Annotated in this window: 106 protein-coding genes and 2 tRNA genes (2 of these 108 cut by a window edge); 66 read left to right on the top strand and 42 right to left on the bottom strand. The window is 33.5% G+C overall.

Features of this window, described 5'->3' with window-relative positions; all coding sequences use genetic code 11:
• On the bottom strand, positions 1-332 hold the 5' end (the start) of the coding sequence (locus V6246_RS16005) for a GH3 auxin-responsive promoter family protein (protein WP_341561482.1). Its footprint begins 1,192 nt before the window's first position; 332 of the gene's 1,524 nt are visible here — the first part of the coding sequence; the start codon lies at positions 330-332; the stop codon falls past the left edge of the window.
• A 43-nt stretch (positions 333-375) separates the two neighbouring features.
• Here V6246_RS16005 and V6246_RS16010 point away from each other — a divergent pair, with 43 nt between their 5' ends.
• Positions 376-1,167, top strand: a complete 792-nt coding sequence (locus V6246_RS16010) for a DUF2797 domain-containing protein (RefSeq protein WP_341561483.1) — start codon at positions 376-378, stop codon at positions 1,165-1,167.
• 63 nt (positions 1,168-1,230) lie between these two features.
• On the opposite strand, the gene rpsU is transcribed toward V6246_RS16010, so the two are convergent.
• The 13 genes from rpsU to V6246_RS16075 form a co-directional block, all read right to left on the bottom strand.
• The gene (rpsU, locus tag V6246_RS16015; protein WP_042499099.1) at positions 1,231-1,425 is read right to left on the bottom strand and encodes a 30S ribosomal protein S21; all 195 of its coding nucleotides are present in this window, start codon (positions 1,423-1,425) and stop codon (positions 1,231-1,233) included.
• A 37-nt stretch (positions 1,426-1,462) separates the two neighbouring features.
• Positions 1,463-2,326 carry a sigma-70 family RNA polymerase sigma factor gene (locus V6246_RS16020; RefSeq protein ID WP_042499100.1) on the bottom strand — a complete coding sequence of 288 codons (864 nt, stop codon included), beginning with the start codon at positions 2,324-2,326 and terminating at the stop codon, positions 1,463-1,465.
• A gap of 230 nt (positions 2,327-2,556) precedes the next feature.
• On the bottom strand, positions 2,557-3,039 hold the full coding sequence (locus V6246_RS16025; protein WP_341561486.1) for a lipid-binding protein: 483 nt from the start codon (positions 3,037-3,039) through the stop codon (positions 2,557-2,559).
• Positions 3,040-3,059: 20 nt separating this feature from the next.
• Positions 3,060-3,710, bottom strand: a complete 651-nt coding sequence (locus tag V6246_RS16030; protein ID WP_341561488.1) for an immunoglobulin-like domain-containing protein — start codon at positions 3,708-3,710, stop codon at positions 3,060-3,062.
• A gap of 33 nt (positions 3,711-3,743) precedes the next feature.
• Positions 3,744-5,207 (bottom strand): SusD/RagB family nutrient-binding outer membrane lipoprotein, encoded by a 1,464-nt coding sequence (locus V6246_RS16035; protein ID WP_341561490.1) that lies wholly within the window; start codon positions 5,205-5,207, stop codon positions 3,744-3,746.
• 18 nt (positions 5,208-5,225) lie between these two features.
• A complete protein-coding gene (locus tag V6246_RS16040; protein WP_341561492.1) occupies positions 5,226-8,372 on the bottom strand; it encodes a SusC/RagA family TonB-linked outer membrane protein in 3,147 nt (1,048 codons plus the stop codon).
• Positions 8,373-9,409: 1,037 nt separating this feature from the next.
• On the bottom strand, positions 9,410-10,303 hold the full coding sequence (locus V6246_RS16045) for a hypothetical protein (RefSeq protein ID WP_341561493.1): 894 nt from the start codon (positions 10,301-10,303) through the stop codon (positions 9,410-9,412).
• A gap of 12 nt (positions 10,304-10,315) precedes the next feature.
• Positions 10,316-11,809, bottom strand: a complete 1,494-nt coding sequence (locus tag V6246_RS16050; protein WP_341561495.1) for a SusD/RagB family nutrient-binding outer membrane lipoprotein — start codon at positions 11,807-11,809, stop codon at positions 10,316-10,318.
• Positions 11,810-11,819: 10 nt separating this feature from the next.
• Positions 11,820-14,927: a SusC/RagA family TonB-linked outer membrane protein gene (locus V6246_RS16055; protein ID WP_341561497.1), complete on the bottom strand. Its 3,108-nt coding sequence runs from the start codon at positions 14,925-14,927 to the stop codon at positions 11,820-11,822.
• A gap of 470 nt (positions 14,928-15,397) precedes the next feature.
• A complete protein-coding gene (locus V6246_RS16060; protein WP_341561498.1) occupies positions 15,398-16,579 on the bottom strand; it encodes a hypothetical protein in 1,182 nt (393 codons plus the stop codon).
• Between the two features lie 26 nt (positions 16,580-16,605).
• Positions 16,606-18,033, bottom strand: coding sequence for a SusD/RagB family nutrient-binding outer membrane lipoprotein (locus tag V6246_RS16065; protein ID WP_341561500.1), 1,428 nt, complete (start codon positions 18,031-18,033; stop codon positions 16,606-16,608).
• Positions 18,034-18,044: 11 nt separating this feature from the next.
• The gene (locus tag V6246_RS16070) at positions 18,045-21,299 is read right to left on the bottom strand and encodes a SusC/RagA family TonB-linked outer membrane protein (protein ID WP_341561501.1); all 3,255 of its coding nucleotides are present in this window, start codon (positions 21,297-21,299) and stop codon (positions 18,045-18,047) included.
• 117 nt (positions 21,300-21,416) lie between these two features.
• The gene (locus V6246_RS16075; RefSeq protein ID WP_341561503.1) at positions 21,417-23,111 is read right to left on the bottom strand and encodes a POTRA domain-containing protein; all 1,695 of its coding nucleotides are present in this window, start codon (positions 23,109-23,111) and stop codon (positions 21,417-21,419) included.
• A gap of 280 nt (positions 23,112-23,391) precedes the next feature.
• On the opposite strand from V6246_RS16075, the gene rpsL reads away from it, so the two are divergent.
• The 37 genes from rpsL (at position 23,392) to ctlX (ending at position 47,023) form a co-directional block, all read left to right on the top strand.
• Positions 23,392-23,766, top strand: coding sequence for a 30S ribosomal protein S12 (gene rpsL, locus V6246_RS16080; protein ID WP_042499114.1), 375 nt, complete (start codon positions 23,392-23,394; stop codon positions 23,764-23,766).
• Positions 23,767-23,787: 21 nt separating this feature from the next.
• Entirely contained in the window at positions 23,788-24,264 is a 477-nt protein-coding gene (gene rpsG / locus V6246_RS16085; RefSeq protein WP_042499115.1) for a 30S ribosomal protein S7, read from the top strand.
• Between the two features lie 3 nt (positions 24,265-24,267).
• Entirely contained in the window at positions 24,268-26,394 is a 2,127-nt protein-coding gene (gene fusA, locus V6246_RS16090; RefSeq protein WP_341561507.1) for an elongation factor G, read from the top strand.
• A gap of 12 nt (positions 26,395-26,406) precedes the next feature.
• A complete protein-coding gene (gene rpsJ, locus V6246_RS16095) occupies positions 26,407-26,712 on the top strand; it encodes a 30S ribosomal protein S10 (protein ID WP_007650482.1) in 306 nt (101 codons plus the stop codon).
• A 389-nt stretch (positions 26,713-27,101) separates the two neighbouring features.
• A complete protein-coding gene (gene rplC / locus V6246_RS16100) occupies positions 27,102-27,719 on the top strand; it encodes a 50S ribosomal protein L3 (protein ID WP_042499120.1) in 618 nt (205 codons plus the stop codon).
• Positions 27,719-28,348, top strand: coding sequence for a 50S ribosomal protein L4 (gene rplD / locus V6246_RS16105; RefSeq protein ID WP_042499122.1), 630 nt, complete (start codon positions 27,719-27,721; stop codon positions 28,346-28,348). Before rplC ends, rplD begins: the two co-directional genes overlap by 1 nt.
• A gap of 5 nt (positions 28,349-28,353) precedes the next feature.
• A complete protein-coding gene (gene rplW, locus V6246_RS16110) occupies positions 28,354-28,644 on the top strand; it encodes a 50S ribosomal protein L23 (protein ID WP_042499124.1) in 291 nt (96 codons plus the stop codon).
• 10 nt (positions 28,645-28,654) lie between these two features.
• Complete coding sequence (gene rplB / locus V6246_RS16115; protein ID WP_042505216.1) at positions 28,655-29,482, top strand: 50S ribosomal protein L2; 828 nt, start codon at positions 28,655-28,657, stop codon at positions 29,480-29,482.
• A gap of 3 nt (positions 29,483-29,485) precedes the next feature.
• Positions 29,486-29,764, top strand: coding sequence for a 30S ribosomal protein S19 (rpsS, locus tag V6246_RS16120; RefSeq protein WP_042499126.1), 279 nt, complete (start codon positions 29,486-29,488; stop codon positions 29,762-29,764).
• 6 nt (positions 29,765-29,770) lie between these two features.
• Positions 29,771-30,178, top strand: coding sequence for a 50S ribosomal protein L22 (rplV, locus tag V6246_RS16125; protein WP_159019319.1), 408 nt, complete (start codon positions 29,771-29,773; stop codon positions 30,176-30,178).
• Positions 30,179-30,187: 9 nt separating this feature from the next.
• A complete protein-coding gene (rpsC, locus tag V6246_RS16130) occupies positions 30,188-30,916 on the top strand; it encodes a 30S ribosomal protein S3 (protein ID WP_042499130.1) in 729 nt (242 codons plus the stop codon).
• A gap of 20 nt (positions 30,917-30,936) precedes the next feature.
• Positions 30,937-31,356: a 50S ribosomal protein L16 gene (gene rplP, locus V6246_RS16135; protein ID WP_042499131.1), complete on the top strand. Its 420-nt coding sequence runs from the start codon at positions 30,937-30,939 to the stop codon at positions 31,354-31,356.
• Between the two features lie 13 nt (positions 31,357-31,369).
• The gene (rpmC, locus tag V6246_RS16140; protein ID WP_159019320.1) at positions 31,370-31,561 is read left to right on the top strand and encodes a 50S ribosomal protein L29; all 192 of its coding nucleotides are present in this window, start codon (positions 31,370-31,372) and stop codon (positions 31,559-31,561) included.
• A 12-nt stretch (positions 31,562-31,573) separates the two neighbouring features.
• Complete coding sequence (gene rpsQ / locus V6246_RS16145) at positions 31,574-31,831, top strand: 30S ribosomal protein S17 (protein ID WP_034043311.1); 258 nt, start codon at positions 31,574-31,576, stop codon at positions 31,829-31,831.
• Positions 31,832-31,833: 2 nt separating this feature from the next.
• A complete protein-coding gene (gene rplN, locus V6246_RS16150) occupies positions 31,834-32,202 on the top strand; it encodes a 50S ribosomal protein L14 (RefSeq protein ID WP_042499135.1) in 369 nt (122 codons plus the stop codon).
• A gap of 16 nt (positions 32,203-32,218) precedes the next feature.
• Complete coding sequence (gene rplX, locus V6246_RS16155; protein WP_341561544.1) at positions 32,219-32,530, top strand: 50S ribosomal protein L24; 312 nt, start codon at positions 32,219-32,221, stop codon at positions 32,528-32,530.
• A 2-nt stretch (positions 32,531-32,532) separates the two neighbouring features.
• On the top strand, positions 32,533-33,084 hold the full coding sequence (gene rplE, locus V6246_RS16160) for a 50S ribosomal protein L5 (RefSeq protein ID WP_159019322.1): 552 nt from the start codon (positions 32,533-32,535) through the stop codon (positions 33,082-33,084).
• Positions 33,085-33,087: 3 nt separating this feature from the next.
• Positions 33,088-33,357 (top strand): 30S ribosomal protein S14, encoded by a 270-nt coding sequence (gene rpsN / locus V6246_RS16165; protein ID WP_159019323.1) that lies wholly within the window; start codon positions 33,088-33,090, stop codon positions 33,355-33,357.
• A 70-nt stretch (positions 33,358-33,427) separates the two neighbouring features.
• Positions 33,428-33,826, top strand: coding sequence for a 30S ribosomal protein S8 (gene rpsH, locus V6246_RS16170; protein ID WP_042499143.1), 399 nt, complete (start codon positions 33,428-33,430; stop codon positions 33,824-33,826).
• A gap of 18 nt (positions 33,827-33,844) precedes the next feature.
• Positions 33,845-34,387 carry a 50S ribosomal protein L6 gene (gene rplF / locus V6246_RS16175; RefSeq protein ID WP_341561545.1) on the top strand — a complete coding sequence of 181 codons (543 nt, stop codon included), beginning with the start codon at positions 33,845-33,847 and terminating at the stop codon, positions 34,385-34,387.
• A gap of 10 nt (positions 34,388-34,397) precedes the next feature.
• Positions 34,398-34,754, top strand: a complete 357-nt coding sequence (gene rplR / locus V6246_RS16180; RefSeq protein WP_159019325.1) for a 50S ribosomal protein L18 — start codon at positions 34,398-34,400, stop codon at positions 34,752-34,754.
• Positions 34,755-34,760: 6 nt separating this feature from the next.
• The gene (rpsE, locus tag V6246_RS16185) at positions 34,761-35,285 is read left to right on the top strand and encodes a 30S ribosomal protein S5 (RefSeq protein WP_042499149.1); all 525 of its coding nucleotides are present in this window, start codon (positions 34,761-34,763) and stop codon (positions 35,283-35,285) included.
• A gap of 11 nt (positions 35,286-35,296) precedes the next feature.
• Positions 35,297-35,479 (top strand): 50S ribosomal protein L30, encoded by a 183-nt coding sequence (rpmD, locus tag V6246_RS16190; protein ID WP_042499151.1) that lies wholly within the window; start codon positions 35,297-35,299, stop codon positions 35,477-35,479.
• A gap of 11 nt (positions 35,480-35,490) precedes the next feature.
• Positions 35,491-35,943 carry a 50S ribosomal protein L15 gene (gene rplO / locus V6246_RS16195; RefSeq protein WP_042499153.1) on the top strand — a complete coding sequence of 151 codons (453 nt, stop codon included), beginning with the start codon at positions 35,491-35,493 and terminating at the stop codon, positions 35,941-35,943.
• 14 nt (positions 35,944-35,957) lie between these two features.
• On the top strand, positions 35,958-37,304 hold the full coding sequence (secY, locus tag V6246_RS16200; RefSeq protein WP_074938996.1) for a preprotein translocase subunit SecY: 1,347 nt from the start codon (positions 35,958-35,960) through the stop codon (positions 37,302-37,304).
• A gap of 8 nt (positions 37,305-37,312) precedes the next feature.
• Entirely contained in the window at positions 37,313-37,528 is a 216-nt protein-coding gene (gene infA / locus V6246_RS16205; RefSeq protein WP_007094967.1) for a translation initiation factor IF-1, read from the top strand.
• A gap of 10 nt (positions 37,529-37,538) precedes the next feature.
• Positions 37,539-37,655, top strand: a complete 117-nt coding sequence (gene ykgO / locus V6246_RS16210; protein ID WP_013305171.1) for a type B 50S ribosomal protein L36 — start codon at positions 37,539-37,541, stop codon at positions 37,653-37,655.
• A gap of 2 nt (positions 37,656-37,657) precedes the next feature.
• Positions 37,658-38,032, top strand: a complete 375-nt coding sequence (gene rpsM / locus V6246_RS16215) for a 30S ribosomal protein S13 (RefSeq protein WP_042499155.1) — start codon at positions 37,658-37,660, stop codon at positions 38,030-38,032.
• Between the two features lie 99 nt (positions 38,033-38,131).
• Positions 38,132-38,515 carry a 30S ribosomal protein S11 gene (gene rpsK, locus V6246_RS16220; protein WP_042499157.1) on the top strand — a complete coding sequence of 128 codons (384 nt, stop codon included), beginning with the start codon at positions 38,132-38,134 and terminating at the stop codon, positions 38,513-38,515.
• A 193-nt stretch (positions 38,516-38,708) separates the two neighbouring features.
• Positions 38,709-39,314: a 30S ribosomal protein S4 gene (gene rpsD, locus V6246_RS16225; RefSeq protein WP_159019326.1), complete on the top strand. Its 606-nt coding sequence runs from the start codon at positions 38,709-38,711 to the stop codon at positions 39,312-39,314.
• Between the two features lie 94 nt (positions 39,315-39,408).
• Positions 39,409-40,401: a DNA-directed RNA polymerase subunit alpha gene (locus V6246_RS16230; protein WP_042505212.1), complete on the top strand. Its 993-nt coding sequence runs from the start codon at positions 39,409-39,411 to the stop codon at positions 40,399-40,401.
• Positions 40,402-40,459: 58 nt separating this feature from the next.
• Positions 40,460-40,930: a 50S ribosomal protein L17 gene (gene rplQ / locus V6246_RS16235; RefSeq protein WP_341561546.1), complete on the top strand. Its 471-nt coding sequence runs from the start codon at positions 40,460-40,462 to the stop codon at positions 40,928-40,930.
• A gap of 110 nt (positions 40,931-41,040) precedes the next feature.
• Positions 41,041-42,147, top strand: coding sequence for a glutamine-hydrolyzing carbamoyl-phosphate synthase small subunit (gene carA / locus V6246_RS16240; protein WP_341561547.1), 1,107 nt, complete (start codon positions 41,041-41,043; stop codon positions 42,145-42,147).
• 155 nt (positions 42,148-42,302) lie between these two features.
• Positions 42,303-43,595, top strand: coding sequence for a phosphopyruvate hydratase (gene eno, locus V6246_RS16245; RefSeq protein WP_159019329.1), 1,293 nt, complete (start codon positions 42,303-42,305; stop codon positions 43,593-43,595).
• A gap of 172 nt (positions 43,596-43,767) precedes the next feature.
• Positions 43,768-45,054: a citrate synthase gene (locus V6246_RS16250; RefSeq protein WP_341561548.1), complete on the top strand. Its 1,287-nt coding sequence runs from the start codon at positions 43,768-43,770 to the stop codon at positions 45,052-45,054.
• Positions 45,055-45,122: 68 nt separating this feature from the next.
• Positions 45,123-46,037, top strand: coding sequence for a dimethylarginine dimethylaminohydrolase family protein (locus V6246_RS16255; RefSeq protein ID WP_341561549.1), 915 nt, complete (start codon positions 45,123-45,125; stop codon positions 46,035-46,037).
• 50 nt (positions 46,038-46,087) lie between these two features.
• The gene (gene ctlX / locus V6246_RS16260; RefSeq protein ID WP_341561550.1) at positions 46,088-47,023 is read left to right on the top strand and encodes a citrulline utilization hydrolase CtlX; all 936 of its coding nucleotides are present in this window, start codon (positions 46,088-46,090) and stop codon (positions 47,021-47,023) included.
• A gap of 2 nt (positions 47,024-47,025) precedes the next feature.
• On the opposite strand, the gene V6246_RS16265 is transcribed toward ctlX, so the two are convergent.
• Positions 47,026-49,098: a tetratricopeptide repeat-containing sensor histidine kinase gene (locus V6246_RS16265; protein WP_341561551.1), complete on the bottom strand. Its 2,073-nt coding sequence runs from the start codon at positions 49,096-49,098 to the stop codon at positions 47,026-47,028.
• Positions 49,099-49,558: 460 nt separating this feature from the next.
• On the opposite strand from V6246_RS16265, the gene argS reads away from it, so the two are divergent.
• Positions 49,559-51,334 carry an arginine--tRNA ligase gene (gene argS, locus V6246_RS16270; RefSeq protein WP_341561552.1) on the top strand — a complete coding sequence of 592 codons (1,776 nt, stop codon included), beginning with the start codon at positions 49,559-49,561 and terminating at the stop codon, positions 51,332-51,334.
• An 87-nt stretch (positions 51,335-51,421) separates the two neighbouring features.
• Here argS and V6246_RS16275 read toward each other — a convergent pair whose 3' ends face one another.
• The 3 genes from V6246_RS16275 to V6246_RS16285 all read right to left on the bottom strand — a co-directional run bounded on the left by V6246_RS16275 (position 51,422) and on the right by V6246_RS16285 (position 55,621).
• Entirely contained in the window at positions 51,422-52,471 is a 1,050-nt protein-coding gene (locus V6246_RS16275; RefSeq protein ID WP_159019334.1) for a nucleoid-associated protein, read from the bottom strand.
• A 48-nt stretch (positions 52,472-52,519) separates the two neighbouring features.
• A complete protein-coding gene (locus V6246_RS16280) occupies positions 52,520-54,949 on the bottom strand; it encodes a ribonuclease HII (protein WP_341561553.1) in 2,430 nt (809 codons plus the stop codon).
• Positions 54,950-55,033: 84 nt separating this feature from the next.
• Positions 55,034-55,621, bottom strand: a complete 588-nt coding sequence (locus tag V6246_RS16285) for a ribonuclease HII (protein ID WP_341561554.1) — start codon at positions 55,619-55,621, stop codon at positions 55,034-55,036.
• Positions 55,622-55,861: 240 nt separating this feature from the next.
• Here V6246_RS16285 and V6246_RS16290 point away from each other — a divergent pair, with 240 nt between their 5' ends.
• The 5 genes from V6246_RS16290 to V6246_RS16310 all read left to right on the top strand — a co-directional run bounded on the left by V6246_RS16290 (position 55,862) and on the right by V6246_RS16310 (position 65,206).
• Entirely contained in the window at positions 55,862-59,230 is a 3,369-nt protein-coding gene (locus V6246_RS16290) for a SusC/RagA family TonB-linked outer membrane protein (RefSeq protein WP_341561555.1), read from the top strand.
• A 12-nt stretch (positions 59,231-59,242) separates the two neighbouring features.
• Positions 59,243-60,745: a RagB/SusD family nutrient uptake outer membrane protein gene (locus tag V6246_RS16295; protein ID WP_341561556.1), complete on the top strand. Its 1,503-nt coding sequence runs from the start codon at positions 59,243-59,245 to the stop codon at positions 60,743-60,745.
• 29 nt (positions 60,746-60,774) lie between these two features.
• On the top strand, positions 60,775-61,629 hold the full coding sequence (locus V6246_RS16300) for a zinc-binding metallopeptidase (protein WP_341561557.1): 855 nt from the start codon (positions 60,775-60,777) through the stop codon (positions 61,627-61,629).
• A 6-nt stretch (positions 61,630-61,635) separates the two neighbouring features.
• Complete coding sequence (locus tag V6246_RS16305; RefSeq protein ID WP_341561558.1) at positions 61,636-63,027, top strand: DUF4302 domain-containing protein; 1,392 nt, start codon at positions 61,636-61,638, stop codon at positions 63,025-63,027.
• A gap of 202 nt (positions 63,028-63,229) precedes the next feature.
• Complete coding sequence (locus V6246_RS16310; RefSeq protein ID WP_341561559.1) at positions 63,230-65,206, top strand: putative porin; 1,977 nt, start codon at positions 63,230-63,232, stop codon at positions 65,204-65,206.
• 40 nt (positions 65,207-65,246) lie between these two features.
• Here V6246_RS16310 and V6246_RS16315 read toward each other — a convergent pair whose 3' ends face one another.
• The 5 genes from V6246_RS16315 to V6246_RS16335 are packed head-to-tail and all read right to left on the bottom strand — an operon-like array spanning position 65,247 to position 70,868.
• Positions 65,247-66,737: a cellulose synthase family protein gene (locus tag V6246_RS16315; protein ID WP_341561560.1), complete on the bottom strand. Its 1,491-nt coding sequence runs from the start codon at positions 66,735-66,737 to the stop codon at positions 65,247-65,249.
• Positions 66,734-67,426 carry a glycosyltransferase family 2 protein gene (locus V6246_RS16320; RefSeq protein ID WP_341561561.1) on the bottom strand — a complete coding sequence of 231 codons (693 nt, stop codon included), beginning with the start codon at positions 67,424-67,426 and terminating at the stop codon, positions 66,734-66,736. Before V6246_RS16320 ends, V6246_RS16315 begins: the two co-directional genes overlap by 4 nt.
• Positions 67,423-67,899 carry a toxin-antitoxin system YwqK family antitoxin gene (locus V6246_RS16325; protein WP_341561562.1) on the bottom strand — a complete coding sequence of 159 codons (477 nt, stop codon included), beginning with the start codon at positions 67,897-67,899 and terminating at the stop codon, positions 67,423-67,425. Before V6246_RS16325 ends, V6246_RS16320 begins: the two co-directional genes overlap by 4 nt.
• Complete coding sequence (locus tag V6246_RS16330; RefSeq protein WP_341561563.1) at positions 67,899-69,521, bottom strand: 4Fe-4S binding protein; 1,623 nt, start codon at positions 69,519-69,521, stop codon at positions 67,899-67,901. Before V6246_RS16330 ends, V6246_RS16325 begins: the two co-directional genes overlap by 1 nt.
• Before the next feature lie 3 nt (positions 69,522-69,524).
• Complete coding sequence (locus V6246_RS16335; protein ID WP_341561564.1) at positions 69,525-70,868, bottom strand: NAD(P)/FAD-dependent oxidoreductase; 1,344 nt, start codon at positions 70,866-70,868, stop codon at positions 69,525-69,527.
• A gap of 202 nt (positions 70,869-71,070) precedes the next feature.
• Between V6246_RS16335 and V6246_RS16340 the strand changes: the two genes are divergently transcribed.
• The 9 genes from V6246_RS16340 (at position 71,071) to V6246_RS16380 (ending at position 77,614) form a co-directional block, all read left to right on the top strand.
• Complete coding sequence (locus tag V6246_RS16340; protein ID WP_341561565.1) at positions 71,071-71,787, top strand: DUF547 domain-containing protein; 717 nt, start codon at positions 71,071-71,073, stop codon at positions 71,785-71,787.
• Positions 71,788-71,807: 20 nt separating this feature from the next.
• Entirely contained in the window at positions 71,808-72,692 is an 885-nt protein-coding gene (locus tag V6246_RS16345) for a hypothetical protein (RefSeq protein WP_341561566.1), read from the top strand.
• A 37-nt stretch (positions 72,693-72,729) separates the two neighbouring features.
• Complete coding sequence (locus V6246_RS16350) at positions 72,730-73,737, top strand: glycoside hydrolase family 113 (RefSeq protein ID WP_341561567.1); 1,008 nt, start codon at positions 72,730-72,732, stop codon at positions 73,735-73,737.
• Positions 73,721-74,470 (top strand): hypothetical protein, encoded by a 750-nt coding sequence (locus V6246_RS16355; protein WP_341561568.1) that lies wholly within the window; start codon positions 73,721-73,723, stop codon positions 74,468-74,470. Before V6246_RS16350 ends, V6246_RS16355 begins: the two co-directional genes overlap by 17 nt.
• Complete coding sequence (locus V6246_RS16360; protein WP_341561569.1) at positions 74,470-75,729, top strand: POTRA domain-containing protein; 1,260 nt, start codon at positions 74,470-74,472, stop codon at positions 75,727-75,729. Before V6246_RS16355 ends, V6246_RS16360 begins: the two co-directional genes overlap by 1 nt.
• A 157-nt stretch (positions 75,730-75,886) precedes the next feature.
• Positions 75,887-76,291 carry a hypothetical protein gene (locus tag V6246_RS16365; protein ID WP_042505181.1) on the top strand — a complete coding sequence of 135 codons (405 nt, stop codon included), beginning with the start codon at positions 75,887-75,889 and terminating at the stop codon, positions 76,289-76,291.
• 283 nt (positions 76,292-76,574) lie between these two features.
• The gene (locus tag V6246_RS16370; protein ID WP_341561570.1) at positions 76,575-76,763 is read left to right on the top strand and encodes a hypothetical protein; all 189 of its coding nucleotides are present in this window, start codon (positions 76,575-76,577) and stop codon (positions 76,761-76,763) included.
• Between the two features lie 70 nt (positions 76,764-76,833).
• Entirely contained in the window at positions 76,834-77,283 is a 450-nt protein-coding gene (locus V6246_RS16375; protein WP_341561571.1) for a hypothetical protein, read from the top strand.
• 178 nt (positions 77,284-77,461) lie between these two features.
• Positions 77,462-77,614, top strand: a complete 153-nt coding sequence (locus tag V6246_RS16380) for a hypothetical protein (RefSeq protein ID WP_341561572.1) — start codon at positions 77,462-77,464, stop codon at positions 77,612-77,614.
• A gap of 88 nt (positions 77,615-77,702) precedes the next feature.
• On the opposite strand, the gene V6246_RS16385 is transcribed toward V6246_RS16380, so the two are convergent.
• Entirely contained in the window at positions 77,703-81,155 is a 3,453-nt protein-coding gene (locus tag V6246_RS16385; RefSeq protein WP_341561573.1) for a pyruvate carboxylase, read from the bottom strand.
• Positions 81,156-81,350: 195 nt separating this feature from the next.
• Between V6246_RS16385 and V6246_RS16390 the strand changes: the two genes are divergently transcribed.
• Complete coding sequence (locus V6246_RS16390) at positions 81,351-82,082, top strand: metallophosphoesterase family protein (protein ID WP_341561574.1); 732 nt, start codon at positions 81,351-81,353, stop codon at positions 82,080-82,082.
• A gap of 231 nt (positions 82,083-82,313) precedes the next feature.
• Here the strand turns inward: V6246_RS16390 and V6246_RS16395 are convergent, their stop codons facing one another.
• From V6246_RS16395 to V6246_RS16470, 16 genes are all read right to left on the bottom strand, one after another.
• Positions 82,314-83,837, bottom strand: coding sequence for a carboxypeptidase-like regulatory domain-containing protein (locus tag V6246_RS16395; protein ID WP_341561575.1), 1,524 nt, complete (start codon positions 83,835-83,837; stop codon positions 82,314-82,316).
• Between the two features lie 191 nt (positions 83,838-84,028).
• Positions 84,029-84,736, bottom strand: a complete 708-nt coding sequence (locus V6246_RS16400; RefSeq protein WP_341561576.1) for a TIGR04283 family arsenosugar biosynthesis glycosyltransferase — start codon at positions 84,734-84,736, stop codon at positions 84,029-84,031.
• Positions 84,729-85,625, bottom strand: a complete 897-nt coding sequence (locus V6246_RS16405) for a DUF547 domain-containing protein (protein WP_341561577.1) — start codon at positions 85,623-85,625, stop codon at positions 84,729-84,731. Before V6246_RS16405 ends, V6246_RS16400 begins: the two co-directional genes overlap by 8 nt.
• Complete coding sequence (locus V6246_RS16410; RefSeq protein ID WP_341561578.1) at positions 85,622-86,503, bottom strand: sterol desaturase family protein; 882 nt, start codon at positions 86,501-86,503, stop codon at positions 85,622-85,624. Before V6246_RS16410 ends, V6246_RS16405 begins: the two co-directional genes overlap by 4 nt.
• 71 nt (positions 86,504-86,574) lie before the next feature.
• Entirely contained in the window at positions 86,575-86,778 is a 204-nt protein-coding gene (locus tag V6246_RS16415; RefSeq protein ID WP_042499226.1) for a hypothetical protein, read from the bottom strand.
• A 1-nt stretch (position 86,779) separates the two neighbouring features.
• Entirely contained in the window at positions 86,780-87,592 is an 813-nt protein-coding gene (locus V6246_RS16420; RefSeq protein ID WP_042499228.1) for a purine-nucleoside phosphorylase, read from the bottom strand.
• Positions 87,585-88,214: a TIGR04282 family arsenosugar biosynthesis glycosyltransferase gene (locus tag V6246_RS16425; RefSeq protein ID WP_341561579.1), complete on the bottom strand. Its 630-nt coding sequence runs from the start codon at positions 88,212-88,214 to the stop codon at positions 87,585-87,587. The genes V6246_RS16420 and V6246_RS16425 overlap by 8 nt, the downstream gene beginning before the upstream one ends.
• On the bottom strand, positions 88,207-88,701 hold the full coding sequence (locus V6246_RS16430; RefSeq protein WP_341561580.1) for a rhodanese-like domain-containing protein: 495 nt from the start codon (positions 88,699-88,701) through the stop codon (positions 88,207-88,209). The genes V6246_RS16425 and V6246_RS16430 overlap by 8 nt, the downstream gene beginning before the upstream one ends.
• A gap of 51 nt (positions 88,702-88,752) precedes the next feature.
• Positions 88,753-89,583, bottom strand: coding sequence for a metallophosphoesterase family protein (locus tag V6246_RS16435; RefSeq protein WP_341561581.1), 831 nt, complete (start codon positions 89,581-89,583; stop codon positions 88,753-88,755).
• Positions 89,568-90,911: a sodium:solute symporter family transporter gene (locus V6246_RS16440; protein WP_445819004.1), complete on the bottom strand. Its 1,344-nt coding sequence runs from the start codon at positions 90,909-90,911 to the stop codon at positions 89,568-89,570. Before V6246_RS16440 ends, V6246_RS16435 begins: the two co-directional genes overlap by 16 nt.
• On the bottom strand, positions 90,904-92,346 hold the full coding sequence (locus V6246_RS16445) for a SusD/RagB family nutrient-binding outer membrane lipoprotein (protein ID WP_341561582.1): 1,443 nt from the start codon (positions 92,344-92,346) through the stop codon (positions 90,904-90,906). Before V6246_RS16445 ends, V6246_RS16440 begins: the two co-directional genes overlap by 8 nt.
• 40 nt (positions 92,347-92,386) lie before the next feature.
• Entirely contained in the window at positions 92,387-95,578 is a 3,192-nt protein-coding gene (locus tag V6246_RS16450) for a SusC/RagA family TonB-linked outer membrane protein (protein ID WP_341561583.1), read from the bottom strand.
• 55 nt (positions 95,579-95,633) lie between these two features.
• A complete protein-coding gene (locus V6246_RS16455; RefSeq protein WP_341561584.1) occupies positions 95,634-96,323 on the bottom strand; it encodes a TIGR04282 family arsenosugar biosynthesis glycosyltransferase in 690 nt (229 codons plus the stop codon).
• 3 nt (positions 96,324-96,326) lie between these two features.
• Complete coding sequence (gene arsS, locus V6246_RS16460) at positions 96,327-97,382, bottom strand: arsenosugar biosynthesis radical SAM (seleno)protein ArsS (protein WP_341561585.1); 1,056 nt, start codon at positions 97,380-97,382, stop codon at positions 96,327-96,329.
• Positions 97,383-97,553: 171 nt separating this feature from the next.
• Positions 97,554-97,889, bottom strand: coding sequence for an arsenosugar biosynthesis-associated peroxidase-like protein (locus V6246_RS16465; RefSeq protein ID WP_341561586.1), 336 nt, complete (start codon positions 97,887-97,889; stop codon positions 97,554-97,556).
• Positions 97,890-98,021: 132 nt separating this feature from the next.
• Positions 98,022-99,164: an acyl-CoA dehydrogenase gene (locus V6246_RS16470; protein ID WP_341561587.1), complete on the bottom strand. Its 1,143-nt coding sequence runs from the start codon at positions 99,162-99,164 to the stop codon at positions 98,022-98,024.
• A 96-nt stretch (positions 99,165-99,260) separates the two neighbouring features.
• Between V6246_RS16470 and V6246_RS16475 the strand changes: the two genes are divergently transcribed.
• The 10 genes from V6246_RS16475 to V6246_RS16520 all read left to right on the top strand — a co-directional run bounded on the left by V6246_RS16475 (position 99,261) and on the right by V6246_RS16520 (position 107,758).
• Positions 99,261-100,316, top strand: coding sequence for an anhydro-N-acetylmuramic acid kinase (locus V6246_RS16475; protein ID WP_341561588.1), 1,056 nt, complete (start codon positions 99,261-99,263; stop codon positions 100,314-100,316).
• A 176-nt stretch (positions 100,317-100,492) separates the two neighbouring features.
• On the top strand, positions 100,493-101,719 hold the full coding sequence (locus tag V6246_RS16480; protein WP_341561589.1) for a Glu/Leu/Phe/Val dehydrogenase dimerization domain-containing protein: 1,227 nt from the start codon (positions 100,493-100,495) through the stop codon (positions 101,717-101,719).
• A gap of 25 nt (positions 101,720-101,744) precedes the next feature.
• Complete coding sequence (nhaD, locus tag V6246_RS16485) at positions 101,745-103,181, top strand: sodium:proton antiporter NhaD (protein ID WP_133969239.1); 1,437 nt, start codon at positions 101,745-101,747, stop codon at positions 103,179-103,181.
• Between the two features lie 176 nt (positions 103,182-103,357).
• Positions 103,358-104,059: a MotA/TolQ/ExbB proton channel family protein gene (locus tag V6246_RS16490; protein ID WP_341561590.1), complete on the top strand. Its 702-nt coding sequence runs from the start codon at positions 103,358-103,360 to the stop codon at positions 104,057-104,059.
• 1 nt (position 104,060) lies between these two features.
• On the top strand, positions 104,061-104,453 hold the full coding sequence (locus V6246_RS16495) for an ExbD/TolR family protein (RefSeq protein ID WP_159019375.1): 393 nt from the start codon (positions 104,061-104,063) through the stop codon (positions 104,451-104,453).
• Between the two features lie 27 nt (positions 104,454-104,480).
• Positions 104,481-105,371, top strand: coding sequence for an energy transducer TonB (locus V6246_RS16500; protein ID WP_341561591.1), 891 nt, complete (start codon positions 104,481-104,483; stop codon positions 105,369-105,371).
• 3 nt (positions 105,372-105,374) lie between these two features.
• On the top strand, positions 105,375-106,592 hold the full coding sequence (locus V6246_RS16505) for a bifunctional folylpolyglutamate synthase/dihydrofolate synthase (RefSeq protein WP_341561592.1): 1,218 nt from the start codon (positions 105,375-105,377) through the stop codon (positions 106,590-106,592).
• A 64-nt stretch (positions 106,593-106,656) separates the two neighbouring features.
• A tRNA-Val gene (locus V6246_RS16510) sits at positions 106,657-106,731 on the top strand.
• Between the two features lie 70 nt (positions 106,732-106,801).
• Positions 106,802-106,876 (top strand) — tRNA-Val (locus tag V6246_RS16515).
• Between the two features lie 111 nt (positions 106,877-106,987).
• Positions 106,988-107,758: a LuxR C-terminal-related transcriptional regulator gene (locus tag V6246_RS16520; RefSeq protein WP_341561593.1), complete on the top strand. Its 771-nt coding sequence runs from the start codon at positions 106,988-106,990 to the stop codon at positions 107,756-107,758.
• 141 nt (positions 107,759-107,899) lie between these two features.
• Here V6246_RS16520 and V6246_RS16525 read toward each other — a convergent pair whose 3' ends face one another.
• Together V6246_RS16525 and gldJ are read right to left on the bottom strand one after the other, a co-directional pair.
• On the bottom strand, positions 107,900-109,168 hold the full coding sequence (locus V6246_RS16525; protein ID WP_341561594.1) for a UDP-N-acetylmuramoyl-tripeptide--D-alanyl-D-alanine ligase: 1,269 nt from the start codon (positions 109,166-109,168) through the stop codon (positions 107,900-107,902).
• Positions 109,169-109,251: 83 nt separating this feature from the next.
• On the bottom strand, positions 109,252-110,916 hold the full coding sequence (gene gldJ, locus V6246_RS16530; RefSeq protein ID WP_341561595.1) for a gliding motility lipoprotein GldJ: 1,665 nt from the start codon (positions 110,914-110,916) through the stop codon (positions 109,252-109,254).
• 272 nt (positions 110,917-111,188) lie between these two features.
• Between gldJ and porU the strand changes: the two genes are divergently transcribed.
• Both porU and porV read left to right on the top strand, forming a co-directional pair.
• Positions 111,189-115,067: a type IX secretion system sortase PorU gene (porU, locus tag V6246_RS16535; RefSeq protein WP_341561596.1), complete on the top strand. Its 3,879-nt coding sequence runs from the start codon at positions 111,189-111,191 to the stop codon at positions 115,065-115,067.
• 31 nt (positions 115,068-115,098) lie between these two features.
• Positions 115,099-115,343: the 5' portion of a type IX secretion system outer membrane channel protein PorV gene (porV, locus tag V6246_RS16540; RefSeq protein WP_341561597.1), read on the top strand. 1,000 nt of this gene lie beyond the right edge of the window; only the first 245 of its 1,245 coding nucleotides appear in the window; the start codon lies at positions 115,099-115,101; its stop codon lies beyond the right edge, outside the window.

The following is a 115,343-nucleotide window of genomic DNA, read 5'->3' on the forward strand; positions in this document are numbered from 1 at the left end:
AATTTACTTTTAGCTCTGGTTGTGCCGCTAGATTTAGCAAACCATTTTATAGGTGTTGGCCAAAATAAATTATTCTCGCCATTACGCGATCGATCTATAATGTCCTGCCATCCGTCGTAATTTTTGATTGGTACACGTTCGGAAAATGTTTTGTAATTTTTTATAGACCTAAAATCGTATTGTTTACCTAATTCAGTGTCTTTAGCCGTGTACAGTAGGCTTTGTAGTAATTCATTTTGAACTTCATTTGGATATTTTAGGAACAATTCTATTTGATGAAATCGTTTTTTTAAAAACCAAGAAGCAATTGAATTTACTATAGGGATTGGCATAATTATTTTTATCTTTAATTTTTTAAAAATAAGACTTTTTTTTATGACTTACCAAGGTGTTTTGACAAAAATGGAAACCGAATTTTCTAACCCGATTCAGTATTATTTGGTTTTTGATTCTGATTTTATAAATATGAATCAATTACTAGGAAAAACGATATCTATTGAATTTGTAAAATACCAATGTTTAAATTGTGGATTAGACAAACCAATATTCCGCCAAGGCTATGATAAGCAATGTTTTTATAATACCGCACAAACGGGAGATTGGATTATGCGACCGGAATTAAGCACAGCGCATTTGGGGCAAGAAGATCGCGATTTGGAATATGAAAAACGTGTGCAATTGCAGCCACATATTGTTTATTTAGCGAACTCTAGTAATGTAAAAGTTGGGGTAACGCGAAAAACGCAAGTGCCTACACGTTGGATCGACCAGGGGGCACACGAAGCATTGGAAATTGTAGAAGTACCTAATAGGTATTTAGCGGGCGTTACAGAGGTTGCTTTAAAGTCTTACGTAGCAGATAAGACAAACTGGCGTAAAATGCTTAAAAACGATAATGAAGACGAGAATTTAGTAGAATGGCGTGATCGTTTAAAGCAATATATCCCAGATGAAGCTGCTCAGTATTTTATTGAAAACAATACTGAAACACATTTAGACTTCCCGGTTGATAAATATCCGCTTAAACCTAAAAGTTTAAATATTAAAAAAGAACTAAAATATACAGGGAAGTTAGTCGGTATAAAAGGGCAGTACCTCATTTTTGATGATGAAACCGTATTTAATATACGATCTAACGAAGGTATAGTAGTAAAAATATCCGTATAATTAAAAAATCCCATTACGACATAATCGAATGGGATTTTTTATAAGCTTCAAACTAAGTAAAGACTAAATTTCTTCTTGGTCTCTTAAGTTTTGAATGTAAGCTGCTTTCTTAACTTGACGACGTCTTTTTACAGATGGTTTAGTAAAAAACTGTCCTTCACGTAAATTTTGCATCACTTTGATGTTACGGTGTTTTCTTTTGTAGCGTTTTAAGGCACGCTCTATATTTTCACCATCTTTTACAATAATCTTTAACATAGATACTCTTTTAATTAATTGATTTTAAGTTTTAGGCTTATCCTAAATACGTTTTTAATACTTTACTTTTTGAGGTTTGTCGTAATCTACGAATACCTTTTTCTTTTATTTGTCTTACACGTTCCCGTGTTAAACCAAAAGAGTCACCAATTTCCTGAAGGCTCATAGGTTGTTTTTTACTAATACCATAATAATGACGAATAACCTCTGCTTCTTTTTCCGAAAGGGAATTTAAAGCACGGTTAACTTCTATATTCAAAGCGTCTTGCATTAAACCAGAATCTGGTCTAGGCGATTCGCTAGAATTCATTACATCATACAAGTTTGATGTTTCACCTTCTTGAAAAGGAGCATCCATAGAAACATGGCGCCCAGATATTTTCATAGACTGTTTAACATCGGTTAATGAAAGATCTAATTTGCTTGCAATTTCTTGCGCACTTGGTGGTCTTTCATTCTCTTGTTCTAAAAATGAATAGGCTTTATTAATTTTATTAATCGAGCCAATTTTGTTCAAAGGTAATCTAACTATTCGAGATTGTTCAGCTAAAGCTTGAAGAATTGCTTGACGAATCCACCAAACGGCATAAGAAATAAATTTAAACCCTCTGGTTTCGTCAAAACGTTTCGCCGCTTTCACTAGGCCAGCATTGCCTTCGTTGATTAAATCGGGTAGAGTTAGACCTTGGTTTTGATATTGTTTTGAGACTGAAACTACGAACCTTAAATTAGCGGTTGTGAGTGTATCTAGAGCTTTTTGGTCGCCATTTTTGATTAATTGGGCTAGTTCGACCTCTTCTTCAGCAGTGATTAGTGGTATTTTACTAATGTCTTGAAGATATTTGTCTAGGGATTTTGACTCGCGGTTGGTAACTTGTTTCGTAATTTTTAATTGCCTCATGTAGTGTTTTTAAAGTTATACTAAAGGATAATATAACTAATTTGGCGAGAAAACCTAATTGTTAGAGGTTTATCTTTTAAATTTTTAGATACTGATAATAATAGATAAGATTATAATAAATAGAAGTGAGTATGAAATAATAATTATTTTAAGCGGATACTATAATGAAAATAAAAAAGCCATTTCATGTTGAAATGGCTTTTTTATTTTTAAAAAGGATAAATTGTCTATTATTGATCTTCCAAGAATCCAGACCTTTTATAGCCTTTATACTCCCATACTTCCGTTGGTATATCGGAAAAAACAGCAGTAAATGATATTGCGTCAGTCGTAGCTCCTAAAGGAGTTGTGCCACCATTTTTTGTAAACTGACCATCAATTGTTACTGTTACTCCGAAATATAACTCAGGTAAATCTGTTCCAGAAAATGTTAAATTTTCTAAATCAAGGGACACTTTAGTTAATAAACCCCAACCATGTTCTTTGTCATCAAGTAACATTTCTGTTGCTATATTTTCGGAGGTATTAGAAGTAGTAATGATGTCTACTCCGTCTAAAACTCCATCTCTGTAAATTTCGACAATCCAATCCCCAGAAACAGCTTTAACAGGTGATTCTTCTATAGTGAAATCTTCATAACCTTTTTCTGTATCACAAGAAATAAAGGCTGTAACACATAGTATTACAATAATATGTTTAAGTATTTTTTTCATAAGTCTAAATTTTTAATTAATTATTGTTTAACGAAATTACGAGAAAATATTCCGCAACATCCAATAAATGTTTCGAGGGCAATATCTCCGGTAGCTGATATTGTTCCACTACTTCCAGATTCATCAGTTGGATCAGCAACAATATCACCAAAACCGCTTGATTGTCTCGGTATTATTAATTCTGTTTCAGATATTTGGATCATAAATACTTTAATGCTATTATTTGGTAATATGTCATCTGCCTCATACCTGCCATCAGCAATTTTGACTACAGTCATAACGCGAGATGGATCATTACCGGCAAAATATGTACCGCTTAAATCGTTAGCAGCAATGATAGCTGGATCATCTACTACGGTAACATATTTAAAAGCGGTTCCATCAAAGCCGTCAGAGTTAGTTGCTGCATAGCTTAATTTATATACTCCCGGTGTACTTGTATCTACCGTTCCAGATGTTGTAAAATCTAACTCTGTTTCACCTGCTAATGCCTTTACTCCTGAATCTGTAAAAGAAGAACCTGTTTGAATAGTTGAATAAACTTCATCAATTTCAAAACTTGGGAAAATGGTGATTTCAGACTCTATTAACCTAGCTTCAGAGCAAGAAGCTAAAACAATTGACAAGCAGAGTATTGATACAATTCTTGTAATTTTATTTTTATTTTTCATTATTTAATTTTTTATATTAAAAAAAACTTTCATTTATTTTTGATCCCACCATACTTTTTCGGTAAGTGAAGCCTTTTGAGTAATGTTAGGATTTTTAGTGATTTCTGTATCTGGATAAAAAAGTGTATTAGGAGTTTGTATACCTGTTAATACCGATCCTACAGAAGCTACGAAATTACCTAGAGTGTAATCTTCATCACCTAAGGCCACGGTTTCAGGATATTGAGTTCTGTTTGATTCAAAGAAACCTTCTATATTATTTACGTTAGCTAAGGATACCCATTTTTGTATCATTACTTGTCTTAGTGCTGTTTCAATATCTCCAGAAGGAACATATTCGTAAACTCCTCCAGTATCTATTAATGGATTGGCTAAACTTGGGTCTAAACCATAAGTTAAAAATGAATTTACAATACCGGTATCATATTTTTCTTTAGCTCCAGTACCTCCTGAATATCTAATTAAAGCTTCTGCTTGAAGGAAATTGCTTTCTGCTACTGTTATGAAATAAACAGGAGTAGTTGCGGTAATATTAGGTCTAGAAAAAGCTTTAGCTACTTCAGCCGTGTAATTATCACGATCTCCTTGATCAATACCTCTAAATACAGCTGGGTCATCGTCGTTTTTTCTATATATAGCTGCATCACGGGGATCTCCATTATTTTGCAGGAAACTAAGTAACGATTTACTGGCTATATTGTTTACGTCTCCTAGATTATCGATTTGCACATCATAGAAAGGGTTTGCTTTGTTTTGAGAATCCTCATAAATAGCAAATTTGGCGTCAGAAGTGATAAAATTATTTTCTGCTAAAAGTTGAGTTACTGCAGAAGCATCAGCTTGAGATGTATAAGCCATTCTAATATACAACTTTAATTTTAATGTATTAGCAAATTTAACCCATTCGTCCATATCTGAATTATAAACGGCGTCTTGAGCTCCAACTGTAGATTGCACAGGGGTATTAGAATATTTGCTTAAAGAAGTGTTAATTTCAGAGACTAAACCAGTATAAATATCTCCTCCAAAATCAGGATTTGGAGTAATATTTGCTGAACCTAGTAGTGCTTCAGAATATGGGATATCACCATATAAATCGGTTAAGACTTGTAGTGTATAAACTCTTAAAAGAGAAGCTATTAAGAAAGATCCTGTGTCTCCTTCAGCTTCAGATTCAGACATTACAAAGTTTAAATCGTTCAATGCTCCTGCCCAAAGTTCATTCCATAATCTATCAGAAAAATCAACGTTCATGTTGTAAGTGTCTATAGAAAGATATTGAGCTGCACTTGGTGGTTGTGTGTGATATTGAGCTAAAAAACCTCCAAGGTTTGCTAATTGTCCACCCATACCTGTGGCTAAAGAACCTTGGGCTGCTGTTAAAACAAAACTTTTATCCACATCCACCGGAGTGTTTGGATTATCGTTTATATTCAAGTTATCCTCACACGAAGTGATAAGTATAAAGAAAAAAAGAAGTCTTAGTATATTTTTCATTTTTATTTTTTTTATTTATTAAAATTTCGCCTTAAGTACAAAACCAATACTTCTAGTACTTGGACTCGCGCTAAATTCACCAAATTGACCACTTAAGTCTGTTCCAAATGTTGATACTTCAGGGTCTATGTATTGATTTGATTCTGGAGTGAATAGTAAAAGGTTTCTTCCTACAACCGTAAATGATAAAGATTCAAAAGGTGTATGTTGTATTATTTTTTTTGAGAAATTGTATCCTAGAGTAACTTCTCTCAATTTAACGAAAGATTTATCAATTACATTATCTCTTTCCGTAGCAGTAGCGCTATAATAGCTGTTCCAATTTTGGCTATCTATCGCTGTAGTATTTTCTACAAAACTGCCATCATCAGCTACTTGCACAGAATTAGGTATTACATATGCGTTTCTGTCGTTTATTGTTGTTGTCACAGAATTCCCTGTAAAGCGTGTAATATCAGCCGTACGACTATACATTAACCCTCCTTGTTGTATATCAAGGGAGATGCCTAAAGAAATACCTTTGTATGAAAAGTTGTTGTTTATACCTAATGAATAATCATATTGGGTATCTCCATAAACTTCTTTTTCTGGAGAAGCTATAGGTATACCATTGGCATCGACAACAATGTTTCCATTTGAATCTGTTTGAGGAACACTACCCTCAATTAATCCTATAGGTTCACCTTCTCTAGCAACAAAACCAATAGTACCTAGACCGCCAAGGGCTATTTGCTCTATTCTATCATCTAGTTTTTCTAAAATTGCATCATTGGTAGAGAAATTAAAAGCCATGTCCCAATTAAATCCATCTTTTTTCCTGAAAAGACCTAATGTAAGTAAGGCTTCATAACCTTTGTTTGAAATCGTACCAATGTTTGCCGTTTGTGAGGTAAATCCTGACGTAGAAGCTAAAGGTAAGCTTAGTATTTGATCTTCTACAGTCGCATTATAGTATGCGAAATCTAAATTAATGCGGTTTTTAAAGAAAGACAACTCTGTACCGATTTCAAATTCTTTTCTTCTTTCCGGAGATAAATTTGGATTTCCTGCTCTATTTCCTACTTCAAAAGCATTTAATCCACCTACAGGAAAATTAAGAGATCTAAATCCCTGATTGTCGGTTGATCCTGATACGTTCACAGGAGATATTTGGTATGGGTCTGTGTCAACTCCCGTTTCTCCATAACCTAATCTTAATTTACCATAGCTTAGAACATTTTTTATACTTGGGAAAGTTTCAGTAATTATCCAAGATGCATTTGCGCCACCATAAAGTACAGATCTGTTTTCTTGAGGTAAAGTAGAGTACCAGTCATTCCTTAAGTTAGCTGTAAGAAATAACATGTCTTTGTATGATAATGAAGTTGAGTTTAATACTCCATATAATCTTCTTTTAGATCTTGATGATGAGGCTGCTACAGGATCTGCTGAATTAGAAAGCGAAAAGAAATCAGGAATATCTTGTGATGTTACACTTGCGTTAGATGTAGATGAAGTTCTGTCGTTATAGTTAAACCCGAATGAAGAAGTGATAGCGAAATTCTCATTTACTTCAAAGTCAAGATTCAATAATATATCATGGTTTACTTGTTTTGAAAATGTTTGAAATTCTCCATAAAATCCTGGTTGCTCAGTTGTAGAACCATCATTAGGACTTCCTGGTGATGCATCTATAATAGCATTCCATACTCTAATGTTGTTTGATGAAGAATCAAGACCTAATCTATAAGTTATGCTTGCCCAGTCTGTAATAGCAGCTGTTACATCAAATGCACCATATACTCTTTCTTGATTAAATTTTGCTCCATCTTCATTAAGAGTAAAGTATGGATTAGTTATTCCAAAAGAGGTGTAATAATTGTCAACATTGTTAAAAGGATCATTTTTATAATCCTTAAATTCATTTATATTAAAATCGGTTGGGATTTGCAATAAGTTATTAAGTACGGATGCACCTTGCCCTCCTTGAATTCCAGAACCACGTGTTCCTACATAGTTTAATGTTCCTCCATAAGTTAAGAAATCCATTTTTGACTTAAATGAAGCAGTAATTGTGTTTCTTTCATTAGAGTCATTAGAAGTTGGGAAAATACCATCTGAAGTAGTATTGTTGAAAGAAATTCTACCTGTAGTATCTCCTGTACCACCAGAAATAGCTACGTTCGTTACATATGACGTTCCAATATCAAAAAAGTTTCTCCATTGATCTTCTTGAAAAGAGTAAGGTTTGATTTTTTGAGAATCATTAACTACGTTACCCCAAACAATAACTTCGTCATTAAATCTTGGTCCCCAAGATCCATTTTCTCCTAAAAAATGTTGGCCATTCCATCCTTGTCCAAACTCAGTTTGATAGTTAGGAGCTCTTAATAGATCTGTAAAAGTCGCTTGAGTAGAGAACTCAATGGTTAATTTATCTTTAGATCCGGTTTTAGTTGTAATTATAACAACTCCATTTGCAGCTCTAGATCCATAAAGAGCAGTACTTGAAGCTCCTTTAAGAATAGATATAGATTCAATGTTTTCTGGATTTATGTCGTTGGCTCCATTACCAAAATCGTATGACCCATTTAAGCTCGAGCTATTTGTAGATCCATTATTGATAGGAACACCATCAACGATATAAAGAGGTTGATTGCTTCCGCTAAGAGAACTAAATCCTCTGATAATAACACCTGATGAAGCACCAGGATCAGTACTAGCGTTTGATATAACTACACCAGCAACCTTTCCTTTAAGTGCATCGGAAATGTTTGTTTGAGAACCCTCTGTTAAATCTTTACTGTTAATAGTAGAAACGGCAGACCCAATAGATTTTGCGTTTCTTTTAATACCTAAAGCTGTAACTACAACCTCATCTAAGGCCGCTGCATCTTCTGCCATTGTAACGTTAATTGTATTGGACGATCCAATAGCAATTTCTTTCGATGCATACCCAATAAAGCTAAAAACCAAAGTAGTACCTTGATTTGCTTTAATTGCATATTTACCATCGAAATCTGTTGAAGTACCTGTTGAAGTACCTTTAACTAAGACAGTAGCTCCTGGTAACGGTAAACCAGAATCATCTGATACTGTTCCTGAAATTGTCTTTTCTTGTGCAAACGTAAGTTGCACAACAAACGCTAATAGCAGCGTTAGTATTCCACTAAACTTTTTTTTCATTTTAAAATTATTTGAATTAGTCAGGGCCAAAAATCACAATAAAAAGTTAATAAAACAATAAATAATGGTTAAAATTCTTGTTTTGTGTTACGATTTTGTAGAAATACTAGTGAAAGAGTTGAAATATGTAATTTGATTGAGGTTAAGTTAATATTTAAGTGGTTTATTTGATAATTCGTTAATACCTTTTAGCTAATTACTAATTGTTTGAATAATGTTTTCTACTATTAATGTTGAATATTTTTCTTTCAAATTTAAATTTAAATAGGAAATATTTCGGTGTTTTACTGCTTGTTATTAAATAAATAGTAAATGGTTGTAAAAGATAAGTAAGTATTATTATTTGTTATTTTTTAATAACGAATAATAATCTTTAATGTTAATTAATGGTTTAAATCAATCTCCTTTTTAAGATGGATTAAGTTTACTTAATTGAAAGCTTGAAATGAAGTTAAATCTGAACCTCCAAGATCACCTTCTCTTGAAGTGTATTCTGTATTGTTGAGAGTTAGAGTAAATGCTTCTGGACTAGCTAAGTCATCTCCGTATGCACCATATATTATTTAGCTGTAACATCTCCCGTCGTATAAAGTTATAGGGATGCTAGTTGATGCAGTTCAATCTAGAAAAGCTATACTCGGACCAGAAACAGCTATGACCTTCAAAGTCAAGAATTTCATAAGATATTTCACTTGCATAGCTATCAAAATTAAAATTAAGAGTACCACTTACTTCTACGGTGCAAATTTACTTGGTTTGGATATTAAGTTGAAACTGATGTGTTAACTGGATTTACACCATTCGTAGGCATTAAATTAAAAACTACATCATTAAAGCAATTTAAGGTAATAATCTGCTATGGCTATAGTAAATGTTCCTTTATTACTGTTTGTAGATATAGTGAATGATGTAAGGATATTGTAACATATTAATTGTTAAGGTTTTTTTTTTTTTTTTTAATACGATATAAAATAAAGCGGTCGGTAAACATGATGTTTACCGACCGCTTATTTACTAAATATAACTTTATTGAAAAATTAGTTTTGTCTCACTAGTTTTTCTAAGAATTCTCTAGTTGCACCTGTTCCTCTGTCATACCCTGTAGTTAATTCTACAATGTGTTTTCCATCAGACATAAGTGTTTGTTTATTTGTAGTATCATCACAAATAATCATTTCAAATACACTTTTTGCACAAGTCATAATTGGAGATCCATTTAATAATGTAGGTTCTCCTGCTAGATCTTTATCTAAAACAGTAATAACGTTAGTGTCAGGATCTACTGTGAAGAAAAAATCATTATCATCTGGCCAAAATCCAATTCCAACATGCTTATATAAATCTGGAGAAACTGCTTGGATAGAAACGGTACCTCCGAAGTCACCTTGGCGACTTCCTGAGTTCCAATACTGTCCAACTTCAACATCATAAGTTCCTGCTAATGTAGTTTCAGGAAGTGCTTTTAACGTTAAAGCAATTGAGTTAACATCTGATACAGCTTCTGATGATTCAACGATTTCAAGAATGATATCTTTAAAATCAAAAGGAACAAGGTTGCCAGTTAATACAATAATTGCTGCATTGGCAGTTTTTTCACCTGCAGGAATTGTAAATGTAGTTTCACCTAATTCAAACTCAACACCTTCTTTTGCTGGAGAATCTGCGCTAGCTGCAATAGTAACCGTTACATCTCTATCTAAAGGAACATTTTTTCCTCCAAAAAAGGTAATTGGAATTTGGTAATCTAAAGTTGTTACAGCAGGGTCTAAAATAATATTTAGTTCATCTGTTGTATTTTCAAATTGAGCCAATATTGGACCTTGCCCAAAATCAGTTTCTGTGTCGTCTAATAACGCATCACACGAGCTTAGGGTAATAGAACTACCTAAAGCTAGAACAAAAAATGTCCTGATAAATTTAATTTTTTTCATTTTTATATTTTTTTATTTCCAAAATGGAGCGTTAGTAAATACATCGTCTGCAGTTTGTGTAGGTACGTTGTTCACGTTTCTAGCATATTCTGAAGATGGGTATAATAACCTTACTGGTCTAACACCATCAGACTCAGCAGGAATAGGTAAGTTCGCAGGGAAACCTGTTCTTGTTAAATCAATCCAAGATTCTATAGAAGACGTTCCGTTTAACGCTACCCATTTTTGAGTAATAATAGCTTGAATTTTGTCAGTTGAATCATCCCAACTTACGTTAATAATATCTTGATCGTAATAAGTTTCAGCTTCAGTTTCAGCGTCTTCTACTCCTAATTGTATAAATGAGGCTGTAATAGCATCTTCATATAAAGCTTGAGCGGCAGCATCTCCACCTGGTAAATATCCTCTTACGGTAGCTTCTGCTTGAACAAATAAAGCTTCTGCTTCAGACATTACAATTTGATCTTGATCTGCACTTACTAAAAGGCCAGGTCCAACTTTTGATAAATCATTAGATGTAAATCCTATACCAGGTAAAACAGTAGACTGTTCTGCTCCTTTATAACCACCATTAGCAGCTTCGTCATAAAGTCGTTCAAGTCTTGGGTCATTTGCGTTTGTTAAAAAAGCAAGAGCAAATTCCGAAGCAACAGTAAAATCTTTTCTGTTTTGTTCAGAACCATTTGGTTGTACAAAATAATCAAAGAATGGACTTTGTTGATTTTCATTTGCTGTGTAGCCAGGGTTAACACCTGCAGTAGCATGGATAAAACCACCACCATTAGCAGTAATATCTGCAATTTGAGAAGCGATGTAAGCATCTTGACCAGTGTTGCTCATTCTTACAAGCATTCTTAATCTAATGCTGTTGGCAAATTCTATCCAGTATTCCATGTGGCCTTCAAATATAATATCTTGAGTTCCTGGATCTTCTGCTGCGTCAGAGCTATTGATTAAAGCTACTGCTACTCCTAAATCTTCAATTACAGTTTTGTAAATAGTTTCAGCATCATCATAAACAGGAGTTGTATTGTCTCCTCTAAAATTAGCTTCAGTGTAAGGAATATCTCCGTATAGGTCAACTAATAATTGGTACTGAAATCCTTTTACAATTTTAGAAATTGCTTTGTAGTTAGAATAATCAACAGCTCCAGTAGGATCTTCGTAATTTTCAATGTAAGTAAGGTTTTTGAAAATTGTAGCGTATGAAGTTTCAAAAATGTTTGAAAAATCTTCAGCACTAAAGTTGTATCTACTGTATATAGCATTGGCAGACCAGTTAGATGGTGTTGCCCAGTTAACTACTAATTCGTTACCTAAGTAAGTCATAGTACGACCGTTTAATTCTCCAAAGTCTTCAAGAGCAACTGGTAGTGTTAAGCTCGGGGTTGATATTGCCGGGTCATTAGGGTTTTCGTTGACATCTAAAAAGTCATCGCAACTTACACTAACTATCGCTAGAGCAAAAAGGGATAAAATTGCTTTTTTCATTTTTATATTTTTCATTTTTATTTTTTTAGAATGTTAAGTTTACACTCATACCAAACTGTCTTGTAGGAGCTGTTTGGTTTTGGTCACCTACACCAACTGCATTACCAGTGGTAAAGTTAAATTCAGGATCTGTAGTAACATTTGAGGCTGGTCTCCAAGTCACTAAATTTCTTCCAAAAAGTCCGATAGATAAATCATCAACACCAATAGCTTTTAATGCATCTCCATCGAAAGTATAAGATAATAACACTTCTCTAAGTTTTAATGTCGTTGCATCAGAAACATAGTTTTCTTTGATTTCACTGTATGAATCCCAGAAAGCGTTACCTCCTCCACTTGTTAATCTATTGTCGTTAGCTACAAAACCACCATTACCATCAGAGTAAGAAGAGTTAGGGAAAACGAAAGGTTGTCTGCCTGCAGTAGCACTGTGTTGAGATAAACCTGTAAATTCAATAGCATCTACAATAGCGTTGTAAAATACGTGACCAGTTCTATAATCTGTAACCGCATATAGGTTCCAGTTTTTATAGCTAATGTTAGTGTTAAGACCTAAGATGTAATCTGGAGTTGTTTTACCTTGAATTTGGTTAGTAGGATCTTGAAGTGGATCTCCATCATCACCAACAATAATTCTTCCTTGATCATCTTTTAGGTAAGAAGTTGTGCTTAATTGTGGGTAAGGTTCTCCTACTCTAGCAACAACTTGAGCAGCATCAAAACCACCAAGACTTAATTCGTCAACACCATCAGCTAAAGAAATAACTTCAGATTTAATTGCTGTCCAAGTTAAACCAACATCCCATTTAAAGTTATCAGACTTTAAAACGACTCCGTTCAAGTCTACTTCTATACCTAAGTTTTCAATTTCTCCTACATTAACTACCGCTCTAGATGCACCAGATGCAAAAGATATATCAGCATTTACGATTTGATCAGTAGAGTTTGTTTTATATCCTGTTATGTTAGCAGTAAGTCTGTTTTTGAAAAAACCAGTTTCTAAACCTACTTCTAAAGAAGTTGTAAATTCAGGGTTTAAAGCAGGACTTGGTACTGTACTAGATTGAGATAAACCAACTGTTGTTCCATAAGGGAAGCCTGTTGGAGCAAAGAAGGTACCTTGAGTTGCATATAGTCCTGGATCGTTACCAGTTTTTGTTAAGTTAACACTTGCTTTTAAGTAGCTTAAGCCGCTGTCAGATGTAATATCGAAAGCATCTGTTGCAGCAAATGATAAACCAACACCATAGTAAAAGAAAGAGTTACCATCTTTAGGTAATGTTGAAGACCAGTCATTTCTACCTGTAGCAGATAAGAATAAGTAATCTTTATAGCCTAAGGTTAAATCACCATAAACACTCACTCTTCTATAGTTACGTGTTCTTTGGTTTCCTTCACCTGTATCAGGGAAATCGCCGGCTAAAATGTTACCTGTTATTGTTGAGATGTTGTAAAAATCAGGGATAATTAAGTCGTTTCCTGCAACTGCTATAGCGTTATCATCTTCGATTCTTGTATTTTGTCCAGTAGTAAATTGAACATTGAAATCTTCAGAAATATCTTTGTTGAATTTTAATAAGAAATCGGTATTTAATCTAGAAGACGAAAACATTGCGTCTGCAGTACGAGCACCATATTCGTCTATTCTAGAATATACGTTTGCTAATTCGAATGCGTATGTGAATGCGCCATATTCTTGTTTAGTAGTAGTAGCAGATCCAGTATAACCAACATTTAAAGATGCTGTTAACCAATCTGTAATTTCGTAATCAGCGAATGCTAAAACGTTAAATTCATTAGTATCGCTTTTTTCTCTTTGAGTATCTACAATGAAGTAAGGGTTTTCATAAAATGCGAAATAAGAAGTTTCATTTCTAGTAAATTCTCCTGTTCTCCAGTTTTTTAACTCCTGAATAGGTATGTGTAATGGTGTGTTAATAATGTTCCAGTATAATGGTCTATCTTGACGTCCACCTGCACCAACAACATTTGAATGAGATCTAAAGAAAGATAAGTTACCACCAACACTTAATTTGTTGTATTTTTTACTTCCTTTTAATCTAAAGTTTGTTCTATTGTAGGCGTCGTTAGGGACAATGCCTTCAGTGTTTGTTTGATCTAAAGACATTAAAAATGTTCCGTTATCGTCACCACCACTTACAGTTACACCATGTCTTACTGTGCTACCTTGTTTAAAGAAATCTTTATGATTATCTTCAATTGCTGTGTAAGGTACTTGCCAAACATCACCATTATCTAAAGTTTCACTAGCGTCTACTAAACGACCATCAAAACGAGGCCCCCAAGCAACATTTTCTAAAGGAAATAATGTTCCATCAGGAAATCCACCAACACCAAATTCATTTTGGAATTCAGGTAAGTAAGCAGCATTCTCTACTTGGTAAGATCCGTTGTAAGTAACTTTTAATTTCCCTTTACCACTTTTAGTAGTTACTAAAACAACACCATTTGTTGCTTCAGAACCATAAAGTGCAGCTGCATTTGCTCCTTTAAGAACACTTACATTTTCGATATCGTTAGGGTTAATACGGTCTAAAACACCTCTGTCTGATGGGAAACCATCAATAACAACAAGTGCTTCGTTGTTCCCTAATAAAGATCTATTACCCCTTAATACAATTCTAGTACTTGGGTTAACACCATTATTAGTTGTGTTAATTTGTAAACCTGCAACTTTACCAACCATTGCAGTTGTTACATTAACAGCTTTAGTTTTAGTAATGTCTTCATTTTTTAAAGTTGATACAGAGTAGGAAAGCTCTTTTGCATTTCTTTTAATCCCTAATGCTGTAATAACAACTTCATCTAAAGCAGCGGCATCTTCTGCCATTGAAACGTTAATTGTATTGGACGATCCAACAGCAATTTCTTTCGATGCATATCCAACAAAGCTAAAAATCAAAGTAGAACCTTGATCTGCTTTGATTGCATATTTTCCATCGAAATCTGTTGAAGTACCTGTTGAAGTACCTTTAACTAAGACTGTAGCTCCGGGCAACGGTAAACCAGAATCATCTGATACTGTTCCTGAAATTGTCTTTTCTTGTGCAAACGTTAGTTGCACAACAAACGCTAGTAATAGCGTTAGCATTCCACTAAACTTTGTTTTCATTTTATAATTATTTGAATTAGTCAATGTCAAAAATCATAATAAAAAGTTAATAAAACAATAAATAATGGTTAAAATTTGCTTTTTAGATGTCAATTTTACTGAAAATTGTGGTGTTTGTTAGGAAATTGTAGTTAGATTTAATGAAATGATAAAAATATACATGCTAAATTTAGTATTCTGTAATTTGTTTAATGTGAAGATTAAAAGATATTAATAGGAGTTTCTTCAAAACGCAGTCTTTGCGTAAGATTTTAACTATATAACAGCTGATGTTATGGTGGTTAGCTATCAGTTTTTATTGAAAAGTTTTAATTAGCGAAATTTTATTCATGTTTGATTTGATAAGAATTGCCTATTTATAAAATAGTTGGGTAACTTTTGAAAAGGTATTAATTTTGAAAAGTCGATCACAAAAAAAAGAGACTATCTTGTCAGATAATCTCTTTTTAATATTTTGCAATTTAATTGTACTATTTTATTTCGGCTTCACCAAATTCAATATTAATTTCAGTTAGGCTTGTTCCTCCGTTCGTTGAAACAACATCTCCTATTTTTATCATACCGTACTCCGTAACATCACGTGTAATTTTGTAGATATATAAATCGCCATTTGTAGCATCGGTAACTTCTGTTTCTTTTGTTCCGGTGTCATAGAGTCTTTGGGCTATTAGTAAATCTTTTTCTGCAAAAAGTTTGTCTATAGTATTAAAGTATTCACTTTCACCAGATAAATCTCCAACTTTTACAAAATCTATATCAGTTGTTCCCTCTGTTTCAAAACCAGTAGGGCTCTTAAATTTAATTTCAGCTTCATCGGTATTAGAGTCTGTGTAAAAAGTAGCAGTTCCTAAATTAAGTTTGTTTTTTGTAAGATCTGAACTTAGAGTCACCTTATTGCTGCTTTCAAAAGTTTGGCTAACTATTGGTATGTAAGTTTCAAATGAGTCTGTTAATGTGCCGCTAGTAGCAATAAATCTATAGTAAAGCGTGTCTTTTACAGTTAGATTGTATCCGTATGATGCATCTGTGAAATTAGAAAAAATAATTTCATCACCATTAACATTTAAAGCTGATCCAAGTGGAGTAGTAGGAGCATATATTCCTTCTTTTCCTTTTTTCCACTCTAAAGATATATTATCTATAATTGCAGATTTTGTAGATGCTTTAAATATTAAAGTATCTTCCACTGTGGTGTTATAAATAATTGCGTCTAACCCTTTTTCTAGAGAAAGTGCTTTAGTTATTTTTACAGTAAAGTCTTTTGAATAAGGATTTCCATTAGAAAGTGTAGAAATTGTATTGGCTTCAACACTGCTAATTTTTTCTTTCGATTCATCTTGACTTGTTTCAGGATCATCTACTTTAAAACGGTTTAGTGTCCCAAATAATGAAGAGTTAAAGGTAGCTGTGTCTCCGGAAAGAGAAGCATTAACTGTAGTTGTTCCTATTGCTACTTCCATATCGGTTACAGTTACATCATCTGCAGTAATAATCGAAAATTCCATAGTATGATTTTCGTCTAAATTACTTATGCTAGACGTGTTTAATACTATGTTAGCGCCTAAATCTGCGTAGTCAATTTCTCCTTCGTCTTCGTTACAAGAAATTAGTACACATATAGGTAAAATAAAAAATATTTTAAGTTTTTTCATAATTTATATTTTTATGACTGTTTTAATTAAAGTTTATCAAAAAATAGTTTTGTTTCTAATTCATCTCCACCAATACTTGTACTAGCGGTGTTTAAATTAGCTCCGTTTAAAGAAAGTTCAACCGTTGGATATGTAAATCTGTAAGGGGGTTGATCGTTATTTGTTTCTGCATCAGCAGGTGCTATTAATACAGGGAAATCTAGACGTCTCCATTCAGTCCAAGATTCAAAACCTCTATTGTATAGGGCTAACCATTTTTGAGTTCCAATTTTCTGTTTATAATTACCTGTAGCACTAATGTATGCTACACTTCCTTGACCTAAGTAAGTATCAACTTCTGCATCAGTTCCTCCCCAATATTTAATAGAGGCAGCGATTGCGTTATTGTAATTTGTTTCTGCAGTTCCTGTAATAAAGCCTCTTTCAATAGCTTCTGCTAATAAAAATTCAACTTCAAAATAAGTCATTAATGGAGCTTCCAATGTTGGATCTTTTCCGATTTTGTCAGACACGTGGGAGTATTGACTGAATGAGTTTAATTCTCCAGAAATACCACCTTTATAAACACCGTTATATAATGTGAAATAATCATCTCTGCGAGGATCGTTTAATGTAGTCATCATATCTACAATAGTATTTGTAGGAACATAATCATCACGACCAGATAATACTAATGCTGCATAAACAGGGTTTGTGTATGGTGCGGCAGTTTCAAAAGCTATTTTCATGTCATCATCAGCAGAAGTGAAAACACCTGCAGTAACTGCAGAGCTAACAACTGTTTCTGCTTTTGCAGGATCTGAATCGGCTATTAACATACCCATTTGAAGTTTCAATGAGTTCGCGAATTTTAACCATTTTTCAATATCTCCGTTGTATACAATATCTTCTGATGCTGAAAAACCAACTTCATCAGTTATGAATTTAGAGATTACATTTGTATCTAATCTTTCTAATAAATCATTGAAAACAGTTTCTTGATTATCAAAAACAGGATTTAAAATATCGATGTCTAATGCTTCTGTATATGGAATGTCTCCGAATGAAGTGACTAAAACGTAATAAGTATAAATCTCATAAAGTTCTATAGTTGCTATTTTATTTGTTTGCACATCTGGAAGACCTGAAACTAAACTTTTAGATTCTTTAAAGTTTTTTAAAACATCACGATATAAAGTTTCCCAATGAAACTCATCAATATTCCTTGTTTTTAAATCATAATTTGCTTCATCAGTATATGTAGTTTCTGTCCAGTTTTGAACAATGAGACGGAAAATATTCTCATTTACACTCGTTTCAGTCATTTGATTAAATAACTTATACTGTGCGCTTGTAAAAAGAGATGCATCTGTTGTTACTGCAAAATCTTTTTTGTTTACGTTAAGCTCTTCTAAATCTTTAGTACAAGAAAGTGCAACTAAAGCTAAAAGTGCTATTATTATATTTTTTTTCATTTTTCTATGTATTAAAATTGAAGTTTAACATTAAGTGCATAATTCTTCGTAGTAGGTAATGATCCAGATGAAAGACCTTGGATGTTACCAGCACCAAAACCTGTTTCAGGATCTGCATCAGGTATATTTTTATGGATAATCCATAAGTTAGAACCTACAAGAGTTACAGATAGATTATCTAATGATAACTTAGATGTAATATCTTTCGGGAAATTATAAGATAAACTAGCTTCACGTAATTTAACAAAAGAAGCATCGTAAACAAACTCACTTAAAGGAAGTGTTTGGTAACCTGTACTACCAAAACCACTAGCATCTAATCTTGTAGTATTTGGTGTTCCATCTGCTAATACACCTTCGTAGATAAATCCACCACCATTAGCTAATGTGTTTCTTACAGGGTTGCCTAAATCATTAATAAAGTCTGAACTAGCTAAAACTCCTGTAGCTTGCCCGTAACGTTGATCTAAAGAGAACATATCTCCACCATGTCTAACATCTATAAAGAAACTAAATGTTAAGTTTTTATAAGAAAGTGTGTTTCTTATACCTCCTAACCAATCAGGATTACCATTACCAATAATTTGATCTGAAGCGGTAGCTAATGGTACACCATCTGCATCTATTACTTTTTGACCATTTTCATTGTACGTATAATCGCTTCCTTTTAAAGCTCCGTAAGATTCACCTATTCTTGCTACAACCTGAGCGTTAAAAGAACCTAATAATAATTCGTCTAATCCTTCAGCTAAAGACACAACAGTGTTTTCGTTCTTAGACCAGTTTACATTAACTTTCCATTTAAAATTGTCAGTTATATCAAATTCAGTAAAAGCAGATAGTTCAATACCTTTGTTTTCTAATTCTCCAGCGTTTATAATCTTACTTAAGTAACCCGTAGTTTCACTTACTGAAACTGGTACAATTTGATCCGTTGTATTTGTTTTATAATAAGCAATATCAAAACCAAGATTTGCTTTTTCTAAAAACTTCATTTCTAAGCCTATTTCATAAGATCTTGAAATTTCTGGTTTTAAATCTGGGTTTTTCTTTGAATTACTTACGGCAGCAGCAGCATTTCCTTGGAAAGATGTTAAACTTGTGTAAGTGTCATTAATTTGATCAAAACCTGTAGCGTTTCCAATTTGTGCCCAGTTAGCTCTTAATTTACCGAACTTGATTGCTGGTACATCTATGTTTTGAGAAAATATATAAGATCCAGAAACTGCAGGGTAGTAGTATGAGTTGTTAGCAGCAGGTAGTGTAGATGTTTTATCTCTACGCAAAGTACCTTCTATAAATAAGAAGTTTTTGTAACCAAGGGTTGCTCCAGCATAAAAACTTTGAACTTCTATTGTTTCATCTCTTTCTTTAGGGTTAGGTAATGCATCAGTTGAATTTTGAAGTGAATATACACCAGGTACTTTAAGTCCACCGTTTGTAGCGGCAGTAACCATGTTTAACGTGTTATTTCTAATGTTTCCACCTAAAAATGCGCTAAAATCTAAATCATCAGTAATGTCTTTAGAGTAGTTTAATATCACATCTAAATTAGTTTCTCTAGAATTAATGTTTCTTCTTAAGTATCCTGAAGTTTGATCATTTCTGTTATAACTACCATCGCTTCCTTCATTGATACCAAAAGCAGTAGGCACAGATCCAACAGCTCTTCGTTCTTCTTGTATTTCACTATATTGATCTACAGATGCTTTTCCTGTTATGCTAAGGTCTTCTATAATATCATATTTTAATTGAGCATATCCGGTAAATCTATTTCTACCATCACTTTGGTAGTTTTCATAACGTGTCCAATATGGATTATCCCAATATATAGGTGTTAAGTCTGTAGGAGATTTTGGGTTCCATGTAATATTTTCACCTGTTTGAAAATAAGCATCTCTTTGTCTTTGGTAATCAACATTATTTTGTCCCCATTGGCGCATAAAACCAACGATATTATCATTGTATCCTGTTGAGTTTCTACCTACAGTTTCAGTATTGATGTATGTAGCATATCCCGTTGCTTCAAGTTTGTCAGTTAATTGAGCAGTTGTAGCTAAAGAGAATGTGTTTTTGTTTTGCGAGCTATTAGGAAGTAATCCACTAGCGTCATAATTAGAGTATGATAGTCTAAATGATCCGGCATCAAACCTTTTAGATACAGAAACTGAATTTGTAAAAGACGTAGGAGTTTGAAAGAAGGTTAATGGTCCGTTCTTAGCAGCTTCCCAAGGTCTTGGAACTCCATAGGTCTCTGTTAATTGAGGGTATAATGCATCCCATTGCGTTAAATATAAACTAGAGTCAAATTTAGGTCCAAAAGAAGCATCATCGTTTACGTTAGCGTAGTTATCAATAATTCCATCTCCATTAAAGTCTGATGATTCGAAATTATAATCGTTTCCGCCATAGCCAGCTCCATAACCAGTCTGGAATTCAGGAAAAGTACTTCTATCTATACTTCCGGTACTAACATTAGAAGATATGGTTACAGAGTAATCTTTAGTATTAGACCCTTTACCTTTTTTAGTATTAATAACTATAACACCATTTGATGCTCTAGATCCGTACAGTGCTGTTGCAGCAGAACCTTTTAAAACATTCATAGATTCGATGTCGTCAGGGTTTAAATCAGAAACGGGGTTACCATAATCGTAACCAGTAGCTCCTTGAGATTGAGTTCCTGTGTTTGTATTTCTATTAGAAATAGGTACACCATCAATAACAAATAAAGCCTGGTTTGATCCTGTTAGCGAAGTTTGACCTCTAATAACAACGTTGGTTGAACCACCAAGGTTATTAGTTCTTTGTATAGAAAGACCAGCAACCTTACCAGAAAGTTGATTAAGAACATTGGCTTCTTTTACAGTAGAGATTTCTTCGTTTCCAATTTCCTGAGTTGCATACCCTAAAGATTTTTTACTTCTTTTAATACCTAATGCGGTTACAACAACTTCATCTAAAGTTGCCGCATCTTCGTCCATTATTACGTTAATAATTTTAGATGCTCCAACAGTTATTTCTGTTTTAGTATATCCAACAAAACTAAAAACAAGGGTTGCTCCTTGGTTAGCCGTTATTGAATAATTACCATCGAAATCACTTGAAGTTCCTGAAGAAGTTCCTTTTACTAAGACAGTAGCTCCGGGTAAGGGTAAACCTGCGTTGTCTGAGATTACTCCCGAAATTGTCTTTTCTTGTGCAAATGTTAGATGCACAACAAACGCTAGTAATAGCGTTAGCATTCCACTAAGCTTTGTTTTCATTTTATGATTATTTGAATTAATTAACGTCAAAAATGACTACAATATGTAGGAAAAACAATAAAAAATAGTTAAAATCTAGTATTTAGGTAACAGTTTTGTGTATAAATCAAAATAAGACTAAAAAATTGTAGTTAAACTTAAGTGAATCTTAGAATTTGATAGTTTAAATTTCTGATTCTGCAATTTGCCATTTGCGTAGTTGAATTTAAAAATACCAGCTTTAGTCAAAATTCCGAATCCGAACCCGTATCCAAACAGTTTTTCTTTAGTTTTTAAAATTTTATTTTCAAAATAAGCGGCATCCGTTATAGAGTGAATATAAATGGAATTGCTAATTTGATATCTGTATTCTGTGTTGAATAGACCGTATAGAGATGCATAAAGGCTGTTTTCTTCAAAACCTCTTATAGAGTTTATGCCGCCAAACCTAGAGAGTTCATTTTCTAGATAATCGTCTGAAGATAGAAAAGAACCGTTTATACGAGTGTAAATACTATTATTCGGATTTAAATTGAATATTTTTGAGGCATCAAAATATAGTTGAGTTTGTTTTCTTGATGAATTAGTTTGCTCTCGGTTCCCAAAATTTGTTTCGAAATATAAATTGCTATTTATAGGGAAGAGTAAATTATACGATTGTGGTTTTAAATACTCGTAAGCTATAGTATAATAAGATGTTTTGTAATCTGTGATGCTCGATGTGTTCTCTGTAGACAGTAAATTGTTAGATTCTAAATTTGTTATGCCCGTATATATTTTATGCTTAGAGTTTATTTGATAATGTAGTTTTATAGATTGATCTATGGTTGTAAAAGAAGAATCGCGCTTAAAAATCTGTAATTCAAAATCTAAACCAATAGGTGTTTTAAATATATAAGGTAGTGTAGCGGTGATGTTAAATGTTTTTTGGTCATTTTCATCACTTTTATAAAGTAACCGAAACGATTCACCAAAGTTTAAGTTATTCGTTAGGTTTAAATTTAAGTAACCATCAAACTCAATGTTGTTAGTTTCTTCATTAGTGCCGAAACCTAGAAAGCCATCAAAATTATTGCTTTGCGATTTTTCTAGATATAGATAAAGTGATGTTGAATCTTTCGAGAACAAAACTTCTGGGGATTTTATTTGGCTAGCAAAACGTAAATCATTGAGTTGTTCTGTTTTGTTTTTTATTGTTGTAAGATCAAAAGCTTGGTTTTTCTTTATTTTTAAATAGTGCTTTAAATAGGAACGAGGGAACTTTTCGTAACCTTTAATAATTATTTCGTTAACTAATCGTTTTTCTTTTGGAGAGTCAATGTTTAAATTGGCTTTCAAATAAGTTTCATTTTCGATTGAAATGTTGTCGAGATGTAATTTTGAGAAGGGAAAGCCATCTTCTGTTATTTTCGCATTGATAAATTTTAGCGCATTTTCTGTTTGTTCAAAAGGTAATTCAAAGTAGTTGTCAAAAACTTTAGTTGAAATTTGATTTAAGATGTTTTTGTCAATTAATTGATTGTTGTAATAGACGTGAACTGTTTTGTATTTTGTTCTTAAATTTATCGTAGTAGAAAACAGAGAGTCGTTTGTTTTTGAAACTTCAGAAGTTTCATGTTCAATGTATCCTTTCTTAAAAAGACTGTTTTGAATAAATTCAACTTCCGATTTAATCGAAAAAAAATCTTTATGTGTTTTTAAATAGTTTAGTGAATCTATAATTTTTGTTTCGGTCTCATTACTTCCGTTTATTTCTAAAACTAAAGTTTGACAAAATACTTCCGTAGAAAAAAATAAATATATTAATATAAAGATAAAAAGTGTTTTTTGCAAAATGTAGTTTCTATTTAAAATCTTATTTTTAGTGGGATTTCGTGTTAGTTTAACTTTTTAATTCTGAGCGTTTTTAGAATTTTTCATTCGATTTTCTATTTTGTATGTAGCGTTCTATTCTTTATGTAAATCTAACGGAAAAAGTGTAAAATTAATATCCAGAAGCATTCTTTTTTCTAAAACTCTTAAAAATTAACGAATTACGATTTGAATAATTAATTTTAATTACTACATTTGCACCCCTCTAAGAAGAGGATTAACAAAAATTATATAGAAATATATGCCAACAATTTCACAATTAGTACGAAAAGGAAGAGCCAAAATAACCAAGAAGAGTAAATCGGCTGCTTTAAATTCGTGTCCACAAAGACGTGGTGTGTGTACTCGTGTTTACACAACGACACCTAAAAAACCTAACTCAGCAATGCGTAAGGTAGCAAGGGTTCGTTTAACAAACGGTAACGAGGTTAATGCATACATCGGTGGTGAAGGACACAATTTACAAGAGCACTCGATAGTATTGGTTAGAGGTGGAAGGGTAAAAGATTTGCCAGGAGTTAGATATCACATCGTTCGTGGTGCCTTAGACACAGCAGGTGTTGCAGGTAGAACACAACGTAGATCTAAGTATGGTGCAAAACGCCCTAAGAAGTAATTAAAACTTTAAGAAGAAGACATGAGAAAAAGAGCAGCGAAAAAAAGACCGCTTTTACCAGACCCTAAATTTAACGACCAGTTAGTAACTCGTTTCGTTAATATGATGATGTGGGATGGAAAAAAGTCGGTAGCTTTTAAAGTATTTTACGATGCAATTGCAATTGTAGAAGAAAAGAAAACAGACGAAGAAAAAACAGCTTTAGAAATCTGGAAAGATGCCTTATCTAACGTTATGCCTCACGTAGAAGTACGTAGTCGTCGTGTTGGGGGAGCAACATTCCAAATTCCAATGCAAATTCGTCCAGACCGTAAAGTATCTACGGCAATGAAATGGTTAATTAGCTATTCAAGAAAAAGAAACGAAAAATCTATGGCTTTACGTTTGGCTTCAGAGGTTTTAGCAGCAGCTAAAGAAGAAGGGTCAGCAGTTAAGAAAAGAGTAGATACTCACAAAATGGCAGAGGCAAACAAAGCATTCTCTCACTTTAGATTCTAAGACATGGCAAGAGATTTAAGATTAACAAGAAATATAGGTATTGCTGCACACATTGATGCAGGAAAAACTACAACTACAGAACGTATACTTTATTATACAGGAGTTTCTCATAAAATTGGTGAAGTACATGATGGTGCTGCAACAATGGACTGGATGGAGCAAGAGCAAGAACGTGGTATCACAATTACGTCTGCAGCTACAACTTGTGAGTGGAAATTTCCAATAGAAAATGGTGAGCCAACTGCAGATGCAATGGATTACCACTTCAATATTATTGATACTCCTGGTCACGTGGATTTTACTGTAGAGGTAAATAGATCTTTACGTGTATTAGATGGTTTAGTATTTTTATTTAGTGCAGTTGATGGTGTAGAACCACAATCTGAAACTAACTGGAGACTTGCAGACAACTATAAAGTGCCAAGAATTGGTTTCGTTAATAAAATGGACCGTCAAGGATCTGACTTTTTAGGTGTTTGTCAACAAGTAAAAGATATGTTAAAATCTAACGCGGTGCCAATCGTTTTAAACATTGGTGACGAAGATGATTTTAAAGGTATTATCGATTTAGTAAAAAACCGTGCTATTGTATGGCATGATGAAACTCAAGGAGCAACTTTTGATGTTATTGAGATTCCTGAAGATTTAAAAGAAGAAGCTCGTAAATACCGTGCACTACTTATTGAAGAAGTAGCTGGTTATGATGAGAACTTATTAGAGAAATTCATGGAAGATGAAGATTCTATTACAGAAGACGAAGTGCATGCTGCACTTAGAGCTGCTGTTATGGATATGGCTATCATTCCAATGATTTGTGGTTCTGCTTTCAAAAATAAAGGTGTACAATTCTTATTAGATGCTGTATGTCGTTATTTACCTTCTCCTATGGATAAAGAAGGTATTGTAGGTATGAATCCTGATACAGAGAAAGAAGAATTACGTAAGCCAAGTGTAGACGAGCCTTTCGCTGCATTAGCATTTAAAATTGCTACCGATCCTTTTGTAGGTCGTTTAGCATTCTTTAGAGCATATTCTGGTCGTTTAGATGCAGGTTCTTATGTGTTAAATAACCGTTCTGGTAAAAAAGAACGTATTTCACGTATCTACCAAATGCATGCTAACAAGCAAAATGCAATTGACTTTATTGAAGCTGGAGATATTGGAGCTGCTGTTGGATTTAAATCTATCAAAACAGGAGATACACTTTCGGATCAAGCGCATCCAATTGTTTTAGAATCTATGGATTTCCCTGATCCCGTAATTGGTATCGCAGTGGAACCTAAAACTAAGGCTGATGTTGATAAATTAGGTATGGGCTTAGCTAAATTAGCTGAAGAAGATCCTACATTTACTGTACGTTCAGACGAAGCTTCAGGACAGACTATTATTTCTGGAATGGGTGAGTTACACTTAGATGTAATTGTAGATCGTTTACGTCGTGAGTTTAAAGTTGAAGTAAACCAAGGTCAACCACAAGTTGAATATAAAGAAGCTATTACTGCTTCTGCAGATCATAGAGAAGTTTATAAGAAACAATCTGGTGGTCGTGGTAAATTTGCTGATATTGTATTTACGGTAGAACCAGCTGATGAAGGCGTAGTAGGTCTTCAATTTGAATCTGTAATTAAAGGTGGTAACGTTCCTAAGGAATTTATACCTTCAATTGAAAAAGGATTCAAAATGGCAATGGTTAACGGACCTTTAGCAGGTTACGAAATAGATGCTATGAAAGTAACATTGAAAGATGGATCTTACCACGATGTGGATTCGGATCAACTTTCTTTCGAATTAGCAGCTAAATTAGGATTTAAAAACTGTGCTAAGGCTGCAAAAGCTGTAATCATGGAACCAATCATGAAACTTGAGGTTATTACTCCTGAAGAAAACATGGGTGACATTGTTGGAGATTTAAACAGAAGACGTGGTCAAATGAGTGATATGGGTGATAGAGCTGGTGCAAAAACTGTAAAAGCTACTGTTCCATTATCAGAAATGTTTGGTTATGTTACTACTTTAAGAACATTATCTTCTGGTAGAGCAACGTCAACAATGGAATTTTCACACTATGCTGAAACACCTTCTAACATATCTGAAGAAGTGATTAAGGCAGCTAAAGGAGAACAATCTTAAAAAGTTAAGAAAATGAGTCAAAAAATTAGAATTAAATTAAAGTCTTACGATCATAACTTAGTAGATAAGTCTGCTGATAAGATTGTAAAAACCGTAAAAAGTACAGGTGCTGTTGTAACTGGTCCAATTCCATTACCAACACACAAGAAAATTTTCACTGTTTTACGTTCACCTCACGTTAACAAGAAGTCTAGAGAACAATTTCAATTAAGCTCTTACAAGAGATTATTAGATATTTACTCTTCATCTTCTAAAACCATTGATGCTTTAATGAAATTAGAGTTACCAAGTGGTGTTGAAGTAGAGATTAAGGTATAATTCGATTACAAGTTTAGACTTGTATAGATAAATATTAAAGGCATCAGGATAATTTTTTATCCTGATGTTTTTTTTTGAAATCTAAAATTAACATTGGTTTCATGAGGTTTTACGATGTTTTATAGGAATGATTCAAATATTCGATTTTGAACCAAAAAGTATTAATTATATGGTTATTACGTTTTTATACAGAATTAATTGAAAATCATTTTTTTAAACCGAAATAAAACTCTACATTTGCATGCTCAAAATATGGAGTTTTGCTTCATGTTTACATGTCCCACCAATGCGGTTGCGGGAAAAACGGTAAAAATACACTTCAAGGCTGAAACGTATTTTCAGCCTTAAATGTTTTTAATAAATAGTAAATCATTAATAAATAATTAAATATGTCTGGGTTAATTGGAAAGAAAATCGGTATGACCAGCATCTTCGATGAAAACGGGAAAAATATTCCTTGTACAGTAATCGAAGCTGGACCATGTATCGTTACCCAAGTCAGAACTGAAGAGGTTGACGGCTATGAAGCTATTCAACTTGGTTTCGATGACGCGACAGAAAAAAGCGCTACTAAAGCTGACTTAGGTCATGCTAAAAAAGCGGGTACTTCTGTGAAACGCAAAATCGTTGAATTCAAAAGTTTTGATTCGGAGTACAAATTAGGTGATGCAATCACTGTTGATCATTTCGCTGAAGGCGAATTTGTTGACGTAGCTGGTACATCAAAAGGTAAAGGATTTCAAGGTGTTGTAAAACGTCATGGTTTCGGTGGTGTAGGTCAAGCTACTCACGGTCAACATAACCGTTTAAGAGCGCCAGGGTCTATTGGAGCTGCATCTTACCCTGCTCGTGTTTTTAAAGGCATGAAAATGGCAGGTAGAATGGGTGGAGACACAGTTAAAGTTCAAAATTTAAAAGTTTTAAAAGTAGTTGCTGAAAAGAATCTACTTGTGGTTAAGGGATGTGTTCCTGGCCATAAAAACTCTTATGTAATTATTAGAAAATAATGAAAGTAGCAGTTTTAGATATAAACGGAAAAGACACAGGTAGAAAGGCAGACCTTTCTAGCGATGTGTTTGCTATTGAGCCTAATAATCACGCAGTATACTTGGATGTTAAACAATATTTAGCAAACCAACGTCAAGGAACTCACAAGGCTAAAGAAAGAGCTGAGATTTCTGGATCTACTCGTAAGATTAAAAAGCAAAAAGGGACTGGTACAGCTCGTGCAGGTTCTATTAAGTCTGGTGTATTCAAAGGTGGTGGTCGTATGTTCGGTCCAAGACCAAGAAATTACAGCTTTAAACTTAATAAAAACCTTAAAAGACTAGCTCGTAAATCAGCACTAAGTATTAAAGCAGGAGAGAAATCAATTGTAGTTTTAGAAGACTTTAATTTTGAGTCACCAAAAACTAAAAATTTCACAGCTGTTTTAAAAGCTCTTGATTTAGAGAACAAAAAGTCACTGTTTGTATTGGGTGAGGCTAATAAAAACGTATATTTGTCATCTCGTAATTTAAAAGGCTCTGAGGTAATAACTTCTTCAGAAATAAGCACTTATAAAATATTAAATGCAAATCAAGTGATCCTTTTAGAAGGCGCTTTAGAAGGAATTCAAACAAACTTAAGTAAATAGAAACAATGAGTATCTTAATTAAACCTATAATCACAGAAAAGGCGACAGCTAATAGCGAGTTGAGAAACTGCTATACGTTCTCAGTGAAGACTAAGGCGAACAAGGTAGAAATCAAAAAAGCGGTGGAAGCTGCTTATGGTGTTTCTGTTGAAAAAGTTCGTACTATAAATGTCCGTCCAGATCGTAGTACCAAGTTTACTAAAACTGGTATTCAACATGGTAAAACAAATGCTGTTAAAAAAGCAATTGTACAACTGGCGGAAGGTGAAATGATTGATTTATACAGTAACATGTAATTAAAGACAAATGTCAGTAAGAAAATTAAAACCAATCACCCCAGGACAGCGATTTAGAGTAGTAAATGGATATGATGCCATTACTACTGATAAGCCGGAAAAGAGTTTACTCGTTCCGAACAAAAGATCTGGTGGTAGAAACAGTGAAGGAAAAATGACTATGCGCTACATTGGTGGTGGTCATAAAAGAAAGTATCGTATTATCGATTTTAAAAGAGACAAAGCTGGGATTCCTGGTGAAGTTGCTTCAATTCAATACGATCCAAACAGAACAGCTTTTATTGCATTATTGAACTATCAAGATGGCGAGAAGAGATACATTATTGCACAAAATGGACTTCAGGTTGGGCAAAATGTAGTATCTGGTAAAGAAGGTATTGCTCCAGAAATTGGAAATGCAATGCCATTAAGTGAAATTCCATTAGGAACTATAATTTCTTGTTTAGAGTTACGTCCTGGTCAAGGTGCTGTTATGGCGCGTAGTGCAGGAGCTTTTGCTCAATTAATGGCAAGAGATGGTAAATTTGCTACGGTAAAATTACCTTCTGGTGAAACAAGGTTAATTCTTGTTAACTGTATGGCAACTATCGGTGTTGTATCTAACTCTGATCACCAATTATTAGTAGGTGGTAAAGCAGGTAGAACTAGATGGTTAGGTAGAAGACCACGTACTAGACCAGTAGTAATGAATCCAGTCGATCACCCAATGGGTGGTGGTGAAGGTAAATCTTCAGGTGGACATCCTCGTTCTAGAAATGGTATACCAGCTAAAGGTTACAGAACTCGTTCTAAGACTAAAGCAAGTAATAAATATATTGTAGAACGTAGAAAGAAATAAGACATGGCAAGATCACTAAAAAAAGGACCTTACGTTCATTATAAGTTAGAAAAGAAAGTAGCTGTTAATGTTGAGTCTAACAAGAAAACGGTTATCAAAACTTGGTCTAGAGCAAGTATGATAACTCCAGATTTCGTTGGGCAAACTATCGCAGTACACAATGGCCGTCAATTTGTTCCAGTATACGTTACTGAAAACATGGTAGGTCATAAATTAGGAGAATTTTCACCAACACGTTCATTCCGTGGACATGCAGGTGCTAAAAATAAAGGTAAAAAGTAGTAAGCTATGGGAAGTCGTAAAAAACAAATGGCAGACGCTATTAAGGAAGCAAAAAAACACGTTGCTTTTGCTAAACTTAATAACTGTCCTACATCACCGAGAAAAATGCGCTTAGTAGCCGATTTAGTAAGAGGCGAAAAGGTAGAACATGCACTTAATATTTTAAGATTCAACCAAAAGGAAGCTTCTGGACGTTTAGAGAAATTGTTACTGTCTGCAATTGCAAACTGGCAAGCTAAAAACGAAGAAGCTAATTTAGAAGAGGCTGAATTGATTGTAAAGGAAATAACTGTTGACAGCGGATCTATGTTAAAGAGATTACGTCCAGCACCTCAAGGTCGTGCACACAGAATTAGAAAACGTTCAAACCACGTAACAATCGTTGTTGGAGCAAAAAATAACACACAAAGCTAAGATAGAAGTATGGGACAAAAAACAAATCCAATCGGAAATCGCTTAGGTATTATCAGAGGATGGGAATCTAACTGGTACGGAGGTAATGATTATGGAGATAAGCTTGCCGAAGACGATAAAATTAGAAAATACGTTCACGCGCGTTTATCTAAAGCTAGTGTTAGTAGAGTAATTATCGAAAGAACTCTTAAACTTGTAACCGTTACTATCACAACGGCTCGCCCAGGTATCATCATTGGTAAAGGCGGTCAAGAGGTAGACAAGTTAAAAGAAGAACTTAAGAAAATTACTGAAAAAGAAGTTCAGATCAATATTTTTGAAATCAAAAGACCTGAACTTGATGCATTTTTAGTAGGATCAAGCATCGCTCGTCAAATTGAAAATAGAATTTCATACAGACGTGCAATTAAGATGGCTATTGCTGCTACTATGCGTATGAATGCTGAAGGGATTAAAATCCAAATTAGTGGTCGTTTAAACGGGGCAGAGATGGCACGTTCAGAACACTACAAAGAAGGACGTATTCCTTTATCAACCTTTAGAGCCGATATTGATTATGCTTTAGTTGAGGCACACACTACTTATGGTAGATTGGGTGTAAAAGTATGGATCATGAAAGGTGAAGTATATGGTAAAAGAGAACTTTCTCCGCTTGTTGGATTATCTAAGAAGCAAGGAAAAGGTGGAGCCGGAGGACGTGGCGGAAACAGAGACAACAAACCTCGTCGTAGAAAGTAATTTTTTATAAATAAAGAAAAATGTTACAGCCTAAAAGAACAAAATTTCGTAAGCAACAAAAGGGACGTATGAAAGGTAATGCCGGAAGAGGGCACCAACTTTCAAGTGGAACTTTTGGAATAAAATCGTTAGACTCGAATTTTTTAACATCACGTCAAATTGAAGCAGCACGTATCGCAGCTACACGTTACATGAAAAGAGAAGGGCAACTTTGGATAAAGATATTTCCAGACAAGCCTATTACAAAGAAACCTCTTGAAGTACGTATGGGTAAAGGTAAAGGTGCCGTTGAATATTGGGTAGCTGTTGTTAAGCCAGGAAGAGTATTATTTGAAATAGGTGGAGTGCCTTTAGACGTTGCAAAAGAAGCATTACGTTTAGCAGCACAGAAACTACCTGTAAAAACTAAGTTTTTAATCGCTAGAGATTACGAAGCATAATTTATTTGATATTATGAAACAATCAGAAATTAAAGAATTATCTGTAGCTGAGTTACAAGAGAAACTTGGTGAAACAAAAAAGAGTTATTCAGACCTAAAATTGGCTCATGCAATATCTCCTTTAGAAAATCCAATTCAATTACGTTCTATAAGAAGAGCTGTAGCTAGAATTGCGACCGAATTAACTAAAAGAGAATTACAATAATTCTGCTGAAAGATGGAAACAAGAAATTTAAGAAAAGAACGTATAGGAGTTGTTACTAGTAACAAAATGCAAAAATCAATAGTTGTTGCAGAAGTTAAAAAAGTAAAACATCCTATGTATGGAAAATTCGTATTAAAAACGAAAAAGTACGTAGCACACGACGAAACAAACGACTGTAATATTGGTGATAAAGTAAAGATCATGGAGACAAGACCTTTATCTAAATCTAAATGTTGGAGATTAGTAGAAATCCTAGAAAGAGCTAAATAATTATGTTACAACAAGAATCAAGATTAAAAGTAGCAGATAACACCGGAGCAAAAGAAGTTTTAGTTATCCGTGTTTTAGGAGGAACTAAAAGGAGATATGCTTCTGTAGGAGATAAAATAGTTGTTTCTGTTAAAGATGCAACTCCTAATGGAAACATTAAGAAAAAAGCAGTTTCTACGGCAGTTGTTGTGCGTACAAAGAAGGAAGTAAGAAGACCAGACGGATCTTATATAAGATTTGATGATAACGCATGTGTTTTATTAAACCCAACGGGTGAGATGAGAGGAACACGTGTTTTTGGTCCTGTTGCTAGAGAGCTTCGTGATAAATCATTCATGAAGATTGTATCATTAGCACCAGAGGTGCTTTAATACAGAAAATATTAAGATGGGAAAGCTTAAAATAAAAACTGGAGATACTGTAAGAGTAAATGCTGGAGATCACAAAGGATCTGAAGGTGTTGTTCAAAAAGTATTAATAGAAAAGAACAAAGCGATTGTTGAGGGTGTAAACATGGTTAAGAAACATACTAAACCAAGTGCACAAAATCCTCAAGGAGGAATCGTAGAAAAAGAAGCAGCTATTCATATTTCTAACTTATCTTTGCTAACTTCGAAAGGAGAAGCAACGAGAGTTGGTTACAGAGTAGAAGGCGATAAAAAAGTAAGATTTTCATTAAAATCTAATGAAGTAATATAGTTATGGCATATTCACCAAGACTTAAAGAAGAGTATAAAAGCAAAGTAATTGCAGCTCTTACAGACGAATTTGGATATAAAAATGTAATGCAAGTTCCTAAACTGACTAAGATAGTAATATCTAAAGGTGTAGGTGCTGCTGTTGCAGATAAGAAACTAATCGACTACGCAGTAGAAGAGTTAGGTACTATATCCGGACAAAAAGCTATTTCGACATTATCTAAAAAAGATGTTGCAACGTTCAAATTACGTAAAGGTATGCCAATTGGGGCAAAAGTTACTTTACGTGGAGAGCGTATGTACGAGTTTTTAGATCGTTTAGTTACTTCTGCACTTCCACGTGTTAGAGATTTCAACGGAATTAAGGCTACAGGATTTGATGGACGTGGTAATTACAATTTAGGAATTACTGAACAAATTATTTTTCCAGAGATAAATATTGATAAAGTTAATAAAATCTCGGGAATGGATATTACATTTGTAACGACTGCCGAAACTGATAAAGAAGCAAAATCATTATTAACCGAATTAGGATTACCTTTTCAAAAGAACTAAGATATGGCTAAAGAATCAATGAAAGCCCGTGAGGTAAAAAGATCAAAGACAGTAGCAAAGTATGCTGAGAAACGTAAGGCTTTAAAAGAAGCTGGAGATTACCAAGCATTACAAAAGTTACCTAAAAATGCATCTCCTATTCGTCAACATAATAGATGTAAATTAACAGGTAGACCAAAAGGATACATGAGGACTTTTGGTTTATCACGTGTAACATTTAGAGAGATGGCCAATCAAGGTCTTATCCCAGGTGTAAGAAAAGCTAGTTGGTAATATTATTTAAATAATCGGATTTAAGGTTCAACACCAACGTTGAAAACCAAAATCACAAAATCAATTCATTATGTACTCAGATCCAATTGCGGATTATTTGACAAGAATTAGAAACGCGGTGCGTGCTAACCACAGAGTGGTAGAGATTCCAGCATCTAATTTAAAAAAAGACATCACTAAAATATTATTCGAACAAGGATATATTTTAAGTTACAAGTTCGATGACTCTTCTGTACAAGGTTCTATTAAAATAGCACTTAAGTACAACAAAGAGACAAAAGAGCCAGTAATCAAAAAACTTCAACGTATTAGTACTCCTGGTTTACGTAAGTATGCTAGTTCTAATGATATGCCTAGAATCTTAAATGGACTTGGTGTTGCTATTGTTTCTACTTCTCACGGAGTAATGACAGGTAAACAGGCCAAAAGAGATAATGTAGGTGGCGAAGTATTATGTTACGTTCACTAATTTTTAAACCAGAAAGAAATGTCAAGAATAGGAAATAATCCAGTAGCCATTCCAGAAGGTGTAACAGTTGACGTTAAAGATAACGTAGTAACTGTAAAAGGGAAATTAGGTGAATTAACACAAAATTACGATTCTGTCGAAATTAAGGTAGAAGATGGTAATGTGATGGTAGCACGTTCTTCAGATTCTAAAGATCAAAAAGCCAAACATGGTTTATATAGATCTTTAATGAATAACATGGTAGAAGGTGTATCTAAAGGTTGGACTAAAGAATTAGAATTAGTTGGTGTAGGTTACAGAGCATCAAACCAAGGACAAAAATTAGACTTAGCTTTAGGATTTTCTCATAATATTGTTTTAAACATTGCTGAAGAAGTAAGAGTTGAAACAGTTTCAGAAAAAGGGAAAAACCCAATTATAAAATTAACATCATTCGATAAACAATTAGTTGGTCAAGTAGCTGCTAAGATACGCGGATTTAGACCACCAGAGCCTTATAAAGGAAAAGGTGTGAAGTTTGTTGGTGAAGTATTAAGAAGAAAAGCTGGTAAATCAGCATAATAATTTAGTTATGGCATTGACAAAGAACGAAAGACGACTAAGAATAAAAAACAGAATTCGCAAGGTAGTTTCTGGAACAGAAGCTAGACCTAGATTAGCTGTTTATAGAAGTAATAAAGAAATTTATGCTCAGGTAGTTGATGATGTAAACGGTAAAACGTTAGCATCTTCTTCTTCTAGAGATAAAGACATAAGTGCTGCAAAAGGTAATAAATCTGAAATCGCTGAACTAGTTGGTAAGGCATTAGGAGAAAAAGCTTTAAAAGCGGGTGTTGAAACTATTGCTTTTGATAGAGGTGGATATTTATACCACGGAAGAATTAAATCATTAGCTGATGGCGCTAGAGCCGCAGGACTTAAATTTTAAGAAATTATGTTCAAAAAATATAAAAGCGCAGAATTAGTAAAACCAGGTGGATTAGATCTTAAGGATCGTTTAGTTGGTGTGCAAAGGGTTACTAAAGTAACTAAAGGTGGTAGAGCATTTGGTTTCTCGGCAATTGTTGTGGTTGGTGATGAAGCTGGTGTTGTAGGACAAGGTTTAGGTAAATCTAAAGATGTTGCTAGTGCAATTGCAAAAGCTGTCGAAGATGCTAAGAAAAACCTTGTTAGAATTCCTATCATTAAAGGAACTTTACCTCACGAACAAAAAGGTAAATTTGGTGGAGCAAGAGTAAATATTATTCCTGCTGCTCCTGGTACAGGTGTAATTGCTGGTGGTGCTGTACGTACAGTATTAGAGGCCGTTGGTATTCACGATGTATTATCTAAATCTCAAGGATCTTCAAACCCTCATAACGTAGTAAAAGCAACTTTTGATGCTTTATTACAATTAAGAGATGCGAATGCCATTGCAAGAGATAGAGGTATTTCACTTCAACAAGTTTTTAACGCTTAATAACGACAGAGATGGCAAAAATTAAAGTAACAAAGGTTAAAAGCGCAATCAATCGTACGCTAAGACAAAAAAGAACTTTAGAAGCTCTTGGTCTTAAAAAGATTGGTCAGGTAAAAGAGCATGAGGCTACACCAAATATTCTTGGTATGGTTGCTAAAGTTTCACATTTAGTTTCTGTTGAAGAAACAAAATAATATAACTGAAAATGGATTTAAGTAATTTAAAACCTGCAGAAGGTTCAGTAAAAAATCAAGGAAAAAGAATAGGTCGTGGACAAGGTTCTGGTAAAGGTGGGACTGCTACACGTGGTCACAAAGGTGCTAAGTCTCGTTCTGGATATTCTAAGAAATTAGGTTTTGAAGGTGGTCAAATGCCTCTTCAAAGACGTGTTCCTAAGTTTGGTTTTACAAATATTAACCGTATTGAACACCAAGGTATCAATTTAGATACTTTGCAACAATTGGTTGATGACAAGAAAATTGAAGGTACAGTTGATTTTGAAACATTATTCACAAACCGTTTAGTAGATAAGAACGATTTAGTTAAGATCTTAGGACGTGGAGAATTAAAAGCAAAATTAAAAGTAACTGCTCATAAGTTTACTGCTTCAGCAAAAGCTGCTATTGAAGCTGCTGGAGGAGAAGCTGTAACTTTATAAGACTTATTTTAAGTATGAAATTTATAGAATCGTTAAAAAATGTTTGGAAAATAGAGGAACTAAGAAACAGAATTCTTATTACATTAAGTCTGTTATTGGTTTATCGTTTTGGAGCTCAAATAGTTTTACCTGGAATTGATGCTACGCTATTAGGTAGTTTAGCTGATAAGACAGATAGTGGAATATTAGGGATTCTTAATGCCTTTACTGGTGGTGCTTTTGCTAATGCTTCGGTATTTGCTTTAGGTATCATGCCTTACATTTCGGCTTCTATTGTTGTTCAGTTAATGGGGATTGCAATTCCTTATTTGCAAAAGCTTCAAAAAGAAGGCGCAAGTGGTCAAAAGAAAATCACTCAAATTACGCGTTGGTTAACAATTGCAATTTGTTTGTTACAAGCTCCTGGATATTTAGCTAGTTTACCAGCTTTAGGTATTCCTGAAAGCGCATTCTTACTAGGGCAAGGTCCATTATTTTATTTTTCATCTGTATCAATTCTAGTTACTGGTTGTATATTCGCTATGTGGTTAGGAGAGAAAATTACAGATAAAGGTATTGGTAATGGTATATCTCTTTTAATAATGGTTGGTATTATCGCAAGATTACCACAAGTTTTTTTACAAAATGCAGCTACTAGATTAGAAGGGAATAACGTAATGCTTATTCTTTTTGAATTAGTAATTTGGTTTGTAATAATCCTTGGTTCTATTATGTTGGTTATGGGAGTTAGAAAAATTGCCGTACAATATGCTAGAAGAACAGCAACAGGAGGTTATGAAAAAGCTGCTATGGCTGGATCAAGACAATACATTCCGTTAAAGCTTAATGCATCTGGTGTAATGCCAATTATATTTGCACAGGCTATAATGTTTGTTCCTAGTTTAATAGGTGGTTCTTCATTCTTAAAAGAAACTGCAACCGGAATATGGATGCAAACTAATTATTCTGATATATTCGGTTTTTGGTACAATGTTACATTTGCTTTATTAATAATTGTTTTTACATATTTTTATACTGCAATTACGGTTCCAACAAACAAGATGGCAGACGATTTAAAACGTAGCGGTGGATTTATTCCAGGTATACGACCAGGGTCTGAAACATCTGAATACTTAGATAAAATAATGTCTCAAATTACCTTACCGGGTTCTATATTTTTAGCACTTTTAGCTGTATTCCCAGCCTTTATTGTTAAGCTTATGGGAGTTCAACAAGGTTGGGCTTTATTTTTCGGAGGAACATCATTATTAATTATGGTGGGTGTTGCGATTGATACTATGCAACAAATAAATTCTTATTTGTTAAATAGACATTATGATGGTTTGATGAAGACAGGTAAAAATAGAAAAGCAGTAGCTTAATATATACTATGGCAAAACAAGCAGCAATAGAGCAAGACGGAACAATTATTGAAGCATTATCTAATGCGATGTTCCGAGTGGAATTAGAAAACGGTCACATTGTGACAGCACACATCTCTGGTAAAATGCGTATGCATTACATTAAGTTATTACCAGGTGATAAAGTGAAATTAGAAATGAGTCCTTATGATTTAACTAAGGCTCGAATAACTTATAGATACTAATACGAATACGATGAAAGTAAGAGCATCAGTTAAAAAGAGAAGTGCAGATTGCAAGATCGTGCGCAGAAAAGGCAGACTTTACGTGATAAACAAAAAGAATCCTAGATTTAAACAAAGACAAGGGTAATTATGGCAAGAATTGCAGGTGTAGACATACCGAAAAACAAAAGAGGAGTAATTTCCTTAACTTATATCTACGGAGTAGGTAGAAGTAGATCAAAAGAGATTTTAGCTGAAGCTAAAGTTGATGAAAGTATTAAAGTTCAAGATTGGAATGATGACCAAATAGCAGCCATTCGTGATGCTGTTGGTACATTTACAATTGAAGGTGAATTACGTTCTGAAACTCAATTAAACATTAAGCGATTAATGGATATTGGATGTTACAGAGGTATTCGTCATAGATCTGGTCTTCCATTAAGAGGACAACGTACTAAGAACAACTCTAGAACCAGAAAAGGTAGAAGAAAAACTGTTGCTAACAAGAAAAAGGCAACTAAATAATAATTAGTCTTTGGTATTTAGACGTTGGAAGGAATCTGTTTGAAATTATAATAGTTTAGGATTCTAGCGACTATCACTAAAACTAAAAGCTAAAAGAAAATGGCAAAAACAAGCACAAAAAAACGTAAAGTTATTGTTGATGCAGTTGGAGAAGCACACGTTACAGCTTCTTTCAATAACATCATTATTTCACTTACCAACAAAAAAGGAGACGTAATTTCTTGGTCTTCTGCTGGTAAAATGGGATTTAGAGGGTCGAAAAAAAACACACCTTATGCAGCTCAATTAGCTGCTGAAGATGCTGCGGGAGTAGCAACTGAAGCTGGCTTAAAGAAAGTAAAGGTTTATGTTAAAGGACCAGGAAATGGTAGAGAATCTGCTATTCGTTCTATTCATAATGCAGGTATTGAAGTAACAGAAATTATTGATGTTACACCATTACCACATAATGGATGTCGTCCTCCGAAAAGAAGAAGAGTTTAATCACGTTTTAAATAGCGTGCTTTAGATGAAGCAAGTATAGAAAAATTAATATCACCTCGTATGTAGGTGGTATTAATTTTTTGTGTAAATTTGCAAACTGAAATTATTAACAAGTATCAATACGGGAGATCAACGATTATCGAAGGATAAGATTAAGACCTTAATTCATAATCACTCTTAAAATCAATTTATTATGGCAAGATATACTGGTCCTAAAACTAAAATAGCTCGTAAATTTGGCGAGGCAATTTTTGGAGAAGATAAATCTTTTGAAAAAAGAAACTATCCTCCAGGACAACACGGAAACGCTAGACGTCGTGGAAAAAAATCTGAATACGCAATCCAGTTAATGGAAAAACAAAAAGCTAAATATACTTATGGTATTTTAGAGCGTCAATTTAGAGGTTTATTTAAGAAAGCAAGAGCTGCTCAAGGTATTACAGGTGAAGTTTTATTACAACTTTGCGAGTCTAGATTAGACAACGTGGTATTTAGAATGGGAATTGCTCCAACAAGAAGTGGTGCTAGACAATTAGTATCTCACAGACACATTACAGTTAATGGTGAATTGGTAAACATACCTTCTTACTCATTAAAAGCTGGAGATGTTGTTGCTGTTAGAGAAAAATCTAAATCACTTGAAGCGATTGATAGATCTCTTTCAAACTCAAGTCAAGTATTCGAATGGATTACTTGGAATACTGCTACTATGCAAGGTACTTACGTTTCTGTTCCTGCTAGAATTCAGATTCCAGAAAACATCAATGAGCAATTCATCGTCGAATTATACTCTAAATAATAATTAATTATATTGGTATTTGGCCAAAGGATTTATTAGTCTTCTTCATACTTTTAAATCGCGCAACTAAGTAACAATTAAAACGAAGAACAATATGGCAGTATTTAATTTTCAGAAACCTGACAAAGTAATCATGATTGATTCTACTGATTTCGAAGGTAAATTCGAATTCAGACCATTAGAACCAGGTTACGGTCTAACAGTAGGTAATGCACTAAGAAGAGTTTTATTATCTTCTTTAGAAGGTTTTGCTATCACATCTGTTAGAATAGAAGGTGTAGATCATGAGTTTTCAGCAATTGCTGGAGTAGTGGAAGATGTAACAGAAATCATCTTAAACTTAAAACAAGCTCGTTTTAAAAGACAAATTGAAGATATTGATAACGAGTCTATCTCTATTTCAATTTCTGGTCAAGATAAAATTACAGCTGGTGATTTTCAGAAGTTTATTTCTGGTTTTCAAGTATTAAATACAGAGTTAGTTATCTGTAACTTAGATCCAAAAGTTAATTTTAATATGGAAATTACAATTGAAAAAGGTAGAGGATATGTTCCTGCTGAAGAAAATAAGAAAGCTTCTGCACCAATTGGAACTATTTTTACTGATTCAATTTACACACCAATAAAGAATGTTAAGTATAGTATTGAAAACTATCGTGTTGAGCAAAAGACTGATTATGAAAAATTAGTTTTCGAAATCATTACCGATGGATCAATTACTCCACAAGACGCTTTAACGGAAGGCGCTAAAACATTAATTCACCACTTCATGTTATTCTCTGATGAGCGTATCACATTAGAAGCTGATGAAATTGCACAAACTGAAACTTATGATGAAGAATCTCTTCATATGCGTCAGTTACTTAAAACTAAGTTAATCGATATGGATTTATCGGTACGTGCTCTTAATTGTTTAAAAGCTGCTGAAGTAGATACTTTAGGTGATTTAGTATCTTTCAATAAAAATGACTTAATGAAATTCAGAAACTTCGGTAAGAAGTCTTTAACTGAGCTTGAAGAGCTTGTAAATGTTAAAGGTTTAAACTTCGGAATGGACTTAAGCAAATATAAATTAGATAAAGATTAATTAATCATATTTTGCTCCTCGATGTCGAGTTTAGTAGCAAGATGATAACACAAATGTCATGAGACACGGAAAAAAAATAAACCACTTAGGTAGAAAAACTGCCCACAGAAAATCAATGTTAGCTAATATGGCTTGTTCTTTAATAGAGCATAAACGTATTAACACAACGGTTGCAAAAGCAAAAGCTTTAAAGCAATTTGTTGAACCAATGATTACTAAGTCTAAAGAAGATACAACACATAACAGACGTATTGTGATGGCTCGTTTAAGACAAAAGGATGCTGTAGCAGAATTATTTAGAGATGTTGCTGCGAAAATCGGTGATAGACCAGGTGGATATACAAGAATTATCAAACTTGGAAATCGTTTAGGTGATAATGCTGATATGGCAATGATAGAACTTGTTGATTACAACGAGATTTACAACGCTGATAAAGCTAAGAAGAAAACAACAAGAAGAAGTAGAAGAGGTGGTTCTAAGCCAGAAGCTGCTCCTGTTGAGACTAAAGCATCAAACGAAGAAGAATAAATGTTAATAAGCATTTAATATATTAAGGATAAACTATTTTAGTTTATCCTTTTTTTTGCGCAAATTTGTAAAACTTTTGTTCCTTATGTAAGGAATTTTATCTCAACTATATGAAATATCAAAAAAGACAAAAAGCCATCATCTTATTAGCCGATGGTACCATTTTTTACGGTAAAGCAGTAGCAAACAAGCAAGGCACTGCATTTGGAGAAGTATGTTTTAATACTGGAATGACCGGTTATCAAGAAATTTTTACCGATCCATCGTATTACGGTCAATTAATGGTTGCCACCAATGCACATATTGGTAATTATGGTACTAATGACAATGAAGTGGAGTCCGATTCTATTAAAATAGCAGGACTTATTGTTAAAAACTTTAGTTATGAGTATTCAAGAGAAGACTCTGATGGTTCGTTAGAAGAGTTTTTAGAGAAGAATAATCTATTAGCTATTTCTGATGTTGACACACGTGCTTTAGTAAGTTATATTCGTGACAACGGAGCTATGAATGCTGTTATTTCTACCGAAGTGGATAATGTTGAAGGTTTAAAGAAGCAATTGGCAGAGCAGCCTAATATGGAGGGTTTAGAGTTAGCTTCTAAAGTATCAACAAAAGAACCTTATTTCTTCGGAGATGAAAATGCAACTTATAAAGTAGCTGCCTTGGATATTGGTATCAAAAAGAATATTCTTAGAAATATAGCTAAGAGAGATGCTTACATAAAAGTGTTTCCTTACAATGCTAAGTTTGAAGAATTGGAAGCCTTTAACCCTGATGGTTATTTCTTGTCTAATGGACCTGGTGATCCAGAACCATTAGTAGAAGCTCAAGAAGTAGCTAAAGAAATTATAAAAAGAGACTTACCTTTATTTGGTATTTGTCTTGGACACCAAGTCATTGCTTTGGCAAACGGAGTATCTACATATAAAATGCATAATGGACATAGAGGGATTAACCATCCTGTAAAGAATATTAAAACAGGTAAAGGAGAAGTAACCTCTCAAAATCATGGTTTTGCTGTTAATAGAGAAGAGGCTGAAGCAAATGCCGATTTAGAAATTACACACTTACATTTAAATGATGATACAGTAGCTGGTTTGGCAATGAAAAATAAAAACTGTTTTTCTGTACAATACCATCCTGAAGCAAGTCCTGGACCACACGATTCAGATTATCTTTTCGATCAGTTTATCGAAAATATTAAGAATAAATAATTTTAAGAAACCTCAAATAGTCAACCGATTATTTGGGGTTTTCTTTTACTAAAACGTTGTAGATATGTTTTTACAAATTTCTTCTAAAACATATAAAAAATAACAAGATTTAACCGTAAATTTGAAATAATTAAAAGATTAAAATAAACAAACTTATGAGCATAATAATTAATATTCACGCTAGACAAATTTTAGATTCTAGAGGAAATCCTACTGTTGAAGTAGATGTTGTAACAGAAAATGATGTTTTAGGAAGAGCTGCTGTACCATCAGGAGCGTCCACAGGAGAACATGAAGCTGTTGAGTTAAGAGATGGTGGTGATGCTTACATGGGAAAGGGTGTTTTAAAAGCCGTTGACAATGTAAATTCTATTATTGCTCAAGAATTATTAGGTGTTTCTGTATTTGAACAAAATCTAATCGATAAGATTATGATTGAGTTAGACGGAACTCCAAACAAATCTAAATTAGGAGCCAATGCCATTTTAGGTGTGTCTTTAGCAGTAGCTAAAGCTGCAGCTGGAGAGCTAGGTTTACCATTATACCGTTACGTAGGTGGTGTTTCTGCTAATACGTTACCATTGCCAATGATGAACATTATTAACGGTGGTTCTCATAGTGATGCTCCAATTGCATTTCAAGAATTTATGATTATGCCTGTAAAAGCTAAAAACTTTACACACGCTATGCAAATGGGAACGGAAATTTTCCATAACCTTAAAAAAGTATTACATGACAGAGGTTTAAGTACTGCTGTTGGTGATGAAGGTGGTTTTGCTCCAAACTTAGCAGGTGGAACAGAAGATGCTTTAGAAACTATTGCAAAAGCTGTTGAAAACGCTGGTTACAAATATGGTGAAGAAGTAAAAATCGCTTTAGATTGTGCTTCTGCAGAATTTTTTGAAAATGGTGTTTACGATTATAAAAAATTCGAAGGTGATTCAGGAGTTGTAAGAACTTCTAAAGAACAAGCAGAATATTTAGCTGAATTAGTATCTAAATATCCAATTATCTCTATAGAAGATGGTATGGATGAAAACGATTGGGAAGGTTGGAAATACTTAACTGAATTAGTTGGTGATAAAGTTCAATTAGTTGGTGATGATTTATTTGTAACTAACGTAGAGCGTTTATCTCGTGGTATAAAAGAAGGTATTGCAAATTCAATTTTAATTAAAGTAAACCAAATTGGAACTTTAACCGAAACTATTGCAGCTGTAAATATGGCACACAATGCTGGTTACACTTCTGTAATGTCTCACCGTTCTGGTGAAACTGAAGATAACACTATTGCAGATTTAGCAGTAGCATTAAACACAGGACAAATTAAAACAGGATCTGCGTCTCGTAGTGATCGTATGGCTAAATACAACCAATTACTTCGTATTGAAGAAGAGTTAGGTGAAGTAGCTTATTTTCCTCAAGAAAATGCATTCAAAATAAAGTAAACTTCATTTTAAGTTTATGAGTAAAAAGCGATTATTTTTTAATAATCGCTTTTTTATTTCCTATACATGTTAATAATTCTTAAATCGACGAAATCGTTTGCGATATTCTCAAATAAATAAATAGATATTTCGTAAATTAGCGCAACTTAAATTAAAACTTTTTAAAAAAATTATGTCAGATAAAGCTATACTAGAAATAAACGGCAAAAAACACGAGTTCCCGTTAATAACAGGAACAGAAAATGAAGTAGCCATGGATATTAAAACGCTTAGAAGCGTTACTGGTGGTGTAACAACAATAGACCCAGGTTATAAAAATACAGGATCGTGTGAAAGTGCCATTACATTTTTAGATGGTGAAAAAGGTATTTTAAGATATAGAGGGTATTCTATTGAAGAGTTAGCTGAAAAAGCAGACTTCTTAGAAGTTGCATTTCTTTTAATCTTTGGAGAGCTTCCAAACAAAGTTCAACTTGATAAGTTTCATGATGATATCAAGAAAAACTCTATAGTTGACGAGGATGTTCATAAAATTTTAGATGCATTCCCTAAATCAGCACACCCAATGGGAGTGTTATCATCTTTAACAAGTGCGTTAACAGCTTTTAATCCAAGTTGTGTTAATGTAGATTCTGAAGAAGATATGTACCAATCTGTAGTACGTCTTTTAGGTAAATTCCCTGTGTTAGTAGCATGGACAATGCGTAAAAAGAGTGGATTACCACTTGATTATGGAGATAAAAACTTAGGTTATGTTGAAAACATCTTAAAAATGATGTTTAAAGAGCCTAACGAGGAGTATACTCAAAGTAAAATTTTAGTAAATGCCTTAGATAAATTATTAATTTTACATGCAGATCACGAACAAAACTGTTCTACATCTACAGTAAGAATTGTAGGTTCATCTCACGCCGGATTGTTCGCTTCTATTTCTGCTGGTATTTCTGCACTTTGGGGTCCACTTCACGGAGGTGCTAACCAAGCTGTTTTAGAAATGCTTGAAGGTATTAAAGCTGATGGTGGAGATACTAAAAAGTATATGGCAAAAGCTAAAGACAAGGAAGATCCTTTCCGTTTAATGGGCTTTGGTCACCGTGTTTATAAAAACTTCGATCCACGTGCAAAAATAATTAAAGTTGCTGCCGATGAAGTATTAGGAGATTTAGGTGTAGAAGATCCTATTTTAGATATTGCAAAAGGTCTTGAAAAAGAAGCTTTAGAAGATCCGTATTTCGTTGATAGAAAATTATACCCGAACGTAGATTTCTATTCAGGAATTATATACAGAGGTATGGGAATTCCAACAGATATGTTTACAGTAATGTTTGCATTAGGTCGTTTACCAGGTTGGATCGCACAATGGCGTGAAATGCGTTTAAAGAAAGAACCAATTGGTCGTCCAAGACAATTATATGTAGGTGAAACTTTAAGAGGTTTTAAACCTTTAGAGGAAAGATAAAATAGTCTTTTATAAAATAAAGAAAGGTCTATAACTTAATTGTTATAGACCTTTTTTATATTTACAACATGATAAAACTTAATGTTAAAAACGAAACATCTAAACTTCGCGCTGTTATTTTAGGAATAGCTAAAAGTAATGGTCCTGTGCCGGCTGTAGAAGATTGTTATGATCCCAAAAGTGTGGAGCATGTATTATCTGGTACTTACCCAAAAGAAGCTGATATGATTGCTGAAATGGATGCCGTTTTAGCGGTTTTTAAAAAGTATGATGTAAAAGTTTATCGACCAGAAGTTATTGAAAATTGTAATCAAATATTCTCTAGAGATATTGCTTTTGTAATTGAAGATAAAATAATAAGAGCTAATATTTTACCAGATAGAGAAGAAGAGGTAGAAGCTATTCAATATATCTGCGATCAAATAGATATAAGTAATAGAATTATTCTGCCAGAAGATTGCCATGTTGAAGGTGGTGATGTCATGCCGTGGAACGATTATATTTTTATTGGTACGTACTCTGGAGAAGATTATCCAGATCTAATTACAGCGCGCACCAATATGGATGCTGTTATTGCCATACAGGAATTGTTTCCAGAAAAAACAGTAAAATCTTTTGAGCTTAGAAAATCAAATACTAATGCCAAAGAAAACGCTCTGCATTTAGATTGTTGTTTTCAACCGATAGGAAAAGGAAAAGCTATCATTCATAAAAATGGTTTTTTAGTTGAAAAAGAATATCAATGGTTAGTAGATTTCTTCGGAAAGGATAATGTTTTTGAAATCACTAAAGATGAAATGTATCAAATGAATAGTAATGTGTTTTCAATTTCCGAAGATGTTATTATTTCAGAAAAAAACTTCACACGTTTAAATACTTGGTTAAGGTCTGAAGGCTTCACTGTTGAAGAAGTACCTTATGCCGAAATAAGTAAACAAGAAGGCTTGTTGCGCTGTACAACTATGCCTTTAATTAGAGATTAAATTTTCAACTATACAATTATAATACTTTTGTAATACAACCGTAATACGTTATGCAACAAACAACAAATACAATTTTAATGATTCGTCCGGTTAATTTTAGGATGAATGAGCAAACGGCCGTAAATAATTATTACCAAAAGGATTTAGAAAATACTTTACCTAAAACAGTTAATGCAAAAGCTCAGCAGGAATTCGATATTTACGTTGATAAATTAAGAAACATTGGGGTAAACGTAATTGTGGTTAATGATACCGAGGATACCGATACGCCAGACTCTATTTTTCCTAATAATTGGGTGTCATTTCACGAAAACGGGAATGTTGGATTATATCCTATGTTTGCCGAAAACCGTCGTGTAGAGCGTCGTGAAGATATTTTGGAAACTCTCGAAGAAAATGGATTTGTAATAAATAACGTTATAGATTATACAACAGCGGAAGATGAAGATATTTTTTTAGAAGGAACTGGAAGTGTAATTTTAGATCGTGTAAATCGTAAGGCTTATTGTGCGTTATCTCCAAGAGCCGATGAAGATTTATTTATAGAATTCTGCGAAGACTTTGAATTTTTTCCTGTTATTTTTAATGCGAATCAAACTGTTGAAGGAAATAGGAAAGCTATTTATCATACAAATGTAATGATGTGTGTTGGTGAAACTTTTGCGGTAATTTGTTTAAGCAGTATTGATGATAAAAAGGAACGCAAAAATGTGTTAAAGCATTTAAAAGAAGACGGAAAAACTATTATCGATATCTCAGAAGATCAGGTTAATAATTTTGCGGGCAATATGCTTCAGGTAAAAGGAAGTGGTGATACCTCGTACTTAATAATGAGTCAGTCGGCTTATGATAGCTTAACAAAACAACAAATAAATACTATAGAACAACACACTAAAATACTATCGAGTTCTTTGAGTACTATTGAATTTTGTGGTGGTGGTAGCGCTCGCTGCATGATGGCCGAAGTATTTCTACCAAAAGCTTAGTTTTATTCTTCTGGTTTCGATTTGGGTAATTGAATGTAAAATGTTGTACCCACGTTCACCATGCTTTCTACCCAAATTTTACCGTTGTTCAGTTCAACTAGTTCTTTACAAATAGGTAAGCCTAAGCCTGTGCCTTTTTCATTATTTGTACCAGAGGTTGTAAATGGTGTGCTTTTAAAGAGTTTATTAATATTTTCTTCAGGAATTCCAATACCAGTATCGGCAATACTCACAATACAACTTCCATTATTTATATGGTTAGTAATACTAATAACATCACCTTTTTTACAGAATTTAAGCGCATTGGCTAATAGATTTTGTATTACTATTTCAAACATGCTTCTATCCGCGAAAGCGAAATCACGAAGCGAATTGTTCATTAAAGTAATGCCCTTTTTCTCCATTCTTTGTTCAATAAGTTGCACTTTGTCTTTAAAGACTTCCTGAACATCAAATAGGGTTGGCTTAGGCTCTAAAGATTGCATTTGAGACTTAGACCAGTTTAATAGATTAAAAAGGAGCAGTGATGCGTTGTTTGCATTTTCACTTAACTCAGGGATTAAGGCGTCGAACTCTTCTTTTGTTAAAGAACCATCTTTTAGTAAATTGATAAAACCAGTTATAGATGATAGCGAATCTTTTAAATCGTGAGAGATAATTGAGAACAATTTATCTTTTACATTTATTACATTTTCAAGGTTTTGTGTTTCTTCTAATAAAGCAGCGTTTTCTAATTCAATTAAAGTGTTTTTTTCTTCTAACTCTGCTGTTCTTTTAGTTTTTTTACTTCCTTTAATATAAAGGAATATTAAAATCAAAATGGCAATACAAAGTGCGAATACTAAGAAATACACATAGAAATTATAGTGATTAAATTTTAATCGACTACCTGAAGCGCTTTCATCAACATCTTTGTTGTCTTGTGCTAAGTTTGAAGACGTTAATGTATCATTAACCTGAGTAGCAAAGTTTATTGTAGTTGGACTCGTTACAGGAGCTTGCACGACTTCAACAGGAACGTTTAAGTCTGCCTTTAATTCATAATATTTACCTTGCCAAATAAAAGCGTTATAGAAATTCCGTTGTGTGGAATCTACGGCCTTCATTAACTTGTATTGTTTAAGTAACTCCTGTTTATTGTTTAAGTTTTTTGCAATTTCTCCAGCTTCAAGAAGTTGATTTTTAGCAGTCTTTAATCGGTTTTTCTGCAAGTTTAAATCACCAAGATTGTTTAATACGGTAAGTAAATTGCGCTTGTTATTACTTGCACGGTTTAAGTTGTACCCTTTGATTAGGTAATTTGTTGCCTTATCATAGTTTTTAATAGCTAAATATTCACCACCTAATTTAGGGTATATTGACGCTCTTAATGTATCTGAATATTCATTTAGACTCAGTAACTTTTCAAAATAAAATATAGATTTTTTATGTTCTTCCTTTTTAAAATAAAGATCAGAAAGTCTTTGATAAGTACTGTTTACGCCGCTAGAGTCTTTTAATTGTTCCTGTAGTGCTAAAGCTTTTATGTTGTAAGTTATAGCGAGATCTTGTGCGTTTGTGTGGTAATAGCTTTCGGCTAAAGTATTGTATGCTACGCTAAGCTCTTCTTGTAAATCACTATGCTCAAGTGTTTTTGTTGCCGCTAAAGCATGTTCTATACCTTTAGTGAAGTTACCACGGTTACTTTCTAATGTGCCAATACTGTTGTGCACTTTAGCAACAGCAATAGTATCTCGCTGTTCTACAAATAAATTTTTCGCTTTCGCAAAGCCACTTATGGCATTGATGTAGTCGTTCTTTTCTGCATAATACAATGCTTTGTAAAATGTAGTTTCGGCAATACCTTTTTGGTAGTTGAAAGAATAGGATAGTTTTTCACTAGCCTGAACATATTTCATACCTCTATCATACTCTTTTAGAGCATAAAGCGATTTAATTAAATGTAAATAGGGAACAACCTTAGTCGAGTCTTGTTTTTGAAAAGCAAGTTCAATAAACAGACTATCTATTTCTTTGGTTTGCGAGAAACCAAGAAACATAGTAAAAAATAGAAAAGCCGTGATTATTTTCCTCATAAAAACGTCACAATCACTTTTAAGCTAAACTATAAAACAACCGTGTAGTATTGAGAGCGGTTATCGTTGTTTTGGCTACTAGAGAACTGTTGGTTAGGTATTATAAAAATTAATTTATTTTTTGTTGTAATAGCATTACGTTGCTAATTTTATAAAAACCATGTTTATAATCTAATTTTTAGGGCTTATTGCCAATATATTAGATGAAATACGACTTAAGTTTTTTCGAATATTCGACGAATAGTTAAAAAGCCATAAATACTGATGAAATACAATTTATATGACTAATTATTTTAGAGCCCTTTTCTTAGTAATCCCTTTAAAAACATAGGGTTATGCTTACAAATAATCTTTCTTTTTTCGTGTCAAACATCTCGTTTTTACTTTTGTATATTAAGACAAGTTTTTACAATTAGGCATAAATAAAAATTTTATCTTTGCGGACTTAAAGTTACAAGACATGAATCTTCAAGAAACCTTATCAAATCAAGTAAAACAAGCTGTTTTATCTTCATATAAAGTAGAATTAGAAACTGTAGAATTTCAGGCAACAAGAAAAGAATTTGCTGGAGATATTACGGTAGTTGTTTTTCCTATGTTACGCGTTGTAAAAGGAAATCCAGTTCAAATTGGCGAAACTATCGGGAATTATTTGGTCGATAATGTTAGCATTGTAAAGGCTTTTAATGTTGTTAAGGGTTTTTTAAATATTGAAATTAGCGATTCGTATTTTATAGATTTCTTTAATGGAGTAAAAGAAGCATCGGCATATGGTTTGGTAGCTCCAACGGCAGGAGAGAAGGCAGTTATGGTTGAGTATTCTTCACCTAACACGAATAAACCATTACACCTTGGCCATGTTAGAAATAACCTTTTAGGTTACAGTGTAGCCGAAATTTTAAAAGCTTCGGGAAAAAAAGTATATAAAACTCAAATTATAAATGATCGTGGTATACATATTTGTAAAAGTATGTTGGCTTGGCAGAAGTTTGGCGAAGGTGAAACGCCGGAATCTACAGGATTAAAAGGTGATAAATTGGTTGGGAACTATTATGTAAAATTCGACCAAGAGTATAAAAAAGAAATTCAAGACTTAATTAGCAAAGGAAGCTCTGAAGAAGAAGCTAAGAAGAACGCACCTATTTTATTGGAAGCTCAAAGTATGCTTTTAAAATGGGAAGCTGGCGATGATGAAGTGGTTAAGCTTTGGAAGGAAATGAATAGCTGGGTTTACGATGGTTTTAATGTTACTTACAAGAATTTGGGAGTAGATTTTGATACCTTATATTACGAAAGCAATACCTATTTATTAGGAAAGGAATTTGTTGAGGAAGGATTAAAATCTGGCGTATTTGTTAAAGAAGAAGATGGATCGGTTTGGTGTGATTTAACAGAAGACGGGCTAGATAAGAAAATTGTACAACGATCGGACGGTACTGCTGTTTACATGACCCAAGATATTGGTACAGCTATACAACGTATTAAAGATTTTCCTGATGTTGGCGGTATGGTTTACACCGTAGGAAACGAGCAAGATTATCACTTTAAAGTGTTGTTTTTAATTCTGAAGAAATTAGGATTCGACTGGGCAAAGAATTTATATCATTTAAGTTATGGTATGGTAGATTTACCTAGCGGAAAAATGAAAAGTCGTGAAGGAACTGTTGTTGATGCCGATGATTTGGTTGAAGAAATGGCTAAAACGGCTGGAGAAATCTCTGAAGAATTAGGAAAACTTGACGGTTACTCTGATGAAGAGAAGCAAGAACTTTATAAAACAATTGGTTTAGGCGCATTAAAATATCATATTTTAAAAGTTGATCCTAAAAAACGTATTCTTTTTGATCCTAAAGAATCTATCGATTTCCAAGGAAACACAGGGCCTTTTATTCAATATACTTATGCTCGAATTCAATCTATTTTAAGAAAAGCAGAATTAGAAAATTCAGATTTGAAAAACACGGATTTACATCCAAAAGAAAAAGAATTAATAAAGCAACTTCAATTATTTCCAGAAGTTATACAAAGTGCGGCCGAACAACACAGTCCTGCTTTAATTGCTAATTATACTTACGATTTGGTTAAGGAGTTTAATTCATTCTATCAAAATGTATCTATTTTAGGTGCAGATAACGAGGTTGAAAAACAATTGAGAGTACAACTATCAAACACGGTTGCAAACACTATAAAAAATGCTTTTTCACTATTAGGGATTCAAGTTCCAGAACGCATGTAGAATCAAGATTTGAGAAGATATATTATAGATTAAAAAAAAATCGGCTTTCCTTTAAAGAAAAGCCGATTTTTTTATTCTCACTTACTGTTAAGTTTCTTCATTAAAAAACACTTTGTAGTAGTGCATTTTCTTTTCCTCATCATAACCACGTTCTAAATATTCTTCCGAGGCATCGGGCGCATCAATATCGAGCTTAATTTGGATGTTGGTGTCTAACTTTATATCGGTTTTAATCTTTCTTTTTTCTTTAGTAACAACAGCTTCTGCAACATCAAATTGATTTCTAATAATGTAGCTTTGTTCACCTTCAAATTCCTTTTTGTAAGAGTCGAATTCTTTTTTGTGTTTATCCTCTTCGAACAATTCGTCTTTAAAACGCTCGATGTTTACAATTTCATTTTCTTTAAAAAAATCTATCGATTTAGCTAAAAAAGTGTTTTGTTCTTTAGCACCATAATTAGGTTTTAAAACATCGGTAGAGAAGTCTTTTAATAGTTCTATATATTGTTGCGTATGGTTGTTAGCATCATCAGCATACTTAATATTTAAAAAGTGATTTAACCAATAGGCAGCATCATAACTATTATTGTCTACACTTAAAATAATATTGCCTTCACCATCAGATTGATTTAAAATTAAACAACCCTTATCTACCTTTTTAGAACTTATTCCGTTTTGTACCAAAACATCATAACTATTGTTTTCTAAATACGTTTGAAAGAAATTTACTTTGCTTTCAATTTTAAAAATACCAATAGCATTTGTGGTAATATCTCTAAATTCGATGCCTTCAAACATCACAATTAAAACATCACCTGTTTTTATTTGTGCAGAACTCGATTGCTCGTATAGGTGCGTAACAATGTGTTTAGAAACTTCAACAAAAGCTTCTTCATCATTAAACATTTGAGCTGAGTAGCTGTTTATTTCGTTTAGTGTAATATTGGCATGGTGGTTAAAACGATAACTTTGTACAACACTGCCAAAAGGACGAAGTAGAAAAGGGAGCATCAGCTCGTAACTAGCTTCATCAAATTCAACGAGATTGTCGGAAAAGGCATTTTTAGTGTCGTTAAATTTATTACCAACTTTATGAATTATGAATTTTGATATTTCGGCATTTTTTCTTGTAATCATTTGCGTTTTTTTAAGTAGAGTAGTTTGAGTTTAAACTAATGGAATAGATTAATTAATTTGATAAAGTAAAACCGAATTAGAGTCTCCTTTAGCAATAAACTCTAGATTTTGATCTTTATCGCTGTTTGCTAAGTCTATGTTAGAATTGGCATATACGGGGAAATTTGGCAATAACTTAGCTTGGCTATCAAACAAATAAGTTTTTTGAGACTGTAAGTCGGTAATTGAAACGTAAATTTTATTGTTTAAAATAAAAATTTCGGCATCGTCGTAATTTCCGTAATCTAAGTTTATGGTTTTATTTCTAATGGTTAATTTGTTTTCCGATTGATATACTAATGTTTTACTTGTAGTAGCGATGTTGTTTTTAGTAGATAAATTGAGGTTTTGCGTAGTAACATTGCCTTTAGTATCAATACTTATTAAATCGCCTTTATTGGTTGTAGTTGTAAATTTACTGAGGTATATGTAAATAGGTTTGCTAGAAAATGAAAGCGTAGTTTTTGGTGTTACTCTTGTTTTTCCAACGCGATCTAATATTAAAAGTTTGTTTTCGGTTGTTATGGTAATATAATCTTTATTCCCAATTCTAAAATGTTGTGGTTGCGCAATAATAGAGTTTTTGGCTGCTTTAAATGTAAACCCTTTTACAATTTTTCCTTTAACATCATACATTAAAACGTTTTTACCTTGAGTTACTAAAAGACGATATTTTTTGTTGTTATCATAATCGAAAACAGAAAGTGGCTGTGTAATAGCATCGCTAAATTTTAAAGGAAAGGAAGAGACATCTTTACCTTTTCGATCTAAAATATAAACGCGGTTTGGTGTAGCAAAAGCGAACTGTAGTCTACCATTTTTATAGATGTCAATTTGTTCAATTTTACCCAATACAGGACCTTGTAATTGTTTTTTCCACTGTATTTTTCCACTGTTAGAAATTAAGTATAAGTTATTCTCAATATCTTGAACTACAATATCTTTTTGCTTTGTAATATGGTTGGTTACAAATTGTGGTGTATTAAGTAAATTGGCATCTAGCTTGATGTTCCATTCTTCAGAAATAGATTGTTCTGCAGCCTTGGCTTTGTTCGTTTTTATAATAGCATTTACATGCGCAAAATTAGTATCGTATATAAATTGAAGCGCAGATGTTTTATAGGATTCTAAGTTTAGGTTAGGTGTTTCTGTTATGTTCTTCTTGATAAGTGTTTCTAAGCTATTTGAATTTGTTACCATTAAAATTGAAGCAGCATCGCTTAATTCTTCCTGAACATCTTTAAAATAATTTCGAGAGCCTAACGTTGTTTTGTTTTGATAGTTAGAGATAATGTTTTGTAATATTTCTAAATCTTCCCCGAAAACAAAAAACTGATCTAATACACAGTATAATTTAGCTTGGTTTGAAGAAATTAAAGGTGACAATGTTTCAGAAAACAGAGTTGAGTTACTAAAGTTGTAAATAGAAATATCTCTGTAGGTTTCTATTATATTTTGTTCTGCAAGCAAGGCATCTTTAGTAGAAATAATATCGGTTGAATTTAGAACGATAGCTCGTTTATCATCTTCATAAATAACGCCAAATTCATTAACATCATCAAACAGGTTAGTGGTGCTAACGATGGTGTCTTTTTCTCTGAAAAGAGCTAGATTATGTTTTAAAACTTTAAAATCATTAAAAGTAAAACTCATAAACGCATCGCTATTCGAAGGTGTAATATGTTGAATGGTATTAACCTGCGGAATGGTGTTTTTAAAAACGTTTATTAAGCTTTTAGTAGAATCTGTTGCCTTAGTGATACCATTAAAATATAGGGCGTTTTGGCTGGCATCTATATCTAATGCTAAGTGATTTGTAAATGTTTTTAAAGAGATAGAATCTTCAATAAAAATCGATTTTAGAAAATTGGCTTTACTCTCGATAATTACAGATAGATTTTCCTTATCTGTGCTTTTGTAAATTTTTTGTTGTTCTGGATCAATAGTTAGAGGATTAAACGCTAGCTCTATTGTTTTTTGGGATGATGAGGCAATAAAAATACTGTCGATAATAGTACTGAAAAACACATTTTTGTTAAGTGTACTTTTTATAATAGTGTTGTTTTTAAAAGAGAAAGATTCTTCTTTATAATTTTTTAAAGAATCTGTAACAAATAGGCTATCATGGTACTTTGTAATTAAGGTGTAATTTAAACTCTCTTCTTTGGTTTTCGAAAAGCAGATTAATATCTGACTATTTGATTTTAAAACTTCTAAATTTTCGAATTTACTCTCTAAGTTCTCATAAATATTAGATTTTGAAAACTGCTGTATGAGTTCACTATTGTTTATGCTACTTTGTAGACTTTCAATGTTTCTAGCTTTTAAAATAACGGTACTATGTTCTGGTATAAAATCTATTAAGCTAGTCCGTTTTTTTTTAGTATTGGTACAGCTTAAAGTGATAAATAGTAAAAGGATTATTGAAAGAGAACGCATGAATAAATTAATTTTTACAAACCTACGATTTTTCGGTTTTATAATATTAAAAAAGTATTAATTAGTCGTGGTAGCCAACAAGGTTTAAACTACTTCTGGTAATAGCCTAAATGTTTTTCTATGGTATTTAGTAATTCCAAATTCTGCAATGGCACGTCGATGCTCTTTAGTAGGGTAGCCTTTATTTTGTTTCCAGTTATACATCGGGAATTCTTCATGGATTTTATCCATATATAAATCTCGATATGTTTTAGCTAAAACAGATGCTGCGGCAATACTCAAGTATTTGCCATCACCTTTAATAATGGTTTCAAAAGGGGTGTCTTTATAAGGTTTGAATCTGTTACCATCCACAATAATAAATTCTGGCTGTGGTTCTAGCTGATCAATAGATTTATGCATCGCTAAAATTGATGCGTTTAATATATTTATATCGTCAATTTCTTCTTGAAAAACATGAGCAACTCCAAAAGTTAGAGCTTGTACCTCTATAATCGGTTTTAAAATATCACGTTTTTTCTCACTAAGCTGTTTAGAATCGTTTAAGATGATGTTTTTAAAATTCTTAGGTAAAATTACTGCGGCAGCGGTAACTGGTCCGGCCAAACAGCCTCGTCCAGCTTCGTCTGTGCCACATTCTAAAATGATGTTTGAGTGGGTGTTTAAAAGCATTAAAAATTCTTTTTTCAAAAATATAAAATTCCGTTAGTTAGAAGGTGAATATTGAAACTTTATAAAACTATTAATATTATGTAATTATTGTAGTCTGTATTTCAATATTTAATAAATAACATATAAGTTCTTTATATATAATACTAAATTTATGTTTTTTGTTAAATTTTTAACATATTTCTTTGTTTTTGTAAGATTATATTGTGATGTTTGTTATTGACTAACTCAAATAATTATTTTATGAAATTAAAATTGACATGTTTGTTAATGCTGCTTGTGGTGTTTTCAAATCAGTTCTCTTATGCTCAACAAAAAACAATTTCGGGTAAAATTACTGATGCAAATAGTGTTCCTGTAGGAGGAGTTACTGTTATTGTACAAGGTAGTAACCGGGGAGTGGTTTCGGATTTTGACGGGAACTATGCTATTATGGCAGAAACAGGAGAGGTATTAAAAATGAGCTTCGTTGGTTTAACAACCAAACTTATTACTGTTGGAACTTCCAATACTATTGATGTTGTAATGACTGAAGATGTTGAAAGTTTGGATACTGTTGTAATTACAGGGTATCAAAATGTAAACCGAGAACTTTTTACGGGGGCTTCACAAACAATTAAAGCTAAGGATATTAAGCTTGATGGTGTTGCCGATGTTTCTAGAGCTTTAGAAGGTAGAGCTGCTGGTGTAAGTGTACAAAACGTTACAGGAACATTTGGAGCTGCTCCTAGAATTACTATTCGTGGATCTTCTTCTATTTTAGGAGATACTAAACCTATTTGGATTATTGACGGGGTAATTCAAGAAGAAATTGTTAGCCTCTCCGTTTCAGATTTAGTTTCTGGAGATGCTAGTACATTATTAAGTTCTGCTGTTGCTGGTTTAAATGCTTCAGATGTAGAGAGTTTTGAAATACTTAAAGATGCTTCTGCAACAGCATTATACGGTGCAAGAGCCCTAAATGGAGTAGTAGTAATTACAACTAAATCTGGTAAGAAAAATCAAAAACCAACATTTAATTATACATCAGAATATGCAGTAAGGGATATTCCGAGATATACTAATTACGATTTGCTAAACTCACAAGAGACTGTTTCTGTATATAGAGAGATGGAATCTAAAGGGTTCTTAGATTTACCATCATCGTTTCAGGGGCGATATGGAGGTATTTATAACATTATGTATCGTGCAATAAATAACTACGACGAGAACACAGGTCAGTTTCAATTACAAAATACTCCAGAAGCTAGAGCAAAGTTCTTGCAGAAATATGAGTTAGCGAATACAGATTGGTTTAAAACATTATTTAATGCTACTCCAACACAAACACATGGTTTGAGTTTTTCTAGTGGAGGCGAAAATTCAACATCATACGCGTCTTTAGGTTATTATACAGATGGTGGATGGACCGTTGCTGATAGAGTTAGAAGAATTACAGGTAATTTAAGAAATACTTATTTTTTAAGTGATGATAAATTAAAAATTACAACTCAAATTCAAGGTTCTATAAGAAATCAATTAGCTCCAGGAACTTTTGCTAGAGAAGAAGATTTAGTAAGTGGTTCTTATACAAGAGATTTTGATATAAACCCATTTAGTTATGCGCTTAATACAAGTAGAGCTTTACGTCCTAGAGATGAAAATGGAGATTTAGAGTACTCTCGTTACAACTGGGCTCCTTTTAATATTTTAAATGAACTTGATAACAACGGTATTGAGATTAATGTTTCGGATATTAAGTTTCAAGGTCAAGCAGAGTATAAAATCAATGATAATTTAACTTATAATTTCTTAGGGTCTTCGCGTTATGCAACATCTAATAACGAGCATTCGATAACGGAAAACTCGAATGTAGCAGCAGCGTATAGATCAGATGAAACTACAATTGTAAGAGATGCGAATAATTTTTTATTCAGTGATCCAGACGATCCTAATGCACCGCCAAGAGTTGTTTTACCAGTTGGAGGTATACTAATTACATCAAAAAACACTCTTGTAACTTATACCTTTAGAAACACTTTAGATTGGACTAAGAGGTTTAAGGATGATGTACACGGATTAAGAATTTATGGAGGACAAGAATACAGATATGCCGATAGAAGTGAAAGTAGTAACACCGGCTATGGTTATCAATTTGATCGAGGTGGTACAGTTTTTACAGATCCAGATATTTTAAGAAAAGCCATATTAGAAGGAAATCCTTATTTTTCAGCATCAGAAACACGCCAAAGAGAGGTGTCGTTTTTTGCTAATGTAACTTATGATTTTGATAAAAAATATGTTTTAAATGTTACAGGTAATTATGAAGGATCTAATAGAGCAGGTAAATCTTCCGAATCTAGATGGTTACCAACTTACACTATTGGAGGTAAATGGAATGTAGATAAAGAAGATTTTATTCAAAAATCTGATATTATTTCTAGTTTAGCTTTTAGACCAAGTTATGGTTTAGTTGCTTTATTAGCAGATAATGCAACTAATAATTTAGCTGTTTTTAGAAACCAAATTACGGATAGATTCAATGATGATGATCGTGAAAATTTTATTGATATTGAAGATTTACAAAATTCAGAATTAACCTGGGAAAAAACATTAGAGTTAAACTTAGGAGTAGATGTAGGGTTCTTGAATAACAGAATTATGATGAATTTTGATGCCTATTTCAGAAAGGGTAAAGATTTAATCGATTTAATTAGAACTACAGGTATTGGAGGGGAATCTCTTAAGTTAGGAAATAACTCAGAGATGACGACTAATGGTGTGGAATTTCAATTAAACACCGTGAATATTGATACTGATAATTTTAGATGGAAAACAGGCTTTAATATATCTCACTTTAATCAAGAAGTTACATCGCTAAAACAAGAATCTAATGTATTTGATTTAGTTACAGGTGTAGGTAGAGGTAATGCCGTTGGTTATCCTAAAGGTTCTTTGTTTTCTTTTAAATTCGAAGGGCTTAATGAATGGGGATTACCTATGTTTTTATCAGATGATCCTGATTTTGATCCTTCTAAACCTTACGATTTAATCGATTTTGACGACACGGATAATGTTTTAGATTATTTAAAGTATGAAGGAGGTACAGAGCCAAATCTTTCAGGAGGTTTAGCAAATAACTTTACTTATAAAAATTGGGACTTTAGTTTCTTTGTTTCATTTTCAGCAGGTAATAAAGTTAGATTGACCGCTGCCTACGATTCGGAATATGATGATTTAGATGTGTTCCCGAGAGAGTTTGTTAATAGATGGATACAGCCAGGTGATGAGGCTATTACAAATGTACCTACTATAGCTTCTCAATCACTAATTCAATCTTATGGTAGTAATGAGTTAGAAAGAGCTTATAATGCTTACAATTATTCTAGCGAACGTGTTGCAGATGGTGGTTTTATTAGAATGAAAAACATATCGCTGGGGTATACTTTAGATAAAGATGTTACCGGTAAATTAGGTCTTTCAAATGTTAGAATGAGTTTACAAAGTACTAATCCATTCTTGATTTATTCAGATTCAAAATTAGGAGGGCAAGACCCAGAGTTTTTTAGATCTGGAGGGGTGGCTTATCCTATTTCAAGATTATTTACTTTCTCTGTTAACGTTGGATTTTAAAAATTAGATACTATGAAAAATACAAAATATAATATAATAAAAGCAGTTGCTCTATTTTTAATAGTTTCCTCATGTAATGATATTTTAGATGAAACACCAGATAATAGAACAACTATCGATTCTGCAGAAAAAATCTCAGAATTACTAGTAGGTGCATATCCAGATGCAGGGTATGTTTCCTTTTTAGAACCCATGTCTGATAACGCAGGAGATAAAGGGCCAAGTGCAGAAACAGGAATAGATAGAGCAACAACTCTTAATGAGCGTATGTTCTTTTGGGATGATATTAATGATACCGATGATGATACGCCAACATTTTACTGGAACAGAGCTTATAAAGCGATTGCTCAGGCAAATCAGGCTTTAGTCTCTATTGAAGAATTAGGTGGTGGAGCAGAGTTAGATTATTTAAGAGGAGAAGCTCTTGTTTGTCGTGCTTATGCTCATTTTATGTTGGTAAATATCTTCTCTAAAGCGTATGATCCAGCAACAGCGGCTACAGATTTAGGTATTCCTTACGTTACTGAGCCAGAAACTGTTTTACTTGGTGAATACGAAAGGGGAACAGTAGAAAGTGTTTATGATAATATACAAGCAGACTTGGAATTAGGATTGCCTTTAGTTGAAGATGATTATAACGTGTCAGCATTTCATTTTACTAAAAAAGCGGCAAACGCTTTTGCAGCACGTTTTTACTTAAACATAGCTGAGTGGGATGAGGTTGTAGAACATAGTACACTAGCACTTGCAGGAGGAACTGGAGTTTTAAGAGACTGGGAAAATGATTATAGACCAGCAACTTATTCAGAACAAACTAATTTATACACATCCTCAACTTTCGAGACAGCAAATTTGTTGTTAGTTGCGGCAGAGTCTCTGTATTCTAGATATCATTTTTCAGCTAGGTATCAGTTAAATAATGATAAGCGTGACGAAATTTTCCCAAATTCTAACGGTACAGGGCAGCCATGGTCGTACTCAGTTTTTGGTAGTGGAGATTTATTTTATAATGTTCCAAAGTTTGAAGAATACTTTAAAGTAACAAACCAAGCAGCGGGAATTGGAATTCCTTATGTCACATACGCGCTTCTAACTACAGATGAGGCTTTATTGAATAGAGCTGAAGCTTACGCTATGCTAGAGCAATATGATAACGCTGTAGCAGATATTAATATGTCATACTCTGTTAAAACACAGGGGTATTTAGCCTCTTTTGATGAGTTAACCTTTGATGATGTTCAAACGCGTTTTGCTGTTATAGATAATACGTTGTATACACCATTTTATGATATACCAGTTGACGCTTTGGCCTTTATAGATGCTGTTTTAACAATTAAACGAACAATATTTTATAATGATGGTTTAAGGTGGTTTGATAATAAACGCCACGATATGGTAATAAATCATGAAGATATATTTGGTAACCTAAATACTTTACCAAAAGGAGATAATAGAAGAGTTGTACAAATTCCAGAGGCGGCACAATCTTTCGGAATAGAGCAAAACCCAAGGTAATTCTATAAATTATAATTAATAATACAGAAATGAAAAAATACATATATATAGCATTAGCATCTGTAGCTTTGACTCTTACAACGTCATGTACAGATGGTTCGGATAGTGTTGGCGCAAGTCAAATAGATACAAGTACACCTCTTTTAAATGATTTAGATGTGTGGCTCAGAAGTAGTTTTGTAGCGCCTTACAACATAGAAGTACTTTATAAATGGGATATTAATGATACAGATATCGACAGATTTTTACATCCTCCTTTAGAATCTAGTGTTAGACCAGTTTCAGAAGCTTTGCAAAAAGCATGGATCGAGCCTTATACACAAGTTGGAGGAGCAGATTTTATTAAAAAGATTGCACCACGTCAGTTCACTTTGGTCGGGAGTTTTAATTATAATCCTAATAGTCCAACAATTACATTAGGGGTAGCAGAAGCGGGAACAAAAATCACTTTATTTAATATCGATTTCTTAGATTTTTCAGATATTAATAGTATCAAACAACCTCTGAAGACTGTACAGCATGAGTATGGGCATATTTTAAATCAAAATATTCCATTTGATGTTGCTTACGGTCAAATAAACCCTGCTGATTATACTGCGCAATGGTTTAATAGAACAGATGAAGAAGCTAGAGAGTTGGGATATATTACAGCTTATGGTTCTAGTCAAGAAGGAGAGGATTTTGTTGAAATGGTTTCTGAAATGTTAACAAACTCAAAGGAAGATTTTGATGCTATTGTGGAAAGTATTTCCAATGAAGAATCAAAAGCTATAATTAGAGAAAAGGAAGCTATGGTTGTAGACTATTATCAAACTAATTTTGATATAGATATTTATGAATTACAAGCGATAATAGATGCAGCAACTCAAGAATTAGTAAATTAAGAAATTATGGAAAAAATATTAAAAAATTATTGGATAATCTGTTTAGTGTTTATCTCAGTTGTTTCATGTAATAATGAGGATGAAGGAGAACTGTTTTTAGAATCACCAGCAGAAAGAATTGCGGGACAAAATAGTGAATTGTTAAACTTATTAACATCAGAACAGAACGGCTATAAGGGAACTTATTTTACAAAAAATGATGAGTTTGGAGGATTTACATTTTACATGAAGTTTAATGTAGATGGAAGTGTAGATATGACCTCAGATTTTGATTCTGAGACAGATATGGAGTCTTCATCTTATGATGTCCGTTATGGTACAACAAATGAATTAGTTTTTACAACACGTAATCATATTCAGAAGGTAAGCGATCCTCAGTTGCCTGGGCAAGTAGGTACAGGTTTTAAAGGTACTTCTGTGTTTCAATATGTTGGAAATCAAGATGGAAAGCTTACGTTTAAAGATGTAAGAAATAGAGATAGCTCTTCTTTTGTTTTAGAGCCATCAGGGCTAACTAATTTCGAAACAGAAAGTGTTACAAAAGTTGAAGCAACCTTTGCTGAAAGAGAAAAATTGTTATCAACTCCTGAACGATCTGTTTTTCAATTGTTAAAAATTGAAAATACAAATGGAGATTCGGACTTTAATTTAAATTATAACCCAGACTTATTATATGCCAAGCCAAGGATTACTTTTGATGATGGTAGTGTTACCGAATTTAATTTTGGAATCTTATTTGAAGAAAATGGCTTAATAATTAATCCAACACTAGAATTTGAAGGAGAGTCTTACGCGTATTTTAGCTATGATTCTGATAGCGGGAGTTATATTTCAACAGTAAATGGAACTACTGCAACTATATTGTTTGGAAACGAACCTGCATTTATAGATAAAGATATTGAGGATATTGTAGAATTAGGACCTACTGGCTTTTTATACAGACCAAGCTTAGGAAGTAATCCGCTAACTAGTTTAGGTTTCGATGATCTTTTAGAAGAAATAAGTGATAATTTTGCGGCATTTCCTTTAGGAGAATGGTCGGTTAATGATGTTCAGTTTGGTATTGATTATGAAAGTGATAATTGCGATACATATTTATACATTCAATTACTAAGAGCAGCAGATGATGCAACGTTTACCGCCTTTTACTGTTTTGAAAAAGCTGTAATAAATGATAGGAAATTGTTTTTAACTTATACTGGTCCATCAGGAGGGAACGCTCCTTTTTTCGAGCCACTAGTTATGCCATTAATTGATTTTTTTAATAGTTCTGATGGACTAATATATTCTGCAGAAGGTGGTTTTTCTTCAACTTTGAATAGTTTTAGTAATACTGCTGGTACTTTTACAAGTATTGAAAACCCATCACTACGTGTTTACGGATTATGGTTTGGTTAGAATAAAAAGTGTAATCAAAAAATATTTATATAGTTCAGTATTAAATCCAGAAGATTAAGTCTTCTGGATTTTTGTTTAATTAAATTCTACTTTTTTATTTCATTAAATAATTCTTAGCATTTTTCAGCGTTATCATATTTTGTCTTTACATTTGCAACGGTAATATTTGTAAAAGTAAAACCAAAGCAAGATTTTTGTATTTATGAATAAAATAGTTCTGTCATTCTTTTGTTTGCTGTTGTTTAATACGTTAAATGCACAAAATTCGCCGCGTGAATTATCCGAAGATAAGGCATCTAAAACAGAGGAACGGGATAGTTTGAAGCCTCAAAGTAAACTGTCTAAAGCTGTCTTTGGGAAAGATAAAGAAGACGATAAACCCAAAATTCAAGATTATCTTATTATCTCTCACGAAAACGACACAACTTTCGTAGATACCACATTGTCTATAAAAAAGGACTATAAATTCAATTATTTAAGAAAAGATAATTTCGGTTTAATAGCCTTTTCAAACTTAGGTCAAACCTACAATAGCTTAACTTATAATTTTCAAAACACCGATTTAGTGCCAAATTTGGGTGCACGCGCTAGGCATTTCAATTACATGGAAATTGAAGATATTAATTACTACCGCGTACCAACACCGTTAACAGAATTAATGTATAAAACAGCCTTTGAACAAGGGCAGTTACTCGATGCATTTTTTACTGTAAATACAAGTCCGCGTTTTAATTTTTCCATAGCCTATAAAGGCATGCGTTCCATTGGTAAATACCAACACATTATTACAAGTACAGGTAACTTTAGGTTTACATCAAATTACCGCTCAGAGAATGATAGATACCAAGCACGCGGCCATATTGTAACCCAAGATTTATACAACGAGGAAAACGGAGGGCTTCAAGATGAGAGTGTTGAGTTTTTTGAATCGGGAGATGAGGAGTTTATAGATCGCTCTATTCTAGAAGTGAACTTTGAAAATGCCGAAAGTATGCTAAAAGCAAAGCGTTTTCATTTAGAACACAAATATGCTTTTATCAATCAAAAAGACTCATTGTCTCGTAATAATTTAAGTTTAGGTCAAGTTATTTCGTTTGAAGATAAGTATTTTGAATACAGCCAATCTAGTGCCGAAACCGATATTTTTGGTGAAGCTTTTAAAAGTTCGAGTTTACAAGATCGTGCAACTTTAGAACATTTTCACAATCAATTTCAATTAAATTATAGCAACAATATTCTTGGCGATGTACAGTTCAATTTGGGTTATGATAATTATAATTATGGGTATGATAAAATCGTTGTTCTAAACGGAACAACAATAACAAACCGTCTTAAAGGAGATATTATATCGGCTGGTGGAAAATACCATAAACAATACAAAGGTTTCGATCTTTTAGGTGAGGTAGGATTAAACATGTCTGGAGATTTCGATGGAAATTTTTTAAAGGCTCAGGCTAGTTTCAAATTAAACGATGATATCAAAGCTATTGCATCGCTTAATCATAGCTCTAAAGCGCCAAATTTCAACTTCTTGCTGTTTCAAAGTGATTATTTAAACTACAACTGGATAAATAATTTTAATAATACAGAAACGCAACAATTGGCTTTCGAATTAAAATCGGATAAACTAGTTAACTTGAGTGTCGATTATTCTACCATTAGTGACTATGCTTATTTTCATTTAGATGAAACAACTCAGTTGGTAGCGCCAACTCAATACAGCGGCACTATAAATTATTTAAGAGCTAAGCTGGATAAAGAAATTAAAGTCGGAAAGTTTGCTTTAAATAATACTTTTATGTACCAAAATGTTACAAATGGGGAAGGTGTTTTAAATGTACCTGAATTAAACTTACGTAGCACACTGTATTATTCTAGCCATTTGTTTAAAAAGGCTTTGTTTTTACAAACAGGTGTAACCTTAAATTATTTCTCAAAGTACAACATGAATGCTTACGATCCTGTTTTAGCGGAGTTTTATGTGCAAAACGAGCAAGAAATAGGGGAGTTTCCTAGGTTAGATTTCTTCTTAAATGCTAAAATACGTCAAACTCGAATCTATTTAAAAGCAGAACATTTTAATGCAGCCATTACAGGGTACGATTATTATTCGGCACCTAATTATCCATATCGAGATTTCTCTATACGTTTTGGTGTGGTTTGGAATTTCTTTTTATAGGAAAGGTTTATTGCTATAAAATTTCAGCTAAAGCTTAAAATTAAACTTTAGAAACTAACGATTTTATAAACACAAAACCGAAGCCTAAAAATAGCATCAGGTGAAAAGGGAAGAGCCCAAAATCGCCTCCTTGATTACCAACAATAAAAGCACTGTACATACCAAAACCGAAGTAAGCCATAAGCAGACCTTCAAAAATAACGTTGATAGATACTGTTTTCTTTATGTATTGGTTAGTTTTTAAGTTGTCTTTAAACTTACTAATGTTGAATTTTGGCGTACGTACAAATTCACTTTTCTTACCAATATGGCCTTCAATTACAGCAATAGTATTGTGTAGTGAAAAACCCATAGCTATTGAGAAAAACACAAAGAACATGGCTATATAATTTACAAAGTTCTTTACGCCTCCACCATAGATGTTTTTGTACATTACCCAATAACAGATAAAAAATATTAGCGTACTTATTACAAAGAAACTCATTACAATAAAATACGTTTTTAAGTGCGCGTATTCATTCTTTATGTAAAGCATTGGTATACTTAAAATTGCAACTAATAAAATATTTAAAAACATGGTGCTGTTTAGTAAATGCAACAGGCCGTGTATTTTTGTTTTAGTCGAAATGTTTTTGCTTTTAAGAACACGCCATTTCATTTTCTTGAAATTTTCTGCTCCACCTTTATTCCATCTAAATTGTTGCGAGCGCGCTGCACTAATAACAACAGGGAGTTCTGCTGGAGTTTCTACATCTTCTAAATACTTAAATTTCCAGTTTTTAAGTTGTGCACGGTAACTTAAATCTAAATCTTCGGTTAAAGTATCACCTTCCCAGTTTCCTGCGTCGAGAATACAAGCTTTACGCCATAAACCAGCAGTACCATTAAAGTTAATAAAGTGTCCTTTACTGTTTCGTCCTACTTGTTCTAGAGTAAAATGCGCATCTAGAGCAAAGGCTTGAATTTTAGTAAGTATAGAATAGTTTCTATTGATATGTCCCCAACGGGTTTGTACAACACCAATTTCAGAATCTTTAAAATAAGGAACCGTTTGTTTTAACCAGTCTTTTTTAGGAAGAAAATCGGAATCGAAAATGGCAATAAATTCACCTTTTGCAATCTCTAAACCTTCTTTTAAAGCACCTGCTTTAAACCCAACTCTATTTGTACGGGTAATATGCTTAATATCTAAACCTGTTGCTTTAATTGCTTCTACTTGAGCTCTTGTAGTCTCTACGGTTTCATCTGTAGAATCGTCTAAAACCTGAATCTCTAATTTGTCATTTGGATAATCAATTTCTGCTATATTATCCAGTAACCGTTGCATAACATACATTTCATTGTAAACAGGAAGTTGTATGGTAACAAAAGGAATTTCATCTGGATTAGATAAATCGAATTTTACAGATTTATCGGTTTTTCTTTTCGCCGATAAGTAATTGAAAAGTAAGTTAAGTTGTGCCAATGCATACATTAAAATAAGTAGTAATGCAATGGTGTAAATTGTAATTATTATGCTCTCTAAAATCATTTCTTTATGCTGTATTTAAAAATCCATCCCAAGATTTTTGCGCCTGCAAATATAGCCCCTTTTACTGTACCAGACACTTTTGAGACGCCTATTCTGTTTCTATAATTAACAGGGATTTCTGTATAAGATAATTTTTGCTTTAAAGCCTTCAGTTGCATCTCTACAGTCCAACCATAAGTTTTGTCTTCCATGTTAAGAGCTAGTAATTTACTGTATTTTATGGCTCTAAATGGGCCAAGGTCTGTAAATTTTGCATTAAAAAACAAGCCCATTAAAGTAGTTGCTAGCCAATTTCCAAAAATTTGTGGCATAGTCATAGATCCAACTTCTCTTAATTCTTTTACACGTGCTCCAATAACAAAATCTAAATTATCATTAATTATAGGTGCAACTATTTTAGTAAGTTCCTCTGGGTAATCGCTATAATCACCATCCAAAAATACAATAATATCTGGTTTTGTAGTTTGGTTAGCAATGTACTCTATGCCTTTTAAACAAGCATATCCATAACCTTTGTTTGTTTCTCTTAAAACAGTAGCGCCTGCATTTTTAGCATTAACTTCTGTATCGTCGGTAGAGTTGTTGCTTACCACAATAACTTCGTTAACAATTTCAGGAATGGCTTTAATAACGTGTATAATGGAGTCTGCTTCGTTGTATGCAGGAATTATGACTTTTATTTGGGTCATCTTAAATTAAGTAGGTTGTTTTCTTTTTTAAAATCTTTTAGGTTGTACCACTCTTTAATTTTTTTACCAGCATTGTATTTGCTAGCAGAAATAATATCGCCGTTTTTATATTTTAAGCAATACCCGTTTTTCTGATTAAATTTAAGTTGACACTTGTGGTTAATCTGTCCTGAATGGTCATAAAACACCCACCAATTTGTTTTTTTTCCGTTAACAAAGTGGCCTTCGCTTTCTTTTAATCCATTTGGGGCGTAAAAATACCAATATTCTATAGGATTACTGTTTGAAAAATGACCTTCTTTTTTAATTTGACCATTATCGTAGTAAAATTTCCAATAATCTTCTTTTTTATCCTGCTTAACCCAGCCTTCAGATTCTAAACTTCCGTTTTCGTAAAATGTTTTTACATAAGTTTCATTGTCAGACTTATTGAAAGACATAGAAACTAAAAGCAGGTAGCAGATATATTTCATTATTTTTTATTTACTAAATCCATTAAATCAACATCGTTACCAAGTAAAACATCTGTGGGATTTATACGGCCTTCTTCTGGTCCGTTTTCTAATTTTAAAACTCCTCTTGGGCAAACTGCAGAACAAACTCCACAACCTACACAACTAGAGCGTACAATATTTTCTCCTTTTTGTGCATAAGCTCTAACATCAATACCTTGCTCACAGTAAGTAGAACAGTTTCCACAAGAAATACATTGCCCTCCATTTGTTGTAATTCTAAATCTAGATTTAAAACGTTGTACAAAACCTAAATATGCAGCTAACGGACATCCAAAACGACACCAAACGCGGTTACCGAAAATAGGGTAGAAGCCCGTGCCAATTACACCAGCGAATATAGAACCTATTAAAAACCCATAAATATCTTGTATGGTTTGTGTTTTAATACCTAATACTTGGCCTTCGCCAGAAAAGAAAGTGTACAAAGCAAAACCCGTCATGACTAAAACAAATATCAAAACAGAATGAATTATAATTCGCTCTACTCTCCAAGATAATAATGTTTTACTAGAAAGTTGTCTGTATGGATCTCCTAATGTTTCGGCTAAACCTCCACAACCACAAACCCACGAGCAATACCATCTTTTTCCGAAGAAATAAACCATTACCGGTACTACTATAATAGTTAAAACAACACCCCAAACTAAAATGAATAAGCCAAAAGCTCCACTGGCAAGAAGTTCGTCTAAATTCCACCTGAAGAAAAAATCGTAATCTAAAGGGAAGGCATTTTTAAAATCGTACCAAGGTTTCTCAAAACGCACTAGAATTTCTGGAATTAAGAAAGCAAATACAATTTGAAAGAATAAAACAGATGTCGTTCTTAATATTTGATATTTGTTATGTCGGTATTTAATATACATTCTAACAGCCATTACCGACATTACTGTACAGTATAAAAAGCCATATAAAAACCATTGACTAGCAGGATTACCGCTTATAGATTTACTAATAGGGTCTACTAAATATACCCAGTTTACAATATAATCTGGAAAAAAATAAAGTAGAATGTAGAATGTAACTAAAAAGATAAAGGCAAACCAACCAATCCAACCACGGTTTGTAGCAGCATTCAGAAAAACACCATTGTTTTTAATACCCGGTTTACCTAATAAAATAATATCCGGAAGCATAAACATTAGGGCTCCAATAATGGCTAAACCAAATGTTAGAAACCACATAAGGCCTGTGTTATCTGGAGCAGGACCTTTTCCGGCAGATTTAGCTAAAGAAAAACTTAAACTATGTGGTTTCCCTGAAATTTTATATTGAAATTGTTTTCCTTTTTCGTCCCAGTTTTTTTCAGCATCATACTTTGCTATAAGATCATCATAATGATTGTTAGATGCAGCATATGCATTTCTAACCGCACTAGAAAACTGAAAAATGTTTAAATCGTTAGTGGTAACAACAGCTTTTTGTAGAGCTTCACCTATAACTTCACTTTTATAATTTTGCTCTTTTAAAAACGTATCTAACTCAGCTTGTTTTAAACTGAAAGAACCTGTAAAAATGGTTCCTATAAATATGGCAAGTCCTAATAGAAAAAGGACTAAACCGGTTTGTTTTATTGCTTTCATATCTTATGCTTTGCTAAAAATACGTTTCCAGCTTTTCTTTTTTAATTGAATGTTAGTGTTATTTTCTTGGTTGAATTTTGCAACGATTTCCTTTTCGTGAAGTTTGTAAAATTCAGGATCAAAATTAGCATCGGCTAAATGTTCTAAAACATAATCTACCGTGCGCTTTTCATTTAAAATCTTGTCGAAAAATTCGTGACGCATTCGGATTCCGAAGTTGTTAATACCAATAAATTCTCGAGTGGTTTTATCATAATTAATATGAATACATTTTTTACCATCTTCATGTTCCCAATAAAAGCGAGATTCATTGTCTTTAGCTTGCGCCCAAACCCAACCATAAGTTTGGTATTCTATATCGATAAACTTGGCAGAGTTAAACCAATGCCCAGGTTTATATTGTGTTTTATTATCGCAAATAGTCTGTGCTAAGGTTTCTCCCATCATACGGCCCGTGTACCAAACGGCTTCAATAGGGCGGCGTTGGTCAATGCCTTCATGTTGTTCGGCACAATCGCCAATAGCATAAACGCCTTCAATATTAGTTTCTAAGTAACGATTCACTTTTATGCCTCGACCTATTTCAATGCCAGAATCTCTTATAAAATCTATATTTGGAGCAACTCCTGCGGTTAAACCAACCACATTACAAGGAAGTTCTTCTCCTGTTTCATCAATAATGACAGCTTTTACATTTCCGTTTTCATCGGGAACTATTTCTTTTAAGTTGGTAGAAAGTCGTAAATCTATACCGCTACTTAAAATTTCACGGTTTATCATGTTACTTTCACCTTCTGGTAATACACCATTCCAAAAACTGTCTTCTCTTACTAAAAATGTTACCGGAATATGGCGAGAGTGTAGCATTTCGGCCATTTCAATACCAATTAATCCGCCTCCCACAATTACGGCACGTTTACATACCTTGTTATCGGGTGCATATTTTTCTAGATTTTCTAAATCTTGCTTATGGTACATGCCCATAACGCCATCTAAATCTTGACCAGGCCAACCAAATTTGTTAGGTTTACTTCCGGTAGCTATAATAAGCTTGTCGTAGGTTAAAGATCCGCCGTCTTGAAAATGAAGCGTTTTGTTTTCAGTCTCAACTGTTTTAACAAAAGCCTTTTTTAGTTCTATTCTATTCTTTTCCCAAAACCAATTTTCATAGGGTTGCGTATGTTCAAACGTCATGTGTCCCATGTATACGTACATAAGTGCTGTTCGAGAGAAAAAATATTCGGTTTCAGCCGATATAATAGTGATTTTTTTGTCAGAAAGTTTTCTAATGTGTCGCGCTGCGGTAACACCCGAAATTCCATTCCCGATTATAACAATATGTTCCATAATTTTTAGAATTGTGATTCTTTAGGTCGTTTTAAAGATAAGAACTTAACTCGGCACTTTAATTTAGAATAGATTTAAATAGAGTAGCGTCTGTAAGGGAAAGCTTAATTATCAGACTTTTTTAAAAACTTTTTAAAGTGTAAGTTGGCTAACAAATTAAAACATATTAGAAGCTTTACTTTGTATCATCAAAATTTATAAAATGAAGAAACATATTATTATAGTATTCACCATGAGCTTATTATCTGTTGCTAGTTTTGCTCAAAACACAAACGATTTCTTTTCTAAAGCCGATGCTTTTTTTAAAACCTATGTAGTTAATGGTAAGGTAGATTATTCTAAAATACATAACGAACCTAAAGCTTTAGATGAGGTTTTAAAGTTAGCCGAAGGTATTTCTGTATCAAAAACAGATGCTAGTGTTTACCAAGCATTTTGGATAAACGCTTATAACTTATCAGTAATAAAAGGGATTGTAGATAACTATCCGTTAAACTCGCCTCTAGATAAAAAAGGCTTTTTTGATAAAACAACATATGCTTTAGGAGGTAAAAACACAACGTTAAATAATATAGAACATAAACTTTTACGTGAGGTTTTCAACGATGCTAGATTTCATTTTGTACTTGTTTGTGGCGCTGTAGGTTGCCCTCCATTAATAAGTAAAGCATATTTACCTAAAACAGTAGACAGCCAAATGACGAAGCAAACTAAAATTGCCCTTAACGGAAGTTTTTTAAAGGTAAATGCTAAAAAGAAACGTGTAGAAGCATCTCAAATTATGGAATGGTATAAAGGCGATTTTACCATGAATGGGAAAAATGAAATTGACTTTATTAACCTTTACAGAACTGAAAAAATAGCTACCGATTTTAAACTGAGTTACTTTCCTTATAACTGGAAAACTAACACGCTTTAATACTAATTTTAAAACACATAATGATGAAAAAAATACTAACAACTTTATTACTAACCATATCTTTAGTGGGCTTTGCTCAAGAAGATACTACTAAAAATGAAAAAAGTAATATTCAAACCTACACACCGTCAAAACTATTAAGTAGTGGCCAATGGGATATTAAATGGTTTAATAATTTATATACAGAAACTAAAGATTTATTTGGACCAAATGGTTCAAAACAAGATATAGCTAGAAATACATTTTTCACCTCTACGCTAGATGTTTTTACGGGTATTTCGGCTAACAGTAAATTAAATGTTGGTTTGTTATTAGAGTTTCGTTCTAATGTTGTTGGAGGTAGAGACGCTTTAGATGTTTTTAAATTTGATGGAGAAACAAACTCTGCACGTTCTGGTTTAACGTCTTTCGCTCCAGCAATAAAATTTAATCCTATTAAGGGTGTTGGTAATTTTACCATTCAAACAGCTTTCCATATTCCTTTAATAGATAATGAAACTGAAAACGGTGTGTTTTTAGATCAAAAAGGATTTATTTTTCAAAACCGTTTCTTCTACGATTATAGTTTTTCGGGTGATAAATGGCAATTATTCTCAGAGCTTAACACAGAGTATAACTTTGGAAAAAAAGAAGATAGTTTTGCAAACAATAGCGTACGTTTAACACCTGGCGTATTTTTAAGTTATTTCCCAAGTTCTAAGTTTACTGTATTAGGGTTGATACAACACTCACAATTAATTGATGCTGGAAATGATTTCTCTCAAGATTTTACAGCACTTGGTGGTGGTTTAAAATATCAATTAACAGATGTTCTCAATGTAGAAACCCTTTATACAGGCTTTGTGAGAGGTAATGATACTGGGCTAGGGCAATCTTTTAACATAGGTTTAAGAGCTTTGTTTTAATGTTTAGTAGTAAATTAGGAGCTAAAAAACTTTTTTAATGAGAAGAAATATATTCCTAGTTTTACTTACCCTGTTTATTTTACAGAGTTGTAATGCCCAACCAAAAAAAATAAATGGTGTTAGTTTTGTAGCCTCTCGAGAAGCTATTTCTCAAAAAAATGTAATGCCAGTGGTTAATGTAAATGCCAATTTTGCGGCAGTTATGCCTTTTGGTTTTATTAGAGATATTACGCATCCCGAAATTGCTTTTAATACACAAAGGCAATGGTTAGGTGAAACAAAAAATGGTGCACAGCAATATGCCGTAGAACTTCAAAAGCACGACATAAAAATAATGATAAAACCCCAAATTTGGGTGAGTCATGGTGTTTATACGGGGCATATTGAAATGGCTACGGAAGCAAACTGGAAAGTTTTCGAACAATCGTATTCTAAATTTATTTTAGAGTATGCCAAGTTAGCCGAAGAGGTAAATGCCGATATATTTTGTATTGGTACAGAACTAGAAAAGTTTGTGGCCAACAGACCAGAATATTGGAATAATTTAATTGTAGAAATTAAAAAGATATATAAAGGTAAACTCACTTACGCTGCTAATTGGGATGAGTTTAAACGCACGCCTTTTTGGGCACAAATGGATTATATAGGTATAGATGCGTATTTTCCGGTTAGTGAAACCAAAACACCAACAGTTGCGGAGTGTATGGCTAATTGGGGCACGCATAAAGCGGTTATTAAAAGTACATCGGAAACTTATAAAAAGCCGATACTATTTACCGAATTTGGTTACCGAAGTGTCGATTTTACTGGTAAAGAACCTTGGCGAAGCGATAGAGCTATGGATTCTGTAAACCTAGAAGCACAGACTAATACGTCTGAAGCTTTGTTTAAAACCTTTTGGAAGGAAGATTGGTTTGCTGGAGGGTTTATTTGGAAATGGTTTCATAACCATGAAAAATCAGGTGGAGAAAATAACTCGAGGTTTACGCCACAAAATAAACCTGTAGAACAGTTAATAAAATCTCATTATGAGGCTTATAAGTAATTTAAAACTTTTAATAATATGCTTATTTATTAGCGCTTGCGACAGCGATGATGGTGCTGAGTTGCCTTTAAATAATAATACCATTTTATCTGAAGTTTTAAGCGTTAATATCTACGAAGAAGATGCCGTTATAGCTTGTGCGGCCAGCACAGATCATGATGCTAATTTGGTTAATGTTTATTTTTATCCAGAAGCAGGAGCGGAATCTTTTAAATTATATGAAACCGATGTCTTTACAGTAAATGGCGAAAATTTTTCAGAATACAATTTTATTGATTTAGAAACCAAACCACTTTTTAATGGTGCTTTGCGCTTTTTTGAAACCACATCTAATGCGGCTTGGTTTACGGTGGTTTATCAGGTGGGTGATGTTATAAAAGTTGCAACACCTATTCGGAATAAAAAAAGCAGTCAACCATCGCAGTGGACCGATGAGGTGCATATTAATCAACAAGAATCAGGAATGCCAATTTTTTCATGGGATGTGCTTTCCGAAGAAAACAATGCTATTTTCTTTGAAGTTTTAACTACAGAGAGTTCCGATTTAATCTCAGGAACTTATACCTACAACAATCAATTTCAATATTATAAACTCGATAATGTGGTGCTAAATATTACTCCAAATACACCGCCAAATTTAATATCGGGAAATAATTATATATTTACAGTAATGGACGTGAGCTTGGATAATTGGGTAAACCAAGTGATTAAGACGCCATTTACTGTAGAATAATGAAAAAAACTTTACTTTTTATTTTATTAATAACCTTTGCTCATGGTATGGCTCAAAACCATATGGTGGCCGATTTAAAAATTCAGGGGAATAATAAATTAAAAACATCTTTCATTAAAAGTTTAGCGTCTATAAACAGCGGCAGCGTTTTAGATTCAACCATTATAGAGCAAGATATTAAACGATTAAAGCGTTTGCCGTCGGTTGCTCATGCGTATTATCAAGTTTTTTTTGCAGACGATGGTGCTTACAATGTGTTTTATGGCATTGAAGAAAACTTTACACTTATTCCTTCACTTAATATTTACACTACCGATAACGATGAGTTTGCCTACCGTGTAGGTTTGGCAGAATTTAATGCTCTTGGCAGAAATATTGCCGTTGGTGGTTTTTATCAAAAAGATGTTTTTAATAGTTATGCTTTAAACTTTAGAGCGCCTTATTTGTTTTCTAAACGGTTTGGTTTGGCTTTTAACCTGCAAAGTTTAACGACTTTAGAACCTGTGTTTTTCAATAATACATCGGCTAATTATAGGTATAATAATAAGTCTGTAGAAATCTCTGGTTTGTACGAGTTTAATTTTAGTAATAAGCTCGAAATTGGATTAAATAGTTTTGAGGAAGATTACCAATACCAAAATGGTGAAACTAGCGAAAATGTGCCGCTAGAACTCAATATACCTAAGTGGCTTATAAAGGGGATTTACGATTATAATACGTTAGATTATTTTTATCAATACATTTCCGGATTCCGAAGTCAGTTTAATTTTCAGTTTGTAACCTCTAATCAAGATGGGGTTGATGATTTCTATATAGGCTGGAACGATTTTTTTATTTTCAAACGCGTTGGCGAAAAAGGGAATTGGGCAAATAGAGTTCGGTTGGGTTTAGCATCTAACAACGATACGCCTTTTGCACCGTTTTCTGTAGATAACAATGTTAATATACGTGGCGTAGGGAATACCATAGATAGAGGTACCGGAGTTATTGTTGTGAATACCGAATATCGCCACACACTTTTCGAGAAAGATTGGTTTGTTCTACAGGGTAATGCCTTTATAGATGCTGGTTCTTGGCGAAATCCCGGTGGCGAACTATCCGATTTTAGTAGAAGTGAAAACATGAAACTTTACCCAGGCATTGGGTTGCGGTTTTTTCATAAGAAGATTTATAATGCTGTTTTTAGAATAGATTACGGCTATGGTGTTTCTAAAAATGCCACGCAAGGTTTAGTATTTGGTATTGGTCAGTACTTTTAATTTATTGATACTTTACCGTTATTTTTTTAATTGCTGAAGTTGTTTTACGTAAAAAAAAACTTATTTTTATTCGGAAGAAAATTCTTTCGGTATAGAGAGGTGGGATATTTCTATGAATCATATACCTTAGTTACCTGCAAGCTGAAAAACAGAACTTATGAAAAAAATCGGAACATTAATTTTACTGTTAATTTCCTCAAATATATTTGGACAAAACCTCTCTGAATGTGGAATTGACAATAACCCGAAACTCACTCAAGTGGAGTCTGAATATCTGAACGCATATCTGAATGAAAAACTAAACGGATTTGACTTTAAGGACAAAAAAGTGATTTTCAGAACTGGGAATAGCGGTAACCGAATTGGAACTAAAAAGGAATATTTTGAGCACATACAAAAGTGGGATGAGAAAAACTCTAAAGTAGCGACTGGTATTGATATTCTGACTAATGAGCAAAAATCGGAATCTGGCGGATACGATGTTATTGTAACTTATTGGGTCAAGGTTTTGACAGAAAAACGGAAAAATAAAATATTAATAGGAATAAAAGCCAGCAGGTAACATTGTATAAAAACAATGCTTAGTTTAGTGCTTAATCAAAGGTCGTTGTCATTTTGTTACGTAAACGTTATTATACTTTTTAATACTCTCGAAAAATGATAAAAAGAAATTTAGCTTCAATATTTGTAATAGCCTCTTGCGTTTTGGGTATATTAAATATTGATTTTTCAAACATTTCAAACCCCAACGAATATTGGCTTTTGATTTTTTCATCGTTAATTATTTTAGCATCTATAATATTCACTTTAAATACGGAATCAAAATTTAACAAAAACAAATAAATATGGATTATATAAAAACAGGATTAATCATTTCGACAATTATTATTTTTCTTTCTATGGTGTTTTTAGAGTATGATGTGCTAAGTGTTAATACCATTAAAGATGTTTTTGTAATTCCTGCATTCATTATTAATGTAGCTTTGATCTTTAAGGTTTTTAAGAAGAATAAACAAAATAGCGATGTTGTGTAGGCTAATTTAATAATCATCCAAACGCAACCTTTTTATCAAATTTTCATCTACAAAGCAAAATCTACTTCCGATGAAAAACTTCCATTTACTTTTAGTATGCGTTACATTAATTTTCCAAAGTTGTAAAAGCGATGATTGTGGAGATTGCTTTACGCCACCTAATAGTTTTATTTTTGAAATTGTAGACAAAGCGAGTGACGAAAACGTATTTACGAATGGAACCTATGTGTCTGGTGATATCGAAATAACAGACCGTTTGAATGATAATGAACGTATTGAGTTTATGTTTATTTCAGAAGATAATATAAATCAAGTTCAAATTGGTTCAATAGGTTGGGATACAGAAATTGTAAATTTAAAAGTCAGTATTTCGGGTCATGAAATTTTTAATCTTTATGTGGATGCCGAAAGAAAAATGGGTGAGTGCTGTAGTTATACAGAATACAACGAAATCACGATTATAGATGCTGAATTTGAATTGGAGACTGAAACTGGTATTTATAAAATACTTGTGGATTAGGCCTTAAAAAATATGATTTCTATAATACACAACGCATTGATTTTACCCCAAAATGATGCAAAATTAACAGATAAATAAGCATACAAATACATCAATTTCAGTGTTTTAAAAAATGGATGATGACTATATCTTTGTAGTGTAAAATGTTGCAAAAAAAACAAGTCCAAATCTTAATATTATGTTTATATCTCAAGCTTACCAATGTTATCAAGTATTACACGAAGAAAAGAGTTCAATTTCAAAAACGAGTAAACAAACAAATACGGATGTTAGTTTTTCTCAAAAATTAAAACAAGTGTTTAGTGTTAAAAAGCGTGTATTTCAATCGTAATAAATAGTATAATATATAATGCTCAAATTAAGCTGTATGTGTAAAACACAGCTTAATTTGGGCATTTTTTTATTAAACAATGTTGTGTTTATTCTAGAACAACAACAAGATCTTCTGAGTTTACCATAAAGCCAGTTTTTAAAACAATTTTCTTAACGGTAGCATCGGTATTTGCTGTAATTGTTGTTTCCATTTTCATGGCTTCAATAATAAATAACGGCTGATTTTTGCTCACTTTTTCGCCTTTTTTAACCAAAATAGTAGAAAGCATACCTTGTAATGGCGCTCCAATTTCGTTATCATCGTTTTTATCGGCTTTCAAGTTTTCAACTTTATCAACTTTGATAGCGGTGTCTTTTATTTCAACACTTCGGCCTTGGCCATTCACTTTAAAATAAACGGTTACAATACCATCTTCATTAGCTTTTCCTATGGAATCTAAAGTAATAAGTAGTGTTTTTCCTTTATCGAGTTCAACAATGGTTTCTTCACCAATTTCCATTCCGTAGAAAAAATTCTTGGTTGGTAAATTCATGAGGTTATCGTATTTTAAATGCTTATTGAAAGCATCTGTGAAAACCTTAGGGTAGAGTTGATAAGATAGAAAATCGGTATAATCTATAGTTCTGCTTAAATCGTGTTCAAATATTTTTTTGAAATCCTTGTATTCCTGATCTAGATCTAATGGCGGAATATGCGCATTTGGTCTGTCGGTATAAGGTTTTTGGTCTTTTAAAATTAATTTTTGCAACGCTTCCGGGAAACCGCCAACAGGTTGGCCAAGTTCGCCTTTAAATAAATCTACAACCGATTGTGGAAACGAAATACTATCGCCGCGCTCAATAACATCTTGTATTGTTAAATTGTTGCTCACTAAGTATTGTGCCATATCTCCAACTACTTTGGAGCTCGGTGTTACTTTTACAATATCGCCAAAAAGGGTGTTTACTTCGCCGTACATTTTAGTAATTTCATGAAAACGACTTTCTAAACCTAATGCCTGTGCTTGTGGTTTTAAGTTTGAATATTGCCCGCCAGGGATTTCATGTTTAAAGACTTCGCCAGATCCGGCTTTTAAGCCCGATTCAAATGGGTAGTAATAATCTCTAACGGTTTCCCAATAGTTAGAATATTCATTTAGAGAATCAATATTTATACTGCTGGCTCTATCTTGAAACTTCATCATCTCTACCACAGAGTTAAAGTTTGGCTGAGATGTTAATCCGGATAAACCACCAAGTGCCACATCTACAACATCTACACCAGCTTCAATAGCTTTTAAATAAGTGGCAGATTGTATTGATGAGGTATCATGTGTATGTAAATGAATAGGGATTTTAAGTTCAGATTTTAATGCCGAAATTAATTCGTAGGCTGCATAAGGTTTTAGTAAACCAGCCATATCTTTCACGCCTAAAATATGTGCGCCTGCATTTTCAATTTCTTTGGCAAGATTAACGTAGTATTTTAAGTTGTATTTTGTGTTTTCTGGATTTAAAATATCATTGGTGTAGCAAATAGAACCTTCGGCTAAACCGTTTGTTCTCGTGCGTACATGCTCGATACATGGGCCAAGAGATTTCATCCAGTTAAGTGAATCGAAAATTCTAAAAACATCCACGCCATTTTCCCAGGCTTGTTCTACAAATTCACCAATTAAATTATCTGAATATGCTTTGTAGCCCACACCATTAGATCCGCGAATAAGCATTTGTAGTAAAAGGTTTGGCATCGCTTTACGTAGCATACGTAAACGTTCCCATGGGTTTTCTTGTAAAAAACGTAAGCAAACATCAAAGGTGGCGCCACCCCAAACTTCCATACTAAAAATATCAGGATGATTTTTAGCATAACCTTCGGCAACCTTTAGCATATCGTAAGTTCGCATACGTGTGGCTAATAAACTTTGGTGTGCATCGCGCATGGTAGTATCGGTAAAATGAACTTTTTTTTCATTCATTAACCATTGAGAAAATTTTTCAGGACCAAGTTTTGAAAGCAAATCTTTTGTGCCTTCAGGAAAACGAGCATCTGGATCAAATTTTGGAACTTTTGGTTTTATAAACGTTTTAGAATGATCTACTTTTTTAACATCAGGATTTCCGTTTACAATAACATCACCTAAATAAGTGATGAGTTTTGTTGCTCTATTTCTAGGTGCTTTAAATATGAATAAATCCGGATTGGCTTTAATGAAGTTAACCGTAACCTTACCTTGCCTAAAAGTATCATGTTTTAAAATATTGTCTAGAAAAGGCATATTGGTTTTTACACCACGAATTCTAAACTCTGCCAAGGCTCTACGTATTTTTCTACTCGCACCATCTAACGTTCTACTATTTGCTGTTACTTTAACTAGCATAGAATCAAAAAATGGCGAAATAGTAGCACCTTGATAAATACTTCCGGCATCTAAGCGAATACCAAAACCAGAAGCACTCCTGTAGGCAGATACCGTGCCGTAATCGGGCTTAAAATCATTTTGCGGGTCTTCGGTTGTAATTCTGCATTGCAACGCGTAACCGTTTATTTGAATAGATTCTTGATTTGGTATTTTTATTTGCTCATCGGCCAGTTTATAACCGCCAGCAATAAATATTTGTGTTTTTATTAAATCGATGTTTGTAATAACCTCAGTAACGGTGTGCTCTACTTGTACGCGTGGGTTTACTTCAATAAAGTAAATAGAATCATCATCGTCTACTAAAAACTCAACCGTACCAATGTTGTTGTAGTTTACGGCTTTACAAATTTTAATGGCATAGTTGTAAAGTGCTTGCTTGGTTTCATCTTTTAAGCCGTAAGATGGTGCAAACTCGATTACCTTTTGGTAGCGCCTTTGTACCGAGCAATCGCGCTCAAATAAATGCACGGTATTGCCATAGCTATCGGCAACAATTTGAATTTCTATATGCTTAGGGTTTTCTACAAATTTTTCAAGAAAAACGGTATCGTCTCCAAAAGCATTTAAGGCTTCGCGTTTACTTTCATTAAAAGCACCTTTAAGTTCGTCTTCTTTTCTAATAACGCGCATACCACGACCACCACCGCCAGAAGCTGCTTTTAGCATAACAGGATAACCAATTATTTTAGCTTCGGAAATTGCTACGTTAATATCTGTCAAAGGTTTTTCATTACTTTGAATAATAGGAATGTTATTTTCTACAGCCACTGTTTTAGCCGTAATTTTATCACCTAAAGCTTTTAAAACTGAAACTTTCGGACCAATAAAAATAATGCCGTTATCTTCACAAGCTTGAGCGAAATCAGCATTTTCAGATAAAAAACCATAACCCGGATGTATGGCATCGGCTCCATTTTTTAATGCTATTTTAATAATAGCATCAATATTTAAATATGGTTTTAAAGGTTCGTTGTCTTCTCCAATTTGGTAAGATTCGTCTGCCTTGTATCTGTGTAAAGAGTAGCGATCTTCAAAAGTATAAATCCCTACTGTTTTTATGCTTATTTCGGTACAAGCTCTAAAAATTCTAATCGCAATTTCACCTCTATTGGCTACTAATATTTTTTTTATTTTCAAGGTAGTTTAGTGTTTAGTTTGTTTGGTATTAAATATAGCTAAATTATTTGTAATATATTTCTTTGAGAAGCCTCATAATTAATACAAAACAAGAATTTTAGGTAGAAAACCGTTAGATAATTTTTAATCTAAATTTAATCTTACAATTTTTTAAATTATCTATATTCCGTTAGCTTTGCTTAAAAAGGGAAATACATGCGTACAATTGCAATTGGAGATATTCACGGAGGATTAAAAGGCTTAGTTCAACTTTTAAATAAGTTAGAAGTTAAGGATGAAGATAAACTTATTTTTATGGGTGACTATGTAGATGGTTGGAGTGAATCCGCTCAGGTTGTGCAGTTTTTAATTGAATTATCAGAAAAAATAGAATGTGTTTTTATTAGAGGAAATCATGACGTTTGGTGTGAAGAATGGTTGGAAACTGGAGAGGTGAACATGACGTGGTATATACATGGAGGCATGGAAACGATGGCGAGTTATGATGATTTTTCAGATGAAGAAAAAACAGCGCACCTTGCCTTCTTTAGAAAACTTAAATTATATCATTTAGATGATCAAAACCGATTGTTTTTGCACGCCGGATTTACATCTATGCATGGCGTAGAGAAAGAAGTGCATAAACCTACGCTGTATTTCGATAGAACACTTTGGGAACTTGCTTTGGCCATGGATAATAACTTAGATACTAAATCGTATTTCTACCCAAATAGATTAAAACATTATCATGAAATTTATATAGGGCACACACCAACAACTAATTTTAAATGTGATATTCCAATGAATGCTATAAACATCTGGAATGTAGATACCGGAGCGGCTTTTAAAGGTAGAATTACAGGTATGGATATTGAAACTAAAACGTTTTTACAAAGTGATCCTGTTTACACCTTGTACCCAAATGAAAAGGGACGTAATAAGGATTAGTTATTACACCCTTTTTTGAAAAATAGTTATGTTATGCCGACAAAGGAGACATCGCATAATATTGACTTTCATTATAAATGTAGAAGAAATCAACATCGAAGAACATTGCAGTATATAGTTCTGTTGTTTGTTATAAAAGTCATGTCGACAAAGGAGATACCACATAACGGTGGTTTTAATTCCTCATGAGATGTTTCCTTTGTCGACATAACGAAAAAGAGTTTTATTTTTTTACTCTAAACTTTTAAAATCTTTAATAGCTTGGTTAGGCTCAATAACATTATAACCTTTCCAAAATTCCGGATCGTATTTTGGTAAATACACGGGTTTTACTTCTGGTTTTTCTTTAAAGTCGTTAAAAGTAACTTCTGTTATTTGTTCGTTTTCAAAAACAACTAATTCACTTTTTTCCTTAATCGCCATTATAAAATGAATATCAGTATCCAATTCGTTTTGTTTACGTCTGCCTTTAACGTGTTTGTTTTTTTCAATAATAGTTAATGGGCGTTTAATTCCAAATTGGCTGCCTTCTTCAACTTCGGCATATTTTAAAGTATATTTTTCGGCTTCGTTTTTAGAATAAATAAGCGTTCCTTTTTTTAGGTTTCTTGTGTGCGATAAGCCAAATAATTTGAAACTATTAAGCACTTTTACGTTTTCATAATCTATTCTAACAATGGCAAAATCATCAGTGTTTACATAAATTGTACCTTTAAAATCTTCTTTTCGTTTTGGTGTAAAAGTTATTTTATAAACAAACTCATCATTTAAAAAACTATAATCTTCCACTTTAAATTCAAAACGATTTTGCTTTTCTAAAAAGTTCAAATAGCTGTCTTCAAAAATAAAACTTCCATGCTCAAGTTTCGCAATAGCCGATTTACGGTAATTAGCAAAATCTTTTTTGCGTTCAGCTTCTTTCTTCTTTTCTTCTGCGAGCATGGCTTCGGTTTTTTCAACCTCTTCCTTTTGCTCACCGTAATCAAAGGCAGTAGAGTCTATATCTGTTTTTACGCCAAATAAGCCGGATTTAATTTTGAAATAAGAATCACGTTTTACATTTTCTTTTAAAATAGTATTTAGTTTTTCTTCGTAGGTCTCAAAACTCATTTCTGCGCTTTTATCATATAGATGCGATGCCTTAATAATATCTATTTTTTGCTTATCCTTTTTACCTGGTATGCCGTATGAGTTTGCTAAAAGCTCAGTGTAATCGTCTGCGTTTTTCGGTATGGCAGCAATTAAACTATCTATAAATTGTTGATTAAATTCAGGAATAGTAGATTCGTTAACCTCAACATCACTTTTTATTAAATTTTGAAAGGAAGAAGCGCGGTAAAATAATTTTCTTTTAATAAAATTATAATCATAATTGTTTGCTAAGTTTTCTTGTACTTTCTCAATAATTTCCTCTGGAGTATAATTTTTGTTAGAAACTAAAACTTCATCTAATTCCATAGCTTTTGTGCTTAGAAAAACAATGCTGTCTTTAAAGTTTTTAGCGAGAAATTGTTTGGTTTCGTAACCTAAACATCTAATTTTTAAAGAATCTTGCTTGGCCGATTTTTTATTCAAATAAATAAGAAAATCGCCATTAGAGTTACTAATAACACCCGAGTTATCATTAATTGAAATAGTAGCATACGGAATAGGTTCTTGCGTAAGAGAATCTAAAATTTTGGCACTTAGCGATTCTTGTGAGTGGCCGTAAATTGATAGTAAACCGATGGCAATAAAAATGTAGAAATGTTTCATGTATCTTGTTGTTTCTTATAAAAGTAGACGAATTACCGAACCATTTGTAACATTTAATTTTTCTTTAAGTGAATTTTATAAGTTTTTAACACGGTATTAAAACTCTGTTAAACAAGATGGTATAACAGGATTTAACCTTATTTTATTTTGAAATAAAAAATGAAATTAGAATCAATTAGAGATGAATTTGTCTAACTATTCTGTGTCGCAATATGCTTTAAATAGTAGTGGTTTAGTTTTTCTGGAGAAGCACCAAGACGCTTTTTTAAATGAATAGCCCAGAAATGAAATTGAAGCTTACAAATACCATGACTGTTGTATTTTCTAGCTGAGGTTGTTAGCCAGTCTTGCAGCACAACAAATTGCTTACGTTGGTATAATTTGGCAATAAAATCGTTGTCTTCGTAAATGGTGAAATTTTCATCAAAGCCACCAATATCATTAAAAAGAGTATGCGTAACAAATAAGCTTTGGTCGCCACCTCGAGATACTTGCCAATTAAACTGCGTAAACCAACTCGCTAATTTTAACCACCAATGGCTGGAGTCGAATTGCATTTTAAAACAACCTGCAGCGTTGCCGTTTTCTATTGCCGATAATATAAGTTGATCGTATCTATTTGGCGGGAAAGAATCGGCATGTAGAAAGTATAGAATATTACCGTTAGCCTCACTTGCGCCAAGATTCATTTGTTTGGCACGGCCTTTTTCAGAGTTTAAAACTTTAATATTTAATCCTAAATTCTTTATTATCGGTATCGTGCCGTCGGTACTGCCGCCATCGACCACAATAATTTCTGAAATATTGTTTAAAGCAGAACAATCAATAAGATGAAACAACAAGTTTTCAATCGTCTCAGCTTCATTTAAAACAGGAATTATAATGGAGATTTTATTCATTTAAATTCCAGTTATAGTCTTTGTAGCTTTTTTTCGCTTTCGCGGAAATGTCTATGTTACTGTATTGGTTTAGAAAGTCTATGATGTCTCCATCTTGTTTAAAATCTTTAGAAAACCACTGAAATATTTTTGAGATTTTAATGCTGTTTTCCGAAAGTTCGTTACGTTCTGTATCACTTAAAAACTCTTTAGTAGCGTCGGTAAGTTGAGTTTCTAAATTTGAAGCAGTAAACGCAGTGTTTTGTAATTTAGGACAAGACACGGAGGCACAAACTATAGCAAAATGAATACGTGGTTCGTCCATTTTACGCAGTATTTCATGCTCAATATCACTTAAATTAAACCATTTGTCTCCTAGTTTCCAAAAACGTTGATCCCATGGTTTATCAATATCTTTTATACTTTTTAAAGGGTAGTTTTTTAGAATTAAATCTACCGTTAATGCATTGTATGCATTTATCCAAAAGGCAAGTATTTCTTCTCTAGAAAGTGATGTAAAGCTAGCGTCAGTATAGATAAGGTTTAAACCTTGTATATAACTCAGTAGTTTCGCTTTATCCGTTTTAAAGGCTTTGTAGTTTACCTGTCCAGCATCCGAAACATGTTTTTGTAATAAGTCATTCCATAATGTGTGAGTAGCTACTATTTCTTTTTTAGTAATTTCTTCAATAATATCGGTTTGGCTTGCTGTTTCTTGGGGAGTGTTAATAGCAGGAGTTTCTGCTTCGCTACTTTCTTTAATAAGTTTTGTTTCTTCTATCTTTTCCGGTTCAGTGTTTACTGCTGGTAGGGAAGAAGGAGTGGTTTGTTCTGGTGCTTTGGTAACAGCTTTATTAGCGCTGCAAGCGAGCAAAAAAAAACTAAAACTGAAGTAAATTAAATATTTCATTTTTTTAACGGATAAAGTTCTTGATTTAAAAAATCTTTCGGGAACTTCTCATCATCCTCAAAACCTAATTCAATATCTCTACCATCGTGAGGGATATAGTCGGTTTTAAAAATGTAGTCCCAAATACTTAATGTTAGTCCGTAATTAACACCGAACCTAACATCTTTTGGTAAGCTTTTAACATGGTGCCAAATGTGCATTTTGGGGTTGTTAAACACGTATTTTAAAATACCATAATCCCAACCTAAATTGGCGTGATTTAAATGACCAATAGCAATGCTGAAAAAATAAACAATAGCAACATCTTGCGCGCTGTAATTGGCTATTAATGCTAAAGGAATATAGAGTAACGATTTGTAAACCACAGGCTCCATCCAATGATAACGTAGGTGTGCGGCAAAGCCCATTTCTTTTACTGAATGATGGACTTTATGGAAATTCCAAAAGAATTCAAAACGGTGCAGTAATCTATGCGTGTTCCATTGCACAAAATCGGAAACTAGAAAGAAAATAACTAAGCCGAGCCATTTTGGTAAATCTTCAGCATCAAAAATCTGCAAATCTTTTAGAGATAAGCCTATCATTTTTAGAGTATCATTTAAAAACTCTGCAGCAGTATTAGAAAGTGCAATTAGAATAATGAGGTTTAAAAGAAAGAAATTGAAGAACATGTAAAACGTATCTAACCAAAAGTCTTTTCTAAAAATAGATTGATTTTTCCGCCAAGGAAAAACAATTTCTAATACCCAAACAATAAGAGAAATGGCTATTAAGCCATAAAAATAGTTATCCCAGTTGTTTTGAAATAGAATCTCGTTTTTAAGATAATTCCAATAACCAGAATAGGCGTTTTTTATTATGTCTAGGTATTTATTCATATAAAACTAAATAATCTAATCTTGATTATTAAAGTAAATCAAACACGCGTAAAGCATAGTCTTAAGCTCAATTATATACCAAATTGCTTTTTGTCTTTGTATATTTTAAATAAATTATAAGCAAATGATACACCGGCTATAATCCATATACCTCGATAAAGCCAAATGTTTATTTTCATATCGAAAAGCACGCCGTATTTTTCGTCTAATAGAAAACTAGTTAGTACTTTGTATATGGATAAAGCGAGTATAATTACGGGTATTAATATTTTCAATTTAGAGTGTTTTTATCAATTCTTTAAAAAGTGTAATCATTTCGGGTTCAGCTTTGGCAGCCATAGCTATAATTTCACTAATATCTACAGGTTGTAAGTTGTTTGGGTCGCACTCATCGGTTAGTACCGAAATAGCTGCAGCTTTTAAGCCTAAATGGTTAGCAACAATAATTTCTGGAACGGTGCTCATACCAACAGCATCGGCACCAAGAATTTTTAACATACGGTATTCTGCGCGTGTTTCTAATTGCGGTCCAACTACACTAGCGTAAACACCTTCGTGAAGTTTTATGTTGTTAGCTTTAGCAATGGCTTTAAATTTGTTGTTAATAGCAACATCGTAGGGTAGACTCATATCAGCAAAACGTTCACCTAGCAATTCAACACCTTTAAATGCTAAAGGAGAGCTACCTTGTAAGTTTAAATGGTCGTCGATGAGCATAAGTTCACCCTTTTTATAATCTAAGTTTATAGCGCCCGATGCGTTAGAAACCAATAAGGTTTTTATACCTAATTTTTCCATTATACGCACAGGATATGTTACATCTTGTAACGAGTAACCTTCGTATATATGAAAACGGCCTTGCATTATAATAACCTTTTTGCCTTCTAATTCTCCATAAATTAGTTTGCCTTTATGAAACTCTACTGTAGCAGTCGGGAAATTTGGAATGTGATTATAGCTTACTTCTTTTATGATGGTTATTTCATTTACAAGCTGGCCTAATCCGGTACCAAGAATAATGCCTATTTCTGGGCTTTCAAATCCTTTTCCTTTTAAGTAATCTACGGTTTCTTCTATAAATTTAATCATGTAATTGTTTTAGTTTTTCTTGTAATTCCGTGTTAGACTGATAAAATTTTGAAGCTATTAAATCTTCAAAAGTATCAATATCATTTAAGGTCTCTAAAGTACTAAAACTTACTCGGTTTTCTTTTAATTCGCTAAGCGTTTCTTCTAATAAATTATCCTGACTCCATGGTTTGTTTTGAAATACAAAATCGTGGAATTTAGAAAAACCAACAAGATAGTAACCTCCATCTTCAGCTGGGCCAAAAACGACTTCGTTACTCTTTAATGCTTGTAATCCGGCGTTAATTTGAAACTCGGTAATATCTGGTAAATCGGAACCAATTAGTACAATTCTATCATAACCATCTTCAAAACCTTGTTTGAAAGCATGACTCATGCGGTCTCCTAAACTTTCGCCTTGCTGTACGGCTTTAACGTTGTTTTTCCAGGTGGTTTCTACTACAGCTTCAGAAAAATAAATACGCTTATCTGCTTTAATATTTTTAATAGCTTTTTCTGTAACGTCTACCAATTGGGTATACACATCAAAAGCACCTTGATTGCCAATTGTAGCTGCAAGCCTGGTTTTTACTTTGCCTAGTTTTATGTTTTTTACAAAAACAATAACGAGTTCTTTATTCATATACTTTTATTCCTTTTTGTAACCACTTACTCCATGTTTTATTGAAGGTATGGATACTATCTGTTTCTTTTTCTTGTTTATTATAAACGGGGAAATCGTTGCTTTTCCATTGAAAAATACCGCCGTATAAATTTTCTACATGTTTATATCCTGCTTTTTTAAGACTGTCTGCAATAGATTCCGATCGAATACCAACGGAGCAATACACTACTATTTTGGTGTCTTTATTCGGTACTTTTTTGTAAACACTATCTATTTTAAAATGATCGTAACCAACGTGAATAGCATTTTTTAAGTGGCTGGTTTCGTACTCTTTTAGTTCTCTAGAATCGAGAATTATAGCATTGTTTTTTGGCATCGCTAATTCTTGTACACTTATGTAAGGCACACTATTATCGTTGTATTGTTTTAATAGTTTGTCAATTGACTTTTGAGCAAACATAGAAAACCCATGCAGGATTAATAATAAGAATAAGCTTTGCTTCATGTCGATTTAGTCTCTCAAATTTAATAAAATTACATTTGGTAGTGATTTTGATTAAATAATATTAACGCCAAAACCTTGTAAGCCACTTTCAATGGCTGGTAAAATCTCGGTGTTGTCCCAAATACCGGTAACAATAGTTCTTGCATATTCTTCTGGAAGCGAATCGTTTAACATGAGTTTGTTTGTTAATCTGTAATTGTAATTTAAACTATAATGTTTAAAACTGAATGTGTTTTGCGAATCGTCTAAAATAGCATACCATACGTTTGGGCTACCATCGTTTGCAGGCATGCCAATAACACCTGGGTTTAACCATAGTTTATCGTCGTGCTTATCTTGAAAAGGTAATCCGCAATGTCCGCCAATAACAACATCGAATTCATTGCCGTTAAAACTTGGTGCTTTGGCATCCCAAGGCGTGGATTTAAAAATAAATTCTGATGTATTTTCAAAAGAACCATGAACGACTAAAACCTTTCGGTTCGAATAATTAAACGTAATATGATCGGGTATGGAACTAATGAAGCTTAGCGAATCTTTAGAAAGTTTGCTTTGTGCATAAGGGTACCATTGTTGTGAAAAACCATCACATCGAGATCCTTTTCTAAAATCGCAACCACAATCTGTCGCGCCTTCGCTAAGTTGTACTTCTACATTACCCGCAATACTTTTGGCGTTCCATATTTTAAATAGCTGTACGGTTTCTTCGGGCTGTGCACAATAACCAACAATATCTCCGGTACAGATGCAATGCTCTGGCGGAATATTTTCTTTATCGGCAATTTGTTTTAGCGCTTCTAGGGCTTGAAGGTTGCTGTAAACACCTCCAAAAAGTAAAACTTTACCAGAAATTTGACCTAATTCTTCTATTTTTTTATCCATTTTGGAATAATATATAATGTGATACAACTTAAAACGCCCCAGAAATTAATCCAAAGTAAATCGGCATATTTTCCTTTAGTGAAAATGAGTGATTCTGGGAATATGTTTAAAACTAAAATGATACCGAAAACTAATCCACAACTTACGCTGAGGTAATAACTTATTTTAGGAACATCTATATTCCAGAATAGAAATACAGGCGTTAAACCAATAACCATAGTTCCAGATATGGTTGTAGCCGATAATATTTCAGCATCTAAAAACACAGGAATTGTGCCTAAAACAGCTATAATTACCATGGAAACACGACCAAACGTTACATTTTTGCCTAAGTTTAAATCGATTGATAATAATTTTGAAAAGGATGAAAACGTAGAGTCTAAAGTAGAAGCAGCCGAGGTAATCATAATAAAATTTATAATAAGTAAAATGAATACTCCAAATATTTTACCGACTTCTACAGCGGCTTGCCCTTGTATATTTTGAGTTTGGGCATAAACGCCAATGATGCTAAATAAAATAATGCAAAGCGCACCCAAAACACTAGCGATTAAAAAGCTTCTTCTTGTAACTTTAGGTGAACTTATAAATGCTCTATCTGTAAGAACAGGATCGTGAAATGGATAACTAAAGGATTGAATAATGGCTGCGAAAAATAAGTTTAAACCCAACTCAAAACTCCATGTTCCAGATGAAACAATATCTTGATTTGAAAAGTCTTCGAGTGAAAATATATGATATAAAATAATGAATAGTAACACCGAAAACAACCCCATTTGGATAACGTCGGTAAAAATAGAACTACTCAATCCGCCTTTTAATGCGTAAGCTAAGGTTAGTAGCGTAAATAGAAGTATGGACCAGTAATAAGGAGAACTTCCTGTTTCGCCAAAGTAGCTGCCAATAACCATGGTGTTGCTCCATACTTCGTTAAAAAGTCTAAAAGCAATTAAAATTGAAAAAATAGCCATGGCACCTTTTCCAAATTTTGTAGTTAAAAAGTGGTGAATACTCTCGAAACCACCTTTAACTCTTAATTGATAAAGTAAAATACCTGCTACAGCAAAAGATAGATAATACCCAGCATAAGCAACACCACCAACTAAACCAAATTGCAAACCAAGGTTGGCTGCATTGGTAATGCTTTTAGCAAAAATCCATGAGATTATTAGGCTTCCGGTTAAAACTACGGAGCCTGGTTTTTTTAACCTTTTGGTTGCTTTAAAAAACTGATCTGTTGTTTTAGCAAATGGCGATAAAAAAAATAAAATTAAACTCGATATTATAATTAATCCCCATTGCCATGTTATTGTGTCTATATTATTCATTCCACCATACGGGTATGTTAATGCTATTGTTATCTGTGTTTATTGCGGCTTTAGCGTAATTTTCTGCATTTAAAGTTTCTTCTTCTGCAGGGTAAGGCATGCGCATAGGAATAAGGTCGTTATTTAAACTAGCCGAAATTGTTTTTAATTCAGGAAATCCGGTTCGGTTATATTCAATCCAACCTTCGTAACCGTTTATAATATTTGCAATCCATTTTTGAGTTATTATTTGCTCTAAAGGCGTTTTGTCGGTATTATAATAAGCGGCTTGTTCTGTGAGGTAATTGGCTGGTAAAGCAGTGTTCCAATATTCGAAAGCTAAAGCGACACCATTGTTATAGAGCTGTTCTGCACCGGCAGTAATTAAATTCTTTTCAGCAGCTTCGGCTAGAGCAAATTTCACTTCCCAAGCGGTTATAAAATTAGCATCTAAAGTTGAGGTATCGTCTCTAAAAGCGGTTCCTGCTAAAGAGTAGTCTGCTAGTTTTGGTGATGTTGAGGTCGCGTCAATTCCATTTAGTAATCCGTTAAATTCACTGGAGTTTGAGTTTGAAAAAGGTTGGAATAAAGTGCTTATACGGGTGTCATTCAAATCCGTTAGAATATCTTCCATAGTTTCAGAAAGTACAAAGTTGGTGAAATCTCCAATTCTTAATTGTGCCAATCTAAAGCTATTTGGGTCTGAATTTGTAAAGTTGAAAATAGCGTTTTCTGAATTTTCTTTGATATAATTATCAGCATCATAAATGGCTTGTAATTCCGCAGAAACATCCGATTTATTCGAAATACGTATCAGGTGTTTGATTTTTAATGAATTTGCAAAACGTACCCAACCTTGTAAATCTCCATTGAATAAAATATCGCCTTCTAATGAAATAACATCTGTGTAGTTTTCAATTGCTGCAATACCTTTATCTAGATTATCTAGAATGCCACCTTCGTTTAGGTAAATATCTTCTTGATTATCATAACTTGGTGTTACGGTAATTGTCGTGCCATTGAAAGCTTCAAAATAGGGTACATCACCAAATAAATCGGTTAAGCCAGCTGCCATATAGGCTTTAAGAATAAGAGCAGGGCCTTCGTAAACTTTAAAAGCATCAACGGTTCTGGACTGATTTAAAATAATTTCATTGTCCCGTAAATTGGTGTAAAATATAGACCATGGGTTGCCTCCTAATTGAGGTGATTTAAGCGCATGTCTATCGAATAAATTAAAGCCTAAGGCTGTTCGGTGTTGCGATAATAAATCCCCAGCAACAAAACCTTCATAACTCATTTCTTCGCCATAATTATAAATAACTTGGCGCAGCAATAAACTTGGTTGTACCGAAACAGGCGCGTTTGGGTTTGTATTAATATTTTGAAAGTCGTTCGTACAGCTAGCTATAGTTAGTAGACTTAAAAAGGACAATATGTATAGTATGTTTTTCATGAATAATATTTTTAATTTCCGTTAAAACGAAAATGAACTTTTAAAAATCAATGCCCACTTTTAAACCAAAACTTCGGGTGGTGGCATAGCTTAAATCTTCAACACCACTTACAAAACCATTGCCTTGTACGGCAAGTTGTTCTGGGTCAAAATGAGGGTTTTCAGTAATAGCAAATAGATTGTTTCCTGTAAAAGAAAGTGTTAATGCGGCACCGTTAGTAAGTCCTAGAACACCTTCATTTAGTTTAAAACTGTACCCCAAAGCAAATTGACGTAGTTTTAAAAATGAGGCATCATATACATTGTTTTCTTCATGATTTCTGTTGTAAAATTGTCTATAATAACTTTCAGCAGTAAGGGCAACGGTGTTGGGTAAACCTGTATTGATGTTCACGCCTTGGGCTACAATGCCTTCTTCTGGTCTAAATGCTGTTTCGGATAATTGACCGCCAACGTTTCCTAAAGCGCGAGTTCTTGAAACCATTTCTCCGCCTTGTCTCCAATCGAATAAGAAACTCATATTCCAATTCTTGTAGTTGAAATTGTTGTGCCAACCTAAAGTGAAATCAGGATTGTAATTACCTAGTTTTTTTAAGGTGTTATCTTCTATGAAATCGCCGCCATCACTAATAATAAATTCACCACTTTCATTTTTGGAGTATCCCGTTCCGTAGAAATCGCCTAAAAGCCCACCTTCTTCAACTTGAAACCAAACGGTTTGGTTTGCGCTATCGTAAATTCGGCTAAAAGCTAGAGTTAATCTACCATCGTTTTGTGGTAAATTTTTAACAGTAGATTTATTGGTTGCAAAATTAAAGGTAGAATGCCATGTGAGATTTTCAGTTTTAATTGGTGTTATGCCAAGTACAATTTCAACACCTTTACTATTTACAGTTCCTCCGTTTACTACTTGCTCATTATAGCCTGAAGAGGTTGCAATAGGTAGTGAAATAATTTGATCTTTAGTATCAGCATTGTAATAAGTGAAATCGAAACTTAATCGGTCTTTAAAGAAACGGAGGTCTGTACCAATTTCAAAACTTGTGGTTTGTTCTGGTTTTAAATTGGCGTTAGGTATAAAGTTTTGATCACTAAAAGTCGGCTCACCATTAAAAGTGGTTTGCGAAACAAACGTTCCTGAGGTTTGGTATGGACTCGTATCATTTCCTACTTGAGCAAGACTCGCGCGTATTTTTGCGAAAGATATGGCATGAGGTAGTTTTACTACATTAGATAAAATAAAACTAGTAGAAACCGATGGGTAAAAAAACGATGTTCCATCTACAGAAAAAGGAGTGGCTAGTGCGCTAGACCAATCGTTTCTGCCGGTAACATCTAAATATAAAAAGTTTTTGTAGCCTAATTTGGCAATACTGTAAAGTGAGTTAATACGCTTTTTACTTTTAAATTGAAAAACTTCAATAGGAGAAGCAGCGTTATTAAGACTGAAAATTCCTGGTTGCGCTAAATTAACCGTTTGCGATTGTTTGGTAGATGCCGTTTGATTTAAGCGATTACCACCAGCTGAAAAATCAAAAGAGAAATCGCCAAATTCGTTGTTGTAATTAATTAAGAAATCGGTATTAACTTCTCTGTATGTAACATCATGTTCCGCGTAAGCACCGTTTTGAAAACGATTACTACTGAAGTTTCTAATCAGTTGGCGCGTTTCACTATTGTAATCCATACCTGTTCTAAGCGACACGCTTAAATGATTGGTTAGTTCCTGTTTTATGGCAATATTCCCGAAAATTCGATCACGCTGAAAAGCATTTTTGTTTTCATATAAAATAAAATAAGGATTATCGAAAAAGGCATAGTTAAACGCGTATTGTTGCACACCTTCTAAACCGGGTTGCCAATAGCTTTTTAAATTATCGATGTTGAGCGATCGTGGGCCCCAAGCCACTAAAGAATAATTCACGTTTTCACTGCCATAACCATTAGATGGTCGGTTATCGCTACTAGAGTTTACATAACTAAAGGAGCTGTTAATTTTTGTTTTATCGCTGGGTTTAAAATTAAGTTTTGTAGCAACAGTTTGGCGATCTAGATTTACACCAGGAATAATAGATTCACTTCTTAAATCGGTGAATGATAATCTATAGCTACCATTATCAAAACCATTTGATATTGAAATATTATTCGTGGTAGTAACTCCTGTTTTATAGAAATCTTTTAGATTGTCTGGGTTAGAGTTAAACGGTGTCGCAGTTATAGGCAATCCGCTGTATAACGATGTATCGCCACCTCTAACAAAACTACCATCGGCAAGTTGTACGGGGCTATCAAATTGAGGTATTAAAATACCTTCATCTAATTTTGGACCCCAAGAATAAGTTAAGTTATCACTAGTTCCTCCACCTAGACCATCTACAAATTCAAACTGTCCAGATTGTCCTTGTCCGTATGTGTTTTGAAATTCAGGAAGTTTAAAAGCAGAATCTAGGGTTACCGATGTATTTAAACTCACTCTAAAACTTTTTTGCTTGTTTCCGTCTTTGGTTTTTATTACAATAACACCGTTTGCAGCCCGTGTGCCATAAAGTGCGGCAGCATTAGCGCCTTTTAAAACAGTAACCGATTCTATATCATCAGGGTTAACTTCCATGGCGCCATTTCCAAAATCTATTTCTTGAAAACCCGCCGCAGCTTGGTTGGTGAAATTAAAAACAGTTTCGTTGTTAATAGGTGTGCCATCTACCACAAAAAGTGGATTGTTATTAGAGAAAGATGCTTCGCCTCTAATAGTGATTTTAGAGGTTGATCCAACTCCCGTTGCGCCTTGTGTAACCGTAACTCCTGCTAATTTGCCTTGTAGGTTATCCAAAAAATTAACCGTTTTTACTTCTGTTAAATCATTAGATTTAATAGCTTGTACCGAGTAGCCTAGCGCTTTGGTATTTCGCTTTATGCCTAAGGCGGTTATAACAACTTCGTTAAGCGCAGCGGCATCTTCGGTTAAACTTACGTTTATAATTGTTTTATTTTCGGTTGAAATTGTTTCGGTTTTATACCCTAAAAATGAAAATTGTAATGTTTTTGTTTCTGTTGAAATTTCAATAGAGTAATTTCCATTTTCATCGGTAATAGTACCTGTTGTGTTGCTCGTTATATTTACAAAGGCTAAAGGAGCGTTGCTTTCCTTGTCTGTAACACGACCAATTATCGTAGTTTGCGCATGCGCAAAACCATATACGGTAAATAGCATGCATAGTAAAATATGCTTCATTTAATTGAATAAAAGTTAGATAAACCTTCGAGAAGATTTAAAAGAATAATAAGATTTATTGTAAATGAAGTAGAGCAGGAGAGCCCTTGTTGTGTTGCCTTTTTAAGGTGAAGTTATTAAAGGCTGAAATATGGTAAGCTATTATTTTAGTTGAAATTGAAATAGACTGAAGTAAAATAGATTTAATAGCAGCCGAAATGCTTTTGAACCTATTTAAAACACGTTCTATATCGGAAGCATTATCAATATCGGTTAATACTTCTAAATAATGAATTTTGGTGTTGTTAGAAGCTAATGCTTTCGATATGCTTCTATTTAAGCCCGTTGTTTGCCAAGGTAATTTTAAAAAAGTGTCTTTGTTGAACAGTTGCTTTTTTAAGCCCATTAAATAAAAACCACCATCTGTAGAAGGACCTAAAACAACATGATTATGTTTTAGCTTCTCGGCAGTTTTTAAAATATGTTTAGCTGTTAAATGTGGCGTATCATTCCCAATAGTAATAATGGCCTGATACCCTTTGTTGTAAATAGATTGAATGGCGTTTGTAAAACGTTCGCCAAAATTTGCTCCAACTTGTTGGTTTTCGCTTAGATGAAAATAAGGTAAGCCTGTTTTTTTTGCAATGTTTATAGTTTGAAGGTTTAACGCTTCAAACAAACCGCTTGTTGAGGATAATGGTTTTGATACCATCTCCTTTTCAGCAGAGTTCGCAAAAATTAATATGGCTACTTTATGGTCTTTCATCTGTTATGCAACAACGCCTTGACAGCTACTTCCTGCACCTGCGGTACATCCGTAACAATGTTGAGAAATTACAATGTCTCTGCCTTCTAAAAGTTCTTCATTGTATTCGCTAATGTGTTTTGCTTTACTATTTACAGGTAAATTAAGCATTTGATTAAAATCGCAATCAAATAAATAACCATCCCAACTTATAGATAATGTATTGGTACACATTACGTTTTCTACAGCAGAAGGATTATAAGCTTCTACTAAAGAATACATATAATCTTCATAGTTTTCTGAAGCAATAAGGAAATCTAAAAATCTTGCGATTGGTAAATTTGTAATTGCAAATAAATTATGAAAATCAATATCGAAATCTTCTTTTAAAGCTTTTTTGAAATCTTTTTCCATTGAAGCTTGATCGCCTGGTAAAAAGGCTCCCGACGGATTGTAAACTAAATCTAAACGTAAATCGCTACCTGGCATACCGTAACCAATAGCGTTTAAATCTTGAAGTGCTCTAATAGATTTATCGAAAACACCATCACCACGTTGTTTGTCTGTTTTCCCGCGTGTCCAGTGTGGCATAGAGCTCACCACGTGTACATTGTGTTTTTTAAAGAATTCTGGTAAATCGTAGTATTTTTTGTTGGCTCTAATTATGGTTAGGTTAGAGCGCACAATAAAATCTTTAATGCCTGCTTTTGCAGCTTCTTCTACAAACCATCGGAAATCAGGATTCATTTCTGGAGCGCCACCTGTTAAATCTAAAGTGTGTGCACCTGTGTTTTTAATAACCTCTAAACATTCGCGCATGGTATCACGCGTCATGATTTCTTTACGATCTGGTCCGGCATCTACATGGCAGTGATCGCAAACCTGGTTACACATGTAGCCTACGTTTATTTGTAGCACTTCTAATTTTTTCGCTTTAAGCGGAAATTGGCCGGTTTCGGAAATTTTATCTTTAAAGGTTGGTAATTCTCCATTTTTGAAAATACCATTCGATAAAATATCGAGTTGCCTATTGCTATTTGCTAAGTCGCTTTCGCGTTTTTTTAGAGACTTTGTTGCCATTAATAGTTTTTATAAATTAAGATACTGTTTGCTTTGTGAAACAGTATTTGGCGGATGCGTGCGTTAGGGATTGAGGCATTTGTTGAAGCTCTTTTTGTGTTGTTGCGCTTATGCAACACAAAAAAGCGACTGCCGAAAGCCCGACCCTTTTCGGGTAACGCCCAAAAATTTCTATCCGTCTAATTTGTTTACTTTATTCATCATTTGTACGCCGTGCACTAGGGTTGCGCCGCTTTTTATGGCTGCGCCTACGTGTATGGCTTCCATCATTTCTTCTTTGGTTACGCCGCGTTGCAAGCCATCTTTGGTGTAAGCGTCTATACAGTATGGACATTGCTCGGTGTGAGCAACGGCAAGTGCGATAAGTGATTTTTCGCGGGCTGTTAACGCTCCTTCTTCGAAAACTTTTCCGTAATACTCAAAAAATTTCTCGCCTAAATCTTTGCTCCATTCGGTGATTTTTCCAAATTTTCTTAAATCGGCTGGGTCGTAATATGTTTTTTGCATGATTTTATTTTTTACGAAATAATGAAATCTATTTGTAATTGTCGAGGACTTTCGTGATTCTTAACAAAAAAAGACTCAAATATTTTGAGTCTTTTTTTATAATTGGTGGTTTTATAATATAATAAGGTGCTGTTATTCCTTAATTAAACTTCTAGAAATAACGATTTTTTGTATTTCTGAAGTGCCTTCGTAAATCTGTGTTATTTTGGCATCACGCATTAAACGTTCTACGTGATAATCTTTTACAAAACCGTTGCCACCGTGTATTTGCACAGCTTCTACAGTGTGTTCCATAGCGACTTTACTTGCGTATAGTTTTGCCATGGCGCTAGATTTATCGTAATTCAAGCCTTGGTCTTTATCCCAAGCAGCTTTCATAACGAGCATACGTGCCGCTTCAATATCGGTATACATATCTGCTAATTTGAACGCTATAGCTTGGTGATTGCAAATTTCGGTACCAAATGCTTTACGCTGTTTGGAGTATTTTAATGCCAGTTCAAAAGCGCCAGAAGCAATACCTAAGGCTTGTGCGGCAATACCAATACGTCCGCCAGAAAGCGTTTTCATGGCAAAACGGAAACCAGAACCATTAACACCAATACGGTTTTCTTTAGAGACTTTCACATCGTTAAATTGAAGTGTATGTGTGTCGCTACCGCGAATACCAAGCTTATCTTCTTTTGGTCCAATATGAAAGCCTTCGGTACCTTTTTCAACTATAAAAGCGTTTATACCATGCGAACCTTTGTCGCGATCGGTTTGTGCAATTACGATATATACATCAGCACGACCACCGTTTGTAATCCAGTTTTTTGTACCATTAATAACGTAATGGTCACCATGATCTATAGCAGTTGTTGCTTGCGATGTAGCATCACTACCAGCCTCGGGCTCACTTAGGCAAAAAGCGCCTACAAATTCACCTGTAGCTAGTTTTGTTAAATATTTTTGTTTTTGTTCTTCACTACCATAAGCTTCTAGGCCGTAACAAACTAAAGAGTTGTTTACGGAAACTATTACAGAGGCCGAGGCGTCTATTTTAGATAGTTCTTCCATAATTAACACATACGAAATGGCATCCATACCGCTTCCGCCGTATTTTGGATCTACCATAATGCCTAAAAAGCCTAATTCACCCATTTTTTTAACGAGAGATTGCGGGAATTCTTGTTTGTTGTCGCGTTCAATTACGCCAGGAAGTAATTCGGTTTGAGCAAAATCGCGAGCAGCGTCGCGTATCATAATATGTTCTTCTGAGAGTTTAAAATCCATAATTCGTAATTAAAAGGTGTTAAAAATGTAAAAAATGTTTTCAAATATAGGTTTTTAGTGTGAATATTTCAATGGGTATTGTTATTTTTACATCCGATGGAAAAAAAAGAATATCATGTTGTCGGCGTAATGTCCGGAACATCTCTTGATGGCATAGATTTAGTTGAAGCCAAATTTGTTTTTAATGGTACATGGCATTTTGAAATTATTTGTGCCGAAACAATTAGTTATTCTCAGGCTTGGCACACGAAGTTGAAAGGCTTGGTGGATTGCTCTTTAGAAACTTTGAAGTTAATTGATGGCGATTATACTGTTTTATTGGCTGAGGTTATAAAAACCTTTATCTCAAAAAATAATATTAAAAATATTGATGCAGTTTGTTCTCACGGACACACGGCTTTACATAGACCCGAAAATAAATTAACCTATCAAATAGGAAATAAACCTATTTTGGCAAAACTTATAAACGAAAAGGTGGTTTGCGATTTTAGAGTGGAGGATGTTGAGCTTGGTGGGCAAGGTGCTCCTTTAGTGCCTATTGGGGATCAATTATTGTTTCCTGAATACGATTTTTGCTTAAACCTTGGTGGTTTTGCTAATATTTCTACCCAAATAAAAACGGAACGTATCGCTTATGATATTTGTCCGGTTAATATTGTGCTTAATATATATGCGCAAAAACTAGGTTTTAATTATGACGATGGCGGAAAAATTGCAGCATCGGGTAATTATATGTCCGATTTGGGTAATCAGCTTAATCATTTAGAGTTTTATAAAGAAACTCCTCCAAAATCTTTAGGCTTAGAATGGGTTAATAAAAATGTACTCCCTTTAACTGAAGCATCTCAAGCTAGTGAAAAGGATATTTTGCGTACATGTTCTGACCATATAGCAGAACAAATATCGAATGTAATAAAGTCTGGAGCAAAAGTTTTGGTGACGGGTGGTGGTGCTTATAACGATTATATTATTTCGAAAATTAAATCTAATATTGGAGCAGAAATTATTATTCCGAATGCCGATTTAGTGGAGTTTAAAGAGGCGTTAATTTTTGGTTTTCTAGGCATCTTAAAACTTCGGAATGAAGTGAATTGCTTACAATCGGTTACCGGAGCATCAAAAAACCATAGTTCTGGGAGAATTTATTCATAAAATAACGAAAATTTAATCTCACAAGATTTCTAGTTTTTTTATATTTGTTACTTATCATTAATAATTTAAAATTTTACATAAAATGAATCAACTTTAGCTACAGATATCGAAGAACTACTCGTAGAGCGTAAGCTAAAAAGAATATAATTTATTGAAATTTTAAAATATACAAATTAATGAAAGCATTACTAAAAAAGTACGAAGATAAAGCACCTGAAATAATATTTAACTGGAAAGACTCTGAAACCGAAGCAGAAGGTTGGGTTGTAATAAACTCATTGCGAGGTGGAGCAGCCGGTGGGGGAACACGAATGAGGAAAGGGTTGGATATGAACGAGGTATTGTCTTTGGCAAAAACCATGGAGATTAAATTTACCGTTTCTGGTCCTGCAATTGGCGGAGCCAAATCGGGAATTAATTTCGATCCAAAAGATTCAAGAAAAAAAGGTGTTTTGGAGCGTTGGTACGCTGTGGTTTCTCCTTTGCTTAAAAGTTATTACGGAACTGGAGGCGATTTAAATGTAGATGAAATACATGAAGTTATTCCAATAACCGAGCAAAGTGGTGTTTGGCATCCGCAAGAAGGTGTTTTTAACGGACACTTTAAACCTACGGAAGCTGATAAAATAAATAGAATAGGACAATTAAGACAGGGGGTAATAAAGGTTATTGAAAATCCCGATTTTTCACCAAGTGTCTCAAGAAAATATACCATAGCCGACATGATTACTGGTTTTGGCGTTGCCGAAGCTGTAAAACAATACTACACTATTTACGGTGGGTCTGTAAAAGGAAAACGTGCTGTAATTCAGGGTTTTGGGAATGTTGGAGCGGCAGCTGCATTTTATTTGTCTCAAATGGGTGCAAAAGTGGTTGGAATTATCGATATTGCAGGTGGTTTAATTAATGAAGAAGGTTTTACTTTTGAAGAGATAACAAAGTTGTTTTTAGCCAAAACAGGGAACACCCTAGAGGCCGAGAATTTAATACCTTTCGAGACGATAAACCAAGACATTTGGAAGTTACAAACTGAGATATTCGCACCTTGTGCAGCATCAAGATTAATCACTCAAAATCAAATTGATGAGATGATAAATAGTGGGTTGGAGGTGATTTCTTGTGGGGCTAATGTTCCTTTTGCAGATAAAGAAATATTTTTCGGTTCCATTATGGAGCACACCGATAGTCGCGTAAGTTTAATACCCGATTTTATTTCTAACTGCGGTATGGCAAGAGTGTTTGCTTATTTTATGGAACGCCGCGTACAAATGACAGATGAGGCTATTTTTAATGATACCTCTGATAAAATTAGAGAAGCGATAGAAAAAGTATATTTAAAAAATAAATCTAAAACAGAAATAAGCGCTACGGCTTTCGAGCTTGCGTTAAGTCAATTAATCTAAAAGAAAATCAATTTTAATATTTAATATGGAAGCAGCAATTATTTTAGTATTTGTTTTTGGCTATTTAGCCATAACAATGGAGCATAGTATCAAAATAGATAAATTAATACCGGCCTTAGTCATGATGGCTATTTGTTGGGCTTTAATTGCTTTAGGGCTAGATGGATTTACTCAGTGGTTCGATTCTGCTAACCATAGCTTAATGGAAAATTTTGGAGGTTTACCTTTAAATGATGTTTTAGATGAAAGTGGCCATGTGGTGACTTCTGGTAAAATGAGTTTAATGGAAAACACGTTGTTGCACCACTTAGGTAAAACTTGTGAGATTTTGGTTTTCCTTTTAGGGGCGATGACAATTGTTGAAATTATTGATTATTTCGATGGTTTTTCAACTATTAAAGATTTTATCAAAACAAAGAAGAAAAGTAAAATCCTTTGGATTTTTGCTATTCTAGCATTCATTTTATCTGCAATTATTGATAACTTAACTGCTACTATTGTTTTAATTTCAATTCTTCAAAAAATTGTTAAAGATAGAAGCGTACGTATTTGGTATGCAGGTTTAATTATTATTGCAGCTAATGCTGGAGGTGCTTGGTCTCCTATTGGAGATGTAACAACTACTATGTTATGGATTGGTAAAAAAGTATCAACAGGGCATTTAGTAGGTTATCTATTATTACCATCATTTTTATGTATGGCAGTTCCAACGTTTATCGCATCATTTTTACCAGCGTTTAGAGGAGATTTAGATGTAGAAGAAGTTGTAGAGAAACCAAAATCTAAATTTAGTGGTAAAATGCTTTACTTAGGTTTAGGTGCTATTGTATTTGTTCCAATTTTTAAAATGGTTACACACTTACCTCCTTATGTTGGTATGATGTTATCTTTAGCAGTTGTTGCAATTTTTGCTGAAATATATAGTAATGCTAAGTTTAGCATGACGGATCATGATTCTGAAGAGAGCGAAGCTGCTGCACACCATAGCCCAGTTCACCATTCATTATCTAAAATTGAATTACCAAGTATTTTATTCTTCTTAGGTATTTTAATGGCTGTTGCCGCTTTAGAATCTTTAGGTATCTTATTCAATTTTGCTGGATCTTTACAAGATTCTATGCCAATGTTAGGAACAGAAATTCACCCAGGCGGACACGAAGGTGTTTCCGATTTAGTAGTATTATTATTAGGTGTAGGTTCTGCAGTTATCGATAACGTGCCATTAGTAGCGGCTAGTTTAGGTATGTTTCATGAACCAATGGATAATGAGCTTTGGCACTTTATAGCCTATTCTGCAGGAACAGGTGGTAGTATGTTAATTATTGGTTCTGCAGCAGGTGTAGTAGCAATGGGAATGGAGAAAATTGATTTTTTCTGGTACCTTAAAAAAATTGCTTGGTTAGCCTTAATTGGTTTCTTAGTAGGTGCTGTTGCCTTTATGTTTACAAGAACTTTATTTTAATAAATAGTTATATCGCTTTCGCGGAAAAGTGGCACACATGTTGATTATAGTGTCGTTTCTAGTATAGATTTTAAAACAAAGTGTGAAGGTTTTTGTACTTTGTTTTAAATAGTATCAAGATGACTATAATTTAATATCAAAATAGACGTTATAAAGTTGCAATAAATTAAGATTATATGCTAAACACAATATTACAAAACGCACCAGACAGTGCAGAGGTATTAACAGAGGGAGAACCAGTTGAAAAAACACTCTCGATAATAGAATTAATTAGTAGCGGTGGTTTCGCCGGACAAATTATTATTGCTATTCTATTTTTATTATTAGTAGCTGCTATTTATATTTATTTTGAACGTTTGTTTGCTATTAAAGCAGCATCACAGGTTGATGCTAACTTTATGAACCAAATAAAAGATCATGTCAGTAATGGTAAAATAGAATCGGCACAAGCACTTTGTACACAAGTTAATTCTCCGGTTTCTCGTTTAATAGGTAAAGGAATTTCTAGAATAGGAAAACCTTTAGCAGATATTAATACGGCAATAGAAAACGCAGGGCGTTTAGAAATTTATGGTCTAGAGAAAAACGTAAGTGTATTGGCTACCATTTCTGGAGCTGCACCAATGATTGGTTTCTTAGGAACTGTTGTTGGGATGATCTTGGCGATTTTCGAACTTGCAAATGCTGGAGGAAGTATTCAAATGGATGTTTTGGCTAGCGGACTTTACACAGCCATGACAACTACGGTTGCTGGTTTAATTGTGGGTATTGTTGCTTATATTACTTATAACCATTTAGTGGTTAAAACAGATAAAGTAGTGTATCAAATGGAAGCGAATTCCTTAGAGTTTTTAGACCATTTAAACGAACCTTCTTAATATGAATTTTAGAGGAAGAAATAAAGTTACGCCGGAGTTTAATATGTCGTCTATGACGGATATTGTATTTCTGCTACTTATCTTTTTTATGATTGCTTCCACCTTGGTAACCACCAACGCAATTGATATTTTACTACCAAAAGCGAGTGGTAAAACCGAGAATAAAAAGTCGATAGCAGTTAGTATTAAAAAAGATTTAACTTACTATATAGATCAAAGTAGGGTAGGCGAAAGCGTGCTAGAAACTGAGTTAATTGCGGCTTTATCTAAAAAAGAGCAACCAACCATTGTTTTACGAGCAGAGAAATCTGTACCAGTAGAGCATGTGGTGAAGGTTATGGATATAGCGAATAGAAATAAGTTTAAAGTTATTTTGGCTGTTCAGCCTAACTAATGGCTTAAATTAGGTACTGCGTTTACTATGAAATATTTCAAAACCAAACATGAAAAAGATTCAGCAAAAATAACCACTTTGATAATGGTTATTATTTTGTTGCTACTCTTTGTTGTGGGGCCTCCGTATATGGATCCACCTGAAGAATACGGGGTTGCTGTAAATTTTGGAACTACAGATTTTGGTAAGGGAGACGTGCAACCTAAAGCACCTATAAAATCTGAACCGCGTGAAGTTGAAGAACTTCCTGAGCCAGAACCGGAAGCGGTTCCTGAGCAAGCAGAAGCTGCAAAACCAGCAGAAACAAAAGAAGAGGTTTTAACAGCAGATAATGCGGAAGAGATTGCTATAAAAAAACAAAAAGCAGCTGAAAAAGCTAAAGCACAGGCAGAGGCGAAGGCCAAAGCTGATGCTAAAAAGAAAGCGGAAGCTATCGCTAAAGCGGAAGCTGAACGAGTGGCGAAGGAAAAACGTGAACAGGAAGAAAAGAAAAGGAAATTAGATGCCTTAATAGGTGGTGTTAGTAAATCTGAAGGAACAGAATCTGGAGGAGAAGGAGATGATAATAAGGCAGGAGATAAAGGACAATTAGATGGTAATCCATATGCGCCAAGTTACTTCGGGTCAGGATCTGGAAGCGGTGGTGTAGGTTACGGTCTTAATGGTCGTGGTCGAGCATCTTTCAATACGGTGAAACAAGATTGTAATGAATCGGGACTAGTGATTGTTAAAATTACTGTGAACCAAAGCGGCCAGGTTGTAGAAGCTGAGCCGGGAGTAAAAGGAACTACTAATACAGCTCAATGTCTATTAGAGCCAGCAAAAAAAATAGCGCTTTCTCATAGATGGCCTGCGGACTCTAAAGCACCAGCAAAGCAAATAGGTTTTGTAAAAGTAAACTTCAAATTGGGGCAATAACACATGACGTATAGCGATACTTTAGATTGGATGTTTTCTCAACTGCCAATGTATCAAAGGCAGGGCAAATCGGCTTATAAAGTAGATTTGAGTAATACGGTTTTGCTTATAAACCATTTAGATAATCCACACCAAAATTTTAAAACAATACACGTAGCAGGAACCAACGGAAAAGGTTCTTCTAGCCATATGCTAGCTTCTGTTTTACAAGAGGCCGGTTATAAAGTGGGCTTGTATACTTCGCCTCATTTAAAAGATTTTAGAGAGCGTATTAAAATAAATGGTAAAGAAGTAACTGAAACATTTGTAACAGGCTTTATTGAACGTAATAAATCGTTTTTTGAGGTTAATCAATTATCGTTTTTTGAAATGACGGTTGGTATGGCATTCGAATATTTTTCTGAAGAAAAAGTGGATATAGCAGTTATAGAAGTTGGTTTAGGTGGCCGATTAGACTCTACAAATATTATTACACCAGAGGTTTCAGTAATTACAAATATAGGGTTAGATCATACGCAGTTTTTAGGAAATACTTTAGATGCTATAGCTTTTGAAAAAGGTGGTATTATAAAGCCTAATGTGCCTGTTGTAATAGGAGAGACTCAAGAGGAAACGAAACTTGTGTTTGTAGATTTAGCAACTAAGAATAATACTGATATTACTTTTGCCGATCAGCAAGTATCTAATAATTATGTATCTGATTTAAAGGGAGATTATCAAGTTAAAAATATTCAAACGGTTGTAACTGCCATCAAAATTCTTCAGCATAAAAATTATAATATTTCTACAAGTAATATAAAAGAAGGATTGTCACACGTTGTAAAAAACACTGGTTTATTAGGGCGTTGGCAAGTTTTAAATCAGGAGCCTAAGGTGGTTTGTGATACAGGCCATAACCGAGAAGGTTTAATTTATGTGATGAAACAGCTTTCTAATGAAGTTTATAATCGCCTTCATATTGTATTTGGAGTGGTAAATGATAAAGATTTAGAATCTATAATAGATTTATTACCAAAAAATGCAACTTATTATTTCTGTAAACCAGATATTTCTCGTGGTCTAGATGCAGAAGAATTAAGGGCGTTTTTTAGCAAGTATAATTTAACAGGTAAGAGCTATAAATCAGTAGATGAGGCTTATAAAGTAGCGAAAGAAAAAGCGGAGATCGATGATTTTATTTTTATAGGAGGAAGTACTTTTGTAGTAGCAGAAATAATTTAATTTTTTTCAAAAAAAGTCTTTGTAAAGTCAAAAAGTAGTGTATCTTTGCACCTCCTAATAATTAGGGCGCGTAGCTCAGTTGGTTCAGAGCACTTGGTTTACACCCAAGGGGTCAGGGGTTCGAATCCCTTCGCGCCCACATTAAGTTTAAGATAACATCTTAGACTTTTTTTATACGTAAAAAAGGAGTTTACTCTTTATAATTGTTAGGGCGCGTAGCTCAGTTGGTTCAGAGCACTTGGTTTACACCCAAGGGGTCAGGGGTTCGAATCCCTTCGCGCCCACAGAAATTTAAACCTAAGATGAAAGTCTTAGGTTTTTTTTATGCCAAAAATTAAAGTAAATTCTTCACGAGTGTAATATTTTTACTATTTTAGGATAATCAATCCACTCTCATGAATAGATATAATATTAAAGATACTTATAAAGAAATCTTTAAATCTCACGATAATCCTTCTCTCAAAAAGCATATAGAGAAATTTATTGAGTTGGATACTTACTTGCCTTATAGTTCTACCTTTTTCTGTGTTACTAATACACAAGATTTAACTTTTGAATATATTAGTAAAAATATGACAGCTTGTTTGGGCTTAGATAAAGCCGAATTAAAAGCTCGTGGTATGCGTAATTTTTGGAGTAGAATGCATCCCGATGATTTGGAGCAGTGGCTTCAAGCATTAAATGAATTGATGAATTTTACGTTAACTGAAATTTCCTTGGAAAATAGAGAACGCATGAGTTATACTTGGAATTACCGTTTAAAGAATGCTAAAGAGGAATATGTAAATTTAATACAGACCACGACACCATTAGAGTTCGATAGTGACAATAAGCCTATAATAGGTTTAGCGCATTACACGGTTTTACCAGGCGAGATGGAGATGCAAGTTTGCGCTTCGGCTAAGTTATTAAACTGTAAGGATGAGTATGAAACCGTATATTTTAGTAATTTTTCGCATAAGCTATTAAAAGGTGGTATTAGTAATAGGGAGCGAGATATTATTAGGCTTCTTGTTTTAAATAAAACGAGTAAAGAGATTGGAATTAGCCTCAATATTAGTTCTAATACGGTGGATACGCATCGAAGAAATATTTTAAAGAAACTGAACATATCTTCTACTGGCGAATTAATAGGTATGCTTAAAATGAATAAAAGTCTGCTTTAATAAAAAAAACATCACAATACTCAATTTGAGTATTGTGTAAATTCCATAAAAATATGACCTTTACAGTGCTATTAATTAGTTCTTAGGGAGAATTATTTAAACAGAAGGTGCTTGGTTTTATATCAGGCACTTTTTTTATGCTTAATTTAAAAGTCGTTCTAAGGCCATGCCTCTAGATCCCTTAATTAATATAATAGAATTTTCTACATTTGAAATATGGAATGCAACCTCTAGATCGTTAAAAGATTTATACTTTTTTAATCGATTAGATTTTATATCTGCGTTATAGAAGTTTTCGCCAACTAGAATAATGTGTTCTATATTTAATGATACAGCCATATCTGCAATGTTTTTATGTTCAATCACGGCTTCTGTTCCTAGTTCAAACATATCACCCAAAACGGCAATTTTATTACCTTTTTGTTTTTCAAAATTTAAAAGTGCGGCATGCATACTTGTAGGGTTTGCATTGTACGCATCTAATATTATTTTGTTACTGTCTTTTTCTATAATTTGAGAACGGTTATTGGTAGGTGTATAGCCCTCTATCGCTTTTTTAATGTCGGTAACAGCAACTTTAAAGTATTGGCCTATCGCAATTGCAGCTGCTATGTTATTGAAGTTGTAATCACCTATTAATTGACTTTTAATCTCTTCTTCTTTAAATAGAGAAATAACAAAGGGTTGCGCGTCTTTAAAGCTAATATTAGCATCTGAATTGTTATTTCCGAAGGTAAAACGCGTAGCACTTTCTGTTTTGTCTACTTGTATGCTATCATTAGAGTTTACAAAAATGGTTTTATTATTGGTTATCAGAAAATCGTACATTTCACTTTTCCCTTTAATTACGCCTTCAACACTTCCGAAGCCTTCTAAATGTGCTTTTCCAAAGTTTGTGATATATCCAAAATCGGGTTTAGCAATATTGCATAAAAACGCTATTTCCTTTTGATGGTTTGCTCCCATTTCTACGATACCAATTTCTGTGTTTTGGTTCATAGATAGTAAGGTAAGAGGCACACCAATGTGGTTGTTTAAATTACCAACAGTGGCTGTTGTTTTAAAGTTTTGACACAGTACCGAATTAATAAGTTCTTTTGTGGTTGTTTTACCATTACTTCCTGTTAAGGCTAAAATCGGTATTTTTAAGTACGATCTATGGAAGGTTGCTAGTGCTTGTAGAGTTTCTAGAGCGTTATCTACTAAAATTGTTTTATCTGAAGTTTTATATTCTACTTCATCAATAATAGAATACTTAGCACCAGCTTCTAAGGCCTTTTTAGCATATGTGTTACCGTTAAAGTTTTCCCCTTTTAAAGCAAAGAACATGTCGTTATTTTTAATTTTTCTAGTATCTGTTGATACGCTACCACATTCTAAGAAAAGGCTATATAATTGTTCTATTTTCAAAACTTAAAATTTTAAAATAAATGTATAAAAAAAAGTCCTAACATATTGCTAGGACTTTTTATATTTATTAACGAATACTTGTTTTAGTTTTTCGTTTTGTTTCCTCCTTTACTTTTAGAACCAACACGAGACATTGCACATCTAAACCCAATATAGTCTGTTGCCATATCTTGTGGGAAGTAGCGACGTTGTGCAGGATCTAACCAGTACTCTCTATCTTTCCAAGAACCACCTTTGTAAACACGAACTTCATCGTTAATTAAAGATGTTCTATTGTTAGATTTATCATATTCTCTAACAATGTTTCCTAAAGAATCTCTAGAGATATTATGTTTAGGAGAGTTATACATTCCGCTAGATTTTCCAGATTCTTCATCTTCATCACCGAAGCTTTCAAACTTTCTTGATGAGCGCTTGTCTCCATCTCTAAAGTTAATCTCGTTACTTTTATCAAAATTCGTTCTTTGGAATGTTTCATTTTCATCTACAGGAACTTGCATGATTTCACCAGGTAAATTTCTAGCAATAATTTTTCCGTTAGATAAAGTATCATAAACAATTTCATCTGAAGTAATTACTTTTACAGAACCATCTTCGTTAATAGCGTTTTTAGTATAAACGTTACCACGGTAGTAGTTAAAGTCATTAAATTGATCATCAATAATAGGTCTGTAAACATCGGCAACCCATTCAGCTACATTACCAGCCATATCATATAAACCAAAATCGTTTGGAGCATAAGATTTTACTGCATTTGTAATATCGGCACCATCATCAGACCATCCTGCGATTCCACCGTAATCACCTTTACCTTGTTTAAAGTTGGCCATTTGGTCTCCTCTAATTTTTCTTTTTCCAGAACGTGTGTACTGTCCGTCCCATGGATATTTTTTACGACCTCTGTAAAGGTTATAGCTTCTAATTTCGCTTAATCCTAAAGCAGCATATTCCCACTCAGTTTCAGTTGGTAGTCTGTATTTTGGAGCAAGAACACCTGTTTCTCTACTTGCGTAAATACCAGATTCGTTTCCTTCTGCATCTACAGTAATATTTCTATTTCTTCTAGAGTCAACAGGTTCGCCTGTATCCATAGAGCTAGGGTCAATAGTATATCTATTTGTGTTGAATGCATTATCAGGATCAATATCAGTGTGGTTTATTTCACGATATCCTGCTTGACTTAAGTTTAATTCGTTAACGCGGTCTGTTCTCCAATTAGAAAACTCTACAGCTTGAATCCAGCTAACACCAACTACAGGGTATTCTCCATAAGCTGGGTGACGTAGGTAATTCTCCGTCATAACTTCATTGTATCCTAAGCGGTTTCTCCAAACTAATGTATCTGGTAAAGCACCGTTGTAAATTGCTTTAAAGTTCTCCTCAGAAGGAGGGTAATAGCGTTTTAAATAATCTAAGTATTCTAAATACATAGCATTGGTAACCTCAGTTTCATCCATGTAGAAAGACATAACATGCTGTTGGTTAGGGCTGTTATTCCAGTCATGCATAACATCGTCTTGCACTCGACCTTTAGTAAATGTGCCTCCTTCAATAAATACAAGACCAGGAGATGTTTCCTGTTCTTTAAACTCTGTATTATATTGAAAACCACCATCTCTATCGTTAATGTTCCATCCAGTTGCTCTAGAGCTATTTTTAGAACTCGAAGATTTTTTACAACTTGTAGACACTACAGCTAGTGCTACAATTAATAAAACCTTGATTGTCACTACTTTTTTCATATTCATACTTTTAAGTAAGCTAATAATATTTTGGTGCTGCAATATAAGAATTAAACCTTACACAACAAGCTATTTTTTACATTTTAACCAAAAAAAGAGGTGTTTTGTCCTGTTTTTTAAGCGTTACATCGATGTTTTGTGGTGTTATGAGCGCCTTCTTTTGTTCGATTGTGTTGTATAAACGAATGTTTTGCTAATTTATTATCGTATTTTTGTTGATGTTTTAGAAATTATTGCGTTTTTAATACTAACTCAAAGCTAAAGACGTTATTTTAACGATGAAAAAGAATTTATTCCTATTTATATTACTAACCTCTATTACTGTATTTGCTCAGCAAAAGACGTTTACTCTCAATTGGCAGGCATCTCAAACAATTTCAGGAGGTTCTTATAGTATTGAAGTTCCTTTTTTTAATGAAGAAGTCTGTGATTTCGATTTTGATTTAGGACTTCAGTTTGTTTCTCAATGGGAAGTTACTTCTTCTGTTAACGTAGAATCTGTAGTTATATCTAAAGTGAGTTATGCAAATATCTCTTTAGCAGAATTAAAAGATTTACCAATTAATAAAATTCCGAAAAAGTTAACCTATACTTTAAGAAACTCTATAGCAAGAGGGAAACAATATGCTATGTTGCAATTGTCTCCTATTATATATGATAATGGAATTTACAAAAAAGTTACTCAGTTTCAAGTTAATTATTCAAACGGAACATCGAGAAGAAGCGCCAATTTAAATAAAACTTCAGGAACAAAAGTGATTTCTAATTCTGTTTTGGATAAAGGGGAATGGTTTCGCTTTTATATTGATACAACGGGTGTTTTTAAATTATCAAAATCCTTTATCAAACGCTTGGGCGTTAATGTAAATAATGTAGATCCTCGAACTATTAGGATTTTTGGAAACGGCGGACGGATGATTCCTTTTTCTAATAATGAAGATTATCCTTTTGATGTTGTCGAGAATGCTGTAAAGTTTGTAGGGGAAGAAGACGGTGTTTTTAACGATTCCGATTATATTTTGTTTTATGGGCAAGGTCCGAAACAATTTAACCAAGAAAGCAATACAAATATAAACTGCTATAGTGATAAAACATATTATTATATCAATACAGGTTCTGGTAATGGAAAACGTATTTCTCCGTTTACACAACCAGCAGGCTCGGTAGATTTAGAGATTAATACGTTTCAGGATTATCAGTATCATGAATATGATAATGAAAATATCGCTTTACTTGGCCGTCGTTGGTTTGGTGAGCGTTTTGATGTGGAAGCAGAACAGAACTTCAAATTTGAGTTTCCAGAAATTGTAACATCGACACCTGTTGCCTTAAAGGTTTACGTAGCTACAATTTCATCAGAGCCAACTTCAATGGCTATTGCTGTTAATGGTAATGAGTTGTCGACGCTAGTTTTACCAGGAGCAGACGATCCAACACTTGGTAATGATAGATTTTATATCACAAATACTTCAGTGAGTTCTGCAGAAGTTGATGTTAAATTGAGTTATAACAATCAAGGCGATCCTAGTGCGCTCGGATATTTAGATTATATTTCTATTGAAGCGACTAGAGCACTAAAATTTATAAAACCTCAGTTTCATTTTAAAAACAAAGCTGTAGAATCGGCTTCGGGTGTAGGTAGATATACTATTGAAAATGCTTCTGAAATTTCCGAAGTTTGGGATGTTACCGATATCTATAATATCACTAATGCCGAAAATAGTACAGCTGAAGATAATTTTACGTTCACCTCTAATTTAGGAGTTTTAAAAAACTATGTAGCCGTAACACCTTCGGATTATTATGAGCCTAAATTTGATGGAAAAACTACTTTAACCAATCAGAATATAAAAGGAACTATATTTTTAAACAATCAAAATGAGTTTCAAGATATAGATTATATTATTGTTGCACCAGATAATATGTTAAGTCAGGCCAATCGCTTAGCTCAAATTAACACAGATCAATATGGTTTGAATGTGAAAGTTTTAGGGTTAACCGAAATTTATAATGAATTCAGTACCGGAAACCAAGATATTGGGGCTATTAGAAATTTGGTGAAGTATGTTTATGATAATGCCAGCACTCCCGAAAATAGAATAAAATATCTATGTTTATTCGGCGATGGATCTTTCGATTATAAAGATCGTATACCGAATAATACGAATGTTATGCCTTCTTGGTATTCTTATGAAAGTTTGAATTTAACAAATTCTTTTGTCTCGGATGATTTCTACGGAATGATGGATGATAACGAAGGAACAATGATTTCGAGTGATAAATTAGATATTGCCGTTGGTCGAATTCTTGCCGACACACCAGAACGTGCAAATCAAATGGTCGATAAAATAGAATCTTACTATATAAAGGAAGCTTTGGGTACCTGGCGAAATAATGTGGTAGTGATTTCGGATGATGTAGATTTGGATTGGGAAGGCGTATTGCAGCAAACCACAGATAATATTGGAAATTTAATTACTGAAGAAAAACCATTTTTGAATGTTATAAAAATTCACTCCGATGCTTTTCAACAAGAAACAACAGCAGGAGGAGATAGATATCCTCGTGTAACTTCAGAAATTATAGATGCTATTGATAAAGGCGCTTTAGTTGTAAACTACTTTGGGCATGGTGGAGAAAATGGGTTGGCGCAAGAGCATTTAATATTTCAAGAAGAAATTAAGGAGTTTCGTAATTTCGGAAAGCTCAATTGTTTTGTAACTGTAACTTGTGAGTACACTAAATTTGATAATCCCTACAAAGAAACAGCTGGTGAATTAACTTATTGGAATGAAGATTCTGGAGCGATTGGATTAATTTCTACCACGCGACAAATCTTTGTATCGTTCGCTATTAATTTTAATAATAATCTAGGGCAATATTTGTTTTCGTATTCAGACGATGATACATTTCAGGATAATGAATATCCTTCTATGGCGGAAGCGTTAAGGCTAACAAAAAATAATCCTGCAATATCTAATTCGAGCCAAAGACGTTTAGTCTTTTTTATTGGCGATCCGGCCATGAAACTTGCTTTTGCAGAACCTAATATAAACTTAACTAAAATTAACGATGTGCCTTTAGCGCAAGTAACCGATACATTAAAAGCTTTAAGTTATGTAAAAATGGCTGGTGAGGTAACCGATTTATCTGGTAATTTATTAAGTAATTATAATGGTACAGTATCTACAACTATTTATGATAAAAATATAGAACGTCAAACTTTAGCAAATGATGGTACACGACTGAATGGAGAACTTGTAAAATTAGATTTTTCAACGTTGGGCGAAATCATTTTTAGAGGACAAGCCTCTGTTACAAATGGTGAATTTGAATTCGATTTTATTGTGCCAAAAGATGTTGGTATTCCTGTTGGAGTAGGGAAGGTGAGTTTTTATTCTAAAGATGAAGCCTTAGAAAGTAATCAAGCAGGAGCGAGTATAGGCACTGTAAAAATAGGAGGTTTAAATGAAGATGCACCGGTAGATAATACAGGTCCGGTTATTTCTTTATATATGAATGATGAAAACTTTGTATCCGGAGGTATTACCAACGAGTCGCCAACGTTATTGGCTATAATGGAAGATGAAAATGGTATAAATACAGCCAGTGGTGTTGGTCACGATATTGTTGCCATACTTGATGGTGATGAAACAAACCCAGTTGTGCTTAACGATTATTACCAAACAGGTGTAGACGATTATAAAACAGGGATTTTGAGTTATCCGTTTAGAGATTTGGAACCTGGTTTGCACACCTTAACGCTCAAGGCGTGGGATGTTTATAATAATTCTGCCGTATCAGAAATTCAATTTATTGTTTATGATAAAGATGAGGCTTTGGTTATTAATAATGTATTGAATTACCCAAATCCCTTTGTTAATTATACAGAATTTTGGTTTAATCACAATAGTTCGGCTCCTTTAGACGTTTCTATACAGATATTCACCGTTTCCGGAAAATTGGTTCGAACATTAAACAGACAAACAGCTACCGGTTTTAATGTTACAAGTTCGCTATCTAGAGATATTGTTTGGGATGGTCGTGACGATTTTGGTGATAAAATTGGTAAAGGTGTTTATATTTACAAATTAAAAGTCCATTCCAGCCTGTTAAACAAAACGGTAGAAAAGATTGAAAAGCTAGTAATTCTATAAAAAAATATATATTGCAACTAAATATTAATTCATGAAAACTAAAGTACTCTTATTATTATCATTCGTTTTTGTTGTAAAAATGAATGCTCAAGAAACTACTGTAATTATACCAAACACAAATGATTCTAGAGTTATTACAACAGGCGTTCCTTTTTTATTAATTACTTCAGATGCTCGTGCAGCAGCTATGGGAGATATGGGAGTTGCAACTTCTGTAGATGCTTTTTCTCAACAATGGAATCCTGCTAAGTATGCTTTTTCAGAAACTAAATCTGG

Origin of the sequence: Algibacter sp. TI.3.09 (genome assembly GCF_038154905.1) — a bacterium.
In the GTDB taxonomy this organism is placed as follows: Bacteria; Bacteroidota; Bacteroidia; order Flavobacteriales; family Flavobacteriaceae; genus Algibacter.

Bases quoted from the DNA above. Each gene is read 5' to 3' on its own strand.
- V6246_RS16010 (WP_341561483.1), top strand. From the start codon at position 376: ATGACTTACCAAGGTGTTTTGACAAAAATGGAAACCGAATTTTCTAAC.
- rpsU (WP_042499099.1), bottom strand. From the start codon at position 1,425: ATGTTAAAGATTATTGTAAAAGATGGTGAAAATATAGAGCGTGCCTTA.
- V6246_RS16020 (WP_042499100.1), bottom strand. From the start codon at position 2,326: ATGAGGCAATTAAAAATTACGAAACAAGTTACCAACCGCGAGTCAAAA.
- V6246_RS16025 (WP_341561486.1), bottom strand. From the start codon at position 3,039: ATGAAAAAAATACTTAAACATATTATTGTAATACTATGTGTTACAGCC.
- V6246_RS16030 (WP_341561488.1), bottom strand. From the start codon at position 3,710: ATGAAAAATAAAAATAAAATTACAAGAATTGTATCAATACTCTGCTTG.
- V6246_RS16035 (WP_341561490.1), bottom strand. From the start codon at position 5,207: ATGAAAAATATACTAAGACTTCTTTTTTTCTTTATACTTATCACTTCG.
- V6246_RS16040 (WP_341561492.1), bottom strand. From the start codon at position 8,372: ATGAAAAAAAAGTTTAGTGGAATACTAACGCTGCTATTAGCGTTTGTT.
- V6246_RS16045 (WP_341561493.1), bottom strand. From the start codon at position 10,303: ATGAAAAAAATTAAATTTATCAGGACATTTTTTGTTCTAGCTTTAGGT.
- V6246_RS16050 (WP_341561495.1), bottom strand. From the start codon at position 11,809: ATGAAAAATATAAAAATGAAAAAAGCAATTTTATCCCTTTTTGCTCTA.
- V6246_RS16055 (WP_341561497.1), bottom strand. From the start codon at position 14,927: ATGAAAACAAAGTTTAGTGGAATGCTAACGCTATTACTAGCGTTTGTT.
- V6246_RS16060 (WP_341561498.1), bottom strand. From the start codon at position 16,579: ATGAAAAAACTTAAAATATTTTTTATTTTACCTATATGTGTACTAATT.
- V6246_RS16065 (WP_341561500.1), bottom strand. From the start codon at position 18,033: ATGAAAAAAAATATAATAATAGCACTTTTAGCTTTAGTTGCACTTTCT.
- V6246_RS16070 (WP_341561501.1), bottom strand. From the start codon at position 21,299: ATGAAAACAAAGCTTAGTGGAATGCTAACGCTATTACTAGCGTTTGTT.
- rpsL (WP_042499114.1), top strand. From the start codon at position 23,392: ATGCCAACAATTTCACAATTAGTACGAAAAGGAAGAGCCAAAATAACC.
- rpsG (WP_042499115.1), top strand. From the start codon at position 23,788: ATGAGAAAAAGAGCAGCGAAAAAAAGACCGCTTTTACCAGACCCTAAA.
- fusA (WP_341561507.1), top strand. From the start codon at position 24,268: ATGGCAAGAGATTTAAGATTAACAAGAAATATAGGTATTGCTGCACAC.
- rpsJ (WP_007650482.1), top strand. From the start codon at position 26,407: ATGAGTCAAAAAATTAGAATTAAATTAAAGTCTTACGATCATAACTTA.
- rplC (WP_042499120.1), top strand. From the start codon at position 27,102: ATGTCTGGGTTAATTGGAAAGAAAATCGGTATGACCAGCATCTTCGAT.
- rplD (WP_042499122.1), top strand. From the start codon at position 27,719: ATGAAAGTAGCAGTTTTAGATATAAACGGAAAAGACACAGGTAGAAAG.
- rplW (WP_042499124.1), top strand. From the start codon at position 28,354: ATGAGTATCTTAATTAAACCTATAATCACAGAAAAGGCGACAGCTAAT.
- rplB (WP_042505216.1), top strand. From the start codon at position 28,655: ATGTCAGTAAGAAAATTAAAACCAATCACCCCAGGACAGCGATTTAGA.
- rpsS (WP_042499126.1), top strand. From the start codon at position 29,486: ATGGCAAGATCACTAAAAAAAGGACCTTACGTTCATTATAAGTTAGAA.
- rplV (WP_159019319.1), top strand. From the start codon at position 29,771: ATGGGAAGTCGTAAAAAACAAATGGCAGACGCTATTAAGGAAGCAAAA.
- rpsC (WP_042499130.1), top strand. From the start codon at position 30,188: ATGGGACAAAAAACAAATCCAATCGGAAATCGCTTAGGTATTATCAGA.
- rplP (WP_042499131.1), top strand. From the start codon at position 30,937: ATGTTACAGCCTAAAAGAACAAAATTTCGTAAGCAACAAAAGGGACGT.
- rpmC (WP_159019320.1), top strand. From the start codon at position 31,370: ATGAAACAATCAGAAATTAAAGAATTATCTGTAGCTGAGTTACAAGAG.
- rpsQ (WP_034043311.1), top strand. From the start codon at position 31,574: ATGGAAACAAGAAATTTAAGAAAAGAACGTATAGGAGTTGTTACTAGT.
- rplN (WP_042499135.1), top strand. From the start codon at position 31,834: ATGTTACAACAAGAATCAAGATTAAAAGTAGCAGATAACACCGGAGCA.
- rplX (WP_341561544.1), top strand. From the start codon at position 32,219: ATGGGAAAGCTTAAAATAAAAACTGGAGATACTGTAAGAGTAAATGCT.
- rplE (WP_159019322.1), top strand. From the start codon at position 32,533: ATGGCATATTCACCAAGACTTAAAGAAGAGTATAAAAGCAAAGTAATT.
- rpsN (WP_159019323.1), top strand. From the start codon at position 33,088: ATGGCTAAAGAATCAATGAAAGCCCGTGAGGTAAAAAGATCAAAGACA.
- rpsH (WP_042499143.1), top strand. From the start codon at position 33,428: ATGTACTCAGATCCAATTGCGGATTATTTGACAAGAATTAGAAACGCG.
- rplF (WP_341561545.1), top strand. From the start codon at position 33,845: ATGTCAAGAATAGGAAATAATCCAGTAGCCATTCCAGAAGGTGTAACA.
- rplR (WP_159019325.1), top strand. From the start codon at position 34,398: ATGGCATTGACAAAGAACGAAAGACGACTAAGAATAAAAAACAGAATT.
- rpsE (WP_042499149.1), top strand. From the start codon at position 34,761: ATGTTCAAAAAATATAAAAGCGCAGAATTAGTAAAACCAGGTGGATTA.
- rpmD (WP_042499151.1), top strand. From the start codon at position 35,297: ATGGCAAAAATTAAAGTAACAAAGGTTAAAAGCGCAATCAATCGTACG.
- rplO (WP_042499153.1), top strand. From the start codon at position 35,491: ATGGATTTAAGTAATTTAAAACCTGCAGAAGGTTCAGTAAAAAATCAA.
- secY (WP_074938996.1), top strand. From the start codon at position 35,958: ATGAAATTTATAGAATCGTTAAAAAATGTTTGGAAAATAGAGGAACTA.
- infA (WP_007094967.1), top strand. From the start codon at position 37,313: ATGGCAAAACAAGCAGCAATAGAGCAAGACGGAACAATTATTGAAGCA.
- ykgO (WP_013305171.1), top strand. From the start codon at position 37,539: ATGAAAGTAAGAGCATCAGTTAAAAAGAGAAGTGCAGATTGCAAGATC.
- rpsM (WP_042499155.1), top strand. From the start codon at position 37,658: ATGGCAAGAATTGCAGGTGTAGACATACCGAAAAACAAAAGAGGAGTA.
- rpsK (WP_042499157.1), top strand. From the start codon at position 38,132: ATGGCAAAAACAAGCACAAAAAAACGTAAAGTTATTGTTGATGCAGTT.
- rpsD (WP_159019326.1), top strand. From the start codon at position 38,709: ATGGCAAGATATACTGGTCCTAAAACTAAAATAGCTCGTAAATTTGGC.
- V6246_RS16230 (WP_042505212.1), top strand. From the start codon at position 39,409: ATGGCAGTATTTAATTTTCAGAAACCTGACAAAGTAATCATGATTGAT.
- rplQ (WP_341561546.1), top strand. From the start codon at position 40,460: ATGAGACACGGAAAAAAAATAAACCACTTAGGTAGAAAAACTGCCCAC.
- carA (WP_341561547.1), top strand. From the start codon at position 41,041: ATGAAATATCAAAAAAGACAAAAAGCCATCATCTTATTAGCCGATGGT.
- eno (WP_159019329.1), top strand. From the start codon at position 42,303: ATGAGCATAATAATTAATATTCACGCTAGACAAATTTTAGATTCTAGA.
- V6246_RS16250 (WP_341561548.1), top strand. From the start codon at position 43,768: ATGTCAGATAAAGCTATACTAGAAATAAACGGCAAAAAACACGAGTTC.
- V6246_RS16255 (WP_341561549.1), top strand. From the start codon at position 45,123: ATGATAAAACTTAATGTTAAAAACGAAACATCTAAACTTCGCGCTGTT.
- ctlX (WP_341561550.1), top strand. From the start codon at position 46,088: ATGCAACAAACAACAAATACAATTTTAATGATTCGTCCGGTTAATTTT.
- V6246_RS16265 (WP_341561551.1), bottom strand. From the start codon at position 49,098: ATGAGGAAAATAATCACGGCTTTTCTATTTTTTACTATGTTTCTTGGT.
- argS (WP_341561552.1), top strand. From the start codon at position 49,559: ATGAATCTTCAAGAAACCTTATCAAATCAAGTAAAACAAGCTGTTTTA.
- V6246_RS16275 (WP_159019334.1), bottom strand. From the start codon at position 52,471: ATGATTACAAGAAAAAATGCCGAAATATCAAAATTCATAATTCATAAA.
- V6246_RS16280 (WP_341561553.1), bottom strand. From the start codon at position 54,949: ATGCGTTCTCTTTCAATAATCCTTTTACTATTTATCACTTTAAGCTGT.
- V6246_RS16285 (WP_341561554.1), bottom strand. From the start codon at position 55,621: ATGCTTTTAAACACCCACTCAAACATCATTTTAGAATGTGGCACAGAC.
- V6246_RS16290 (WP_341561555.1), top strand. From the start codon at position 55,862: ATGAAATTAAAATTGACATGTTTGTTAATGCTGCTTGTGGTGTTTTCA.
- V6246_RS16295 (WP_341561556.1), top strand. From the start codon at position 59,243: ATGAAAAATACAAAATATAATATAATAAAAGCAGTTGCTCTATTTTTA.
- V6246_RS16300 (WP_341561557.1), top strand. From the start codon at position 60,775: ATGAAAAAATACATATATATAGCATTAGCATCTGTAGCTTTGACTCTT.
- V6246_RS16305 (WP_341561558.1), top strand. From the start codon at position 61,636: ATGGAAAAAATATTAAAAAATTATTGGATAATCTGTTTAGTGTTTATC.
- V6246_RS16310 (WP_341561559.1), top strand. From the start codon at position 63,230: ATGAATAAAATAGTTCTGTCATTCTTTTGTTTGCTGTTGTTTAATACG.
- V6246_RS16315 (WP_341561560.1), bottom strand. From the start codon at position 66,737: ATGATTTTAGAGAGCATAATAATTACAATTTACACCATTGCATTACTA.
- V6246_RS16320 (WP_341561561.1), bottom strand. From the start codon at position 67,426: ATGACCCAAATAAAAGTCATAATTCCTGCATACAACGAAGCAGACTCC.
- V6246_RS16325 (WP_341561562.1), bottom strand. From the start codon at position 67,899: ATGAAATATATCTGCTACCTGCTTTTAGTTTCTATGTCTTTCAATAAG.
- V6246_RS16330 (WP_341561563.1), bottom strand. From the start codon at position 69,521: ATGAAAGCAATAAAACAAACCGGTTTAGTCCTTTTTCTATTAGGACTT.
- V6246_RS16335 (WP_341561564.1), bottom strand. From the start codon at position 70,868: ATGGAACATATTGTTATAATCGGGAATGGAATTTCGGGTGTTACCGCA.
- V6246_RS16340 (WP_341561565.1), top strand. From the start codon at position 71,071: ATGAAGAAACATATTATTATAGTATTCACCATGAGCTTATTATCTGTT.
- V6246_RS16345 (WP_341561566.1), top strand. From the start codon at position 71,808: ATGATGAAAAAAATACTAACAACTTTATTACTAACCATATCTTTAGTG.
- V6246_RS16350 (WP_341561567.1), top strand. From the start codon at position 72,730: ATGAGAAGAAATATATTCCTAGTTTTACTTACCCTGTTTATTTTACAG.
- V6246_RS16355 (WP_341561568.1), top strand. From the start codon at position 73,721: ATGAGGCTTATAAGTAATTTAAAACTTTTAATAATATGCTTATTTATT.
- V6246_RS16360 (WP_341561569.1), top strand. From the start codon at position 74,470: ATGAAAAAAACTTTACTTTTTATTTTATTAATAACCTTTGCTCATGGT.
- V6246_RS16365 (WP_042505181.1), top strand. From the start codon at position 75,887: ATGAAAAAAATCGGAACATTAATTTTACTGTTAATTTCCTCAAATATA.
- V6246_RS16370 (WP_341561570.1), top strand. From the start codon at position 76,575: ATGGATTATATAAAAACAGGATTAATCATTTCGACAATTATTATTTTT.
- V6246_RS16375 (WP_341561571.1), top strand. From the start codon at position 76,834: ATGAAAAACTTCCATTTACTTTTAGTATGCGTTACATTAATTTTCCAA.
- V6246_RS16380 (WP_341561572.1), top strand. From the start codon at position 77,462: ATGTTTATATCTCAAGCTTACCAATGTTATCAAGTATTACACGAAGAA.
- V6246_RS16390 (WP_341561574.1), top strand. From the start codon at position 81,351: ATGCGTACAATTGCAATTGGAGATATTCACGGAGGATTAAAAGGCTTA.
- V6246_RS16395 (WP_341561575.1), bottom strand. From the start codon at position 83,837: ATGAAACATTTCTACATTTTTATTGCCATCGGTTTACTATCAATTTAC.
- V6246_RS16400 (WP_341561576.1), bottom strand. From the start codon at position 84,736: ATGAATAAAATCTCCATTATAATTCCTGTTTTAAATGAAGCTGAGACG.
- V6246_RS16405 (WP_341561577.1), bottom strand. From the start codon at position 85,625: ATGAAATATTTAATTTACTTCAGTTTTAGTTTTTTTTTGCTCGCTTGC.
- V6246_RS16410 (WP_341561578.1), bottom strand. From the start codon at position 86,503: ATGAATAAATACCTAGACATAATAAAAAACGCCTATTCTGGTTATTGG.
- V6246_RS16420 (WP_042499228.1), bottom strand. From the start codon at position 87,592: ATGATTAAATTTATAGAAGAAACCGTAGATTACTTAAAAGGAAAAGGA.
- V6246_RS16425 (WP_341561579.1), bottom strand. From the start codon at position 88,214: ATGAATAAAGAACTCGTTATTGTTTTTGTAAAAAACATAAAACTAGGC.
- V6246_RS16430 (WP_341561580.1), bottom strand. From the start codon at position 88,701: ATGAAGCAAAGCTTATTCTTATTATTAATCCTGCATGGGTTTTCTATG.
- V6246_RS16435 (WP_341561581.1), bottom strand. From the start codon at position 89,583: ATGGATAAAAAAATAGAAGAATTAGGTCAAATTTCTGGTAAAGTTTTA.
- V6246_RS16440 (WP_445819004.1), bottom strand. From the start codon at position 90,911: ATGAATAATATAGACACAATAACATGGCAATGGGGATTAATTATAATA.
- V6246_RS16445 (WP_341561582.1), bottom strand. From the start codon at position 92,346: ATGAAAAACATACTATACATATTGTCCTTTTTAAGTCTACTAACTATA.
- V6246_RS16450 (WP_341561583.1), bottom strand. From the start codon at position 95,578: ATGAAGCATATTTTACTATGCATGCTATTTACCGTATATGGTTTTGCG.
- V6246_RS16455 (WP_341561584.1), bottom strand. From the start codon at position 96,323: ATGAAAGACCATAAAGTAGCCATATTAATTTTTGCGAACTCTGCTGAA.
- arsS (WP_341561585.1), bottom strand. From the start codon at position 97,382: ATGGCAACAAAGTCTCTAAAAAAACGCGAAAGCGACTTAGCAAATAGC.
- V6246_RS16465 (WP_341561586.1), bottom strand. From the start codon at position 97,889: ATGCAAAAAACATATTACGACCCAGCCGATTTAAGAAAATTTGGAAAA.
- V6246_RS16470 (WP_341561587.1), bottom strand. From the start codon at position 99,164: ATGGATTTTAAACTCTCAGAAGAACATATTATGATACGCGACGCTGCT.
- V6246_RS16475 (WP_341561588.1), top strand. From the start codon at position 99,261: ATGGAAAAAAAAGAATATCATGTTGTCGGCGTAATGTCCGGAACATCT.
- V6246_RS16480 (WP_341561589.1), top strand. From the start codon at position 100,493: ATGAAAGCATTACTAAAAAAGTACGAAGATAAAGCACCTGAAATAATA.
- nhaD (WP_133969239.1), top strand. From the start codon at position 101,745: ATGGAAGCAGCAATTATTTTAGTATTTGTTTTTGGCTATTTAGCCATA.
- V6246_RS16490 (WP_341561590.1), top strand. From the start codon at position 103,358: ATGCTAAACACAATATTACAAAACGCACCAGACAGTGCAGAGGTATTA.
- V6246_RS16495 (WP_159019375.1), top strand. From the start codon at position 104,061: ATGAATTTTAGAGGAAGAAATAAAGTTACGCCGGAGTTTAATATGTCG.
- V6246_RS16500 (WP_341561591.1), top strand. From the start codon at position 104,481: ATGAAATATTTCAAAACCAAACATGAAAAAGATTCAGCAAAAATAACC.
- V6246_RS16505 (WP_341561592.1), top strand. From the start codon at position 105,375: ATGACGTATAGCGATACTTTAGATTGGATGTTTTCTCAACTGCCAATG.
- V6246_RS16520 (WP_341561593.1), top strand. From the start codon at position 106,988: ATGAATAGATATAATATTAAAGATACTTATAAAGAAATCTTTAAATCT.
- gldJ (WP_341561595.1), bottom strand. From the start codon at position 110,916: ATGAATATGAAAAAAGTAGTGACAATCAAGGTTTTATTAATTGTAGCA.
- porU (WP_341561596.1), top strand. From the start codon at position 111,189: ATGAAAAAGAATTTATTCCTATTTATATTACTAACCTCTATTACTGTA.